The organism is Nocardioides pini, assembly GCF_026712185.1.
GTDB lineage: Bacteria > Actinomycetota > Actinomycetes > Propionibacteriales > Nocardioidaceae > Nocardioides > Nocardioides pini.
This window is the reverse complement of the sequence record NZ_JAPPUX010000002.1, coordinates 1-115,343: the sequence shown is the minus strand read 5'-3', so window position 1 is coordinate 115,343 and position 115,343 is coordinate 1. Positions and strand designations below refer to the sequence as shown.

Annotated in this window: 92 protein-coding genes, 1 tRNA gene, 1 rRNA gene and 1 pseudogene (1 of these 95 running past the window's edge); 40 read left to right on the top strand and 55 right to left on the bottom strand. The window is 69.8% G+C overall.

Annotated features, from left to right (window positions below):
- On the top strand, positions 1-1,497 hold the 3' portion of the coding sequence (locus NYO98_RS06750) for a sulfatase family protein (RefSeq protein ID WP_268110791.1). 27 nt of this gene lie to the left of the window's left edge; the window shows 1,497 of its 1,524 coding nt (coding positions 28-1,524); its start codon lies beyond the left edge, outside the window; the stop codon is at positions 1,495-1,497.
- Between the two features lie 4 nt (positions 1,498-1,501).
- The gene (locus NYO98_RS06745) at positions 1,502-2,587 is read left to right on the top strand and encodes an SLC13 family permease (RefSeq protein WP_268110790.1); all 1,086 of its coding nucleotides are present in this window, start codon (positions 1,502-1,504) and stop codon (positions 2,585-2,587) included.
- A 287-nt stretch (positions 2,588-2,874) separates the two neighbouring features.
- On the opposite strand, the gene NYO98_RS06740 is transcribed toward NYO98_RS06745, so the two are convergent.
- The 4 genes from NYO98_RS06740 to NYO98_RS06725 form a co-directional block, all read right to left on the bottom strand.
- A complete protein-coding gene (locus NYO98_RS06740; RefSeq protein ID WP_268110789.1) occupies positions 2,875-4,239 on the bottom strand; it encodes a phospholipase D-like domain-containing protein in 1,365 nt (454 codons plus the stop codon).
- 286 nt (positions 4,240-4,525) lie between these two features.
- Positions 4,526-5,842: a phospholipase D-like domain-containing protein gene (locus tag NYO98_RS06735; protein WP_268110788.1), complete on the bottom strand. Its 1,317-nt coding sequence runs from the start codon at positions 5,840-5,842 to the stop codon at positions 4,526-4,528.
- A gap of 275 nt (positions 5,843-6,117) precedes the next feature.
- Positions 6,118-6,765, bottom strand: a complete 648-nt coding sequence (locus tag NYO98_RS06730; RefSeq protein WP_268110787.1) for a hypothetical protein — start codon at positions 6,763-6,765, stop codon at positions 6,118-6,120.
- Positions 6,749-7,573, bottom strand: a complete 825-nt coding sequence (locus tag NYO98_RS06725; protein WP_268110786.1) for a bestrophin-like domain — start codon at positions 7,571-7,573, stop codon at positions 6,749-6,751. Before NYO98_RS06725 ends, NYO98_RS06730 begins: the two co-directional genes overlap by 17 nt.
- Positions 7,574-7,850: 277 nt before the next feature.
- Here NYO98_RS06725 and NYO98_RS06720 point away from each other — a divergent pair, with 277 nt between their 5' ends.
- Positions 7,851-8,234 carry an ATP-binding protein gene (locus NYO98_RS06720; RefSeq protein WP_268110785.1) on the top strand — a complete coding sequence of 128 codons (384 nt, stop codon included), beginning with the start codon at positions 7,851-7,853 and terminating at the stop codon, positions 8,232-8,234.
- Between the two features lie 152 nt (positions 8,235-8,386).
- Here NYO98_RS06720 and NYO98_RS06715 read toward each other — a convergent pair whose 3' ends face one another.
- Positions 8,387-9,667 (bottom strand): wax ester/triacylglycerol synthase family O-acyltransferase, encoded by a 1,281-nt coding sequence (locus tag NYO98_RS06715; RefSeq protein ID WP_268110784.1) that lies wholly within the window; start codon positions 9,665-9,667, stop codon positions 8,387-8,389.
- Between the two features lie 122 nt (positions 9,668-9,789).
- Between NYO98_RS06715 and NYO98_RS06710 the strand changes: the two genes are divergently transcribed.
- Positions 9,790-11,106 carry a wax ester/triacylglycerol synthase family O-acyltransferase gene (locus NYO98_RS06710; RefSeq protein WP_268110783.1) on the top strand — a complete coding sequence of 439 codons (1,317 nt, stop codon included), beginning with the start codon at positions 9,790-9,792 and terminating at the stop codon, positions 11,104-11,106.
- 13 nt (positions 11,107-11,119) lie between these two features.
- Here NYO98_RS06710 and NYO98_RS06705 read toward each other — a convergent pair whose 3' ends face one another.
- Positions 11,120-11,602, bottom strand: a complete 483-nt coding sequence (locus NYO98_RS06705; protein WP_268110782.1) for a CoA-binding protein — start codon at positions 11,600-11,602, stop codon at positions 11,120-11,122.
- 808 nt (positions 11,603-12,410) lie between these two features.
- Between NYO98_RS06705 and NYO98_RS06700 the strand changes: the two genes are divergently transcribed.
- The 3 genes from NYO98_RS06700 (at position 12,411) to NYO98_RS06690 (ending at position 16,325) form a co-directional block, all read left to right on the top strand.
- The gene (locus tag NYO98_RS06700; protein ID WP_268110781.1) at positions 12,411-13,121 is read left to right on the top strand and encodes a hypothetical protein; all 711 of its coding nucleotides are present in this window, start codon (positions 12,411-12,413) and stop codon (positions 13,119-13,121) included.
- Between the two features lie 1,245 nt (positions 13,122-14,366).
- Positions 14,367-14,957 (top strand): hypothetical protein, encoded by a 591-nt coding sequence (locus tag NYO98_RS06695; protein ID WP_268110780.1) that lies wholly within the window; start codon positions 14,367-14,369, stop codon positions 14,955-14,957.
- 69 nt (positions 14,958-15,026) lie between these two features.
- Positions 15,027-16,325, top strand: a complete 1,299-nt coding sequence (locus NYO98_RS06690) for an NAD-binding protein (protein ID WP_268110779.1) — start codon at positions 15,027-15,029, stop codon at positions 16,323-16,325.
- Between the two features lie 627 nt (positions 16,326-16,952).
- Here NYO98_RS06690 and NYO98_RS06685 read toward each other — a convergent pair.
- The 6 genes from NYO98_RS06685 to NYO98_RS06660 form a co-directional block, all read right to left on the bottom strand.
- Positions 16,953-17,462, bottom strand: coding sequence for a hypothetical protein (locus NYO98_RS06685; protein WP_268110778.1), 510 nt, complete (start codon positions 17,460-17,462; stop codon positions 16,953-16,955).
- A gap of 129 nt (positions 17,463-17,591) precedes the next feature.
- Positions 17,592-18,824 (bottom strand): hypothetical protein, encoded by a 1,233-nt coding sequence (locus NYO98_RS06680; RefSeq protein WP_268110777.1) that lies wholly within the window; start codon positions 18,822-18,824, stop codon positions 17,592-17,594.
- Complete coding sequence (locus tag NYO98_RS06675; protein ID WP_268110776.1) at positions 18,821-19,348, bottom strand: AfsR/SARP family transcriptional regulator; 528 nt, start codon at positions 19,346-19,348, stop codon at positions 18,821-18,823. The genes NYO98_RS06680 and NYO98_RS06675 overlap by 4 nt, the downstream gene beginning before the upstream one ends.
- Positions 19,345-20,070, bottom strand: a complete 726-nt coding sequence (locus NYO98_RS06670) for an AfsR/SARP family transcriptional regulator (protein ID WP_268110775.1) — start codon at positions 20,068-20,070, stop codon at positions 19,345-19,347. Before NYO98_RS06670 ends, NYO98_RS06675 begins: the two co-directional genes overlap by 4 nt.
- Before the next feature lie 86 nt (positions 20,071-20,156).
- Positions 20,157-20,717 carry a hypothetical protein gene (locus tag NYO98_RS06665; RefSeq protein WP_268110774.1) on the bottom strand — a complete coding sequence of 187 codons (561 nt, stop codon included), beginning with the start codon at positions 20,715-20,717 and terminating at the stop codon, positions 20,157-20,159.
- Positions 20,718-20,728: 11 nt separating this feature from the next.
- A complete protein-coding gene (locus tag NYO98_RS06660; protein ID WP_268110773.1) occupies positions 20,729-21,511 on the bottom strand; it encodes a tyrosinase family protein in 783 nt (260 codons plus the stop codon).
- A gap of 110 nt (positions 21,512-21,621) precedes the next feature.
- Here NYO98_RS06660 and NYO98_RS06655 point away from each other — a divergent pair, with 110 nt between their 5' ends.
- The 20 genes from NYO98_RS06655 to NYO98_RS06560 are packed head-to-tail and all read left to right on the top strand — an operon-like array spanning position 21,622 to position 43,755.
- Positions 21,622-22,218 carry a DUF4255 domain-containing protein gene (locus NYO98_RS06655; protein WP_268110772.1) on the top strand — a complete coding sequence of 199 codons (597 nt, stop codon included), beginning with the start codon at positions 21,622-21,624 and terminating at the stop codon, positions 22,216-22,218.
- Complete coding sequence (locus NYO98_RS06650; RefSeq protein ID WP_268110771.1) at positions 22,218-23,006, top strand: hypothetical protein; 789 nt, start codon at positions 22,218-22,220, stop codon at positions 23,004-23,006. The genes NYO98_RS06655 and NYO98_RS06650 overlap by 1 nt, the downstream gene beginning before the upstream one ends.
- 59 nt (positions 23,007-23,065) lie before the next feature.
- Positions 23,066-24,682 carry a phage tail sheath family protein gene (locus NYO98_RS06645; protein WP_268110770.1) on the top strand — a complete coding sequence of 539 codons (1,617 nt, stop codon included), beginning with the start codon at positions 23,066-23,068 and terminating at the stop codon, positions 24,680-24,682.
- 40 nt (positions 24,683-24,722) lie between these two features.
- Positions 24,723-25,160 (top strand): phage tail protein, encoded by a 438-nt coding sequence (locus NYO98_RS06640; RefSeq protein ID WP_268110768.1) that lies wholly within the window; start codon positions 24,723-24,725, stop codon positions 25,158-25,160.
- Entirely contained in the window at positions 25,157-26,767 is a 1,611-nt protein-coding gene (locus tag NYO98_RS06635; RefSeq protein WP_268110767.1) for a phage tail sheath family protein, read from the top strand. Before NYO98_RS06640 ends, NYO98_RS06635 begins: the two co-directional genes overlap by 4 nt.
- Positions 26,751-27,191, top strand: a complete 441-nt coding sequence (locus tag NYO98_RS06630; protein WP_268110766.1) for a phage tail protein — start codon at positions 26,751-26,753, stop codon at positions 27,189-27,191. The genes NYO98_RS06635 and NYO98_RS06630 overlap by 17 nt, the downstream gene beginning before the upstream one ends.
- Before the next feature lies 1 nt (position 27,192).
- Entirely contained in the window at positions 27,193-27,390 is a 198-nt protein-coding gene (locus tag NYO98_RS06625) for a hypothetical protein (protein ID WP_268110765.1), read from the top strand.
- 4 nt (positions 27,391-27,394) lie between these two features.
- A complete protein-coding gene (locus NYO98_RS06620) occupies positions 27,395-28,102 on the top strand; it encodes a CIS tube protein (RefSeq protein WP_268110764.1) in 708 nt (235 codons plus the stop codon).
- A complete protein-coding gene (locus NYO98_RS06615; RefSeq protein WP_268110763.1) occupies positions 28,099-29,208 on the top strand; it encodes a phage late control D family protein in 1,110 nt (369 codons plus the stop codon). Before NYO98_RS06620 ends, NYO98_RS06615 begins: the two co-directional genes overlap by 4 nt.
- 1 nt (position 29,209) lies before the next feature.
- Complete coding sequence (locus NYO98_RS06610) at positions 29,210-29,782, top strand: phage baseplate assembly protein V (protein ID WP_268110762.1); 573 nt, start codon at positions 29,210-29,212, stop codon at positions 29,780-29,782.
- Between the two features lie 11 nt (positions 29,783-29,793).
- Entirely contained in the window at positions 29,794-30,180 is a 387-nt protein-coding gene (locus NYO98_RS06605) for a PAAR domain-containing protein (protein ID WP_268110761.1), read from the top strand.
- 4 nt (positions 30,181-30,184) lie between these two features.
- Positions 30,185-30,610, top strand: a complete 426-nt coding sequence (locus NYO98_RS06600) for a GPW/gp25 family protein (RefSeq protein WP_268110760.1) — start codon at positions 30,185-30,187, stop codon at positions 30,608-30,610.
- On the top strand, positions 30,600-32,510 hold the full coding sequence (locus NYO98_RS06595; protein WP_268110759.1) for a putative baseplate assembly protein: 1,911 nt from the start codon (positions 30,600-30,602) through the stop codon (positions 32,508-32,510). The genes NYO98_RS06600 and NYO98_RS06595 overlap by 11 nt, the downstream gene beginning before the upstream one ends.
- Positions 32,507-34,558, top strand: coding sequence for a phage tail protein (locus NYO98_RS06590; protein ID WP_268110758.1), 2,052 nt, complete (start codon positions 32,507-32,509; stop codon positions 34,556-34,558). The genes NYO98_RS06595 and NYO98_RS06590 overlap by 4 nt, the downstream gene beginning before the upstream one ends.
- A 27-nt stretch (positions 34,559-34,585) precedes the next feature.
- On the top strand, positions 34,586-35,815 hold the full coding sequence (locus NYO98_RS06585) for a hypothetical protein (RefSeq protein ID WP_268110757.1): 1,230 nt from the start codon (positions 34,586-34,588) through the stop codon (positions 35,813-35,815).
- Entirely contained in the window at positions 35,812-37,365 is a 1,554-nt protein-coding gene (locus NYO98_RS06580) for a hypothetical protein (protein WP_268110756.1), read from the top strand. Before NYO98_RS06585 ends, NYO98_RS06580 begins: the two co-directional genes overlap by 4 nt.
- Positions 37,362-38,378: a hypothetical protein gene (locus tag NYO98_RS06575; protein ID WP_268110755.1), complete on the top strand. Its 1,017-nt coding sequence runs from the start codon at positions 37,362-37,364 to the stop codon at positions 38,376-38,378. Before NYO98_RS06580 ends, NYO98_RS06575 begins: the two co-directional genes overlap by 4 nt.
- A gap of 8 nt (positions 38,379-38,386) precedes the next feature.
- The gene (locus NYO98_RS06570) at positions 38,387-39,487 is read left to right on the top strand and encodes a hypothetical protein (protein WP_268110753.1); all 1,101 of its coding nucleotides are present in this window, start codon (positions 38,387-38,389) and stop codon (positions 39,485-39,487) included.
- Between the two features lie 19 nt (positions 39,488-39,506).
- Positions 39,507-41,558 (top strand): hypothetical protein, encoded by a 2,052-nt coding sequence (locus tag NYO98_RS06565; RefSeq protein WP_268110752.1) that lies wholly within the window; start codon positions 39,507-39,509, stop codon positions 41,556-41,558.
- A complete protein-coding gene (locus NYO98_RS06560; protein WP_268110751.1) occupies positions 41,548-43,755 on the top strand; it encodes an ATP-binding protein in 2,208 nt (735 codons plus the stop codon). Before NYO98_RS06565 ends, NYO98_RS06560 begins: the two co-directional genes overlap by 11 nt.
- Here the strand turns inward: NYO98_RS06560 and NYO98_RS06555 are convergent.
- The 3 genes from NYO98_RS06555 to NYO98_RS06545 are packed head-to-tail and all read right to left on the bottom strand — an operon-like array spanning position 43,732 to position 48,079.
- Positions 43,732-44,157 (bottom strand): hypothetical protein, encoded by a 426-nt coding sequence (locus tag NYO98_RS06555; RefSeq protein ID WP_268110750.1) that lies wholly within the window; start codon positions 44,155-44,157, stop codon positions 43,732-43,734. The genes NYO98_RS06560 and NYO98_RS06555 overlap by 24 nt on opposite strands.
- On the bottom strand, positions 44,154-44,735 hold the full coding sequence (locus NYO98_RS06550) for a hypothetical protein (protein WP_268110749.1): 582 nt from the start codon (positions 44,733-44,735) through the stop codon (positions 44,154-44,156). Before NYO98_RS06550 ends, NYO98_RS06555 begins: the two co-directional genes overlap by 4 nt.
- Positions 44,732-48,079 (bottom strand): phage tail protein, encoded by a 3,348-nt coding sequence (locus NYO98_RS06545; protein ID WP_268110748.1) that lies wholly within the window; start codon positions 48,077-48,079, stop codon positions 44,732-44,734. Before NYO98_RS06545 ends, NYO98_RS06550 begins: the two co-directional genes overlap by 4 nt.
- Positions 48,080-49,048: 969 nt before the next feature.
- Between NYO98_RS06545 and NYO98_RS06540 the strand changes: the two genes are divergently transcribed.
- Positions 49,049-49,186, top strand: coding sequence for a hypothetical protein (locus tag NYO98_RS06540; RefSeq protein ID WP_268110747.1), 138 nt, complete (start codon positions 49,049-49,051; stop codon positions 49,184-49,186).
- Between the two features lie 3 nt (positions 49,187-49,189).
- Here NYO98_RS06540 and NYO98_RS06535 read toward each other — a convergent pair whose 3' ends face one another.
- Positions 49,190-49,951: an AfsR/SARP family transcriptional regulator gene (locus tag NYO98_RS06535; RefSeq protein WP_268110746.1), complete on the bottom strand. Its 762-nt coding sequence runs from the start codon at positions 49,949-49,951 to the stop codon at positions 49,190-49,192.
- 502 nt (positions 49,952-50,453) lie between these two features.
- Here NYO98_RS06535 and NYO98_RS06530 point away from each other — a divergent pair.
- Positions 50,454-51,152, top strand: a complete 699-nt coding sequence (locus NYO98_RS06530; RefSeq protein ID WP_268110745.1) for a cupin domain-containing protein — start codon at positions 50,454-50,456, stop codon at positions 51,150-51,152.
- Positions 51,153-51,384: 232 nt separating this feature from the next.
- Here NYO98_RS06530 and mobF read toward each other — a convergent pair whose 3' ends face one another.
- The 3 genes from mobF to NYO98_RS06515 all read right to left on the bottom strand — a co-directional run bounded on the left by mobF (position 51,385) and on the right by NYO98_RS06515 (position 58,294).
- Positions 51,385-54,888 (bottom strand): MobF family relaxase, encoded by a 3,504-nt coding sequence (gene mobF, locus NYO98_RS06525; RefSeq protein ID WP_268111428.1) that lies wholly within the window; start codon positions 54,886-54,888, stop codon positions 51,385-51,387.
- A gap of 554 nt (positions 54,889-55,442) precedes the next feature.
- Positions 55,443-56,555: a hypothetical protein gene (locus NYO98_RS06520; RefSeq protein WP_268110744.1), complete on the bottom strand. Its 1,113-nt coding sequence runs from the start codon at positions 56,553-56,555 to the stop codon at positions 55,443-55,445.
- Positions 56,552-58,294, bottom strand: coding sequence for a translation initiation factor IF-2 N-terminal domain-containing protein (locus NYO98_RS06515; RefSeq protein ID WP_268110743.1), 1,743 nt, complete (start codon positions 58,292-58,294; stop codon positions 56,552-56,554). Before NYO98_RS06515 ends, NYO98_RS06520 begins: the two co-directional genes overlap by 4 nt.
- Before the next feature lie 526 nt (positions 58,295-58,820).
- On the opposite strand from NYO98_RS06515, the gene NYO98_RS06510 reads away from it, so the two are divergent.
- Complete coding sequence (locus NYO98_RS06510) at positions 58,821-59,123, top strand: hypothetical protein (RefSeq protein WP_268110742.1); 303 nt, start codon at positions 58,821-58,823, stop codon at positions 59,121-59,123.
- 1,079 nt (positions 59,124-60,202) lie between these two features.
- On the opposite strand, the gene NYO98_RS06505 is transcribed toward NYO98_RS06510, so the two are convergent.
- On the bottom strand, positions 60,203-62,494 hold the full coding sequence (locus NYO98_RS06505) for an FG-GAP repeat domain-containing protein (RefSeq protein ID WP_268110741.1): 2,292 nt from the start codon (positions 62,492-62,494) through the stop codon (positions 60,203-60,205).
- A 1,630-nt stretch (positions 62,495-64,124) separates the two neighbouring features.
- On the opposite strand from NYO98_RS06505, the gene NYO98_RS06500 reads away from it, so the two are divergent.
- Positions 64,125-65,129, top strand: coding sequence for a hypothetical protein (locus NYO98_RS06500; protein ID WP_268110740.1), 1,005 nt, complete (start codon positions 64,125-64,127; stop codon positions 65,127-65,129).
- 76 nt (positions 65,130-65,205) lie between these two features.
- Here the strand turns inward: NYO98_RS06500 and NYO98_RS06495 are convergent.
- A pseudogene (locus NYO98_RS06495) lies at positions 65,206-66,480 on the bottom strand (IS256 family transposase).
- A gap of 497 nt (positions 66,481-66,977) precedes the next feature.
- Positions 66,978-67,688, bottom strand: coding sequence for a DUF294 nucleotidyltransferase-like/CBS domain-containing protein (locus NYO98_RS06490; protein WP_268110739.1), 711 nt, complete (start codon positions 67,686-67,688; stop codon positions 66,978-66,980).
- Positions 67,689-68,022: 334 nt separating this feature from the next.
- Here NYO98_RS06490 and NYO98_RS06485 point away from each other — a divergent pair, with 334 nt between their 5' ends.
- Positions 68,023-69,681, top strand: a complete 1,659-nt coding sequence (locus NYO98_RS06485; protein ID WP_268110738.1) for an SIR2 family protein — start codon at positions 68,023-68,025, stop codon at positions 69,679-69,681.
- Positions 69,682-69,694: 13 nt separating this feature from the next.
- Here NYO98_RS06485 and NYO98_RS06480 read toward each other — a convergent pair whose 3' ends face one another.
- The 5 genes from NYO98_RS06480 to NYO98_RS06460 all read right to left on the bottom strand — a co-directional run bounded on the left by NYO98_RS06480 (position 69,695) and on the right by NYO98_RS06460 (position 76,238).
- On the bottom strand, positions 69,695-71,038 hold the full coding sequence (locus NYO98_RS06480) for a hypothetical protein (RefSeq protein WP_268110737.1): 1,344 nt from the start codon (positions 71,036-71,038) through the stop codon (positions 69,695-69,697).
- A 13-nt stretch (positions 71,039-71,051) separates the two neighbouring features.
- Positions 71,052-72,671 carry a S8 family peptidase gene (locus NYO98_RS06475; protein WP_268110736.1) on the bottom strand — a complete coding sequence of 540 codons (1,620 nt, stop codon included), beginning with the start codon at positions 72,669-72,671 and terminating at the stop codon, positions 71,052-71,054.
- Positions 72,672-73,065: 394 nt separating this feature from the next.
- Positions 73,066-74,019: an FRG domain-containing protein gene (locus tag NYO98_RS06470; RefSeq protein WP_268110735.1), complete on the bottom strand. Its 954-nt coding sequence runs from the start codon at positions 74,017-74,019 to the stop codon at positions 73,066-73,068.
- Positions 74,020-74,115: 96 nt separating this feature from the next.
- Positions 74,116-75,315, bottom strand: a complete 1,200-nt coding sequence (locus NYO98_RS06465) for an FRG domain-containing protein (RefSeq protein WP_268110734.1) — start codon at positions 75,313-75,315, stop codon at positions 74,116-74,118.
- A gap of 563 nt (positions 75,316-75,878) precedes the next feature.
- On the bottom strand, positions 75,879-76,238 hold the full coding sequence (locus tag NYO98_RS06460; RefSeq protein WP_268110733.1) for a hypothetical protein: 360 nt from the start codon (positions 76,236-76,238) through the stop codon (positions 75,879-75,881).
- A gap of 1,947 nt (positions 76,239-78,185) precedes the next feature.
- On the opposite strand from NYO98_RS06460, the gene NYO98_RS06455 reads away from it, so the two are divergent.
- The 3 genes from NYO98_RS06455 to NYO98_RS06445 all read left to right on the top strand — a co-directional run bounded on the left by NYO98_RS06455 (position 78,186) and on the right by NYO98_RS06445 (position 80,931).
- Positions 78,186-78,965, top strand: coding sequence for a hypothetical protein (locus NYO98_RS06455; RefSeq protein WP_268110732.1), 780 nt, complete (start codon positions 78,186-78,188; stop codon positions 78,963-78,965).
- 408 nt (positions 78,966-79,373) lie between these two features.
- Complete coding sequence (locus NYO98_RS06450; protein WP_268110731.1) at positions 79,374-79,727, top strand: helix-turn-helix transcriptional regulator; 354 nt, start codon at positions 79,374-79,376, stop codon at positions 79,725-79,727.
- Positions 79,728-79,842: 115 nt separating this feature from the next.
- Positions 79,843-80,931 (top strand): tyrosine-type recombinase/integrase, encoded by a 1,089-nt coding sequence (locus tag NYO98_RS06445; protein ID WP_268110730.1) that lies wholly within the window; start codon positions 79,843-79,845, stop codon positions 80,929-80,931.
- Positions 80,932-81,011: 80 nt separating this feature from the next.
- On the opposite strand, the gene NYO98_RS06440 is transcribed toward NYO98_RS06445, so the two are convergent.
- Positions 81,012-81,085 (bottom strand) — tRNA-Pro (locus NYO98_RS06440).
- Between the two features lie 179 nt (positions 81,086-81,264).
- Here NYO98_RS06440 and NYO98_RS06435 point away from each other — a divergent pair.
- A complete protein-coding gene (locus NYO98_RS06435; protein WP_268110729.1) occupies positions 81,265-81,945 on the top strand; it encodes a M23 family metallopeptidase in 681 nt (226 codons plus the stop codon).
- 12 nt (positions 81,946-81,957) lie between these two features.
- Here the strand turns inward: NYO98_RS06435 and der are convergent, their stop codons facing one another.
- The 13 genes from der to NYO98_RS06370 all read right to left on the bottom strand — a co-directional run bounded on the left by der (position 81,958) and on the right by NYO98_RS06370 (position 94,405).
- Entirely contained in the window at positions 81,958-83,325 is a 1,368-nt protein-coding gene (der, locus tag NYO98_RS06430) for a ribosome biogenesis GTPase Der (RefSeq protein ID WP_268110728.1), read from the bottom strand.
- Positions 83,326-83,331: 6 nt separating this feature from the next.
- A complete protein-coding gene (locus NYO98_RS06425) occupies positions 83,332-84,081 on the bottom strand; it encodes a lysophospholipid acyltransferase family protein (RefSeq protein WP_268110726.1) in 750 nt (249 codons plus the stop codon).
- Positions 84,078-84,764, bottom strand: coding sequence for a (d)CMP kinase (cmk, locus tag NYO98_RS06420; RefSeq protein ID WP_268110725.1), 687 nt, complete (start codon positions 84,762-84,764; stop codon positions 84,078-84,080). Before cmk ends, NYO98_RS06425 begins: the two co-directional genes overlap by 4 nt.
- Positions 84,765-84,775: 11 nt before the next feature.
- Complete coding sequence (locus NYO98_RS06415; RefSeq protein ID WP_268110724.1) at positions 84,776-85,861, bottom strand: prephenate dehydrogenase; 1,086 nt, start codon at positions 85,859-85,861, stop codon at positions 84,776-84,778.
- A complete protein-coding gene (gene aroH / locus NYO98_RS06410; RefSeq protein ID WP_268110723.1) occupies positions 85,854-86,231 on the bottom strand; it encodes a chorismate mutase in 378 nt (125 codons plus the stop codon). The genes NYO98_RS06415 and aroH overlap by 8 nt, the downstream gene beginning before the upstream one ends.
- Before the next feature lie 55 nt (positions 86,232-86,286).
- Positions 86,287-86,706 carry a VOC family protein gene (locus NYO98_RS06405; protein WP_268110722.1) on the bottom strand — a complete coding sequence of 140 codons (420 nt, stop codon included), beginning with the start codon at positions 86,704-86,706 and terminating at the stop codon, positions 86,287-86,289.
- Positions 86,707-86,746: 40 nt separating this feature from the next.
- Entirely contained in the window at positions 86,747-87,562 is an 816-nt protein-coding gene (locus NYO98_RS06400) for a helix-turn-helix domain-containing protein (RefSeq protein ID WP_268110721.1), read from the bottom strand.
- A 48-nt stretch (positions 87,563-87,610) separates the two neighbouring features.
- Positions 87,611-88,414, bottom strand: a complete 804-nt coding sequence (locus NYO98_RS06395; protein WP_268110720.1) for a pseudouridine synthase — start codon at positions 88,412-88,414, stop codon at positions 87,611-87,613.
- A gap of 7 nt (positions 88,415-88,421) precedes the next feature.
- Entirely contained in the window at positions 88,422-89,252 is an 831-nt protein-coding gene (gene scpB / locus NYO98_RS06390) for an SMC-Scp complex subunit ScpB (RefSeq protein ID WP_268110719.1), read from the bottom strand.
- Complete coding sequence (locus tag NYO98_RS06385) at positions 89,249-90,151, bottom strand: segregation and condensation protein A (protein WP_407673866.1); 903 nt, start codon at positions 90,149-90,151, stop codon at positions 89,249-89,251. Before NYO98_RS06385 ends, scpB begins: the two co-directional genes overlap by 4 nt.
- Positions 90,148-90,489, bottom strand: a complete 342-nt coding sequence (locus NYO98_RS06380) for a hypothetical protein (RefSeq protein ID WP_407673891.1) — start codon at positions 90,487-90,489, stop codon at positions 90,148-90,150. The genes NYO98_RS06385 and NYO98_RS06380 overlap by 4 nt, the downstream gene beginning before the upstream one ends.
- A 2-nt stretch (positions 90,490-90,491) precedes the next feature.
- Positions 90,492-91,400, bottom strand: coding sequence for a ParA family protein (locus NYO98_RS06375; RefSeq protein ID WP_407673865.1), 909 nt, complete (start codon positions 91,398-91,400; stop codon positions 90,492-90,494).
- A 407-nt stretch (positions 91,401-91,807) separates the two neighbouring features.
- Positions 91,808-94,405, bottom strand: coding sequence for a DEAD/DEAH box helicase (locus NYO98_RS06370; protein WP_268110715.1), 2,598 nt, complete (start codon positions 94,403-94,405; stop codon positions 91,808-91,810).
- A gap of 83 nt (positions 94,406-94,488) precedes the next feature.
- On the opposite strand from NYO98_RS06370, the gene NYO98_RS06365 reads away from it, so the two are divergent.
- Together NYO98_RS06365 and NYO98_RS06360 are read left to right on the top strand one after the other, a co-directional pair.
- Entirely contained in the window at positions 94,489-95,523 is a 1,035-nt protein-coding gene (locus NYO98_RS06365; protein ID WP_268110714.1) for an ATP-binding cassette domain-containing protein, read from the top strand.
- Positions 95,520-96,332, top strand: coding sequence for an ABC transporter permease (locus NYO98_RS06360; RefSeq protein WP_268110713.1), 813 nt, complete (start codon positions 95,520-95,522; stop codon positions 96,330-96,332). Before NYO98_RS06365 ends, NYO98_RS06360 begins: the two co-directional genes overlap by 4 nt.
- Here NYO98_RS06360 and NYO98_RS06355 read toward each other — a convergent pair.
- From NYO98_RS06355 to NYO98_RS06340, 4 genes are all read right to left on the bottom strand, one after another.
- Complete coding sequence (locus NYO98_RS06355) at positions 96,316-99,441, bottom strand: ATP-binding protein (RefSeq protein WP_268110712.1); 3,126 nt, start codon at positions 99,439-99,441, stop codon at positions 96,316-96,318. The genes NYO98_RS06360 and NYO98_RS06355 overlap by 17 nt on opposite strands.
- A 2-nt stretch (positions 99,442-99,443) precedes the next feature.
- Positions 99,444-100,376 (bottom strand): site-specific tyrosine recombinase XerD, encoded by a 933-nt coding sequence (gene xerD / locus NYO98_RS06350; RefSeq protein ID WP_268110711.1) that lies wholly within the window; start codon positions 100,374-100,376, stop codon positions 99,444-99,446.
- Positions 100,373-101,488 (bottom strand): alanine dehydrogenase, encoded by a 1,116-nt coding sequence (gene ald / locus NYO98_RS06345; RefSeq protein ID WP_268110710.1) that lies wholly within the window; start codon positions 101,486-101,488, stop codon positions 100,373-100,375. Before ald ends, xerD begins: the two co-directional genes overlap by 4 nt.
- Before the next feature lie 78 nt (positions 101,489-101,566).
- The gene (locus NYO98_RS06340; protein ID WP_268110709.1) at positions 101,567-102,199 is read right to left on the bottom strand and encodes an NUDIX domain-containing protein; all 633 of its coding nucleotides are present in this window, start codon (positions 102,197-102,199) and stop codon (positions 101,567-101,569) included.
- A 69-nt stretch (positions 102,200-102,268) separates the two neighbouring features.
- Between NYO98_RS06340 and pepN the strand changes: the two genes are divergently transcribed.
- A complete protein-coding gene (pepN, locus tag NYO98_RS06335) occupies positions 102,269-104,725 on the top strand; it encodes an aminopeptidase N (protein ID WP_268110708.1) in 2,457 nt (818 codons plus the stop codon).
- 118 nt (positions 104,726-104,843) lie between these two features.
- Here the strand turns inward: pepN and NYO98_RS06330 are convergent, their stop codons facing one another.
- From NYO98_RS06330 to NYO98_RS06295, 8 genes are read right to left on the bottom strand one after another with little or no spacing between them, the layout of a single operon-like run.
- On the bottom strand, positions 104,844-106,538 hold the full coding sequence (locus NYO98_RS06330; RefSeq protein WP_268110707.1) for a CTP synthase: 1,695 nt from the start codon (positions 106,536-106,538) through the stop codon (positions 104,844-104,846).
- Between the two features lie 11 nt (positions 106,539-106,549).
- Complete coding sequence (locus NYO98_RS06325) at positions 106,550-107,443, bottom strand: copper transporter (protein WP_268110705.1); 894 nt, start codon at positions 107,441-107,443, stop codon at positions 106,550-106,552.
- On the bottom strand, positions 107,440-108,639 hold the full coding sequence (steA, locus tag NYO98_RS06320) for a putative cytokinetic ring protein SteA (protein ID WP_268110704.1): 1,200 nt from the start codon (positions 108,637-108,639) through the stop codon (positions 107,440-107,442). The genes NYO98_RS06325 and steA overlap by 4 nt, the downstream gene beginning before the upstream one ends.
- Before the next feature lie 15 nt (positions 108,640-108,654).
- Positions 108,655-110,427, bottom strand: a complete 1,773-nt coding sequence (gene recN, locus NYO98_RS06315; protein WP_268110703.1) for a DNA repair protein RecN — start codon at positions 110,425-110,427, stop codon at positions 108,655-108,657.
- Positions 110,420-111,370 carry an NAD kinase gene (locus tag NYO98_RS06310; protein WP_268110702.1) on the bottom strand — a complete coding sequence of 317 codons (951 nt, stop codon included), beginning with the start codon at positions 111,368-111,370 and terminating at the stop codon, positions 110,420-110,422. The genes recN and NYO98_RS06310 overlap by 8 nt, the downstream gene beginning before the upstream one ends.
- Positions 111,367-112,206 (bottom strand): TlyA family RNA methyltransferase, encoded by an 840-nt coding sequence (locus NYO98_RS06305; protein ID WP_268110701.1) that lies wholly within the window; start codon positions 112,204-112,206, stop codon positions 111,367-111,369. Before NYO98_RS06305 ends, NYO98_RS06310 begins: the two co-directional genes overlap by 4 nt.
- A gap of 6 nt (positions 112,207-112,212) precedes the next feature.
- Complete coding sequence (locus NYO98_RS06300) at positions 112,213-112,407, bottom strand: hypothetical protein (RefSeq protein ID WP_268110700.1); 195 nt, start codon at positions 112,405-112,407, stop codon at positions 112,213-112,215.
- A 10-nt stretch (positions 112,408-112,417) separates the two neighbouring features.
- Positions 112,418-113,437 carry an HAD-IIA family hydrolase gene (locus tag NYO98_RS06295; protein ID WP_268110699.1) on the bottom strand — a complete coding sequence of 340 codons (1,020 nt, stop codon included), beginning with the start codon at positions 113,435-113,437 and terminating at the stop codon, positions 112,418-112,420.
- A 48-nt stretch (positions 113,438-113,485) separates the two neighbouring features.
- Here NYO98_RS06295 and NYO98_RS06290 point away from each other — a divergent pair, with 48 nt between their 5' ends.
- Positions 113,486-114,604 carry a DUF1015 family protein gene (locus NYO98_RS06290; RefSeq protein ID WP_268110698.1) on the top strand — a complete coding sequence of 373 codons (1,119 nt, stop codon included), beginning with the start codon at positions 113,486-113,488 and terminating at the stop codon, positions 114,602-114,604.
- On the opposite strand, the gene NYO98_RS06285 is transcribed toward NYO98_RS06290, so the two are convergent.
- Entirely contained in the window at positions 114,579-115,019 is a 441-nt protein-coding gene (locus tag NYO98_RS06285; protein ID WP_268110697.1) for a single-stranded DNA-binding protein, read from the bottom strand. The genes NYO98_RS06290 and NYO98_RS06285 overlap by 26 nt on opposite strands.
- A gap of 208 nt (positions 115,020-115,227) precedes the next feature.
- Positions 115,228-115,343 (bottom strand): 5S ribosomal RNA (gene rrf / locus NYO98_RS06280); the annotation flags it as partial.

The following is a 115,343-nucleotide window of genomic DNA, read 5'->3' as shown; positions in this document are numbered from 1 at the left end:
GCTGCCCTCCTCGTCGTACTCGTCGCCACCCTCGCCACGGTCACCGCGACCAGCGACTCCGGTGGGGCCAGCGGCCCCGGCTCGGTGCGGATGGTGCAGGGCACCCGGTCCCCCGCCGCCGAGGCGGACGAGCCGGCTCGTCCCAACCTCGTCTTCGTCCTGACCGACGACATGCGCGACGACGACCTCGACCACATGCCGATCACGCGACGCCTCCTCGCCGACCAGGGCATGGAGTTCACCGACGCGATCTCGCCGCACCCGCTCTGCTGCCCGGCCCGCGCCCAGCTCGCCACCGGCCAGTACGCCCAGAACAACGGCGTCCAGCACAACCGTGGCGTCCACGGCGGCTTCCAGGCCCTTGACCCGACCCAGGAGGCCAGCACCTGGTTCCGCAGCAACGGCTACCGCACGGGCTTCGTCGGCAAGTTCCTCAACGGCTACGGCCCCCGCGACGTGCGTCCCGCCGGCTGGTCGCGCTGGGACGCGCTCACGCGGGGGGTCTACGACTACGTCGACTTCTCGATGACCGGTGACGGCGACCCGCGCCGCTACACCGACAGCTACATCACCTCGGTGATCGAGGACCACACCAACGAGGCGGTGCGAGACTTCGCCCGCAGCGGCGACCCGTTCGTCGTGTACGCGTGGCACCTCGCGCCGCACTACCGGATCAGCCCCGAGGGCGGGCGCGGCCTGCCCCCGGCGGAGCCCCGCGACGAGCACCTGTTCCTCGACGAGCGCCCCTCGTCCTTCGACGACCCGGCGTTCAACCAGGAGGACGTGTCCGACCAGCCCTCCTACCTGCGCCGTCGTACGCCGGTCTCCCCCGACGAGGTCGCCGCGGAGAACACCGCCCGGCTGCAGGCGCTGCAGTCCGTGGACCGCGCGGTCGGGTCGCTGGTCGACACGCTGGAGGACGAGGGCGTCCTCGACGACACCTACATCGTCTTCACCTCCGACAACGGCTACTCCCTCGGCGAGCACCGGTTCGTCGGCAAGGACGTGCTGACCGACGAGGCGCTGCAGGTCCCGCTCCTCGTGCGCGGCCCGGACGTGGTCGCCGGGGCCACCTCGCAGCTGCCGGTGACGTTGGTCGACCTGCCCGTCACCTTCGCCGCGCTGACAGGGGTCACCCCGCAGTGGCAGGTGGACGGGACGTCCCTGGCACCGACGCTGCGCGGCGAGGACCAGTCCTTCCGCGACACCACGCTCATCCAGACCGGACGCACCCTCGGCGACGGGTGGTCGCACCGCGGCGTGCGCACCGAGCGCTACCTCTACGGCACCGACGGCGTCGACACGTTCCTCTACGACCGGCTCCTCGACCCCGACGAGATGGTCAACCTCGTCGACGACCCGGCCTACGCGGCGGTCCGGGCCACGCTCGAGTCGCGCCGGCGCGAGCTGGTCGACTGCGCGGGCTGGACCTGCAACCAGCAGTTCGGCCCCGTCCCCGAGCCGGTGACGAGCTCGGCACGTCAGCCGTCGTCGTGACGACGTGAGCGAGGCCCTGCACCCCGTCCTGTCCCAGGTGCTGCCGGTCGCGGTCTTCCTGCTCGCGATCACGGTGACCGCAGAGGTCGCGCAGCTGGCCGGCGTCTTCGACGTGGCGGCGCACGCCCTCGCGCGTCGCGCGCGTCACCGGGTGGTGCTGCTGTGGCTGACGTTCGCGGCGCTGGCCGTGCTGTGCACGATCGTACTGAGCCTCGACACCACCGCCGTGCTGCTCACACCCGTCGGCATCGCGATCGCGAGCCAGACGGGCGTCTCGCCACTCCCCTTCGCGCTCACCACGCTCTGGATCGCCAACACCGGGTCGCTCCTGCTCCCGGTGTCCAACCTCACCAACCTCCTGGCGGTGCACCGCTTCGAGGACCTCGGCGCTGGCCACGGCGAATACGTGCGTACGGCCGCGGCGCCGGCGGTCACGGCCGTGGTCGTCACGCTCGTCCTGATCGCCGTCCTCCAGCGGCGCGCCCTGCGTGGGACCTACGCCGTCGAGCCGCCCGCGGAGCCGCACGACCGCGTGCTGCTGGTCGTGAGCTCGGTCGTGTGCCTGGCCGTCGGTCCGCTGTTCGCCGTCGGCGTGGAGCCGGCCGTCGTCGCCGTCGGGTCGGCACTCGTCCTGCTGACGGCCCTGCTCTGGCGGGCGCCCGGCATGCTGAGGGAGGTCCGACCGCCCTGGCTGATGGCCGGGGGCTTCGTCGTCGTCGCCGGGGCGCTCCGCCTCGCCCAGGGCGAGGGGCTGCTGGACTGGCTGGCGCCCGCGGTCGGCTCGGGCGTGCGGACGCTCGACCTGCTGCACCTGTCGGTCGCCTCGGCGGTCGGCGCCAACCTCGTCAACAACCTCCCCGCCTACCTGATCGTCGAGCCCGCCGCCGCGGACGACGTACGTCGCCTCGTCGCGACGCTGGTCGGCGTCAACACCGGGGCGCTGGTGACGCCCTGGGCGTCCCTCGCCACGCTCCTGTGGCTGCAGCGCTGCCGGTCGGCGGGGGTGCAGGTCCCCCTGCTCCGGCTCGCGGGATGGGGCGCCGTCTGCGCCGCCGCCTGCGTGACGGCAGCGACCCTGGCCATCCGCTGACCACCGGCCGCCGCGGCGGGCCGCACGCAGCAGCGGCGCGGCCCCGAGGGGCCACGCCGCTGTCCTGCGCGTTTTTCGGGCCGTCCCACCGCCTCTGGGGGGATCCGTGCCTCGGCGGGAGGTCGGGGCACGGGTGAGCGGTGCTGGGTCCGGCGGAACGCGGCCGCCTACTTGCACAGCGCCGACGCGGTGCGGGGTGTTACGGGTCCCGCGGAAGTTTTTCCGAGCTCTCCCGACGTGCCCCCGGTCCGCCCCCCGCACCGCCCCCGGACCGCGTCGGCGGACCCTCAGTCGGCCTCCCAGTACGGACCCGTGCGGTAGGGGTCCCGCTCGATCGTGGTGACCGGACGCCGGACGGTCCGCCAGACCGTGCGGGGCGTGCCGTCCTCGTCGACGACCGTCCGCTTGACGCGGAAGTTCACGTACGTCGTGGTGTAGGCGTTGCGCGAGTTGCGCTTCTTCCGCCACTGGTGGTCGAAGTTCTTGACGTACTTCCGGGTCAGCTTCCTGCCGCGGATCGACATCCAGAGCTCGTCGTTGCCCGGGCTCAGGCTCGCCCAGTTGGCGGAGCCCGTGACGACCATGTCGGTGTCGGGCCTGCCGTTGTAGGTGCCCTGGATCGCGACGTACTTCTGGTGGCTGTAGTAGGTCAGGATCAGGTCGTCCTTGCCGTCCTTGTTCAGGTCGTAGTCGTCGTCCGGGTTGTAGTCCAGCCCGGTCGAGCGCAGCGGGATGCGCCCGCGTGCCGTCGGCGCACCGATCACGCGCTTGGTGTGGTAGCCGATCAGGCCGTACATCACGCGCACCTTGCACCCCTCGATCCACTTCTGCCGGATGGCCGAGGCGAGGTAGTCACCGCGCCTGCCGCGCATGGTGTGCATCGAGACCGCGATGCGGCTCCGCTTCTGCCCGCCCGCACCGTCGGGGGTCAGGCACTGCACCTTGCCGAGCAGGTCGAGGACCAGGTCGTTCCTCGGTCCCGACGGCTTGGGCCAGGCCCAGACGGTGTGCTTGTCGACCGAGTCGTCGCACGCGACGCCGTTGGCGGGCGTGCCGCAGATGAGCTGCGGCGGCTGCCGGGTGGCGTGGTCCTTGCGCATGTCGTTGAACAGCCGGACGAACTGGCGGAACAGCTCGTGGTCGCCGGACGTGAAGTAGAGGTCGTTCCACTGGTGGATGTCGGCGTTGAGCATCATGTTGGCCGATCCCACGGCCAGCACGTCCTTCGACCTGCCTGCCTGCGAGAACGAGTAGAACTTCGTGTGCATGTTGTTGTACTGGTTCTGCTTGGTCCGGCACCCCGCCGTGCACCGGTAGATGAAGCTGGAGCGGTAGCGCCTGGCTCCGATCTCCTTGCGGATCGCCCGCATCGCCTTCGTGTACTGGTGGTCGTTGAGGATCATCTGCACCTGGACCCCGCGCCGGTGCGCGGCGATGAGCGCCTTCGCGACCGGCATCCGGTCGAAGGAGTAGACGGCGATCCTGATCGTCGACCCCCGGGGGGTGTGGTCGATCGTGTCGATCACCCTCCGCTCGATGCGGAACCAGCCCTTCTTCCGGCGGGGGTCGTTGAAGAACGGGCCATTCGGGGCCTTCCACCGCTTGCGGTCCGCGGCGGTGACCTTCGCGGAGGACAGTCCCTGCTGCGCCACAGCCGTCACACCTCCCGGGACGGCTGCGGCGGGGACCGCCGTCTGTGGGGCACCCAGGACCAGGCACAGGATGGGCAGGACCAACAACCTCGGCACGAACTCGCCTTCCCGACCGCCACCGTCGTGGCGTCGTCACGCTCGAGCCCCTTCACGACCCGGTGTGGGACGCGAGCGGGGCATGTCGACCGGACCCGTGCACTCCGCAGGGTCCGGTCCCGTACGAAGGGTGACGATCCCCGACCGGACAAAGTTGTCGGGACCGGGGGGTTCGGTACCGAGACACGGCTCACATCCGACCGGTCGGCGGGGTGATCGCCCTCGAGTGGTGGCTCCAGACGTCGTCGAAGTGCGCGACGTACGCGTCGTGGATCGCGGCCCGCGGGATCATCACCACCAGCTCGTCGTTGAGCAGCGAGACGTCGGACCAGTTCTCCGACCCGGTCCACACCGCCCGGGTGGCCGAGCCGCTCCAGGTCCCGTCGACCGACATCCACTTCTCGTGCACGAAGTGCTCCCAGCCGGACGTCTCGAACCCGGTGGCCACGTTGGCGTCGACGTCGAGCGACGCGCTGCGCACGCGGACGCCCGCCGCGGTCAGGATCTCGACGACGTCCGGGCCGGCCGCGCTGACCAGGGCCTGGATCCGGCATCCCTGGGCACGCAGTCCGGCGACCTGCCGGGCGAGGCGGGCGCCACGGGTGCCGCGCCAGCCGTACATGCTGATGCGGAGCATGGTCCGTCCCGCGACACCGCTCCCGGGCAACGCGCGGCAGTCGACCCCGGCCAGCCGTCGCGCCACCGCGTCCTCGCCCCCGGCGGGCGCGTCCGAGGGGACGCTCGTCGTCACGTCGCCGTGGGTGAGGTCCATGGCCGGCGCCTCGACCACGCGGTCGGCCGCCAGCTCGCTGAAGAGCCTGCTGTAGTCGTCGTACAGCTCGCGGCTCCCGGTGAAGGTCACCAGGTCGTTCCAGTGCACCCCGGCGGCGTAGCCGGTCAGGTTGGCGGACCCCAGCATCACGACGTCGGCCTCGTGCCCGGCCCTGGAGAACAGGTACACCTTCATGTGCTGGTTGCCGCGGTCGCCGAGTCGACAGCTGGCGTGGCACACCTTGACGAAGCTGGGGTCCGGGCCCGTCGAGGCCGACCGGTCGCAGGCGCCGAGGCTCGAGGTCGCGTCCGCACCCACGAGCCGCTGCAGGCGGCGGACGGGTCGCGAGACGAAGTTGTCGTTCAGGACGACCTGGACCGTCACCTGGCGTCGTGTGCACGCGCGTCGCAGCGCGCCGGCGATGTCGGGCCGGTCGAAGCTGTAGGCCGCCATGCGGATCGTGCCGTGGCGCGGCGTCGCCTCGATGGCCCGCCGGACGTGGTCGGCGATCCGGTCCCGGGCGGCCGCGCCGCCGGTCGGGTCGTTGAACAGCACGCTCGCATCGGGGGCGTGGACGACCGACGCAGCAGGAGCCGCCGCCAGGCGGGCGCCGTCGGCCGTCGCGCGCTGCGACGAGCCCGTCGCCCCGCTCCCGGTCGCCGCGCCGAGCACCGGGACGGCGATCGCTGCCGCGACGCCGAGGACCGCCGTTCCCACCATCAGACTGGTTCGCATCTCGATCACCCGATCCCTTTGGACGGGGGCCTCCCGCCCCATGGATCGACGGTCGCGCTGCGGACGGTCCGCAGGCACGGGCCCGCGGTCTCGAGTGCTGCGGGAGGGTGCGGACGCACCCGGGTGGGCGGTCTCGGTCACCGGTCAGGTGCAGCCCTCCCCCGGGCGCGGCGTCCCGAGGTCCCGGTGGGCCGTGTGACTCGCGGCCCAGGGCATCGGGAACCGACCGCGGCCCGGGAGGCGCCCCCGGCGGCGTCACGCCCGCCAGGTGCTGGTCAGACCGCGAGGCTCACGGGGAAGGTGGCGATCCAGCACAGGGTGCCGAGGAAGACCGCGCAGCCGGCCAGGGTCAGGGCCCATCGCAGCCGGGACGCCCTGACGCGCGTGCTCATGCCGGCGAAGAACAGCGCAACCGCGTAGAGCACCACGGTGAGGACGTAGTTGCTGGCGCGCTGGATGTCTGTGCGGACCTCGGCGGCTGCCGCCTCGGCTCGCGCGTCCAGCTCCTCCGCCTGCTGGCGGGACGCGAGGTGGTACTCATCCATCGCGAAGGGCGTCGGCGGAGCGTCCGGGTCGGTCAGCGGAGCAGTGGCCCTCCAGGCGTCGAACGCGGGACGGAACTCGTCGCGGAAGCGGTCCATCACGAAGTCCGCGAGCTTGCGGTCGCCGGTCACGTCGGCCTCGGCCCACGCGATGAACGTGGCGACGTCGATCTGGGTCTGCGCCTCGGCGAGGCCGTCGGCTCGCGACGCCTCGATCCGGATGGCGTTGGTGCGACCCGCGGCGGCGGCCTGCTCGCCGTTCCAGCGCGTCGCCTGGTAGCTGCTCCACGACGTGGCGACAGCCGCGACGACGAGGAGGACCGTGGCCACGCCCTCCTGCCAGTCGCGAGGGCGGTCCGAGGCCTCAGAGGGGGTTGCCATCGCCGTCACACGGGAGTGAGACCTCGAGGCCGATGATCTCCAGCTCGGTGTCGATGAGCCTGACGGTCCGCTCCATCGCGGTCGGCTGCAGTCGTCCGACCCCGCCTCCGTGCGGATGGTCGAAGAACGCCAGCAGGAGCAGGAGCGTGACGATGACCGCCGTCGTGCTCCCCATGAGCATCCCCTGGGTGACCGGCCCCTCCGACGGGTCCGCGAAGAAGAGCAGGTAGCCGAAGATGACGGCGGTGATGAGGAACAGGGCCACCCACAACGGGCTGGGGATGATGCCCTCGGCACCGTGGACGCGGGTGATCCTGGCCTGCTCGCGCTGGATCGTCTGGTCCATCCAGCGGTCGTAGGCCGACTGCTCGGTCGCCTCCTGCGGCACCACGTCCGAGATGGTGCGGAACATCTCGACGCCCCAGGGGTTCACGCGGTCGCCGAGCGTTCCGGACTCGAGCGCGTCCCACTCCGCGCCCGCGACGGACCGGGCGTAGCAGGCCAGCTCGGCGGTCAGCTCGCTCGAGGCCCCGCTCGGCAGGAACTGCGCGGTCTGCGTCTGCTGCAGGACCGTCGTCGCCTCCAGCTCGGCTCCGGTGCGCGCGTCGTCGTACGACTGGAACGACAGGAAGATGATGAAGCCGAGCAGCACGGAGAAGCCCGTGGCGAGCACCCCGAAGACACCGGAGGCCCGGTCACCGTCCTGGAAGTAGCTGCCGTCCGGGGCGCGACGACGGACCGCCAACATGGCGGTCACGGTCACCGCCGCCGCGGCGACGACCACGAGGAGGGCGACCACCAAGTTCATCGCGCTCCCCCACGGCGAGGTCGCAGCAGGTGCGCGGGCTCGCGAAGGGTCGGCATCTGGCGTCCTCGCTCGAGGGGGCGAACGCGTCCAGCGTCACCGCAAGCACGGGACAAGCACCTCACCCTCGGTGAGTGAGGTCGTCACCACCAGGGCGGGCCGTCACCACGGCGAGCGGGCCACCCAGTTCGGGCGTACGCTGGAGCCACTGCCCCGGCATCCGTCTAGCCCGCCCGTGTCCCGGCTGAGCATCACTGGCGAAAGAGGGGGCTTGGTGGTCGTGACCGTTGACTGGTCCCACACGATCACCCTGGTCGCGGAGCCACGCAGCGTCGGAGAGGCACGGGACTTCATCTGCGTCCACCTGCTCGCCCACCACCTGTCACACCTGGTCGACGACGTCCGGCTGGTCGTCAGCGAGCTCACCACCAATGCCGTGGCGCATGCAGGGACGCCGTTCGTCCTCACCCTCTCGAGCAGTGGTGGCATCACGCACGTCGAGGTGCGGGACGGATCCGGCTCGCCCGTGACTCCCCGCACGCCTGACGCGCTGGACACGGCCGGCCGGGGGCTCCTGATCGTGGGCTCGCTCAGTCAGGCCTGGGGGTCCACGACGGATGGTCTCGGGTTCAAGTCGGTCTGGGCCTCGTTCGGGGCCGACTGAGTCCGATCCGCGGACGAAGGCAGCCCTGACCCTCGTCTTCGCAGGTCGGGGCCATTCCTCGTTCGGGCTGACAGGGTTCGCGCGTGCGACCCGGCCCTCGACGCGTGCGCACTCCCCCGCCGAGGTGTGTCATGTCCAGTGCACCGCTGTGCTCATCGCCCGACGAGGACCGATCGCCAGGCGTCACCGATCTCCAGGGCGAGATTGTCGACGTCGGGCGTGCTGGTCGCGTCGGCGGTGATGCCGAACGCCAGGCGGTCTCCGTAGCTGAGCACCGCGAACCCGAGCCGCACCCGGTCCGCGATGGGCACGACCGGGAGCAGATGGCGGACCGGGCGACCGAGGCACGTGAGCGGGGTTCGGGGTCCGGGCACGTTGGTGGTCACCGTCGAGATCTGTTGCTGGGGCAGGCGCAGGCCCCACCGCAGGCCGCGGTCCAGGACGGGGAACGGGAGCAGACCAGCCAGCGCCTGCAGCACGACTCCTGCCTCGGGCTCGTGCGCCCGACGCAGGCTGGTCACGCGCTCGTGCACCGCCAGCACGCGCGCGACCGGGTCGTCGTGCTCGACCGGCAGCATCGACAGCATGAGCGTCACCTCGTTGCCGGGATGGCCGGCCGTGCCCGGCGCTCGTGACGACACCGGAAGCAGGGTGCGCAGGGCGTGTGCGTCGGGCTGCCGGCCGCGCTCGAGCAGCAGCTCGCGCAGGCCGCCGCTGATCGCTGAGAGCACGAGGTCGTTCACCGTGACGCCGAGCTCGCGTCGTACGCCCTCGGTCTCGGCGATCCCGACCTCGGTCCACGCGTAGCGCCGGGCCCCGTCGAGCGGGCCGAGCAGGCCCTCACGGGTGACCGGCAGCAGTGCGGCGCCGAGGGCGAGGGCTCCGCGGGCCGCGGCCACCAGGCTCCGCACGGGCACCCCGGGCGCGGTTCCGGGCGGGGTCGGCGGCGGCTCGTCCGCCGGACCCTCCGAGTCGAACACCACTCGGTAGAGACCTGTGCCGGACACCCCGTCTGCCAGGGCGTGGTGCACGCGGGAGAGCAGTCCCCAGCGTCCGTCCGCGAGGCCGGTCCACACAGTGACGTCCCAGAGCGGTCGGTCGCGATCCATCCTTTCCGCCATGGCCTCGGCCATCAGCGCCGCGACCTCCGCCCGGCCGCCCGGGGCCGGGACCTGTCGCACCGTGACGTGCCGGCGAAGCTCGAGGTCGGGGACGTCCTGCCACGACGGAGCCCGCAGCCCGAGGCGGCTGGGCGCGATCCGCTGCTGGTAGCGCGGAACCGTCGGCAGGCGTGAGGCGACGAGCGCACGGACCTCGTCGACGTGCGGCGCCGGTCCGTCGAGCACCGCCAGCGAGCCGATGACGAGGCACGAGGTCGGGTCGACGTCCTCCGCAGCGAGGAAGGCGTACGACAGCGGGCTCAGGCGTTCCATGGCGACCTCCCTTGCACACCAGTCTCGCGCGGGCCGGCGCGTCGGGCCGCGGCCGACCGTCCCTGATCGGGTGGGACCTACGACCCTCACGCTCCCGAGCCCGCGCCAGAGACGATGAGGACATGAGCGGTGGACGGCACGTGGTGCGACCCGTCGACGACGTCTGGCTGGCGATGGACCAACCGGACAACCTCATGGTGGTGGAGGGGCTGATGGTCGTTGGCGGCGAGCTCGACCGCGACACCTACGTCCGGCTCCTTCGCGAGCGCGTGCTGGACCGGTTCCCCCGCTTCCGCCAACGCGCCGGGCACGCCTGGCTGCCGTGGCCGGGCCAGTGGTGGCAGGACGACCCCGACTTCGACCTCGACCGCCACGTCCAGGAGGTCCGGCTACCGGCACCGGGTGACGACGCGGCACTGGAGGACCACGTGGCGTCCCGCCTCTCCCGCGCCCTCGACCGGCAGCACCCGCCGTGGGAGGTCCACCTCATCCAGGGGTACACCGGCGGCACGGTGATCTACACCCGGCTCCACCACGCGCTGGCGGACGGCACCGCTCTCTTCCGGGTCGTCCTCGCCCTCGCGGACGAGGAGCCGACCGAGGCAACGGACGGCGAGCCCGACAGCGGTGGACCGGGGCTCTTGCGCGTGGCGCGGTCGGCGATCCGCGCCCTCCCCGGGACCGGCCGGCTGCTGAGGACCCCCATGGTCGCGGAGCACCTGCTCCTCGCGCGCCGGCCGGCTTCGCCGCTCTCGCTGCCGCCGCACCACAGCAAGCGCGCCGTGTGGACTCCGTCGATCGACGTGGCCGACCTGGCCGGGCTGCGCCACGCGACCGGGGCGACCGTCACCGACATCGTCATGTCCGCGCTGGCCGGCGCGCTGCGCCGGTGGCTGCTCGCCCACGGCACCGATCCCATGGTGGACGACCTGCCGACGATGGTCCCGGTGGACCTGCGCGGCTCTGCGGCGCTGCGGGCCGAGGACCTCGGCAACCAGTTCGCGCTGGTGCTGCTCGACCTGCCCGTCGGGATCGACAACGCGCTCGGACGGCTCAACGAGACGGCAGCGCGGATGCGCGCCATCAAGGCCTCACCCGAGGCATGGCTGACCTACGGCATGCTGGAGGGAATGGGCTTGATGCACCCGCGGCTGCGGGTCTTCGCCACTGACTTCTTCGCCCGCAAGGCCACCGGCGTGACCACGAGCGTGCGTGGCCCGGACCAGCCGCTGCACCTGGCCGGCCTGCCCATCACGCGACTGTGGGCGTGGGCGCCGATGTCGGCCGATCAGAGCCTGTCGACCTCCATCGTGGGCTACGCCGGCAGGGTCCACGTCGGCTTCAAGGTCGATGCGGCCACGGTGCCGGACCCGCAGGCGCTGGTCGCCGGGATCCAGACAGAGCTCGCGGAGCTCACCGCACTGGCGCCCTCGAGATGACCCGAGCGGGTCCTCAGGCTCCTACACGTCTCGGGACCTGCCCCGTGAGCATCCCGACCGCTCGCATGACCCGGTGGCCGGGGTCGGACGTGGGCGGGAACATCAAAGGGCAGCCACCGTCGATCACGGTGACGCCGTGGGTCCGGCCGTACTCGGTCGCGACGTCAGAGACACTCCCGCCTCCGAAGGAGCGGTGCATCCACACGCGCGTGATGCCGAGGTCGACGCATTCGCGCATCGTCTGCTCGGCGATGGATGGCCGCGTGCCGATCACGACGGCCTCCACCCCGCCGGGGATGGACGTCAGGTCCGGGTAACACGTGTCGCCCTCGACGGTGTCCGCGTGGGGATTGACGGCGAAGACGGCGTAGCCGCGCTCACGCAGCCGTTGGTAGACGAAGTTGCCGCCGTGGTTGCCGCCGTTGCGGGAGACACCGGTCACGGCGATCCGTCTCGTGGCCAGGAACTCCTCGGCTGCGCGCTTGATGGTGGGCATCTCTTCCTCCTCGTACGTCGAGGCTAGGCGCGCGGTCGCGCTGCACAGCAGGGCCCTTGGTCCCGGGTTCCGACCATGCTTCGAGGTGACCTTCGGCTCTGTGCGGCACGCTCGTCGGCACCTTGGCCGGGTACGTCCGGTGGCGCACCGGGAGCAGGTGCGGCCGACTCGGGGACACCCCATAGACGTCACTCCCCCACCGAGAAGTTGCGTCGACCGGCCGCGACTGTCGTACGTCGTCGACCTACTGAAGCGGAACCAATCTGGGGTCTCGATCGGTCGTCATCAGTGGTCGAAAATGCCCTACGCCCTGCGAAACACCCACGTGGCGTTTCGCAGCAAGCGCCTCGGCCTCGAACTCGGCATCGTCATGCACTGGCGACCCGCTCGGCCACGAGGTCGAGCGCGAGTGCCGGAAAGCCGGTCGATCGCCTCGACGCACCGGCCCGTCGCGGGCATCGAGGTCACCCCCGACGGTGCAGCACTGGTCGTGGCAGCTCGGGGCGAGCGCAGGCTGCACCGGATCCCCCTGCGGACAGGCACGCCGCGGTGAAGCGGAAGTCGGTGCGGGTGTCGTTGCAGCCTGACAACCTGCGCTGGACCGCCGGCGGGTACCTGCTCCTGGAGTTCGCACACCGGCTAGCACGTCGGGCTCACCGATGGTGGAAGGTCGACGTATGAGGTCTGATGTCCTATGACGAAGATTCGGGTCGGTCTCGTGGCAGATCCAGCCGCGCCCACCGCGATCGCACGACGGATGTCCGACCTGAGTCCGCCCCACGGGGGTGGTACGTGGGACATCACCATCGTGAGCGAGCCCTTCACCACCGGGTCCGAGGACGTTGAGAAGGCCGTGGGTCGGCTTCAGGAGCGGGCACACGAGCAGGACTGGGACCTGGTCGTCGGCCTGACCGAACTACCACTCCATGACGACGAGGGCCGACACCTGCTGGTCCAGACGGACCGGGCGCAACGGACCGCGGTGCTTTCGCTGCCCGCTCTGGGCGGGATCCGTGTGCAAGCCCGGTCCCGTCGAGCGCTGCGCTCACTGCTCAGTGCGATGTCGGAGCCCAGCACCCCGGACGGCGAACAACGCGTGGTCCTGCCGCACCAGCGTGGCTGGTGGCGCCTGCTCCTGGGCATGGTGCTCGCAAACCGTCCGTGGCTGCTCGTCCCCGGCCTGAAGTCCGCGCTCGTGGCGGCCCTGGCAACCGGTGCCGTGGCCACCGTCAACTCGACCGTCTGGCTGCTGGCGGACTCGCTGTCGTGGTGGCGCCTCGTGGTGGCCACGATCGCCTCGATCGCCCTTGTCGTGGGCTGGCTCGTGATCGACGGCGAGCTGTGGGACCGACCTGACGACGAGTCCCTCCGGGCTCGAGAGAGGTCCAGGCTCTACAACGCCTCGACCGTGGTGACCCTGACGGCCGGCGTGCTGATCTGCTACGTCGCGCTCTACATCGTGAACCTGGCGTGGGCGTTGTTCGTCCTGGACCCCGATCTCATGGGCGGGTACCTATAAGCAGGGGTCGGATACCCCGACCTGTTGGTCCTGGCCTGGTTCGTTGCCTCGGCGGCCACCGTCGGGGGCGGTCTCGGATCCGGCCTGGAGACCGATGAGGCGATCCGCGCCGCCGCCTACTCCAAGCGCGAGGAGGAACGTCGCGATCGACTCGCGAGCGACCGGCACTCGATGTAGCCAGCCGGACCCGGGCGGTACGTCCGCCGGTCGTCGTACCTACCTGCCGTCTCGCGCGGCCCCCGTGGGCGCGGCAGGACCGCCAGGACCATGCCGATGTAGGTCTGGAACTCGGCCATTCACATGACGAACCGGCCCTGACTCAGCGTTTCCGCTGGTCAGAGCCGGCCTTCTCGGTCGGGCTGACAGGATTTGAACCTGCGACCCCTTGGCCATCGACAGGGGCTCCAATGAGTTGTCCCGATTTGCGCGAACCTGCCCTGACCTGCGGAAACACCGCCCCGGGCTGAGTCAGCCCTTGCCCTGGCATGCCTCAACGGGGGGCCTTCTGACCGAATACTTGGTGAATAGGTGCGGCACGCTCGCGACGCTGGGTGACACCTCAAAAGGCGTCATGCGCCGGCAAAGATGCGGCCCACTCGGGGACACCGATAGACGTCACTCCCCGCCAAGAGTTGCGTCGACCCGCCCAGATAGGCGCGCCAACATCCGGCCCCGCCTCAACCAGTCCTGCGAACGAGGATCCGTGCTGGATCCCTGTCGACGCCTCCTTGCTGGGGGAGGCTGTTGCGGATGCGAATCTCTCACATACGAGTTGACCCGAGACGATTCCGGCAAGGTCACCACGGCCGCCGTCGCGGTGGACGCGCTCAAGCACTCCCGAGCAGGGCGGCGCTGCCGCCGCCCTCGTGCGGGTCATCAACGATCAGCCGCCTTATCGGCAGGATCCAGCAGCCTGAATGGTGCCGCCCTCCAAACGAGGCGACTTGTAGCTACCCTTCACGCAGATCCAGGCCGCGGTCACGACCGCATTCGCCGAAGCGGCCGAGAAATTCATGCCTCGCCCGATGGAATGAGATGCTTTAGCCGCGCATTCTGGCCCTTGCCCTCATCGCCGGAGCGGCAGAGACTAGAGGTCGGCAACCGGCGACGAGACGCCCGCGCAGGGGCGTCCGTTCCCGAACGCCGCGTCTCGAAGCGGCCCCGCTGACTGGTGGTGATTCCATGTTCGGTAGGCCCAAGGAACCCTCTACGACTGGTTGCACACGGGATCAAGGAGTCATGGCGATGGCCGACGCAGATGACCCCGCGTTGTCCTTCGCACTCATAGTGAGAGCGGATCTAAGCAACTGGTACCAATCTGCCGAAGCGAAGGCCCAACTCATCCTAACGGTCAACGGCATTTTCGTCGCGTTTCTCAGCAGCCTCGTCCTCAGAGGAGTCAACACGCTCTACGACTCACTGTCAGAGTTCGCGTTCGAGACTTGGCTGCTTCTCGGAGCTATGGCTGCGTGCCTGGCATCCTCGATCATCTGTGCCGTGCTCGCTCTGGCTAACCGCGGTCTGCGTGCTGATCGCTTAGCTGGACTTTACCGGATGCACGCCGTGGATCCTGATATTCCCGAAACCGTACGCCCAGAGGTGGTGATGCATTTCTACCCGATCTCAGGGCTCAGCAATCGAGCGTTTGTTGACCGCATGGTGAGTGTCGATACCCCGTTCGCAACGCGGGCCATTGTCAACGACTCGCATGTCTTCGCATGCTTCATCCGAGCAAAATATCGCTGGATCAATCGCGGATACATCTTGATGGGCGCCACATTCGTGTTCTTCCTGATGACCTCAGCTGACTACGCCGTGCGAGTTGCAACTGGATAGATCCGAGATCAAGCCGAAGCGATCGCAAGGGGTGAAGGCCCGATGGCGGGAACCAGGTACGACCTACCCGTGACGCGGCACGTCGTCGACGGGAAGTCGAAGGCAGTATTTTCGGGCGTAACGATCCTACATGTGAACCATCTGCTCGAAGATGTGCTGACACTGAACGAGATACTGCGCGAACTGGGTGCGACGATTATCTACGTTCCGGTGATGTACGGCTCGGTTCGAGAACCGCCGAAGGACCTCGCATATCAAGTCATCGCAGAGGCCAGACCACCGGATCGCAACGCATCGATGAGGGATGTTGTGACCGCGCGTTTGGAACTTGCAATCGGCTTGATCGGCAAGGAGTGGTCGTCGACCCTCGTACTTGAGGACGGCGGTAGGCACTACTCCGTGATGCTTGATCGGGTCGGGCGTGGCGCAACCGTTTCGGCGCCGATAGCCGCCGTAGAGCAGACCAGGCGTGGAGCTGGCTTGGCTAGTGCGTTTCTTGCCGACCGCCGTAGCGCGGGGCTTCGCTACCCAATCGTGACCATCGCCCGTTCTATGCTGAAGATCCGGTTCGAGAATGTCTTCGTCGCGACCCGCATCATCGAGGAGCTTTCGCTGGCGTTGGGCGCGCTCGGGGATTTTCTCCCTTACCGGCGTGTAGTTGTTGTCGGATACGGGATCCTCGGACGGGCGATCGCTAAAGGCCTGCGGACTTACCGATGCGACGTCGTGGTGGTCGAGAAGGACCCTCATGTTCGATCGGTAGCCGCGAAGGAAGGCTTCCTCGTGTGCGATGTGGTGCGGGCATCGCATGCGGCCAACACGACGGTAGTCATCGGTGCGACTGGTTCCGATTGCTTCGCCCTTGACGAGCTGAATGCGCTGCGCCGCGGAGGTTGCACGATCGCGTATCTCGTGAGTGCATCGTCGGGCACCGTGGAGTTCGCTCGATTGCAGGAAAGCGCCACCGGGCGTGTCACGTTCCCACGGCCGACCGATGGTGACATCTGGAGACGGCTAGGTATCCGGGATGTGAGCACCGGGTCCAACCTACAAGCGCTCCTCGTGGCTGAGGGTTTCCCGATCAACTTCTTTCGGCCCGACAGTGAGAGTCTTGCGCCGCGCGTCATTGACCCGATCAACGCAGAGATGCTTGTCGCCGCCCAGTGGCTTTTATCGCGACCAACCGGAGTAACCCCGAGGGTCTACAAGTTCGGCTGGGAGAACGATGAACTCCCCATCGGCCCGGATGCGGAGATGGCGATCTTGAGGTCATGGTTACACCTCAATCACATGTCCTCGAGCCCCGATGAACTCAACCGCTACTTCGATCGTCACCCGGCCGAGAATCAACTCTTGCAAGCCCCGTGATTACATATGCGTTCCCTCCATCGTCCGCCCGGACTAATCTCTCGCCATCTGCGCTTACTGAAGCCCGCGGGTTGCATGCAATTGACGCCAATGCTCGGCCAATTCAGTCCCGCGCAACCTCCCGTGGGCATCCACCTCACAGTCGTCGTTCCCGGCATCGCTAGGGCCACGCGAGCCACGAGCTGATGTGGCAAGTGTGAGGCGCCGCTTTGGGGCATCTTGCCCTCCCTGGTCGGGAGCTCGTGATGCTGCACGACCGGGTACCTCGAATGAGCGGTGGCGCCCCGACTGCTACGTGGTCATCGGCGACTGGTACGGCGCCAGCAGCCAAGCTGAGCAAGCACATCGCGCCCTCTCCCGAGGAGATTGGAGAACTCGCGCTCGTGACCGGCGCATGTTGCGAGCCAACTCACCTCAGGCGCTCGCCACCAGCCAATGGGCCGAAGAGCAGGCCGCAGCCGTGATGCGGGCAAGCGAGCATGCGTCAAACCGCCGCGAGCTGGGCTGTTGCATGAATAGATGGTTCAGGGCGGTGCTGCGTGCACCGGGACCCCGCTGAAGTCCGTTGCGCGGAGGCTGACCGGCGGCCGCCGGTCAAGCTCCACTCGCTTCGCTCTGCAGGCCCGGTCAGTCTGGTCCGTTCAGGTGCTTTGCCATCTCCTCGCGGCACACTTCAATGGTCTCTCGATACAACTCGGTGACCGCATAGTTGCTGACATTGAGCGGCTGCCCTGCGTTGCCCCTGTCCGAGATCTCGGAGTAGGCCTCCGCTGCCGCTGCCTCAAGCGCCCCGACGACGGCTGCGAGATCGGGCGCAAGGAGAGCGATCTCGTTCACGAGCGTGCCAGTGGACTCGAGGTTCCTGTCGTAGTCCGCTTCCACAGTGTCACCGCTGGCCATGCACTGCCGATGAAACTCCCAATGCAAGTTCAGCAGCTGAGCAAACAGTGCCCTCTGCACGTCTAAGAATCGACCGTGCCGCTCCCAGGCCAGCCGTCTGTTCGCGGCGCGCTGCCCGAGCGCGGCAGTTACCAGCTGCCCCACGATTGCTCCCCCCGCACCAACTGCGGCCGCCAGCAAGAGCGCTGTTGTCTCATCCATGGTCGGACTCCACTCTCGACACTCGTTCATGTTCATGGAGCTTGGATGCAGGAGTGGACATACGTCGCCGTGATGGCGGTGGTCTCTGACGGGCGGTCGGCGAGCGAGTCGCGCAGGCGGTTGGGTGCGTCGCGGCAGTTGATTAGTGCGTTGGCGCGGCGACTCCTAGTCAGAGGACTCCGCAGCACACGGATCGCGGGGCGGGCAGAGGAGGATCTGCGTCGCGAGCGTCTCGTCGACGACGTTCTCGCGCAGCCAGGTGCAGCGCCGCAGGCGGGACTTCTCCTGGCACTCCTGGTAGGCCTTCTTGCCCTCGAGGAGCGCCAGCCACTGGCGGCCGCGGAGCGAGCACGTCAGGCCGCAGCACAGGCAGTTCTGGAACTCGTTGACATCGGCGAAGCGACCCCAGATGGCGTCCAACACCCAGCGGGCGTGCTTGGCACGGGCATACAGACGGTTCGCGTCCTCGCGGGGGTCGGCCTTGAGGTCCTCGGCCAGCTTGTCGACCAGCCCCGTCACCTTGGTGACCCTGTCGGTGAGGTTGGCAGGCTCCTTGACGAGGACCTCGTCGAAGCACTTCTCGACCTTCACGACCTGCGCCCGCAGGTCCTCGATCTGGCCCACGCTCCACGTCTCGCCCTCGAAGCCGCACCCCTCGTCGATGCAGCAGCCCGCTTCGTCGTCGCAGTCCTCGAGGCAGTCCAGCACCTGGCCGAACGCTTCGTCGATACAGGCGACGTCGTCCTTGTTGAGCAGACACCGGGTGTCGTCGAGCAGGTCGTCGACGCGGCGGTTCAAGTCCTTGACGGCCTGGCTCGCGGCATCGCGGGACTGGGTGTACGCCGAACGCGCCGTCTCGAAGTCCGTACGCCTCTTCGCCAGGGCCTCAGCGACAGCGGCCAGCGCGTCGGACTCGGCCTTTACGCCGGACGCCTCGCACTGGAGGTCGTCGATGCCGCGGGTGTCACAGGTCATCGACGGCGGGCACGGGTGCCCCGTGGGCGGTTGCTCCGGGGGCTCGGGCGTCTCGCCACCACCGCCGTACTGCGGGTCCTCGGGGCCGTAGCCGCCCTCCGGCGTCTCCGGCTCCTCCGGCTCGGGCGTCTCCGGCGCGTAGCCGCCGTTCTCGCCGGGTTCCGGTTCCGACCCGTAACCGGTCGGCGGTGGCGGCTGGTCGGGCTGGTAGGCGGGCTCGGGCGGCTGCTCGGGCTGGTAGCCCGGCTCGGGCGGGGGCGGGTGCTCGCCGTACTCCGGGGCCGGCGAGGGCTCGGGAGTCGGTGGCGCGGGCTGGTACTGCTGAGGACGCGTCCGCAAGGCCTCGCCGAGTCCTCCCACCGGACTGGGGCCGTAGCGCGACGAGCCCTGGGATCCCTGGTCGCCGCCGTGTGACGTGGTCATCGGTCTGTCCTCCCTCGGCCGTCGCTTGTCACGGTCAGCGTGGCGAGGTGGTCGTCACCGTGGCGTCTCTGGCCCGCCCGCTCCAGGGCCAGCAGCCGCAGCTGGCGGTGCAGGAACCGGACCTGGACCACCCATTCGTCGTCCCACTCCGGGAGCACGTCGCCGGCCAGGGACGCAAGACGTTCTGGGGCGACCGGCTCACCCAGCAGGACGGCGCGGATCACCGCGGTGGCCTCGTCGAAGTCGGTCAACACGCCCTCGCACAGCCACAACGTCGACCCGTCGCCGTCGACGAGGCCGGGACTCTCGATCCGCGCGTGCCACAGCGTGGAGCGCAGGTTGGCGCTGGCGCGCCGGTCCGAGCTGTCCGGCCACAGGCTGCCCGCGACGAACGCCCGCTGCTGCACCCGACCTCGGACGGCGAGGAACGCCAGCAGCCGCTGCACCGCCGATCGGACTGCTCTCGACTCGCCGTCGGGACCCACCAGCTGCCAGTCGCCGAGGACGCGGATCGGGACACTCACGCGACGTCCACCCCGACCGTCGCCGGGACCACGCCCATGAGGGCCGCGGTCTCCGCCGACGGCCCGACCCCCAGCTCGAGGGCCAGGATCTGGCTGAGCTCGCGGTAGAGACCCACGGCTTCTCGGTGGTGGCCGACGTCGAGATGCGCGCGCAGCAGGGCGCGATGGGCGCTCTCCCGCAACGGCTGCGCCGCGACCGCGAGGGTGGCGAACATCAGTGCATCACCGCAGCGTCCCATCCGACCGCTCGCGGCGGCGAGGTCCTCGAGGAGCCCGGCGCGGCGCACCTGGATCGCCTCGCGGGCCTCGAGCACCCAGTCGTCGTACCAGCCGGCCAGGAGCTCGTCGCTCCATCCCCAGGTCAGCACGTCCGTCAGGTCCGGCGACGCCGCCGCTCCCAGCAACGGTCCGGCGTCGCACACCACGTCGTCGGCCAGGCGGAGCGTCGTACCGGATTCGGCCACGGCGGTCCGGGCACAGGCCGGCAGACGCCAGAGGGCCGAGCGGAGGTTGCCGAGCGCGCGTTCGTGGGACGCATCGCGCCACAGCACGGCGGCTAGGGCGGGACGCGCCACCGCGCCGGGGCGGAGGGCGAGGTAGGCCAGGATCCGCGCCGGGACGGGAGCGAGGTCGACGCGCACCCCGTCGACGTGGAGGCCGAAGCATCCGATGACGCGCAGCTCGATGGCCATGACCCCTCCGTGGCTCGGTGAGGTCGGCATCGTCGGACTCCACCCGTGATGCGGACGTCACGACGGCGTCGCAATGCGGTGTGGACGCGATGCCGTGGCCGGCTGTCTCGGTCGGCTCAGGTCACCGGCTCGTCGGCCGGCGTGTAGTAGGTCCGCAGGTCGACGGTCTCGTAGCGGAACAGCTCCGGAGCCGGTCGTCCGGCCGAGCGCAGCGGAGGCAGCGAGACCGGCACCATCGCGAGCGTCGCCAGCTCCTCCCCCACAGCCAGCAGACGCCGCAGCGCCGAGGTGACGGTCACGTACGTCCACAGGGGGGTGAGGGGATGCGGCGGGCGCAGGTCCGTCGGGTCGTGGCTCGGCGGTGGCACGTCGCAGTGACCCACGTCGCCGAAGCAGCCACCGTGGCCGAAGACGTGGAAGCGGCCCGCGTAGCCCGAGGACGGGTCGCGCGGGGTGCTGCTGTCGGCACCGGGGTTGTTGAGGAACAGCCGCACCTCGTAGGAGCACCCTGAGTGGTCGACCCCGGTCAGGACGACGTCGGCCCGGGTGAACTCCTCACCCTGCTCGGCGAACGCGTGGCGCACGGGCACGACGAGCGGGCCGCCGGGCTGGTGCGCGTGGTGACCGTCGTGGTGCTCGGGGTGGTGCTCGGGGTGGTGGCTGGGGTCGTGGTCCATGACGGTCCTCCTCACTGCACGACCGTGACGGCGTAGTCGTAGCCCAGGCGTGAGATGTCGAGGGTCTCTCGCACCGTCATCGGGAACGGTGGCAGCGCCTGGTCCAGCAGGTGCGCGGGTGGCAGCCCCTGGGTGCGCAGCTGCCACAGGTACCACAGCCGGTCGATCATCGCGTGGTGCGCCCAGAACAGCGGGTCGTACGCGGCGACGGAGATCAGGGTCATCGCGCCGCCCACCCAGGTGTGCACGCTCGCGTGGATCCCCTCGACCAGCACCGAGAAGTCGGCGAAGGACCGGCTCGCCAACGCGCGGCGCAGGGTCTGGGCGCGCGGCAGCTCGTCGGGGACGCCGGGGTCGCGCAGCGTCCACGGCAACGCCCCGCCGCTGATGGCCCCCCGGTTGACGGGGTCGCGCCGGAAGCGCTCCAGGTCTGCGACCGACAGCGGCACCGGTCCCGTCGCCAGGGGGTTCGTGTTGACGCGCGCCGCCGTGCGCCGGTAAGCGGAGGGCAGCCCCTCGCTGTGGGAGGTGGTCGACGTCCAGTCCCACCACGGCAGGTCGGCGCCCGGCTCGAGGTCCTTGAGGGCTCGTTCGAAGAAGTAGAGGTAGGCCCGGTGCCACGGCAGGAACAGCAGCGTGTGGTGCGGGCACCACGCCGGCAGCGGCAGGCCGTGGAGACCGGCGTGGTGGCCGTAGCCGCGCTCGTCGCGGATCCCATATGCCCGCGCGTAGGCGCGGCGCAGCGCTGCCGCACCCTCCGGGGGAAGTGCCGTGGCGTCCAGCCGTGTTCCCATCCGCCCAGCATCCGGGCGCCGGCGTCGCGCGGGCGTGATCGACCGTGGCTCGCACCACGGCAACGGGCATGTGACGAGCACGTGACGGCACCGGCGGGACAGTCAGCGCCATGAGCAGCTTCCGGGTTCTCGCCGTCGCGAGCGAAGGCCTGCGCCGCCTGCTGTGGAACTCGATCAGCGCCGACCCGGTGACGCAGCCGCTCGTGGGCACCGAGGACGCCATCGTGTTCCTCAATCCGACGGCGACGGCGCAGGACTCTGCCCGCCGCCTGTCCCTGTGGCTGTACCACGTGAGCGAGGACGAACACGTCAAGAACATCCCGGCAGTGCGGCTCGACGACGCCCGGACGCGGATGACGCCGCTCGCCCTCGACCTCTTCTACCTCCTCACCCCGTTCGCCGCATCCGGCGAGGCCGACCACCTGCTGCTGGGCAAGGCGATGCAGACCTTCCACGACACCGCCACCGCCCGCGTGGTGGACGCAACGTCCATGGACGTCAACGAGGAGCTACGCATCACCCTCTACCGCAGGTCGCTCGACGAGATCTCCCAGGTCTGGCAAGCCCTGCGCGAGCCCTATCGGCTCAGCGTCTGCTACCAGGTCAAGGTCACCCACCTCGACTCGGTGCGTGAGGACCCGGCCGCCCGGGTCGTCGATGTGAGCGGCTCCTGGACCCCCGAGCCGGCGCTGGTGGGAGCACCGTAATGGCCAGGCCCGGCGAGACCAGCAAACACCGCCCCGCCGGCATCTTCGACGTGCGCGACCGCTACCGGGAGCAGCAGGTCGCTGACGGGCTGGCCGCGACCGTGCCCGGCCCGGTCCGGTTCGCGGTACGGGCGGTGGTGACGCCGGCCGGGCGGGTCGAGCCGCGCGACTGGTTGCTGGACACCCGGCGCACGCTGTCGGGACTGTCGGTATTCCGCGACCGCGTGGTGGAAGGCACCCGGACCCGTGTCGTCCGCACCCTGCCCCCGTCGACCACCAGCGTGGAACTGCGGGTGTCCTCACCCCGTTTCCAGGCGCGGGAGCTGACGTTCACCCCCGGCACCCAGCAGTACACGCAGGTGGACCTGTTCCCGGGGATCGACTACCCGTTCGCCGGGCTGTCCACCCGGCCGGACGAGCCCGGTCCGACGCTGCTCCGCGGCTCGGTCCTCGACGAGGCGGCGCGCGGTGTCCCGGACTCCGAGGTCGCCGTGGCACAGGGGCTCTACGGCTACCGAACCGTGGCGGACGGTGCCTTCGTCGTGGTGCTCCCCGACGCCCTCCCCTGGGTGTCCGTCGTGGTGGATCAAGTCCCCCGCGACGTGCTGGACGTCGAGGTGCGCATCACGCTCACGGCAGGCCCCACGTGGCAGACCGCCACGCTGCTGGCCGACGCGGGGGGCGCGCCCAGCCCCTGGACCCAGAACGGCCTCGTCCTGACCACGACCGTGCAGGCTCTGCGGGGCGACACCGCCAGCGTTCCCGCCCTCCGGCTCCGGCTCACCTGAGAAGCAGCTCCGCATGTCCACGAAGTCACCGCACCAGCCCGATCCACACAGGAGTCACCATGCCTGAATACCTCGCTCCCGGCGTCTACACCGAGGAGATCAGCACCGGGCCCGTCCCGATCGAGGGAGTGAGCACCAGCACAGCCGGCTTCGTCGGGCTCACGGAGCGCGGCCCGACCACGGTCCGCCTGGTCACCAGCCTCCGTGACTTCCAGCGCTGGTACGGCGACCCCGTCGAGCCGGCCACGTCCTACCTGCCCTTCGCGGTGAAGGGCTTCTTCGACAACGGCGGCCAGCGGCTGTTCGTGGCGCGGGTGACCCGGCCCAACGCCGCGGCCTCGAGCCTGACCCTCACGACCGACGGCGCCGACCTCGTCGTGGAGGCGATCGGCCCGGGCAACGTCGACGACCGTCTGTTCGTCCGGGTCGTCCCTGCGACCCGCACGCTCTCCGCCGACCAGCTGCCGGCCGGGGCGCCGCCCACGCCTGACCCGACACGTTTCCGTCTCCAGGTGGCCTACTACGCGACGCCACCGCCGCTGCCCCTCGTCGACCCCTTCGACCGACGAGAGCTTCGTAACCCCCTCCGTCGCGAGCCGGACGCATCGGAAGACTGGGACAACCTGACCAAGGACCCGCTCTCGGGCGACTACGTCGTCACTGCACTGCAGGCCTCCCAGCTCGTCACGACCGCGCCGGGCACGCCCGGCCAGCCGGGTGAGGTCGCGTGGACGGCGCTGGCCGGCGGACTGGACGGTGACGCCATGACAGCGGCCGCCCTGGTCGGCAGCGAGCTGCCGCCCACCGGCCTCACGGCTCTGCGCCAGATCGACGAGATCTCCCTGCTGTGCGCGCCCGACGAGGTCAATGCCGAGCTCCTCCCCAACCAGGCCGACCGGGACGAGATCCGGACGCAGCTCGTGCAGCAGTGCGAGGAGCTCAAGGACCGTTTCGCCGTGCTCCAGGTCGACAGGGGCCAGGAACGCGTCGACACCATCCTGCCCCCCGTCACGTCGTCGTACGCCGCGATCTACTACCCGTGGCTGCGGGTCCTCGACTCCCGGACCAGCGACACCCGCCTGGTGCCGCCCGGCGGGCACATGGTCGGGATCTACGCGAAGACCGACATCGAGCGTGGCGTGCACAAGGCGCCCGCCAACGTCGAGGTCAGGGGCATCATGGCGCGCGACCTTCCCGGCAACCGCAAGCCGCTGGAGTACCTCGTCAACAAGAGGCAGCACGACATCCTCAACCCCCGGGGCATCAACGTCGTGCGGGACTTCCGCGCCGATCGGCGGGGCATCCGGGTCTGGGGGGCGCGCACGCTCACGGCCGACGCCCAGTGGAAGTACGTCAACGTACGGCGGCTGTTCATCTTCGTCGAGGAGTCGATCGACGAGGGCGTGCAGTGGGTGGTCTTCGAGCCCAACAGCGAGCCCACCTGGGACCGTGTCCGGCGCAGCATCTCCAACTTCCTCGACAGCGTGTGGCGCAGCGGGGCGCTCATGGGTTCGCTCCCCGAGGAGGCGTTCTACGTGCGCTGCGACCGCTCGACCATGACGCAGCAGGAGATCGACACCGGTCAGCTCGTCTGCTACATCGGCATGGCTCCCGTGAAGCCCGCCGAGTTCGTGGTCCTGCGCTACAGCCAGAAGACCGCCGACGCCGAGTCCTGACCCGGTCCCGAGACGCGCGGCACCAACGAGAGGAGACATCATGACTGCCACCGGGGCACGGAACGACCCATACTCAGCGTTCAACTTCATCGTCGAGATCGACGGCGTGATCGTCGGCGGCTTCGCCGAGTGCGGCGGGCTCGGCACCGAGACCGACATCGTGGAGTACCGCAACGGCGACGAGGACATCACCGTCCGCAAGCTTCCCGGCAAGGCCAAGTACCCGCAGATCAGCCTCAAGCGCGGTTTCACCGACTCCCGCGAGCTCTGGGAGTGGCGCAAGCTGGTGATCACCGGTCGCACCCAGCGCAAGTCCGGCACGATCCAACTGCTCGACGAGGCCCGTCAGCCGGCGTTGAAGTGGAACTTCCGGGAGGGCTGGCCCTCCAAGTGGGAAGGCCCCGCGTTCAACGCCAAGAACAACGACGTGGCGATCGAGACTCTCGAGATCGCCCACGAAGGCCTCGTCCAAGCATGATCCCGACCGCCGCCCCGACGACGACCCCGCTCACGCGAGGCCGGATGACCGGGCGCGCCCCGGCGGGCGGCGTACGTCGAGCGCCGGGAGTCTCGGTCGAGTGGGTCGGCCCGCTGTTCCGCGGCATCGGCTCCCTGCGCAGCGACGTGGCGGGCTTCGTCGGCCTCGCCACGCGCGGACCCACCGATCACCCCAAGCGGCTGGAGAACGTGAGCGAGTTCGACGCGGTGTACGGACCGGCGGTCGACGGGATGCTGCTCGCACCAGCCGTGCACGGCTTCTTCGCCAACGGGGGCACGACCTGCTGGGTAGCGCGGGCCGTGGACCGGGCCACCGCTGCCTGCTCCTCGGGGACGCTCGCCCCTGGCCTGGTTTTCCGCGCCCGCACCGAGGGCACCTGGGCCGACCGCATGGCGGTGGACGTGCAGCCGGCCGGCGGCGGCCGCGTCACCGTCACCGTGACGGCCCCGGACGGCCGCCGGGAGCTGTGGCGCAACCTCGACCGGGACGGTCTGACCAGCACCTTCGGCGACGAGAGCACGTCCGCTGCCAGCGCCTCCGGGCTCGTGTCCCTGGAGTTCGCACCGGACACGGCGCTGCCGACGAAGCGGGCATCGGTGACCTTAAGCGGCGGTGAGGACGGGCTCGCGGGGCTGCTGCCCCGCCACCTCTCCGGCAACGGGACCGAGGACGCACCGGTGCGGTTCGGTGCCGCGCTGCTCGCCGACATCGACGAGATCAGCCAGATGGTGGTGCCCGACCTCGTGCTGCGCGAGCCGGACAACCCGCTCGGACTCCGCTCGCACGGACCCACGGCGGTGGCCCTCGCGCAGGAGGAGCTGGTCGCGTCCTGCGAGCTGCGGCGCCGTACTGCCCTCCTGCACCCCCCCGACCCCGATGCCCGCGCCGACGAGGTGGTGGCCTGGAGCCGGCAGGGGCTCGCATCGGCGTACGCCGCGATGCACTGGCCCTGGCTGCGCATCCAGGACCCCGCGCACCCGGACCGGCTGCTCCCCTGCCCGCCGAGTGGCCACGTCGCCGGCATCGTGGCCCGCGCAGACCTCGCGGCCGGCCCGCACAAGCCGCCCGCCAACGAGCCCGTCGCCGGCGCTGTCGGGCTGTGTCGTCCCGTCGACGACGAGGACCACGGACGCGCCAACGACGGCGGGGTCGACGTGATCCGCGCGGTGCCCGGGCGTGGCATCCGCGTGATGGGCGCCCGCACCACGAGCCAGGACCCGCTCTGGCGCTACCTGAACGTCCGGCGGCTCGTCACGCATGTCGAGCGCAGCCTCGCGGCGTACGCCGGCTGGCTGGTCTTCGAGCCCGACGACCGGGCCCTCCGCGACGACGTGGAACGCGTCGTCCGCCGTTTCCTCGACGACCTGTGGCGCGCGGGCGGGCTGGAGGGGCGCACGGCCGACGACGCCTACTCAGTGCGGGTCGAGGACGCGGCCGCGTCGGACGCGCGCGGTGGTGGCTCTCTCGTCGTTGAGATCGGGCTCCAGCCGCCGACACCGGCGGAGTTCGTGGTAGTACGCATCGACGTCCCGGACGTCACCCAGCGTTCCGGCGAAGGGGGTGGCCGCCGTGGCGACGACCGGTAGCCGCGTCGATCCGTTCATGGCGTTCCGCTTCCAGGTGCGCCTCGACGACCTGCCGGTCGGCGGCTTCTCCGACTGCGGCGGGCTGACCGTGGAGACGGAGTTCCTCGACTACCCCGAGGGCGGCGTGAACGACCACCTCCAGCGCTTCCCGGGCCGCTCGCGCCAGCAGAACCTGGTGCTCAAGCGTGGGATCGCCGACCGCGACCTGTGGGACTGGCACGACGACCTGGTCCACGGCGTCGTGCGGTTCCGCAGCGGCACGGTGCTGGTCCACGACCCGTCCGGCACACGCACCGAGATGCAGTTCGAGTTCCGCCGCGCCCTGCCGGTCAAGTGGACCGGGCCCGACCTCTCCGCCGGCAACGGGGCCGTCGCCGTGGAGTCGGTCGAGCTCGCCCACCACGGCCTCGAGAGGAGGACCTGAGATGCCGCTCCACATCGGGTCCGTCACGGCCGACGTCACCGTCGTCGACGGCGAGGTGCCGCTCAACGACCGCCAGCTCGCCCAGGTCGCCAACGCCGTCCTGCGGTTGTTGGCCGCGAAGGAGCGCGACGACAGGCGCCAGCACGAGGCCACCTGTATCGCGCGCAGCGCACAGCCCTCCTCGCCGGTGAAGGGGTGACGTCATGGCCCTCGAGCACGCCCTCGTCGAGATCCTCGACGCCGACGCCATCGACGGCGAGCGCGGTCTGCCCCGCTACCTGCCGGTCCTCTTCAACCCGACGGAGTACACCCTCACCAAGGGCGCCCAGATCGCCGAGATCGCGATCCCGGGCCTTGACTCCCCCGTCCTCCAGTTCGTCCGTGGACAGACCCAGACGCTCAAGCTGGAGCTCTTCTTCGACACCACCGAGACCGGGATGGACGAGGGCGCCGCCGACGTCCGCACCCTGACCAACCCCTTCTTCGAGCTCGTGCGCCTACAGCCCAAGACGCACGCGCCGCCCCGGATCCGGGTCACCTGGGGCGAGGGCCTCTCGTTCAAGGCGATCGTCGAGTCGGTCGACCAGAAGTTCACCCTCTTCACGCCCGCCGGCATCCCCCTGCGGGCGACCTTGAGCGTGGCCCTGCGGGAGTACCGCACGCTGGAGGAGCAGCTCGCCGAGCTCAACCTCCAATCGGCCGACCACACCCGCACGCGGGTCGTCGTGGAGGGCGACACCTTCGCCTCCATCGCGCGCGACGAGTACGGCGACCCGACCGCGTGGCGGCTCTTGGCGGACGCCAACCGCGACGTCGACGACCCGACCGCTCCCCCGGTGGGACGACGGCTCGTCGTGCCCCGTGTAGAGGACCGCGCCACCGAACGCCCGACCGAGCGGGTGGCGCGATGACCCTCGTCCAGTCCGTCGCCGCCGCCGGTGACTTCTACGTCCCCGCCTTTGAGCTGCGCCTGCGGGGTCGCCCCGTCGCCACGGACGTCGTGCGCGACGTCATCTCGGTGGCGTTCAAGGACAACGTCGCCGAGATCGACAGCTTCGAGGTGGTCATCAACAACTGGGACGCCGACCTGCGCCGCTTCAAGTACTCCGACGACACCCTCTTCGACCCGGGTGCGGAGATCGAGCTCTCGATGGGCTACCGCGGAAGGTCGGGCCTGGAGCAGGTGATCACCGGGGAGATCACCTCGCTCAAGCCGGCGTTCCCCTCGGGCGGGCAGCCGACCCTCGCCGTGAGCGGGCTCAACCTGCTCCACCGCTTCCGCGGGAAGCAGGAGTCGCACACCTACACCGACAAGACGGACTCCGAGATCGCCAAGGCAGTCGGCAGCCGCCTGCAGGTCGACGTGCGCACCGACCCGGTGAACGAGCCGCGGCACGCCTACCTGGTGCAGGACAACCTGTACGACCTGGTGTTCCTGATGGAGCGGGCCCGCGCCAACGGCTACGACCTCGTGGTGGAGGAGCCGCCCGGCTCACCGCGCCGGCTGTACTTCGGCCCGTCGACGCAGATCCGCCGGGCGAGCTACCGGCTCGTGTACGGCGGATCGCTCATCGAGTTCCAGCCGAACCTCACCACGGCCAACCAGGTCGGCGAGGTGGTCGTGCGGGGCTGGGACCCGATCAAGAAGGAGAAGATCGAGTACCGCGCGACGCTCGCCGAGCTGGCCACCCAAGGCCTGGGGTCCGGTGTTGCCCCGGGCGTGCAGAAGTCCTTCGAGGACCGCAAGGAGATCGTGGCCACCAAGGTCGTGGAGAGCCCGGCCGAGGCGCGGCGGCTCGCGATCGAGACGCTCCAGCAGATCGCGAAGGGCCTGGTCACCGCCACCGGCTCGACGGTGGGCCTTCCGCTCCTCCGCGCCGGCAGCGTCATCGACGTGGGTGGCCTGGGCGAACGCTTCTCCGGTCGCTACTTCGTCACCGACACCACCCACTCGATCGGCGACGCCGGCTACACCACCCAGTTCGGCTGCCGGCGTGAAGAGGTCAAGGGGAGCTGAGATGACGCACAGCACGCTGGTCGCCGCCGTCGTCGACGACCTCGACGACCCGGAGGGCCTGGGCCGCGTCCGCGTCCGCTTCCCGCACCTCGACCAGGAGATGTCGAACTGGGCGCGCCTCGTCTCCCCCGGTGCGGGTCGCGACCGCGGCAACTTCTTCCGACCCGAGCGCGGGGACGAGGTGGTGGTCGGCTTCGAGCACGACGACCCTCGCCGGCCCTACGTCTTCGGCGGGTTGTGGAGCGTGCCCGACCCGCCTCCCCCCGACAAGAAGGCCGTGGACAACGACCTGCGACAGATCGTGTCCCGCAGCGGGCACGTCGTCCGCTTCGACGACGGCAAGGGCGCCGAGAAGATCGAGATCATCACGTCGAGCGGTGACCAGCGGGTCGTCCTCGACGTCGCCAACCAGCGGATCGAGGTGACCGCCTCCCGGGGTGACGTCGCCGTCGCGGCGTCGGGCAACGTCACGGTGAAGGCGTCCGGCGACCTCACCCTGAGCGCCGGCGGCAACCTCGAGGTCAAGGCGAGCGGCAAGCTCACGCTCTCCGGCTCGACCGTGGACATCAACTAGGGGTGATGGACATGGGTGCGCCGGCAGCGAAGCAGGGTGACCGCGTCACCGCGTTGGACCTCCACTTGGTCCAACCGCCGGGCACGGCGCCGCCCGTCACGCTGCCGCACCCCTTCAGCGGGCTCCTCACCCAGCAGCTGAGCACCGACGTGCGGATCATGGGCATGGCCGCGGCGACCATGGGGTCGGTGGCGATCAACACCCCACCCCACATCCCGCAGGGCGGCACCTTCGTCAACCCGCCCAGCAACCGCGGCACCGTGCGCGCCGGGAGCAGCACCGTCAGGATCAATGGCAAGGCCGCGGCCCGCGCCGGCGACAGGGCGGAGACCTGCGCCGAGCCGACCAACCCGGGTGCCCAGGTCGTCGCCACCGGCACGGTCAGGATCGGCGGGTGACGCGATGACGACCGACGGTGACTTCCTCGGGCAGGGATGGGCCCACCCCGTGACGGGCGCCGGCTCAGGGCCCACGTGGGCCTCGGGCGCCGACAAGATCCGCCAGGGCATCTGGCTGGTGCTCAGCACGGCGAGGGGCGAGCGGGTGATGCTGCCCGACTTCGGCTGCGGGATCCACGACCTCGTGTTCTCGGCCAACACCGCCGGGCTGCGGGGGCTCGTCGCTGCGGAGGTGCGGGAGGCCCTGACCCGGTGGGAGCCGCGCGTCGACGTCCTCGACGTCCGCGTCGAGACACCCGCTGATGCCCCCAACCGCGTCATCGTCTCGATCGCCTGCCGGATCCGCGAGAACAACGCTGCCCTCAACCTGGTCTACCCGTTCTTCCTCGACGAGGGCGTCGGCGTGGGGGGTGGCCGCAGTGGCAGCTGATCTTCCCGACCTCGACGACCGCACCTTCGAGCAGATCCGCAGCGAGCTTCTCCTGCGCATCCCCCGCTACACACCGGAGTGGACGGACTGGAACGAGTCAGACCCCGGAGTCACCCTCATCGAGCTCTTCGCGTGGCTCGCGGAGTCGATCGGCTACCGGCTCAACCAGGCGCCCGAGCGGTGCCTGCTCACCTTCTTGGACGTCCTGGGGATCCGGCCGGACCCGGCCCGCCCCGCCAGCACCGACCTGACCTTCACGGTGCGCCAGGGCGAGACGCGGCCCATCACCGTGCCGGCCCGCACGGCAGTGGCCTCGAGCGTGCAGACCGAGGACGGCCCGGTCCGCTTCGAGACCGAGCGCGGAGTGGAGCTGCTGCCGCTGCGGCTGCAGAGCCTCCAGGTGGCTGGGCTCGCCTCGTTCGAGCGGCACACCATCGAGGACGTGGTCCCACGCTTCCGACCCTTCGGCCAGGCGCCCCAGCAGGGCAGCGCGCTCTACCTCGGCTTCGGCCCGGGCGACGTGCCGGTGACGTTCCCGCAGCAGATCACCTTCCTCGTCGACCCGGTGTCGAGGGAAGAGGCGCACCCCACCAACGCGCGGCTGCAGTGGGAGTACCGCACCAGCGCCACGTCGGACCGGTGGAGTCCTCTCGCCACCTACGTCGACGGCACCAGGGCCTTCACCCGCCGCGGCTACGTGCAGATCTCCGGGCCACGCAACAGCGTCGCGGTCGGGGAGGTGGGGAAGGAGGAGCGGCCGCTCCACTGGCTGCGCTGCCGCCTGGTCTCCGGCCGCTACGCGGCCGGTCAGGCACCCGACATCGAGCTGCTGCGCTACAACACGGTGCCCGCCGTCAGCCTCTCCAGCGTCACCGACGAGGTCGCCGGTCAGAGCAACGGACGGACGGAGCAGGTCGTCCGGCTGCGGCACCGGTCGGTGCACGTCGAGGGAATGGTCGTGCGCACGGTCCCACCTCCCGGGGGCAGTGCCCTGCCGGAGGAGACCTGGACGGTGGTGCGCGACCTGGCGGAGTCCGGGCCGGACGACCGGCACGTCACCGTCGACGTACGCAGCGGTGAGATCCGCTTCGGCGACGGCCAGCACGGACAGGTGCCCTTCGCGGGTTTCGACGTCGTCGTCTCCTACCGCCACGGCGGCACCAGGCTGGCCAACGTCCCCCCGGACGGGATCACGGAGCTGCAGACGGCCGCTCCCGGGATCGAGTCGGTCACCAACGTGCGCGCCGCTGAGGGCGGCCGGGACGAGGAGACCCGTGAGGAGCTGCGCCGGAACGCCGCGTCCCGGCTGCGCGGCGACGGACGTGCCGTCACCGCCGAGGACTACCGGCGTCTCGCCCTGATGGTCGGTGGCGTGGCCGATGCCGTGGCCATCGAGCGCCGCCACCCCGACTTCCCGGGCGCCGACATCCCGGGGAGCGTGACCGTCGCGGTCCTCCCCGACGCCCAGGACCCCGGCACCCACGCCAGCCCCGAGCTGCTCGACGTCGTCGCCGGGACCCTCGACCCCGCCCGGACGATCGGCACGGAGCTCCACGTGCGCAGCGCCCGCTTCGTCTCGTTGGCGGTCACGGTCGCCGTCGACGTCGATCCCTACGCGTCCTTCGGGGACGTCAGCGCCGAGGTACGGCGGCGGCTCGCGGCCGCCCTTGCGCCGGTGGCCGCGCCCGGCTCGGCGTCGCGGTTCGGCCAGGAGCTCTTCCCCACCATGCTCTTCGGGGTCGTGCAGGCCGTCGACGACGTCGTCGCCGTGCCCCTGCTCGAGGTCACCGTCGACGGGCGGGTGCACCCGGACATCTCGACGCCCGTCGTCGTCGACGCCGACCAGGTCGCCGTCCTGCAGGACGCCGCCGTCGAGGTCCGACCGAGGAGGGACCTGTGACCAGCGAACGCGTCATCGTGCCCGGCTCCTGGCGCCTCGGCGGCGACCGGTGGCCGTGGCCGTCGGCGACGGCCACGTCCGCGGGACTGACCGTGGGCGCCTCGCTCGCACTGGCGCCGACCAGCGGCGGCCCCTTGTCGGTTCGCTCGCCGAACGGCACCCTCGGCGGGCTGTCGTTGCCGCCGACGCTCGCCGTGGACGCCGGCGTCGTGTGGCTGCTCGACGGACCGTCCGCGGAACTGCGCCGGTTCGATCCGCTGGCCGGCCGCTTCGTCACCGTCCCGGGCTGGGGCGGGGCGTCGAGCGGGGCGCAGCGCTTCGGACGGCGCACGGCGCTCGCCGCGACCTGCGGGCTGCTCGCACTGGCCGACCCCGACCGCGGCCGCGTCGTCGTGGCCCGCACCGCGCCCCTCCTCGTCCGCGCCGTGCTCGAGCCCGGTGATGCCCGGCCGGTCGCTGTCGCAGGCCATGCCGGCGTGTTCCACGTGCTCGACGACCGCGGCCGGCTCTGGACGACCACACCGTCCTTGGACCGGCTGGAACGCCGGCCAGACCCCGGCCGGATCCCGGACGGCGCCTGGCGCCGCGTGGTCGCGGACTCGACGGGCCGGCCGTGGCGGGTCGACGACCTCGAGGGGTCCGTGCTGTCGGCGGCCGACGGCGGCTGGGAGGTGCTGCGCGAGGCCGACGCCCTGAGGCCGCTCGTGCCTGCGCCCGCCTTCGCCGTCGATCACGCGGGCCGGTTCCGGGTACCCGCGCCGTACCGATTCGCCGGATCCGACGCCGATGCCGACGGCTGGTTCGACACGAGCGGCGAGGCGTGCACGGTCCCGCCCGACGAGTACGCCGGCGACGCCCCCTACGGCGCCGCGGGCTGGTGGACCGGGAAGCCCTTCGACAGTGGTGTTCTCGGCTGCAGGTGGCACCGGATCACCGTGACCGGTACGCACCCGCCCGGGTGCGCGACGACGGTCGAGACCTACACCAGCGACGAACGACGCGACCCGGCCGACGTGCCGCCCGACGCGTGGAGCCCGGCCCACTGGATCGGGGCCGCCGGCGACGCGACCGCCGGAGTGGACCACGCCGTGCTGTCACCGCGCGGTCGCCACCTGGTCCTGCGGATCGGCCTGCACGGCGACGGCTGGGCCTCCCCGTCCCTCGATCGGGTGCTGGTGGAGCCGGAGGGGAAGGGGCTGGAGCGCTTCCTGCCGGCGGTCTTCCGGAGCGACGACGCGGACGCCGACTTCCTCCGCCGGTTCCTGGCGATGTTCGGCACCGACCTCGACCGCGTGGAGCAGAGCCTGAGGTCGTTGCCCGCACGCTTCTCCCCGGCGGCAGTGCCGGAGGAGTGGCTCGACGTGCTGGCCGGGGAGCTCGGCGTGCCCCTCGAGCGCGGCTGGCGCCCCGATCAACGGCGGGCGATGCTGGTCGCCGCACCGCGCTGGCACCGGCGCCGGGGAACGCCGGCCGCACTCACGGCGCTGCTCCGGACGCATCTCGAGGCGTCCACCGGTCGCTCGCTGCCCGACCTGCCCGTGCTGGTCGAAGGGTTCCGCGAGCGTGAGTCAGCGCTGGTCGGTCGCACGACGGTGCCGATGGCGGCCGGCGAGCGCACCTGGAGCGACGACGTGGTGGGGCGGCCGGTGCTCGGACGTCGGCACGCCGAGCACATCCGGCTGGTCTCGGTCGGCGACCGGCTGACGGACCGGTTCCGGGTGCACGCGCACCGCTTCTCGGTCGTCGTGCCGCGGCCGCTGCTGACCGACCGGGACGAGCAGGAGCGCTTCGAGCGACTGGTGTCGGCGGAGAAGCCCGCACACGTGGCACACGACCTGGTGCTGGTCGAGCCTCGTGCGGTCGTCGGCGAGCAGGGGTTGGTCGGGATCGACACCTTCGTCGGCGACTGGCCCGTGGCCAGGCTGGCGTCGGGCGGCTGCGGTGGCAGTTCGCTGGGGCTGGGGCTGCGGCTCGGTCGCCGCGGTCTGGTCGTTCCGCCCGCGGCCGGTCGCAGCGGGCGCGTGGGTGTCGACGCGGTGGTGGTCTGAGTGGACGACGTGGTGAGGAGGCAGGCGATGCGACGCACGCACGAGGGTGGCGGTGCGAGGAGGGGTGCGGTGAGCGCGACGCGGCTCCGGTGGTTCACCGGTCGCTTCATCACCGCACGCGACCTGACCGACGAGCAGGAGTACCACCTCGAGCGGCACCGGCTGCACAACCGGCTGCTGCACGGGTGGGGCACGGTGTGCGGCCTGGCGGTACATCCGCACGACCGCGCGGACTGCGCACACGAGTGGGTCTGGGTGGACCCCGGCATCGCGATCGACTGCCGCGGGCGGGAGATCGTGCTGCCCTGCCGTGAGGCCGTGCAGTGGCAGGTGGACCCGGAGCGGACAAGCGACGAGGACGCCCTGGCGGTGTTGTGCCTGCGCTACGAGGAGTGCCTCACCGACCCGCTGCCCGCCATCATCGGCGGCTGCGACCACGGGACGGGGACCGAGCCCGGCCGCGTGGTCGAGCGGTGGCGGCTGGAGGTCCACCCCGTCGGCGACGACCCGGACGACCCGTGGGCGTCGCTCGCGCGCGGCGACGAAGCGGGCAGCGACACCGGGTGCGGCTGCGGCGAGGAGCACGGCTGCGGCGGTGGCCGTGACCGCGGCTGCGGCTGCGGCTGCGGTACCGAGGGCGACGGCTGCCTGGCGCCGACGTGCGTGCTGGGGGACTGCGTGCCCATCGCCCTGCTCAGTCGCTGTCGGGGTGAGGCCATCGAGGTCGACGCCGAGCGCGACGGCCTGCGACCGGCCGTCCGCCGGTCGCTCCCCCCACCGCCCGCCTACCTCACCCACGTGGTCGGCACCAGCTGGGAGCACGGCAGGGACGTGGCCGTCGACGACCTCGACGACAGCGGTGGCGAGCTGCGGGTGCGTTTCGACCGCGACCTGGCCGACGGGGAACAGGACCGCGTCGGCGTGAACCACCACACCTTCCTCGTCGAGATCGAGGACTCGACCGGTGCCCGCGAGCGACTCCCCTACGACCCCGACCACCCGCCACGCGTCGAGGGCCGGGACGCCGTGTTCACCGTCCACCCCGACGTGCTGACGGGGTCGGGACGACGCGGTGGCACGCGCAGTCTCGTCGGGGACACCGTCTTCGTGACGCTGCTCGGCGACCTCGTCCACGACTGCCACGGGCTGCCCGTCGACGCGGACTTCTTCGGGAGCTTCCCGAGCGGAGACGGAGTGCTCGGCGGCGTGCTCCGCAGCTGGTTCTACGTGACCGACCGGAAGGAGGCACGAGCATGACCACCCACCCCAACCCGCTACCGGTGGCACCGCGCGGTTGCGGCGCTTCCGGCGGCTGCGGCAGGTCCGGGCCGTCGCAGCCGTGCCACTGCTGTGACGTGCCGGACACGTGCGACCTCGAGTGCCTGGAGCGGCCGCTCTTCACCGCGGGCATGGTGCTCTCGGACACCGACCTCACCGCCCTCGTCGACTGGACGGACGCCAGGGTCGGCCTGCACCGCCACCGCGGCGGCTGGGGCGTGGTGTGCGGCCTGGACGTGCACTGTGATCCCGACCGGCCCGGCTCGGTCGTCGTGGAACCCGGGTACGCCGTGGACTGCTGCGGCCACGACATCGTCCTGTGCGAGGCGCAGTCCGTCGACCTCACGGGGTGCTGCGCCGTGCGCCCCCCGTGCGACGAGCCGGCGCGCGAGCCCGGGAACACGCGAGATCCGGACCACACGAGGGGCCCGGACACGTCCGCCTCGCCACTGCCGCCGCCGCGCGACCCCTGCGGCGACGTCGTGGTCGACCTGGTGCTGTCCCAGCTCGTCTCACCGGCCGTGCCGGAGCTCGCGGAGACCTGCAGCTGCGGGTGCGACCGCGGGTGCGACCCGGACTCCCGGATCGTGCCCACCCGGCTCCGCGAGGGCGCGCTGGTCGAGCCAGTGCGCGTCCCGTTCCCGAGGTCCGACCCGATGAGGGATGCTGCCGAGCGCGCCCAGGCGGCGTACCACGCCTGCCACGACATCGTCCGGCACTGGGTCGAGGCCGGCGAGAAGGCCGATGCAAGCCGCGACGACGTCGTGGCGTGGTTGCGCGAGCGGGTGGTCGACCCGCCGTGCGACTGGTGGGACCGGACGTGTGCCGAGCTCGACGGGGCCGACGGCCCTACGCAGGTCGAGGAGGTCATGGTCCGGGCACTGCTCGACCTCGTCATCGCGTGCCGGCACCGCCTGCTCCGTCGCCCGTGCGGCCGGTGCGACACCGACCGGGTCGGACTCGCCCGGGTCTGGCTGCGCCGGGTCGAGGACACGCACGGCACGACGTGCGTCGTCACCCGGGTCGACGCCTACCGCCCCCACCGTCGCGAGCTCGGACCCGACACGCGGCCGGTGCCATCCGGGGCCGAGGACCTCGGCGACTTCGTCTGGCAACGTTGGGAGCAGATCTGCTCCCAGTGGCGGCGGTTGGCCAGGACGACTCCAAGGACCGTCCTCGACGTGCCGAGCACGACCGACGACCTCCTCCAGGTGCTCGACGCCACCGACCGGCTGTGGTGGGCCTGCGGTGACCCGGCGCCGCAGCCGATCGTCGTGGAGGACCAGTGCCTGGGCACCCGGGTGATCGGGTTCCTCCACCACAGGAAGGCGGACGACGAGGGTGGGCTGGAGGACCTGCGAGGCATCGGCAAGACCTACGCCCGGCGCCTCCAGGACGCGGGTACCAGCACGATCGATGAGATCACGATGCTCGAGCCGGGCGAGATCGCCGTGGTGCTGGGATGCAGCGATCCCGTCGCCGAGGCGATCTGGCTGGACGCCGTGCAGTGGGTGCGTGGTACGCGATGACCGGGCGGGCGGACTTCCGGGAGGGCCGCCGGCTGGACGCGGCGGACCTCAACCGGGAGTCGGAGTCCCGGGAGGCCGACGCCGCACGCCACCTCGCCCTGGCCCACGCCAGGGGCACGCCGGCGTGGCCGGGACTGGTCGGCACGGCCGTCGTCCACCCCGTCGGCCGCCCCTCGGTCGAGGTCACCCCCGATGGTCCGGCCGCGGGCACCCGGGTCCGGCTGCGCGACGGTGGGTCGGAGCTCGAGCTGGGTGTGCGCGGCGGGCACCATGCCGCGGGGACGGTGACCAGCGACGGCGATCCGGTGGTGGTGGAGGGTGGGCTGCGCCTGTCCTCGCGGCCTCCGACCGAGCCCTCGGTGCCGTGGAGCATCCGCGCCCTCGACGTCCTCGCGGAGGACGGCACGACCCTGGCCCGGGAGCTGCGGATCGAGCTGGCGGCGCCCCCCGGCTCGCCCCCCACAGAGAGTCGCGTGGCGATCGGCACGGTCCTCGGCTCGACCTTTACCCCTGCGCTGGTCGTCGACGCGGCCGGCACCGTCACGATCGACGGCGACCTCGAGGTGGCCGGCTCGGTGTCCCAGGGTGAGATCCCGCCCGACCCTGAGGACCCGCGCTTCGTCGAGATGCTCGCCGACGTCCTGGCCCGCCGCGTGGTCGGCGCCGCCACCGACACATCGGGCGCGGTGATCGGCCTCGTCGTCACCCCCGACGACACGTCCGGGGACGAGACACCGCTCGCCATCAAGATCAAGCCGACCGTCACGCTCTCCCGCTGGGGCGTGGCGTTGGAGGCACGGCGCCAGGGCACCCCCAGCCGGTTCGTCCTGGTCGACCTCGGCGGACCCACCACCTCCGGCACCGAGGTCCTCGTCGAGTCGGCCGCGGTGCCGTGGTCGCCACCCCTCACCGCGAGCACGCCTGGCCAGGTGGTCGTGGCGGTCGTGGCCTTCGACGCCAACGGCTCCGTAGCCGCCCAGCGCGCCACGACCACCGCGCTGGACGGCGGATAGGAGCACCGATGCAACGACCGCGGTTCCAGGACGGACGGGTGCTGCGCACGTCCGACTTCGTCGACGAACAGGCCTACCACCTCACCGGTCATCGTCGGCACAACACGACCGGCCACCGGTGGGGCGTCGCCGCCGGACTGCGTGTGGTGCTCGTCGACGGCGACCTCGTCGTGGAGCCCGGGCTGGCCATCGACGGCTACGGACGCGACGTCGTCCTCGACAGCGCACATGGCCTCGACCTGCGCGGCTTCGACGTGCGCGGGGTCGAGTCGGTGGACGTCTGGGTGGGCTACGACCGGAGGTCGGTGCCGGCGCCTGACGACGGTGTCGACCTGTTCGCCGACGCGGCGGTGGTCGAGCTCTCCGATGCTGTCGACCTCGACCCCCGACGGCCGCCCGGCGTCGACCCCGCCGACCTCGACGACCCTGGCCGCAGGCCCCCGCCGGACGACCCGGTGCGCCGGTGGCCGGTCTACCTTGGCCGGATCACCCGGGACCTCACCGACCCGGACGCGCCGCCGGTCGTCGAGATCGACCGGCGCCCGTGGATCGGGCTCGTCGGCGGCGCGGTCGAGACCCCCGACGGCACGCCTTGGCTCACCCTCGAGCAGGGCGCCGACCCCACCCTCGCGGTCGGGCTGCCCGATGCCGCAGGGAACCACCCGCTCACGGTCAGCGCCACCGGCGGCGTGCACCTCGACGCGCAGCTGACCGTTGACGGCCAGCTGGCGCTCCGAGGAGGTGCGCTCGTGCTCGACCCCGCTGGCCCGCCGCTTCCGGTTCCACCACTCGACACCCCAGAGTGGTCCCTGAGCCACTCCGCCAGCGACGTCGCCCACGAGCTGCGGGTGGCGATGCCCCCCGCCCAGCCCGGCGACCTGCCTCGAAGGCTGGTGGTCGGCACCTGGCAGGACGACGAGTTCGTCCCCCGTCTCGTCGTCGACGAGGGCGGCACCGTCACGATCGCCGGCAACCTGGTGGTGGGCGGCCGCGTGTCGGCGTCGTCCGTCCAGGAGGCACAGCTCAGCGAGGAGGCCCGGGCCTACCTGGCCGGCCTGCAGGCCACCACCCTGCTCTCGCTCTTCTCGGTGGTCGACGGGATCGGTTGAGGACGGACGCGGAGGGGGCATGGACGTCAGCATCGGGCACCTCAAGCTGGCCGGCCGTGTGGTCGGGTCACGCGACCAGGACCCGACACCGCGCGTCGTCGACCTGCTCGCCGGCCAGGCGGCGCGCGAGCACCTGCTCGCGGCACTGACGTCGGCGTTCGACGGCGATGAGGTCGTCGTCATCCGATCACTGGCGTGCACGGCGACGCTCCGGGCCGACTCGCAGTCGGCGCCCACAGGACTGGCGGGCTCGGTCACCGCCTCGGTCGCTCGCTTGCTGCGTGAGCACCCCACCGACGACGACTGCGTGGTCCGCTTCGCCGACGACGCGGCCTACGTCGCGGCGTACGTCCACGACTGTCTCGACGGCCACGCGCACCGCTGGTACTACGACGCCTTCGAGCCCTTCCGCCGCCGTGACGGCTCCGCCGACCTGGCCGCCCTCCTTGCTGCGCACCGGGCCCTGCGCTGGCGAATCCTCGCCCGGGTAAGTCGACACGGCGACCTCGACGCCCTGCTCGACAGGCTCGGCCACCGTGCCGCCGACCTGGTCGACAGCACGGGCGACGACGGCACCGCCTGGTCGGCGCTGGTCACGACCGCCGCCACCGTCGTGCACGCCGCGGTGGGCGCACCTGTGCCGGTCGACGACCGGGTCGTGACCGTGCTCTCGCGCTCGGAGCCGCCCCCGGACTGGCGCGACCCTGCGAGCCTGGGCCGCGCCGTCGCGGCGGCGACGGAGGCCCTGCTCCCGGAGGTCGTCCCTCTCCCCGACACAGTGGTCGAGCGGCTGGTCGCCGCGGCGCGCCACCACCACTGGTTCGACCAAGAGGCGTTCGCGGCGGGGATCGCCGCGCGTCGCGCGGAGGCTTCGGTCCCCGCGGAGGACGACGTCGCAGCCGTCCTGTCGCCCCGTGCGCGCGGGGTGCTCGCCGACCTCGCCGAGGCTGCCGCCGACCCGCACCTCGCCCTCGATCCCCGGCGCCCGACCTCGCCGCGCAACCTCGTCGAGCTCGTCACCGCGCTGGTGCAGGCGGCTCCGCGCTGGGACGACGACGACCTCGCCCGGGCCGTGGCGGCCCACGTCCTGCGGCTCTGGGAGCGCCGCTCCCCGACGCCCGCCCCGGCCCACGCGGCGACCCCCGTGCCGCCACGCCGCGCAGCCGAGGCGCCACCGCCCGGGGAGGGTGCGGGCTCGGCCCCTAGCAGTCCGGACACGGAGGTCCCCCAGCCCCGCTCCCCGGCCGGCCACGCCTCCCCTCTCGCGCCGACACCGTCGGCCGTCCAGGTCGCCCGTTTGCTCGAGCGGCGCTTCCCGCAGCCCGAGCCGGTCCTGGACGGTTGGGAGGCTGCGACGGCCGGCGGCCTGCTGCTGCTCCGCGGGGCCATGGACCTCGGCCTGTCGCCGTACCTGCTCGGGCGCGTTGGGCCCGAGGCCGACCCGCTGCTGGTAGCGCTGCTGCGCCGGTGGACCGGGTCCGCCGACGACGACCCGGTCGTCGCCGCCGTGCGCGAGGCGGCTGGCGACCCCGTGCCCTCAGGGCGCCTCGGCGACGCCTGTCGGCTCGCCGTCGGACGGCTGCTCGGCCTGAGCGTGGTGGAGGAGCCACTTCACACCGTGACCGTCCCGCACGGGGCGACCGGGTTCGCAGCCGTCGTGGCGGACGCGGTGGGACACATGCTCCCGTGGACCGGGGCCGAGCTCGACGTCGTACCGCCGCCGGACGACGTCACCGGGCGCGACGTCGTCGCCGACGCCCTGACCGCCGTCTCCCTCGGTCGCGACGGACCCGACGATCTCCTCCTCGACCTCCTCGCCGTCAGCTGCGTCCAGGCCTGGGCGCGGTGGCTGCCGGGGTTCGCGCGATCGAGCGTGCCCTTCCTGCTGAGCACGTTCGTCCGCCGGCCCGCCTCGGTCGAGGTGGGCGAGGAGGACCTCACCGTGCTCCTGGCTCCTCGGTCCCACGACATCGTCCTCGGCCTCGCCGGCTACCTCGAGCCCCTCGACGCCGGCACGACGCTCGGCGGCCGGCGGATCCGCTTCGTGACGGGCTGGGAGCATGGCACCTGACGCGGCGGCCTACCACTCGGGCCAGGAGCACCTCCACGACGAGCTGCGCGTGGCGGAGCTGCTCGTGCGCGCGCAGGTCGAGCGGTGGCGAGCGGCCGTCGGCGAGCAGCGCGACGACACCGCGTGGGGAACCGGGATCCTCGACCCGCGCGAGGTCGAGCGCTACCTGAGCCACGACTTCACCGAGCCGATGGCCGAGCCGGACGTCCCCGCGGCAGCGCACGTCCTCGTCGGCAGGGCGTACGCGACGCACACGAGCATCCGCGAACGCTGCGAACGCACCGACGACGGGGTCCTGCCGCTGACACGCCTCCAGACGTCGTTCGGCCTGGAGCGGACGGACATCACGGTGCTGATGATCTGCCTCCTCGGAGAGCTCGACGGCCGGTACCGGCGGTTGTTCGCCTACCTGGCCGACGAACGATGGCTCCGGAGCCCGTCGGTCTCGCTGCTGGCCGAGATCGTGCGTCCCGGACCGTCCGGGTTGGCCGGCTTCCGTGCGCGGTTCGCGCCCGACGCGCCGCTCGTCGCCCATCGGCTGATCACTCTGTCCGAGCCGTCCTCGAACGGCGACGCCGGACTGGCCTCCCGGTCGATCACCGTCGACGACCGCATCGTCGGCTTCCTGCTCGGTGAGAACCACCTGGAGGGCTGGCTCACCGACGCCGTGCAGCTCGCCGAACCGCTCCTCTGGGACCGGCTCGTGCTCGGTGACGCCCAACTGGCCGAGCTGCAGTCCTTGGCCAGAGCGTGCGCCGCAGGGGACTCCCCTTCCGCGACGCTAGCGCTGCTCGGAGCCGAAGGCAGCGGGCGTACGGCGGTCGCCCGCTGCGTCGCGACCCAGGTCGGGGTGCCCCTGATGGTTGTCGATGCCGGTCGCGCGGCGGCGCACGGTGACGGGCTGCACCGGGACGTGTATCGCGAGGCGGTGCTTCGGGAGGCGGCCGTCATGTGGCGCGGCTGCGAGGTGCTCGTGGGGCGTGAGGCGGAGCACGACCGCTGGTGGGCGGAGCTGCTCATTGCCGCGGCACGGCATCCCAAGCCGACGTTCGTCGACCACGCGCAGCCGTGGGACCCACCGGTTCGGATGCCCCATGGCGGACCGTTCCTCCGCGTGCCGTGCCCCTCCCCCGGGCTGGCCGAGCGCGAGGCGATCTGGTCGCGGCTGCTGCGTGATGCCGACTGGAGTCCCGACCCGGAAGACGGCGTCGACGTCGGCGCGGTCGCCAGACAGCTCGCCGGCACGTTTCTGCTCACGCCGGGCCGAATGCACGACGCCCTGACGATGGCCGGCGAGCTGGCCCGGTCACGCACCGGCGACGACGGGCGACCGACCCGGCTGGACCTCGACGACGCGTGCAGGCGGCAGTCGTCACGCCGCCTGCTGCAGGTTGCCCGCCGGGTGGAACCGCCGGCGGGCATGACCCTCGACGACATCGTGCTGCCGGCCGAGACCCTCTCCCAGCTCAGGGCGCTGCGCGACCGGATCGCCCACCGGCCGCGGGTGGAGCAGCTCCTCGGTCCTGGTCGTGCGGGGCCGAAGGGGCTGGTGGCGATGTTCAGCGGCTCGTCAGGCACGGGCAAGACGTTGGCCGCGGGGCTGCTGGCGCAGGACCTGGGCCGCGACCTCCTCAAGGTCGACCTGTCGCAGGTCGTGAGCAAGTGGGTCGGCGAGACGGAGAAGAACCTCGACCGCGTGCTCCGCGACGTGCAGGAGGCGCACGCGCTCCTCTTCTTCGACGAGGCCGAGGCGATCTTCGGGGCTCGCGGGACCGTGACCAACGCCCAGGATCGGTACGCCCTCCAGGAGACCAGCTTCCTGCTGCAGCGCATCGAGGAGCACGAGGGCGTCGTCATCCTCGCCACGAACCTGCGGCAGAACCTCGACGCCGCCTTCACCCGCCGGATCCAGCAGGTGATCGAGTTCCCGACCCCCGATGACGCCGCCCGGCTGCGGATCTGGCGGATGGCGCTCTCCTCTGTCGCCCACGACCTCGACGACGACGACCTCGTACGACTCTCGACCGGCTCGCGGCTCTCGGCCGCGGCCATCGTGCAGGTCGTCCTGGCGGCCACGTACGCCGCTGTCGCCCGCGATCCCGAGGAGCCGGCGGTCACGGTCGCAGACGTCGACCGGGCGATCCGCGCAGAGCTGCAGCGGGTAGGGCTGCCGTCACCGCCGGTGCCGCGGTCCTGACCCGCCAGGGTCGTCCCGCAACGACGCGAGCCGGTCGGCGTACCCGGTGAGGTGATCGTCGAGCTCGACTCCCGCGCCCCGCAGCCGCCCGTCGAGCCGGTTCAGCGTCTCCCGCGCCGACTGCACCCGGTCGTGGTCACCCGACAGACTGTTGCCGATGACGCCAGGCATCCGTCGCGTGAGTTCCCAAAGCGACCCCGCCACGTCAGGCGTCAGGTCCGTCCCGGCCGCCACGGGCTCGTGCTGCTTCTCGTCCATCCGCTGCCGTGCCGCCGCGAGCACCTCGTCGAGGCCGGCCTTCAGCTCGTCGAGTGCCTCGCCGAGCTCCGTGCGAGCCCGCTCGACGTCCAGCGCCCCGCGGGCCCGCGCGACGTCCAGCTCCTGTTCGGTCCGCCGGCTCACAGGGTCGGCTCCCGTGTGGGATCGACCTCGTCCATCCCCCTGTTGACGAGCGAGAGGTAGCCCTCTCCTCGGTCTGCGAAACCCTCGATGTGGGCCACCTCCGACGGCAGCAGCGGCAGTACCCGCAACAGGCCGATATTCTCAAAGGGAGGCAGGAAGGTGAAGCCGTCGACCGGGTCCCAATCCACGAGCAGGGCGGTGTCGAACCCGGGAAAGGCCGGTAGTGAGAGGTTGGTCAGCAGGTCGTGCACGGCGAACGCCCGCCCGGTGCGTAGCGGGACCTCGGCGAGGTCGGCCAGTGCCTCGGCGTTGGCCCGGATCGCGGGCTCGTCTAGCGTCCCGCGCACCTCGAAGGCGAGTTCGCGGGCCAGGCCTTGAACCACCCCGGCTGAAGAGGCGCCCAACGTCCCGAGCAGGGTCACGTTGGCGACTGGATCGTCGAGCTCCTTTCCAACGGGGACACGGTGCACGACACCGATCGGAGGGGGTTCCGCTCCGGTGCGACCCCGGATCACCGTGACCGGAGGCCCGAACCAGGACTCGTAGGCGCTGGCGATCTCCTCGACATCCTTACTCACGGGTTGCCTCCCCACCACGAGTGGTGGCTGCCCCGTTCCTTGGTCGGCAGCTCATAGCGCTGGGCATCGGCACCGCTGGCTGCGGACTCCTGCGCCTGCTCTGGCCCGTGGTAGCTCGACGGCCGCTGATTCCACGCATAATTGGCCTCCCTGTCCTGAAGGTGTCCCTTCGTGTTCCAGTGTCCCGAAGCGCCCTCACCGGCGTGGCCGAGGATCGCTTCATCGAACATGAAATCGGGGTCACCGCCCGGCACAGCGCTCTCGTAGTGAGCCCACTTCTGGTGGTAACCGGGGTCCCGCTTCTCCTGCGCCGTGGCCTTGACGAACTCGCCCTTGATCCGTCGTCCCAACAGCCCCATGCTCAGGATCTCCAGACCAGGCGCCGACGTCTTCTTCGGGTTGACATAGCCGTACTTCTGCCGGTTGCCCGGACTCACCTCGCGCCAGCGTGCCACCGCCGGGTCGAACGTGTTGAGACCCTCTGGGTCCTTCTCGCTGGACTCGAGGCGGAACAGAATCCCCTTCTTCTTCCACGCGCCAGCGATCCGGCGCGCGTGACCTTCGGACACGTCGAGGAACGGCGCGAGCTCTTCCTTGGTGGAGAACGGGCTCGACTCGAAAGCCTTCTTCGCCGCCTTCACGCGCTCGTCGTCGTCGAGGCCGAGGTGCTCCTGCGCCTCCGCCACGGCCTCCTTGAGCTGCTCCTGCAACGAGTTGACCTTGGCTCGATCGCCGGCGAGCTCGGAGTCCTCTGCACCCGCGGACACCTTGCCCTCGAAGGCCGTGAGAGCAGCCGTCAACGCAGCCAGGGCCGACGCCGCGTTGTCGATCGCCGACGTCGCCTCACCCGCCGCCTCCTCATCCGACTCGGCCAGCTTCTTGGCTTGCTCCCGGTAGATGGTGAGCGCCTTGGCCACCGGGTGCGGCTTGCTGGCGATCATCGGTTCGTGGTGCTCGCCCTCCTCCGCGATCCACAGGTGGTGCGACTCGTTGCGCACCGTCCAGGAGATGTCCTCGCCCACGTCATCGTCGGCAGCCTTCTCCTTCTTGTCCTTCTTCCCGATCCCCATCGCCGCCAGCAGCGCCTTGCCCTTCTCGACCAGCCAGGTCAGCGCGCTCTCGATCATGCCGAGGACCCACTCGCGCATGCTCTTGACCTTGTCGGCGACGATCGAGGGCAGGTCGCCGAGGCTGAGGTAGTCGGCGATGAATGAGATGACCGGCGCGATGAGCATCGCGAGGCCCTTCTCGACCGCCGCCGCAAAGGCCTTGGTGTTGCCGGCCAGGATGTCGGCGATGCCGTTGACCACGGTTTCGACGAGCGTGAAGATCTTGGCGGCGTTCTGGAACACCCACTTCAGCACCCGGTAGATGGCCTCGAGCGCCTGGAGGATCGCTCCGGCCGGGTTGAACAGCATGATGATGCGCGCCGAGACCTGCTTGATGATCGCGGAGACCATGAACTCGACCGCCATCTGCACGACCTGGTCGACGATGGCCGCCGGGTCGAGCTTCTCCTTGATCATCTCGTAGATGCCCTCGGGCCCCTTCTCGATGAGGAGGGACACCATCGAGTACACCTTCTCGACCAGCGCTACGTTCTTGGCGCCGACGAGCTTCACGAGGATCTTGCGGATGTTGGGCCACGTGATGCCCATCAGCTGGAGGAAGAACGTGATGATGCTCTTCAGCGAGACGTCCTTGGGGACCTGCACGTCCTTGACCCCGCCGAGCAGCCACTCCAGGAAGCCCTTCAGCAGGTGGGTGCCGAAGTTGGAGAAAAAGAGACCGAAGCCGTCAGCCAGGCCCTGGAGCAGGTTGTTCGCGAACCCGAGCGGGTCGTCGGCGATCTGACCGATGACCTTCTTGATCTTGGCGACGACGGCCCAGAACGCCGCGGGCGGGATCCCGAGCAGGTCGAGCAGTCCCTCGATGATGAACTTGACCGGGTCGTCGATGAAGCGGTTGATCGCGTTGACGATGCGACCGATCAGGCCGCCGGCCTTCTTGCGGAGCTCGGCGATCTCGGCCCGCACCTCGTCGACAGCAGCACTCGAGCTCGCGATGAGCTCCTTGTTGAAGTTGTCGCGGGTCGCGGCGACGTCGTCGTGCAAGCGGTCGAGCTGGCCGTCGAACTTCGCCCGCTCCTGCTCAGCGAAGGCGGTCATCGACTCGGGTAGGTCGGAGAAGACCTTTGCGATGCGTGTCCGGGCATCGGTGATGATCAGGTCGCAGGCGATGATGACGGCGTTCACCTTGGTGGAGATCTCACGGAGCTTCGCGATCACGCCGTCGCCGAAGGCGGTCTCGGCCTTCGCGTACCCCTCTTCCGCCCAGTCGGGCAGGCCGGTGACGGCGTCCCACAACCCGACCACGAAACCGCCGGCACCGGAGTGCCGCTCGGCCACCCGGTCCTGCACGGGCTTGAGGTCGGCCTTGAATTTCGAAGCTAGGACCTCCTTCGCCGCGTCCCACTCGGCCATCGCCGTGGCTGGGAGGTCCTTGAGCTGGGCCGTCACCAGCGTCTTCGCGTCCGAGAAGATCTTCTGCGCCTCCGCGGCCGCGGCGGCTCGCATCGACTCCTCGGAGCCGACCATCGCGCCCTGGCGTGCGACGTTCCCCGTCGCGGTCGCGGCCCGCGACGCCTCGAGCGCAGCGAGCGTCCTCGCTTGGAGCGCGGCCATGTCGCCCTCGGCCTTGGTCAGCGCCTCCTGCTGCCCGGCCATGACCTTGGCAGGGTCTTCCTTCGCAACCTGGTCGAGCTCGCCCTGCGCACTCCGCGCCTCCGCCACGGGCCCCGACTGCACCAGTTGCGCCGGCGCCGTGTTCATGCCCGCGTCCTGCGCCTTCTTGCGCGACTCTTCAGCGTCCTTGTCGAGCGAGACGTTCTCCGCAGGTACGGCGTCTGGCACGGCCGCCTGGGCACCGACCGGGGGCGTGTCGCCGACACCCGGCTGCGGTGGCGCCTCCTGACCCTGCTTCGGGGCACCCGGCGTCGGGGTGCCGTCGATCGGCGCGTAGCTGCCCTGGACCTTCTGCGTCTCCCCCTCGACCGTGGCGTTGAGCTGACTGCCGGCCTCGGCCGCCTCTTGGTCCGGCTCCGCCGCCGCCAGGGCGTCCTCGTCCGGCGGCCGCTTGTTGGCGATCACATCGCGGATCCGCTCGCACAGCTTCTCGATCTCCGGGCTCGGCGCCGCTTGCACCTGGGCGATGAGCGCCTGCTGAGCCTTGGCGTTCGCCTCTGCCTCGGGTTCGCTGACCGCCTTCTCGGCGTCACTGACCTGGCTCTTGCCGTCGGGAAGGGCGCCGTGCGCCTTCGAGGCCTTGCCAGCCCGCGCCTGCACACCTCCGATCCGGCGCTTCGTCGCGGGAGACGGCCCGGATGGCGGCTCGGGCATGTGCAGGGTCACGCCACCCGCCGGCGCCTCGCCGCTCGGGGTTCCGCCCTCCGCGGGCTCCTCCCCGTCGGCACCCTTTCCCTTGGCACCCTTCCCACCCTTCGCGCCCTTCGCACCCGTGGCGTCCTCGGCACCCGGCGCGGGGGCCTTCTCCTTGCCCGGGGGCGCGGCCGGCTCAGCGACCGGCTCAGCGACCGACTCAGCGACCGACTCGGCGGCCGACTCGGCGGCCGACTCAGGTGCTGGTTCGGCGGCCGGCCCAGCGGCTGGTTGGGTGACCGGCTCGGAGGTCGGTGCGGCGACCGGCCCAGCGGCTGGTTGGGTGAGCGGCTCAGCGGCTGGTTGGGTGAGCGGCTCAGCGGCTCGCCCTGGTGCCGCGGATGGAACCCCACGCGCTGCCGCAGGCTGAACGCTCGGCGTACTGGCCGGCGCAGACATCGCTCGAGCCGTGGGTACGACAGCCACCCGCACCGGTGGGAGCACCACGCGAGCAGTGGGTGGCGCGAGCCGGGCCGCGACGGTGGTGGCGCGGATCGGCTCCGCCGCGGCTCGACGAGCCAGCGCCTGCATGCCACCGGCACCACCTGCTCGAGCCGTCATGGGTGCAGGCCGACCCGGCGCACGGGCCGGGCGCTCCAGCCCTGGGCTGGGTCGTGCCGACTCCGCCGACCGTGTCTGGTCCGTGCCGGGTCGGGCCCGGTCACGCGTCTTCTCTGTGCCCACGGGTTCTCCGAACGGGCAGGCCACGCCGGCCCGCCACGTTCCCATGCTGGTCGCCGTGCGTCACCCCGGCGTCGCCCGGCTCGGGCGACTGTGCCGTGACGATGACTCGTGCATGGTGGCGCCATGACGCAAGGGGTCGGAGTGCTCGCCGTGAGGATCTGGCGCAGTGACCGGGGCGAGACGAGGGCGCGGGTGAGCGCCAAGCTCGATGCTGCGGACACGTCCCCGCCAACGGTGACCTACCTGCAACCCGACGAGATCGAGGCCGCAGTACGGGACTGGGTCGACCGCTACACCGCGGCGACGCGGCTGGGGCTGGATGACAGCTGACGGTCAGGGACTCAGCGCTTGCTCGAACGGCAGCAACGTGCGGTACGCCGCCATGAACGCCTCCGACGCATGGACTCCGAATGCGCCGTCGAGCAGCTCGCAGTACTGCTCTGCCTGCCACCGCGCGCGCCCCCAGCTACCCTCGGCGACCAAGGCCTGGATCAGGGCCAGTTGGCTGCGCTCCCTCAACGGGTCGAGGGCCACGAGCCGCATGGCCTGGTCGATCGCCCGAGCCAGCTCTCCGCGTTCCCGGAGGCGATGGACCAGCGCCTCCATGAAACGGATCTGGAGCTGCCCGAGCCGCTCGCGCTCGAGGATCACCCAGTCGTCGTACCAACCCGGCAACAGCTCCTTCGAAAACCAGTCGGTGCCCAGTTCCGGGACTCGCCCGGTGGCCCTGTCGAGGAGCGCCCACCCCTGGCGCTGGAGCGCGACGATGTCGACGCACACGCTCGGATCCAGCACCAGAGCGGAGCCAGCGCACACGATCGCCGGTCTGGGCCCGGCTGCATTGAGGCGCCACAGGGTAGACCTGAGATTCGCGGACGCCCGAGACTCCGTCTTTTCCGGCCAAAGGGTCCCCGCGACCAGCGGACGACGCAACGGATGACCGCCCAGCGCCACGAACGCAACGAGGCGTTGCGCCGTCTCGGACAACTGAACCTGCTCGGTCCCGGCACAGAGACGAAACCCGTCGAGCAGCTCGAGGGAGACGTGGTCCGAGGCGACCCCGGCCCCTCCGGCGACAAACGCTGGGACCTCCATTCCTTCCCCCTCCCGAGGAGACCAACGACAGCAGTGTGTCGACAGAACGTTTCCCGAGCGTCACACGGACGTCTCACTCGTGTGCGGTGCGGGAACGCGAGCCGATGCTGCGTCAGCAAGTTGCCAGCATTTTACTTTCCCAGATGGCGCCCGTACGACAGCGCTAGACCACCTGACTGGGCGCACTATTGGTGCCGCGGCGCCGCCGGTCCTCCGGTCATCCGAACCGACCGCAGGACCCTTCTTCCCGGGCTGCGTCGACGTCCCAATCATGCGACCCTGAAGCGTCGGTCGCGCCACAGATCGCTTCGCGGTCGGGACGAGAGGGCACACCTGCACCAGCCGCGTCCAGGTAAGGGAGAACCGTATGGCGCAGACCGTTTGGCTCAGCGAAACAGCGGCCCGTCCAGCCCCCGGCGGTACAACCCAAGTCCGCCCCCTCCTGGCATCTCCCATCGAGGACCGCGGCGACCTCGCGCATGCGCTCGTGAAGCGTGACCACGTGGGTCAGCCGTCGTGGAACGACGGCATGGTCGAGATGCTCTACACCCACGCCGGACGTGGGAGTCTCTGGGCCCACGATGGAACTGCGGAGAGCACGGTGCAGCTGCGGCCGGGACGAGCAGTCCTGATCCCACCAGGAGCCCGCTACCAGTACCGCTCCGCACTCAGCGCTGATCTCACGATGTTCGTCGCGACGACGCCCAGGTTCGATGCGTCCCGCCACCACACCACCGACGCCGGGCCATGGCGTCCTGACCTGCCAGCCGAGCACGACCCTGCTCCCGACAGGGCCGCGGGGCCCTTGCTGACCGCGGATCTGCCGCTGTTGGCGGACTATGCAGCACCCGACGGGTCGGAGATCCGACTCTTGCCCGAGTGCGACGCCGGAGGACTGTCCCACTGCATCGTGCGGCCCGGAGGCAAGACCAAGACCGTTCAGCACCGCACGGTGGTGGAGCTCTGGGTGACGCTGGACGGCGCCGGTGAGCTCGCGCGGTGGGTGGATGGCCCCGACGCTTCTCCCTTGCACACGCCGCTGACCTATGGGGTGGCCGTGGACATCGAGACCGGCGTGCCGTTCCAGTTCACCGCGACCGGAGCGGACCCGCTACGAATATTGATCCTGACCATGCCCCGGTGGCCAGGCCCGCAAGAGGCCGACCCCAGCGTCAACTCGTTGGACGCCTGGCCGACTTGACCATGCGATCCGCCGATCAACGACGGAGCCCCCTCTACAACGCGGCGTCCGAGCGCCATCGTCAACGGACCGTGCGCCAGGCCCGGACGCAACTCGAGGGATCGAACCCGGGAGCATCGCAGACCTCCCTGTCGGGAAGACTTCGATGTGGGCGCCCAGCGTCGTACTTGGGAGCCGGCTGAGTGTTTCGGCGCGGGCCGGCGGACTGGTGGACACGTGCTCTCGGACCCGGTTATCGAGCGGAGACGGCAGGCAGCTCAGGCGCTTCGCGTCGGTGCGCTTGTGGGGCCAAGCGCGACAGCCGAGCTGCCTCGCGCAAGGCACGTTGCGCTCGTTGACTGTCTGCCCGCTTTTGCGCTGTCGTTCCACCGCCGAGCGGCAAGTCACCGTCAACCTTGTAGCGATCGCGGTACGCCGCGACAGTGGTTGCCGCGTGGACCCAGAGCTTCCTGGCCTGCGGCTCGAGGGGCGGCGTTCCCAGGCGCCGACACCAGGGCGCACCGTCGTCGACGGCCGAGGCAACGAGTGCCCGGGCCCGTGTCTCGATGAGTTCGGCTCGCTCGTCGAGGGCCTGGCGATGCTCGGTAGGCATGTCCCCCAAGGGTGCGGGGATGAGCCCGGCGATCAGGCGTGGGGTGAGTTGGCAGTCGCGGCGCGGGGAGGCGGCGGTCTGCTCGATCCGGTACCGGAGGACTGCTGCGATGTCGTCGGCATCGTCGAGCGCGTGCTGCGCCACGATGCGGGGAACCAGTTTCTCGAGGTCGTGGTGGTAGGCCTCGGCTCTGCGCATGGATGCGATGAGCGGTCCGAGGGCGTTCGACTGAACAACCGCTTGGTGCTGTTCAGGTGTGAGGCCGGAGCGGTGCAGGAGTTCCACGAAACGATGGCGTTGAGCGTCGGCGGCGATGGTCTCGAGTTCGGCGGCGAGGCGGTCGATGCCGCCGTGGATGGCGTACTCGGCCTCCATCGTCTGGTGCGCGGACATGCTTGTGCCGCTGTGGGTGAGCACGCCGAAGAGCACGGTGCGTGCCGCGGTGTCATCGGGCTCGGGTGTTGAGTGGCTGTCGTCGGGCTGATCGAGGGCGACGTAGGCGACGTTCGATTCCCGGCCGCGACTCATGGATACGTAGAGGTTCTCCCTGGTCGTCGACGATGTGACGACGACGTGGGAGGTGTCGACGGTGATGCCCTGTGCCCGGTGTGCGGTGACGGCGTAACCGAGGTCGACGTATTCAGCGACGTACTCAGGGGGCAGTACCGTCTTGCCGTCATAACGTGGGTCGAGCCGATCGACCACCAGCGAGCCGTCCCGTCGGATGTCGACCACCCGCCAGCGGTCGCCGTTCTTGACCCAGCCGCCGAGTGAGGTTCGCAGGGTGCGGTCGTTGCGTCGCGTAATCACGACATCTCCCGCTGCAGCGCTGTTGCCGGTGGCCAGCAAGATCTCTCGCCCATCGACAGCGCCGTCCAATAGCAGGCGTTCGGCGCGGGCCCGCTCGTTCAGAGTTCGCACGGCGTGGGATGACTCGGTGACGAGGATGCTCGCCTTGCCGGCGCGGCAGTCGGCGTGCCAGGCCTCGTAGGCTCGATCGAGCATGTCGTCGGTCAGTCCCTCGTGGATGCGCTTCTGGCGGACGTAGGTCGAGATGACCTCGACCTCGCCTCGACGAAGCGCGAGGGAGGCGTGCTTCTCCCACTCGTGGACGAAGCGGTGGATGTCGCTCAGTTCAGGGGCGTCGGTGCGGCGGTGGACCAGCAGCGAGTAGGCGCCCCCGGCTTCGACCGACTGCAGTTGGTACGGGTCACCGACGAGCAGGACCTTGGCTCCCGCCGCCTCTGCGATGCCGCTGATCCGGTCGAGCGTGGTCGTTCCCGCGAGCGTCGCCTCGTCGATGATCACCAGCTGCCCGGAGCGGAGGTACGTGCGTCCTCGCTCGTACTCGTGCAGCCACTTGGCCGTGTTGTCACAGGCGACGCCCAGGTCGTCGCCCAGCGCTTGTGCGGCGGTCGCGGAGGGTGCCAGACCGACGACACTTCTCTGCCCGTGCTCGGCGATCCACGCGGAGCGAAGCGCGCGCATCGTTGTCGTCTTGCCCGCGCCCGCGGGACCGACGAGCAGGTCCATCTGACGGCCTGACGTTGTGATGCTCTCGATGGCGGTTCGCTGTTGCTGGTTGAGCCGAGACTTCGTGTGCGTCAGCACCCGACCGAGCGCATTGTGACGCAGAACCGGCGCGGTCATGGTGTCGGACCGGGTCAAGAGACGAGCCTCTGCCTCCATGATTGCGGTCGAGGAGTACTTGACCGCGTGCCGGGGCCGGAACAGGCTCGTGCCGTCCTCGCGCTGGAAGTTGACCGGGCTGCTTGCCAGCGCCGGTGGAGTGAGCGAGACCGACAGGCGCTGAGCTGCGTCGACCACCGTGGACACGACCGCTTCGCGATCGGAGGTGGTGGCGAACCGGAGGTCCATCGTCTGCTTCGAAGCCTCGGCCATGAGGTTCCAGTGCGTCCACACCGCCCGCTTCACCGCCACGGCGGTCACCACGTCCGTGGCGATAGCCTCGATCGCTGCCGAGGGGACGTCGTCGACGGTCAGCAGAACGGTGCGTGCACCCACGAGCGTTGCTGCCCGTTCGGTTGCATTGACGCCCAGCCGCGCAGACGCGCGGCGCCGCCACTCGGCGGTCAGGTCGGCGAGGGACCGCAGGTCCTTGGGTGGCCTGGTGGCCAACGTCGCTTGGGCACGCAGCTCGACGATGGTCTTGGGCGACGGCATGCGTCCGTGCCGTGCGACGTACTCGGCGATGAGCTCGTCCTTCATACGCGCGATCTCCCGGGTGCGGCTCGAGAACTCAGCAATGAGTTCATCGCTGACGCCAGCCACTTCCCACTGCGGGTTGCGGTCGGCACCGCGGTGCCGCAACTCCCACCCCACACCAACCTCTCGGCTGAGCCGGTCCGCCAACACCGCGTTGTAGTGCGCTGACAGTGCCGTGACGCACGCGAACACCGGCCGGCCATCGAGGCTGCGCCACCGCCCGTCCATCCCCGTCAACACCTTGTTCGACACCACCACATGCGTGTGCAGCTGCGGGTCACCGGCACGGGAATCGAAGTGGTCATAAGCCACGGCGGCGATCCCGGCGACGGGCACCTGCGCTACGGCGCCGTCGCTATCGGAAAAGCCGGCCCGCGTGGCGGCCACCTCTCGCTCGAAGAAGCCGATGACCTCGGCCACCGCCGCGTGATGTGCTTTCGCAACCCGCTCCTGGGTCGCCGCGTCGGAGACTCCCCACAACACCGACACCGACTTCGGGACGCTGAACGTGAGGTCATAGCCAGCCACCGCGCTGCGCAAGCCCGCCAACGTCTCCTCGGCTTCGATCCTGCTCGTCTCGGCCGCACGCTCCTCCACGCTCAAGTCCGGGTCGAGCGCCGCCGCTCGTGCATCGATGCGGTCCGCCAACCGCTGATACGCCGGGTACGCGCGCCCGAGCGACTCACCCGTGACCGGGTCGCGCCCCATGCCAATCAGCAACGCGAGCTGCTCCTCGCTCACACGCATTTCCGCGACGAGCTGACCAGTTCCAAACGCCCTGACCCCCGACCCAAGCCATCGGCCCGGCGGCGTACCAACCTCCGAGTAGTAGCGCGTCAGTGGCGTCGACAGGACCCGAGCACCGTCGCCCACGGCGACGCTCCGCAACAGGTAGCGATACCCATTCCCTGCTGTCATCCGCCGTAACGAGACGGTCACGACCACGGCCCTTCCACAGCGTGTAGGTGGGCCGGGCTCTCCATACCCCTCGATCTGCAAACCGTGTGAAGTCGGTGAAGGGTGGACGAAGCGGGGGCGGCGCAGGCGGATGACAGGTCGGGCGCACCTGATGGGCGAGATCGATCGGACGTCGTAATTGGCACTGAGGCATTGCGTTGCCGACGGTGCCGTGTCGTAATAGGAGAAGTTCGTGAACTCAGTGCCAGTAGACGGCTCGAGGGAGCGCGAACATCACGAGAGTCCACGGTGCCGTCGGCCCGGCGGCACCGTGATCACCCAGGACCCCACGGTGCCGTGGGCCCCACGGCACCGGAGCACGTCAGTCATCGCCAGTCCGCGCGGCCTTGCACCGGGCGCCAACCAACCGGGCCTCACTCGCCCAGCGTCTTCGGATGTGTGTCTGGCCCCCGCCCCCGGATCAGCAGGGGTGAGCTGAGGCAAATGATGTAGCCGGAACCGCCCACTATGACGCTGGGCGTCAAGGCCCGCAGGCGGGTCAGCGAGCCGTCTGCTCAGTTGAGCACGCGAGCAATTTGCGAGACCCACATGCGAACCACTCCTCTGTCGACATGCTTGAAGTGGCGCATATGGGACAGCCGGTTTCGAACTGGCACGACATCCTGGGCGAACTTGGTCCAGAAGATTGGGAGGAGCCCCAAGTTATCGAACTTCGCCGATGTCACCACCTCGATGAGTTCGCCCAAGGTTAGCCATTCAATCGGGTCTCGCAACTCTTTCACCGATTTTGCAGAGACGAATCCGTCAAGCATCGCCCGATCCAACACCTTTTTGCTGAGATCGCCGTGAAGCACACCCGAGCGCCACTTGGGACCAAACTCAGTTTCGGCAGCAGTGCGCAGAGCCAGCCGAATACTTCGTTCGATAGTCCACAAGTCTTTCGAAATGTCCGACAATTCGGGCTGTGGCGCCAGTTGGGCGGCGAGAGTGGCTGCAAGTTGATCTCGAAGCTCGCTGAACCGCATCGGAGCCGAGAGTTGATATGGATCGCCCTCGCAGCACTTGGCAAGACCGGCGCCCCGAAGTGCCTCGACCTCTCGCGGGTCCAGCATCTCAAAGAGCGACTCGCGGTCAAGTTGCGCGTCGTAGATCGCCCGGTCCAATGAAGCCAAGACGGCCACGCCGAGTTGATCAAGCGCGGACCGGTACACGGCCGGAAGAAGTCCGCCATGGCGTACGGCTGGGTAGATGGTCTCGGGGTTCTCGTCCATGACTGGCAGCAACTCAAGGAAGAAGGGCGAGGCGTCGTCGATAAGTGAACTACCGGGTACCGGCACGAAGGCGACCCTCGGGGCGGTCGACCATAGGCACACTTCGACGCCGTCGCCCAGCAGCGCCGAAACAATCTGGCGGACCTCGCCGAGCGTGGGTCCGACAGGCCGATCCGCTGCGTAGCGCTCCAGCCCCGAAACGTGCAATTGCGGGCGCACCGACACAGTCGCAATGTCTGCGACATCAACCACGTCGGCGCCGCTTCTGGCCCAGATGGCCGGGGTGAGCCCCTCGAAAACTGCGCCGTGCTGTACGAACACCAGTTTGTGGCGCCGCAGGCGCTCCTGAAGCGCGGATACCATCGCATCCGCGTGCTGGCCGAGGTCGTCATTCATAGCATCTCCAGCACGGGAGTGAGTTCAAAAGTTCGGCCCTGGCGCTCCACCAGTCCGAGATTGAGGAGATGCCCCAGAGCCGAAGGAAGGTCGTTTGCGAAGGATGCGAAGTCATCCTTGTTTGACTCAAGCACCTCGAGAAGAAACGCCTCGTCGGGGTAATACCGTCGGACGTGATCAACCATCTCCTGCATGTGACCCGCTACGATCAATCTCCAGTCTTCCAGCGCCTTCAAAACAGCAACACGATCCATCTGGCGGTGGAACACATTCACTGGCAACAGATGCACGACGTTCGATGCTAGGTGCCTGTAAAGGAACGCATGCCCTCCGGTTGCCTCATATAGGGCTTCGAGGGCTCCGTTCGAAATGCCTATACCCATACGCCGACCCACCGACAGCGCAAGCTCGTCGGCTTCGTAGCGCTCGAATGGGGACACAAAGTTCGACTTCGCCCACGAGAAGAGAGGGTTAGGGCGACCGTATAGACGGCCACTCTCCGTGATGGCACTCGTCAGTCCAGACAGAACGAACGTGAAATTTGAGTTTTCTTGGACCAAGCTCCGCAGAATCCCGAGGAACTGCGCGACAGAGGCCATGTCGCCTTCTTGAATGTCTATCCGATCCGAAGGGGTAAGATACTCGATTTCATCCAGCATTAGAACGACTCGTACCCCGTCGCTCGCGTTACCCCGGAGAATCTTTTGCAGGGCGCGTTTGAAGTCCATCATCGATGCGTCCGACGCGAGGTTTCCAAGTTCCTTCGTGCGCAATCTCCTGGAGCGAAACTGGTCCAGCAGGTCCGACCGTAAATCGCGCAACAGCTCTGGGATGGGGTCCTCGGGTGGAGAGGGTAAACTCTCCAGGTCTCGTAGAACCACTACTGTGGTAGGGCTCTCCAGAACTTCTGACAGTTCAGTAAGAACGCTGGTCTTTCCCACCTTCCTCAGGCCATAAAGTCCGGTGACCCGCTGATTCTGAATGTCGTCCTTCAGTGACTGCAGCAGTTTCCGCCTTCCAAAGAATCGCTCGCCGCGGACGGGAGTGGTCTCGTAGAAGAGGTCGCGTGAAAAGGTGTAGTCCCGAAGCAGTGACACAAAACTGACCGGATCGTCCGGGTCTGCCAGAATGAGCGGCACGGTAAGGAAGCCTCCGGTCGACCAGTCATCGACCTTCTCGCGGAGGCGCGGGTCAGGGGCCCAGAAGAACATGATGTCAGGCGTGACCTCGCGCGGCAGTCCGGCCAAAGCGCTCTGCGCTGCCTTGAACGTACGGATCTGCAGATCCTTATGACGGCTATAGAAGAACATCACCTCGCGAGTTAGACCGAATGCGGCCTCGATAGCGCCGCTAAAGCGCACGAGTGAAACGTAACTGTCTTCGAACGAAGCGATCTTGCACGGCGAAGCGTAGAAGAACTGAGAACCTAGGCGCGCGAGCGCCTGCTGATGCTGGGCGGCGACAGGGAAGTCACGAGTAAGCCGAGAGATGTTGCGCAGAACGTCTTCATGAGACGGGGCACGAACGGCGCCTGCGTTCCAACCAAGGACCTTCGACGAGGAGGGCCCGCTGAGGCGATCGCCAACGTCCCCGTAGGCGAGCAGTACCCGCTCAGCCACCTGGTCGCTAACGGTGGTGCTCGCGCTCTTAGCGACCTCGCCAAGCTCCGCGAGCTTCTTGAGAACGTCGCTTGACGTCACTCCCAACTGTTTGGCCAGTTCATGGACACGAACGGTCATGTGGCTTCCCCCTCTAGACCTGGCAACTGTCTCATGCCGTGGAGGGTGCCCCCTGAGATTGAGGCGGCTCGGCACGCGACTTGCCGCGCCAAGGTTGCGATCTGCGCGAATCGGCCTGACGAGGTCGTCTCACGGTTAGAGGATCCTCGGCGGCCTTGGCTCGCCTCGCATGTCGGTGAGCCGGAAAGATCCATCCCTCACCAGGTAGACGTCGACCGCGTCACCTCGCCGCATTTGGAAGGGGCTACCTTCAGCGCCCGCCTGTTCGCCCCTGCGTGGTAGCACCTAGGCTGATGGCGTACCTACTGTGGGGAGCAGGTGCTGTGACCGCCAACGCCCCGCTATTGCGATGAGAGGAGCTCGAGCGATGGCGTCTGGCCCACCTGCGGACTCACTCCCAGGTTCGGCGATTCGGTGGCTAATGTGTATTGCCGTCCTACTTGGGATCCTCGTGGTTACCTTCGTAAGCGCCAAGGGCACTCATCTCCAAGTCTGTCCCGACGGCGCCTCGCTTCCTTGCCGGTCGATGCAGCTCAACGATGCCCCAATCATCATCGGACTCATCCTCGCCGCTGCACTGCTCATCCCGGACATGCGGCGTCTCAGCATCGGAGGCCTTGTCGACCTCGAGAGGGTTGTCAAGGAAACACAATCTGAAGTATCCGAGACTCGTCGCGACGTGGCCGCACTCAAGGTTGCCGTAGATGCCAAGGCACAGGCATCGGCCGATACGCACATCGACAACTACATCGTGAACGTTGACTCACTTCAGGACGAGGACCTCGAAACCCTCAAGGCAAGAGCGAGGCAGGCACGTGTCATCAGGTGACTCTCAAACTTCCGCCGTCGATGAAGCACGAGGGAGTCTGCTACTTCTGGATCTCCATGAAGATCTGGACGCCATCCGCAGCTGGGCTCTCGGCGAACCGCAGCGTGGTTCAGTTCGTCCCGTTCCGACGTGGATTCACGATGTCCCGCCCTTGCTCGAAGGAGACACTCCACGCGATCGCTTCAGGCGGTGGGCCAACGTGTTCGCGGAGGAACTCGACACTGTGAGACGAGCGAGGAACAACGTCGCACACGCAATTCCCCTTAGCTCCGGAGACCTCGCGACAGCTGTCAGAACCGCTGGCAAGTTGATGCTATTGGCTCGGCTGTCCGGCGGCATCGAGGACGAGCAGGCGGTTTCCTTCACCGATTCGAGAGTCGCTGAGGCGCTGCAGTTCGGCCATCCTGAGTAGGCGTAGGAGGGCATCTCAGGGACATCGGCGTCGGTGGTCGCTCTGTTGCCGGCGGGCTCTCCGGCCAGGGCCGTGACAGGAACGAACGGCACCAGCATCGTCGGCATCCCACTGGACGCGTAGGCGCAGAACGAACCGCGGGCGCGACGACCTACGGCATCTGAACACGCTCGATCAGCTGCGTGCGGTATGGAAGGTACGCGCGAAGCGTGCTGGTGGCGCGATCCTCGTCGAGGTCGCCTCGCCCCATGCGTGGGTCGAGCCGTCGAGTTGGCACGAAGATCCCCGCGCGCTGAGGTCGTTCGTGTACTAGTGGGAGATGACCATTTGTCCTCAGTGCGCTGGACCCGTACCGAAAAACATCGATCAGTCCCCCGCGCATGTCGAGTATTGCGTTCATTGCGACGCCGAGCTCTACCGCTCGGATCGAACCGGCCCGACGGCCTGAGTGCAGCCCTTCGCGAGGAACAACGGCGGGAGACCGGTGCCCGGGAGACCCTCACGTTGGCGCTCGCATGGCAGCGGTAGCCGAAGGGCTTGCTGACTAAGCCGATGACTCGATCGTCGAGCAGCGTCACTTCGCCGCGTAGGCGGTCGCTGAGCTTGCTCAGCTACCTAAGTGACCCGTGCTGGCAACGGGCACTTTGAATTGAGTCAACTCGGCACCTCATTCAGCCGTGAGCGCCCTCTCCACGTTGCTAAGCGCGTCGAACAGAGGCTGCAGCGCAGACGCGGCCACTGCTGGGACCTGCATGTTGGTGTCGAGCGGCACCTCGGCCGACTCGCCCGGGAGCGTATCGGCCGCATCTTCCGGGTCATTGACCGGAAGGGCGATTCGCCTCACATTGTCACCGTCACGAACCGTAATCACGGCGATCAGGCTGTCGGGCAAGATCTGACCGGTCGTCTCGCCGGGGACCTGGGGACGGTCGTCATTGAGCAGGCCGACGTCGCGAGCGGCGGCGAAGACACGCATTGCGAGCTGGGCGTCGACCTTGGCGGTGGAGACGGTCTCGGGTCCGCGTGCACGCAGCTCATCGAAGCTCGTCCTGTCGGCCTTGCCATCCCCAGCGACAGCCACGCGGTAGCGATAGCGCTCACCCGGAGCACCGCCCGTGACCTCGATGCTGACCTCGGCGGCCCCGGCCCCGTCCTTCGGGTGGCCTTCCGCGACGCCCGTCAGGTTCTCGAGCGACTTCATTCGCTGAGTGGGCGTAAGTAGGTCAAGGTTCTTGACCATGGAATCCTCCGGCTCTGATTCGGGCGGGGGCTCGGGCGCCGTGGCCACGGGTGTGTGGCCCGAGCCGTGAAAGGTGCAGTGGCGGTTGTAGAGGCGGGCCACTGTCTCGGTGTTGTCGTCCATGACCGTGCCGGTGCCCACTGGGCTCCTCGCAGGACAGGCAGCATCGGCATATTCGTCCGGGTTACCCAGCATGTGACCGAACTCGTGTGCCGCGACCGCACCCGTGTCGCTGGTATCCCACTGCCCCATGTTGGAGCGAGCCGGACCCTGCTGGACCGCGACGATGTGGTGAGGGTTGGTGGTCACCCACTGCACGTCGAATGTGAGTGCCTGCTGCTTGCCGTCGGGGGCGCGGCACTGAAAGCGGTTGGCCCATGTGTTTATGATTCCGTCACGCCAGGTCGTGCGCAGCGTGTTCATTGTTGCTGCGGTGATGCCTGCAGCAGGGTTGAGCTGGATGCGGACGGTGACGTGGGTCCCGGCCTGGTGGTAGCGGGCCGTCCAGCTGAACACGCACTCGCTTACCGAGAATGACTCCTCCCGAGAGGGCGTGGAGTCGATGGGCTTGCCGGTGTTGCCTGCAAGGTTCCAGTTGAGGTTGGCAGTCGAGTCGAACCGGCCGAGCCACCAGTTGCCGTCGCCCGGGTAGTAGAACAGGACGTCGGACTTCCCGTCGCCGGTGAAGTCGCCCGTCCAGAAGGGGCGTTTGTCCCAGACCTGACCGAAACCCGCGGTGTTTCCTGCCAGGTTCCAATTGAGCTTGCCGTTGCCGTCGAACCGGCCGAGCCACCAGTTCTTGTCGCCCGGGTAGTAGAACAGGACGTCGGCGCGATGGTCGCCCGCGAAGTCACCGATCCAGAAGGGCCGTCCGTCAGCGACTTGGCCGAACCCGGTGGTGTTTCCTGCCAGGTTCCAGTTGAGTTTGGCAGTCGCGTCGAACCGGCCGAGCCACCAATTTTTGTCGCCCGGGTAGTAGAACAGGACGTCGGTCTTCCCGTCGCCGGTGAAGTCGCCCGTCCAGAAGGGGCGTTTGTCCCAGACCTGACCGAAACCCGCGGTGTTTCCTGCCAGGTTCCAATTGAGCTTGCCGTTGCCGTCGAACCGGCCGAGCCACCAGTTCTTGTCGCCCGGGTAGTAGAACAGGACGTCGGCGCGATGGTCGCCCGCGAAGTCACCGATCCAGAAGGGCCGTCCGTCAGCGACTTGGCCGAACCCGGTGGTGTTTCCTGCCAGGTTCCAGTTGAGTTTGCCGGTCGCGTCGAACCGGCCGAGCCACCAATTTTTGTCGCCTGGGTAGTAGAACAGGACGTCGGTCTTCCCGTCGCCGGTGAAGTCGCCCGTCCAGAAGGGGCGTTTGTCCCAGACCTCACCGAAACCCGCGGTGTTTCCTGCCAGGTTCCAATTGAGCTTGCCGTTGCCGTCGAACCGGCCGAGCCACCAGTTCTTGTCGCCCGGGTAGTAGAACAGGACGTCGGCGCGATGGTCGCCCGCGAAGTCACCGATCCAGAAGGGCCGTCCGTCAGCGACTTGGCCGAACCCGGTGGTGTTTCCTGCCAGGTTCCAGTTGAGTTTGCCGGTCGCGTCGAACCGGCCGAGCCACCAGTTCTTGTCGCCCGGGTAGTAGAACAGGACGTCCCTCCTCCCGTCGCCGGTGAAGTCACCCGTCCAGATCGGCCGACCATCGTCGAGTCGCCCGAAGCCGTCGTAAACAACCATCGCGATTCCCCCTCCTTGTGATGCGCCGCGCGACCCGCGTCCTCCACGGTCGCGCCGATATGTGCAGCCACGGCTGACAGCACGGGCGGCCATGCGCTTGCGGGCACGCAGGTCATGAATTGGCCCTCACCAGAATCTCTTGTGACAAGCAGCCAAGCATCACCGAATCTGGTCAAATCACAGGCAAACAGTCGGGCGGCACTAGGTAAGTGTTGAGAAAGTTGCGCATTTCAGGTGTCTATGCGCGGTTTGCGTCAAGGAATGAAGTTGGACATGCGAAGTTGGCCGTGAACCGTGCGCGGTCCGCGCAACGAACTTCTCGTCGGTGGTCCCGCTCGCGACCAGCGCGTCGGCGGTCCAGGGCTGTAACAGCCCCCTCCTACCCGGTATATAGGCCACCACCGACTCCGGTGTACGCGCCACCACCAACACCCGTGTACGCGCCACCGCCAACACCGGTGTACGCCCCGCCGCCTACTCCCGTATAGAGGCCACCACCGACTCCGGTGTACAGGCCTCCACCAACGCCCGCGTATCGATCTCGCGGCCACCCGCTTGGGTCGATCCAGTCAATCGGGTTTCAGTGTGACGACGTGCACCGACAATCGACAGCGGCGAGTCATTCCGCCGCCTGACGGCGTCAGCTTGAACATCTGCCCATGCCGAGATGCGTGCTCAGGCCACCCGTCTAACTGACCGTCGGCGACGCCGATGCGAGTAGGTCCCTGGTGACCTCTTCGTTCCCTGCCTTGGCGAAGACGAACGACTCCTTGACCAGACGCAGGCCGACCCACGTTCCTCGCCTTTCGTGAATGCCGGGCCACATCAAGTCATCTAGCGGGCCACGCTCCGCGAGCCGCACAGACCGGAGACCGCTACAGGAGGCAGGCGTAATCTCCTTGGGGGAACAGCCCTGGGGCAGGCGCACCGTTACGCCACCTCGCGTGTACTCCACCGGGGCGTCCGCGCCAGATTGCTTCGGGTTGTCGGGGTCCGCGACGTCGCGTGCAGGTGGGTTGCATCCCGTTGTGAGCGCCAGCGCAAGCAACGAGCCGACGACTGCGAGGGATGAGCGCGAAGTCATGTCAGGAGGACGGCGCTCCGCTGCGGTGGGTTCCGAGATCGGATCCGACACAGCATCAGAATCTCCCGCTGATGGCGCGCGGATCTGAGATGCGTGAGCCTGTCCGATGCGCTGCAGCCGTCCCGGCGTCAGCGGGCGAGCCAGAACCCCGAGGCACCCGCCGATGATCGCAAGGGTGCCCTCGAGGAGCGCATCCATTCCTCCCCTGGTCCGCTCGGAGACAAGAACTGTGGCGTCACCGGCGTCGATGGCGCGCGCACCGCCGCATGCTGCGAGCGACGAACCGAGGACTGCGATAACCACGGCGACGCTCATCCGCGTTCGCACTCCCATGAACCGGAGTGTCGCAGGTGCGCCCCCTGAACGAGGGGTGGTCTGAAGCGCAACGTCCGGAATGGCCGCTTCCCACGCAGTCGCGAAGGTGACCCCTTCCGCCGCCTGGCGGGCATCAGGATCTGCCGACGTCCTGCGTCCTTCGTCGCGTGGAGCACACTCCAACGCTGGATCGCCCCATAGACTCAGTGCTACCTCACGATGGGAGCATTCGTGGACATCGACATCTTCGTTGCAAGTGAAGGGCCCCATAAGAGCAGGATTGAGAGCGCCGTGTCGCTCCTCAACGGGGTGCAGTCAGAGTTCCGGTTGGCTGTCCGCTCAGCACCTGATACGGCAGCATCCATCTCGTCCGACGGAACATTAGACCCACGCAGAGCGCTAGAGGCAGCGTCGAGGTTCGACGGACAGAGGCATAAGGTTTGGATCGCTGATGCCCCGTTCACAGACAACTGGTTCAGTCATGAGGACCGCATCACGTCCGTTATCACGACGGCAGACTGGGAAAAGCACTTCTCGCCACCGAGCCTGCGGACATACGTCACCTACCAGCTGGCTCAGACATGCACAGTGTTTGCAGCAGATCTCAGCGAAGAGATGCTTGGGAACATTGCACACGAACCGCCACGCGGATGCGCCAACGATCTTTCATTGGATAAGGCCAACATCCGATTCGGAATGATTGCCGGAAGCTTGTGCCCTGAATGCGCAGCCCTACTGTCGCAGTACGGCGTGAGTGCCATGCAGATAGAGGCGGTCCGACGGATGCTTGCCCTTGTACGAGATGACGCCCTTGGTATCGCGCGTCCCCTCGAGCCGCTGTCGGCGTTCGTGGTCATGCGATTCTCCGAGTTCGATGAGAACGCAAACGCGTATACATATGGCGTGAAGGCCGGCATTGAAGCGGCGGGTTTGACCTGCACTCGTGCGGACGACGCGTATCAGCCTGGCACGCTACTAACAAAGGTGACACACTACATCGAGCGATCTCGGGTCATTGTCGCGAAGGTCGATGTGCAAAATCTGAACGTCTACTACGAGGTAGGTGTAGCGCGCGCGCTAGGGAAGGACATCGTTCTGGTCGCTGCCAAGGAGCAAGTCGGGGTCCTTCCAACAGACATCAATAATCTCGAGGTGTTGACCTATCCGACAGGCGACTACGAGACATTGCGTGATTCCCTAGAGCAGGCGCTCAAGCCGCTCGTACCGAGAGGCTAACGTCCGCCCAGCGCTGATTTGTTAGCGCGGGATAGACGCGCTCGGCTGTTTGCGGGAGACCTACGGTTGAAGCGGATCAGGCTCGTCGCCATGGGTGACGTCCCGCTGAGTGGTGGCGTTTCTCGACACCATGCGGGTCAGTGGGTCTGATCATGCCGTCATGAGTTCGGGCTTGGCCACCTCCTCGTTCTTCGTTGGTGTTCTTGGCGAGCTGGGCCATGGAGTGTTCGGAGAGGTAGCGGCGTTCGGCGGTGACCTGCCATTCGTCAGGGGCCTCGACCAGCACGGCGCCGGCCAGCCGGAGCAGCGCGGCGGGGTTGGGGAAGACCCCGACAACGTAGGTGCGGCGTTTCACTTCCTTGTTGAGTCGCTCCAGCGGGTTGGTCGACCACACCGTCTTCCAGTGGCTGACCGGGAAGCCGGTGAAGGCCAGCAGGTCGTCATGGGCGTCGCGCAGCATCTGTTCGACCTTGGGAAGCTGCTTGCCCAGCATGGTGGCGATGACATCGAACTGCTCGTGCACGTGCTCGGCGGCGGGCTGGGCGAAGATGGTGCGGATCGCCGCGGCGACCATCTCGGCGTTGCCCTTCGGCACGACCGCCAGCACGTTGCGCATGAAGTGCACGCGGCACGCTGCCACGCGGCGCCGATCAGCACCGAGCTGATCGCGGCCTTCAAGCCGGTGTGGGCGTCGCTGATCACGAGCTGGGTCCCGCCCAAGCCGCGGGCCTTCAGGCCGCGCAGGAACGCGGTCCAAAGGCCCCGTCCTCGCTGTCGCCGACATCGAACCCGAGGACCTCGCGCCGGCCGTCGGCGGTGACCCCGGTAGCGATGACCACCGCCTGGGACACCACGCGCCGGTTCACTCGGGCCCTGCAATAGGTGGCGTCGAGGAACACGTACGGGCAGTCGATCCCGCATCCAGATCCGCGCAGATCCGCGACACCTCCGACTTGCTGATCCCCGTGTCCGCGCCCAGGGCCTTGACCAGGTCGTCGACCTTCCGCGTCGACACACCGTGCAGGTAGGCCTCCATCACCACCGCGAACAATGCTTGGTCGACCCGGCGCCAGCGCTAGGGCAGCGAGGGAAAGAACGACCCGGCCCGTAGCTTCGGGATCCTCAGCTCCAGGTCGCTCGCGGTCGTGGTCAGCGTCCGTGCCCGCGACCCGTTGCGCTGTGCGATCCGCTGATCGGTTCGCTCCCAAGGGCCAGCGCCGATCACCGCAGTGAGCTCGGCATCGATCAACGCCTGGTAGATCGTCTGCGCCGCCGTGCGAACCCGGTCCTCAACGCCAGCAGCCTGCATGGCTTCGAGCACCTCGAGTAGTCCAGCATTGTCCAAGGCCATCGTGCTTCGTGTCCTCTCGTGAGTATCTGTCGCAAGAACTCACTGACCGTTGCACGGTGGCCGCCTACATCGGCGTCAACGACACGACGCTGTTCAGCGGCCGGAACTACACCAACTCACGGGACGTCACCTCGCCATGCGCCGCGAGTCCGCACCGCTGCCCACACGCAGTAGCGACACCCCCATTGGCGTTTGACGGCCAGCGGACACATGCCAGCGCTGGGCAGCATCAGGCGCGCAGCACGGGGAAGAGGAATGCATTCTCCTTGGACACCGTTGATCCGTCAGACACCACCGGCCATATTGGCCGATGCAAGAGGCACGAGTCGCGATGCGCCCCTGGGGTCCTCCGCCGAACGTCCTAGCTACGGCGTGTCGGGGCGTCAAGTCCAAGCGATAGTTGCCTTCCGCTGATCAGGATCAGTACCGATGGCGCCGAATAGTGGCGCCGCCTGCCGCCTCTGCTTGACAGCCGCCCGGTGGGCCTTAACGGGAAGCTACGATTCAGCAATCCCCGCCAAGTCTGTGTTTGTCAGCCAACCCAATGCCGGCTCTGACCTGAGTCCGGACGCAGTTACGAATACATCATTGCAGAGGTCGACGTTTCCCAGGGCCACCCGGGCGTCGCTGATAGTCGCTTCGGTGCCTACGTATGCGATCGCCCTAATTGCCGCTCGGAACTTGTCCTGCGTTTCGAGGTCTGCAATCGTGTCCGCGAAGGAGGGGTCTTGAACTCGCCCGCTTGCATATTCGTTGATCGTAGAGTCATGCACTACGCGCGCCACAATACCTGCGGCGTCTACCACTGGAATACGATGGAAGCCTGATGACTGCATCGTCATCATGAGTTCTCGCAGCGAGACGTCCTCAGGACTTTCATTGGGAGCCAGCACGCGCTTAGTGGCCCTCGACATGTCGATCATGACATCCGTTACGGGCGTGGTGTGGGGGTTTAGAGCCCGCGATAAGATCTTTTGGGTGCTTTCAGTCGCACTTTGAAGGTTCTCGCGTGCAAAGTAGAAGGCCAGCACCGTACCAACCCAAGTACCGAACAGGGGTAAAACGGACGTGAACACCATTTGTGAGGTTTCGAGCCGATCGGCACTAGGTGCCATGTAGATGGCGATCCCGGCGAAGGAAGCGATGCCAAGAACACTGAGCGAGATGATGCTGATCGCAAGTATGTGTCGCGTCCAACTGGTATTCATGTCGAATCCTCCCTCCGCAGACCGTCAGGCAACCCCTCAAGAGTGATACGCGCAGCGTCGCGCCGCAAGGGTCTCCCGCCCACAGCGTCCTGAGTCCGAGCTATGTGGACCATCCAGTTCCGCTGGTAGAGCATGACTGAACCACTGCCTTGTCAGGTCTCTAAGAAGGTGCCGACTCAGCGAGCCACTCCGAGCTCCATTGCGCTCCAGCATGGGCAACATCGGAGCCCGAACACTCGCAGGTCAACTACGCTGCCCTCAACCGGACGTGGCATCCCGCAATTGACCCGGCAGAACCCGTGTGCGAGCCGCGCTAGAGAAGGGTGACAATCGCATGTCGGTAACGGACCACCACGCGTCTGTCCTGCAGGACTATCCCAGCGCCGTTCTCGCACTTCGCGGAGCGTTGCGTGACCAACGTCTAGGACTGATGCTCGGAGCTGGTGTCTCTCGAGCGTTTGACTTCGGAGGTGGAAGTAGTCCGCCATCGTGGCCTGCGCTGGTCGAGAGGCTCGAGGAGGCGGTTGGATTCGACGCCTCGGCAGAGGCCTACCAGAAGCTCTCGCTCACGCAGCGGGTAGACATCCTGTTCAGGGAGTACTTGCGCTCCAAACACCTGGATGACGTGGATGTCGACGGAGCCCTAGCTGCTGAGGGTCAGTGGCGCGACCTCATTCGCGAGCACTTATACGACGATGCACCTGCGCCCGACCAGCTGTTGAGCCACCATCCGTACCTTCAGGGCCTGCTCGACCTAGTGCTCAATAGCCCCCTGACGATTACGTACAACTTCGACAGCTACCTCGAAGAGGCGTTGTCCGACTACTACAGGCGAGGTGGTGGTTCACCTGTGCCCGGTGGCGGCCGGCCATACGAGACAGTGCTGGACGCCACGGTCCCCCAGCGCCGGCAGAAGTCGGTGTTGTTCCACATCAACGGGTACCTTCCTCGCAACCCGCTGGAGGCGCCGAGCGACCAATTGGTCTTTTCGGAAGCGGAGTTCAGTGACCAGTTAATGATGACCGCGGCGGGCCGCTACGCCACCATGGCGCATCACCTGCTCAACAACGTTTACCTCTTGGTTGGGCTGAGCCTCGATGACCCGAATCTGCGCCATATGTTGAGGACCCACGCACGGACCAGTCCAGGGCGCATACACTTCGTCGTTCGGTATCTTGAAAAGCCTTGCCGCCGCGCTGACCTAACACCGCTTCAGCAGAGCATCGGCGAATCCGGCTTCGACCTGCACAACCTATTCACGCTGTACCTCAGCAGTGAACAGATTGCTGCTTTGACTGAGCTGATCTCCATGGATGGTTTCGCCTTTAGGAAGATTGCCGACGCCGCGGGCGTCGACTGTCGTCGCGTGTATTACCTCAGCGGCGTCCCCGGGATAGGTAAGACAACAACACTTCGACACATGGGTGGCTTGATGTGCCTCGACGAGTGGATGGAGGAGCCTAGTCCGCTACTGTCTCACCCGTTTAGCGACCTAACCGAAGTGGATCGAGAAGCGCTCGACCGGTGGGTGGCCGTGCAGTTTCGGATGAAGAACGCCTTTCTCCACGGAGGAGTCAACGAGGGCATCGTCATTGTCGAGCGCGGGCCGTTGGATCCCCTCGCGTTTGAACACTCGGATCGGATCCCACATAAGGCCCGCGAGTATGCTTCGCGGGTGGAGGTGAGCCAGCAGCCACTTGCGGCCGGCCACATTGTCGTCATGCACGGGAATGCCGGCGTCGTTTCCCGGCGAATCTCAGGTCGGCAGAGCAGAGTCCAAGCCCCGCAGTATCTGGATACTCTTCAACAACAAATCCGTGCGTTGTACGGCGCCGGGGCGGGAGTATCCTCATGGATGACCACGGATCTGTCGATCGAGGAACTGGTGAAGCGCGTCGCTCGGCTCATCTACCTAGAGGACTACGTGGCGTCGGACGTGCAAGGTCGCTTAGACGAACTCGCAACTGGGCGGTCCACCCCGGGCTCGGCCTGATCGCCCAGGAGAATCAGCCTGCAGCGACTGCGCTCAGGATCGCGTAGGCAACCTGGATGTTCTTGACGTCACCGTGGTGAGAGATGAAGTCGTCGGCCAACAGGTTATAGACCTTGCCGGCCTGGAACGCATAGCCGTGGCCGACGGCGGCAAGCTTCGTCTCGTTGCCCGTGGCTTCCTTGGTTCGCTGGGCACCATTGCGGCCCATGCCCCCGTAGGGATCGTCCTTGTCGCCGAGGGCTGCGGCGTTCTGGAACGTTATGCGGGACGCCAGCGGATAGGCAACGCCGACGGCTCGGTCCTTCTTCGTGTGGGTGATGATGATGGGACCGGACGCTCGGCGCTTTCCTACAACCGCGTGGAACGCGCCCGGCTTGCCCTCGCCGAAATCAGCCGAGAGCCCATTGTGAGAGAACGCCGCCTGCAGCAGGCTAAGGGTGATGTAGGGCGTGTCGTCGTCGAGGGCGTTGGCAGCCGCAGTCACCAACCGTCCTCCGAAGCTGTGGCCAACGAGGTGGAGACGTATGTCTGAGTGCTCTTGGCGGACGTCCCGCAAAAGGGGCCCTAGGCCCTTGGTTCCAACGGTCCCAGCTCGCGACTTCATCCGCAGATATGTGGCGTAGTTTGCGAGGCGCCGGGCAGCGGCATGCCCGCCCGCGATGAGGTCACGCAGACCGGCGGCTCCGCCTTGGTCTGCACCGGCCGCACCCCCTGCGGTTACGGCGGCGCCACCGTGGGGCGCGGGGCCGGGGGCAACCACTGGTTCCTTCAAAGCTTGGAACAATTCCGCGCCGTCAGTCCCGAAGAATGCGCTCGTTCCGTCGTCATCTGGAGAGTCGTCAGTCTCTACCAACGATCGTAAAATGTTGACGTATTGCTTTTGAGCCCCCTCGTCCGCGTCAAGCTGGGGGACGAGCGCTCTAGCTTCCGCCACAGCTGCTTGCCGAATCGGCGTGGTGCCGCCCTGGCCCAGTCGTTCGGGTTCCTCAGCGAGGCTGTCGAGCGTCCGTTCGAGCGCGGCATCATTGGCCGTCGATGCGCTTGCTGCACCGCCACCCGGGATCAAATCCTCGTCCGCGAACTTCTTGCTGGGCCAGAAGACGCGACAGGCCATGAAAGTGCGGCCTTCTAGGCTCCGTAACGTCGCCGGCGCCTGAGGGTTCGCTCGAAGGCCCAGTAGGCGGTCGATGTTGCCGAGCAACTCGTCGTACAGGTCGGTAGCCTCTTGGACGTCGTTGTTCCAGCCGTGGGAGAGGACCAGCAGGTCCGTCGCGTCGAGGCCGGCGAAAAGAGCCTTCTTCTGGTCGGAGTCAAAGACCTCTCCGTCCTTGGTGAACTCGATGTCGAAGGTATGCATGCTTGGACTCCGATCAGACTGACTGGATGGCACGGACGAGGTCAACGAGCCCGTGTCCTTCGAAGTAGCGCTCGCGACCGAGAGGCGTCGCTGTGGAGGTGAAGATCTTCTTGACCTCGCGGGGCTTGCCGATGAACTCTCGACGGATGGACAGAAATGCGGCTATCGCCCCGGACACGTGCGGTGCGGCCATGCTGGTGCCGCTGTCCTCCATGTAGTCGGCGAAGGAGGTGTCTGCCGCTGCCTCGCCTAGAGCAACGGCTTGGACTGCCTCCGTCAACCGGACGCCTGCGCCGCATGACGTGATCCGCTCGCCAGGTGCCACAAGGTCCGGCTTCAGGCGCCCGTCACCGGTCGGGCCCTTGGAGGAGAAGTACGAGACGCCGTACATGTATGGAGAGTCGCGGTGGGTGGCTCCGACTGTGATGGCCTGCTCGGCGTTACCCGGGTCGTTGATGGTGTTCGACAAGCCGACCTTAGTGGGTCGTGTGCTGGACCCCACGGTTCCGTACCCGGTGTTGCCGGCGGCGGCGACGACGACGACCCCCGACTGGACGAGCCGGTCGACCTCCGCGCAGAGCGGGCTTTGCCCGCAGGCGAACATCTCCGCGTCGAACTCGTAGCCCACGCTGAGGTTGACCCCGTGGACGCGTAGAAGCTTCGGGTTGTCGTTGAGCTTCTCTCGGACGTACTCCAGGGCGCGTATGACGTCGCTGGATCGTCCCTCGCCGGACCCGTCGAGCACCTTCAAGCTGACCAGCCGACACTGCGGCGCTACACCATGCAAATGCTCGACGTCATCGAACCGCGTCACCAGCGCACTGGTCCGTTCCAGGTCGCCCAGGGCGTTCGGCCGGTCTACTCGTTCGAAGAGCCGTACTTGGCCGGCTTCGCCAGTAACTGGAGCAGACCCCGCGATGATCCCGGCCACGTGCGTTCCGTGACCGTATGCGTCGCTGAGGGCTGCCGCACGGTGACCCTCTATCCTACGGCTTCGTTCCTCCTTGGAGATGGCCTGATCATCCGGATCGGGGATTAGGGCCGGTTCCAATGGGATCCCGTCGAGTTCGGCACCTTCTGCCACAAAGCTGCGGTGCAGGTTCCGCACGCCTTCAGCATCGACAGTCTGATGTCCGTGGAAGTGAGGATGCTCGCCCTCTATGCCGGAGTCGATTACAGCCCAGACGATGCCGGTCCCTTCTGCCTCAAAGGAACGCCGCGCGGCGTTTGCCTTGATGGTCGGCAACGAGCGGTACACCGCGCTCCGAACCGGGAAGTCAGGCCACAGCTTGTAAATGGCCCGGAAGCGCATTGGGTCTCCCTCGGACTCTGCCGCCCTCACCAACGCTTGTTGTTCGTCCTGTTGCAGAAGCGCCTTGCACTCGTCCCAAGTCAGGCGACAGAGGTAGTAGGTGCGCGATATCTGCGTCGGATCGACGGCGCCATCTGCAACGAGCGCGTGGAGCTCTTTGAGGTCCGCGATCGCCCCGAGCAGGCCTTCGGTGTGCTGGAGATTAAGTTCGACGATGTACGGCCCCCGCCCACCAGGCTCCTCCTCGAGGCGCCACTCGCGGCGCTTCTCGTCGTCGTAAAGCGCAGAAGGCGTAAAGTTTCTGGCGAAGTGCTGGCCCACTCCATGGTGGGAAGGTACTTGCCTTTCCTGACCATGCAGAGGCACTTCGTCCGATCCCGAGTTCGCCACGGAGCCTCCTGAGATAATCACGCCAGAGTCGCCCGCTGGGCAGGCGTCCTGTCTATTCATAGCGCTCTGGTGCGCGCCCCGCCACCCGCTTTCTGGGGATAGAGTCGATCAGGGTTCGTCGCTGCGGGCGAGTTGGACGGCCTGTCGGCGAGCCACGAGACGTCCAGGTGCCACACACCGCGTTCGTAGGCCAAGTGTTCCAGTAGCGCCCGCGCACTCGGCGCAATCGGCCCGTGCACCTAGATGAGGGGCTCTCCGTTACCGGGCCCCTGGATGCCGCGGCCCCTTGGCAGGTCGCGGCCCGCGTACGTCGAGCGGGCTGGGGTCACGTCTCGACTGCTCGCCACGCCGCTCTCCCTTCGACAATCTCGTGCGTGATGGCGCTGTCGAGCACCCCCTTGAAGTCGTCGTCCGCAGCGCGCGGAAGTAGTGATCCACGTCGGTGTTTCGGAAAGTCGGGGTTCCAGAACGAAGATCGCCCGCTCTTCTTTTCGTCCACCAAGTGGAACTTGGCAACGAATCGATCGGCAAGGTACGGGTTCGCCTTGTCGAGGAGGTGTTTCCGCGTAAACTGTGAATTGCCAATGAGGAACCCCTCTTGGAGATGGGGCCTATCCATCTGAGGCGGGCACACGGCACTCAACCGGCAGGTGATCGGCTCCGAAAGCGGCTCTCGGTTGGGCCGAGGTACGAGGTCCATGAGGTCGGTGACGATGTCCGCTACGTCGTAGACGAACACGTAGCCTTCGTTGCGGCCACGAGCGCCCAGAGCGAAGGTGGCCGCGACCCGCAGCGAACTGGTTAAGTCGATCAGAGGCGTCGGCCACAATTCGTAATGCTGTATCACGGCCCAGGGGGCGATTCGAAGCCTCATCCCGTCCCGTTGCTGGAAGCCATCGAACGGCGCATGGCGTGGTAGTTCCCCAGCGAGCAACTGACGCATGAGGCCGCTCAGCGGTCCGAGTTGAGCCCAGTAGTAGTCACGGTCGATGGTCAGGTCGACCCGGCTTTGACTCCCGGGAACCGCCCAAGTGTCGCGCAACAACGTGGGGCGAGGCTCAAGGTCTTGGGTCTGGCCACGAAACAGAAGGGTCGTGTTCTTGTTCATGACGTTGAGGAAGGCCACGACGCGAAACAGTTGACGAAACGAGTGCACGGTGTGGGTCCACATGTCCTCGATCTCGCGCGGGAACTGCTTGGTAGCGCCCAAGTATGCCGGCTTAGAAGTTTCCCAGGCGCGCCAAGTCTTGACGCCGTAGACTTTGCCTTGATCGTCCATTGATGCCCCCTTGGTCGTCGAGTGCCGGCGCGGCTCGTGCTGTATGACGTTTTCGACTTGAGACTCAGGTCACCGGAACATCGTTCTGCTTCCCGCTCAACGCACGGTGATGGTCTCGTAACCCCGGTGGCTACGCTGCAGACCTGGGAATGGGTACCGCCACTGGATCTGGTAGGTGTCGCCGCGGAGCAGCCATCGCTGAGTGCCCGGCTCCCTGGGAACAGGGTGCCCGTAAAGGATGCCGTTCGGGTCGGGGGTGGTGGTCGAGGTGAGCTCGGAGATGACCGCCTCCAGGTCAACGGCGTAGTCGAGCCCCGTCATTAGCGTCGCCTCATTGGGCGAGGTGAATCGGTACGCCGCAAAGCTGCCAGCCTCGTCGAAGAACATCTGAACCGGCGTCTGCTCAAACAGGGGAATGCGTCCGGCCAACCAAATGGCCACCTGACTCGGCAGCGCCGTCTCTAAGGTGGCATGCAGGCTTCTCAGCACGGCCAGCGGCCACCACGCGAAGGCGTCGTCGGACGCGAGCAGCAGCGATCGGTCGACGAACGCCTCGCAGTCGCGGGCGTCGATGACGAACCGCTCCAAGTGACGCCGCAGGTGCCGCGAACCACGGAGGTCAAACGGGAGGTCTCGGAGCCGCACCTTCTCCGCGGCGCCGAGCGTCATGATCCAGGCGTGCTGCCTCTCCGCACGCACGCTGTTCTCGTGCGCGATACCTGCTGCCTTGAGCGGGGTCGGCGCGCCTGCCCGCCCGTAGACCTTCTTCACGACGCGCTCCAGGTCCAGCCGGTACAGCACTCGCTGCGGGATGGCCCCGGGTGATGCATCCGCGGCGAAGTGCAGCGCCACGGATAGGTGGTCGGTGAGATCGAGGGCTGCCGTGGGGAAGCCGTAGTGCTGCGGCCAGCCGATGGACCGGAAGGCGTCGCCGGTCCGCATCCGCCAAGCCCACACCGCCAGGTTCGACGCCTCGTCGAGCAGCGACAGCTCGTGCCCGTCGAACTGCCGCTCAATCCGGGCGCGGCTCGGGGTGCTCGCCGGATAGACGCCGGCCTCACCGCGATACAGGTACTTGGGCACCTCCGAGGTTCCGCTCAGCCCAGGGTGATCCCATCTTCGTGGGCGGAAGGCCACCGGCAGGGTGGTAGACCACGACGGGTCTTCCCAGTGGTGGCGAAAGGTTGCTTCGGCGTCGCCGCCCAGGCGGTCTGACAGCTCGGCGAACGAGCCGAACTGCAGCCGTTCGGCGCGATACTTGGCCCTTCCCGTGACCGGCTGGACGTTCTTACCCATCGTCGGTGCCCCCAGGTAGCCATGACCGGTATCGGCTCACCGAGTCGATACCGATCTATGAAACCTCGACCGACATTCTATCCACGGTGTACCTCCAAACTCTGTCCGGAAGAACGTCCTGTCAAGGCTCTGCACGGAAGTTGACGACTCCGGCAATTCACCTGGCGAGAGCGGGGTCAGCCCGACGCGGCGACGCACTCCTGGAATCCCATCCACGAGCGTGGGCTTGACGTCCTCCCCTCCCATGCCGACCAGTCGGCGGGGCAGCATGACATCGACCGGCAAGTAGCCCGCATCGAGTAGCGTGCACTCCGATCCGTTCCGTTCCAGTCCAGAAGACGAACCGTCGCGACGCAACCTAGAAGCGCAAGACCGCCTATCCCTCGATCTTGCTCAGGTGCGTCACTCCGCCGCAAGTCGGGCAGATGTTGCTACGACCGCCATGTGCCGCTGCGCCGGCGCGCGCGTTCTAAGCCCTCGTGCTTCCATGGTGGCAGAAGGACGTTAGTCGCTATTCGGCACGTCCGCTTTGGCGCCGTGGCACCCGCTGCGGGCCAGCGACATCAAAATACCCATGTAAGGACGAACCCATGGTCGGTGGCGGTCAGCACGGTGACAACGGGTCCAGCCCGCGTGCCGACTCCCCAGGTGACGGGTGGGCGGAGGACCTTGAGAATTTCGTACGCGGCAGAGTAAATCGAGTTCAGACGGCGGCTCAGTTCTGGTTGGGCACCATGACGACCCTGCTGGGCGTTTTCAGCGCGCTGATCGTCTTCAATGGCGGACAGTCGCTCGCCGAGCTTCCTGTCGGCACGCCAGTCCGGATCGTGTTGTACCTGGCGACGGTAACGATTTACTGCTGCGCCTTCGGCGCCGTAGTGCTCGGTGCCCGAGCCACCTTCGGAGGTCTGACTCTCACGCACGGATCTGAGCAGGCGACCCGAACGCCGCTCCGGTGGGTGGCGAGCAAGTGGAGCCCAGACTCGATGGACGATCCGAACGATTTTGGATGGCGGGAGTTCCGTGACCACCAGACGGCTCGCGCGGACCAACTCCGAACCCATTTACATCGATCGCGGGCTCTCGGTGTCCTAGCCATTCTGCTTGCAGGGCTGCTTGCCCTAGTCGTGCTAGCGATTGGTGCCTTCGCTGACCAAACCGTGGCCAGGACATACGTCGTAGTCGTCCATGACGGCAAGGTGAGCTGTGGCGCTATCGGGATGTCCGAGACGGGTCGTACGACAATCGGGGGAAGGGTCGTTGAAGGGGTTCGCCAGCTCGTACCTGTTGCCCATTGCTGAGTTCAGCGGCTCAACGAGATGGGCACCTGACCCAGTTCATTGTGTCCAACTCGCCAGCGGCAGGGTCTGCTCGAGCGGCTCGACCTGGTCCCTTGTGGCGGCCGGGCCCGTCCCCTCTGATGCGGATACGCCTTCGAGCGATTCACGTTTCCCAAGGGTCGGCTTTTCCTAGGCTCGGCGCCCTGCGCGGTGTCGGAGGTGGTCAGGCCGAACCTGCCCCATTGCGCCGCGACCGTAGTGGGCGGCTGGGCGAGTTCGTGCGCCCCACGAACAGCCACGCCTAGGCAGACTCCGTCGACTCGGCTCTGGAGTCGTCCACGCAAGGCATTCGCGCCGTCAAGGTCAGCCTCGTCGTGATCGGCGTCACCGCCCTCGCCCAGGGCCAACTGGTCCTGGTGGCGGGTCGGTGGCGCTGCTGGCCGACACCGGCCGGACTCCCTGTAACCATCTACATTGATGATGCGCGAGGTGATGTGTACAGCATTACCTTCCGACATGCGCCTAATCCAACTGCTGTTAGCGTTTTCGCTAGCCCTAGTTCTGTCGGCGGGCAGCACGGCTCAAGCCCGAGTTGCGGCGCCCTACGCAGCGGCGCCTACACGCCTGTCCGCGACGCCCGTGACAGTCGATCCTGGCGAGTGCGGGTATTCCCTGATCACCGTAGAGCCGGATCCAGCGTATGCAGGGAGATTTTGGGGGGTCGTGGATGTCCGTGATCCACAGAATGTGTCCGTTTTCGGGGGGATCATCAGTGACGCATACGCAGAAAGCTTCCGGATGCCGCTGTGTGCATCCTCATCGTTGGAGGGCGCTTACACCGTCACGCTGCGCTGGGAAGCTTTGGGTCTCAAGCAGCCTGACCTAAAGGTCACGATCACGTTCACGGTGAACGAGGCGCCGGTGACTGCGCCTCCCCCTGCCCCGATTGCGGACGACTGTGTAACAAGGGGCGAATATCGGAGCGCGTCTGTCGGCATGCCCCGATCGAAGGTCGAGCGCACGTTCGGTGTCTCCAGATCACGGTCCTGGCGCTCTACAACTCACACCTTCACGCTCTCCTACAAGGCTTGTGACACGTCAAAAAGGGTCCTGGTCATGTATCGCCATACATACCGATCTGCCATGATCGCCAAGGCGCTGATCTCCAAGTCCTGACCCAAAGTGTGCCAATTGGTGGCCCGCCTGAGACTGAGCTAGGTGACATCTGAGCTGTGGCGCCATGCGAAGCTGCAGCCTTCGGCTGCATGACACGGTTCGCCACTCGGCCAGCTTGGGGCTGGTGTCAGCTGACCACCCCTCCTCAGCGTCACTGCGCCGCTTGATGGCGCCCCATGATTCACCCCATTTGCGCGAGCGGTCACCGGCGTGACCGTTCCCTGCATCGTGCTCTCCGGCGAGGACGGCACGATCGACCCCGCGGCCGCAGGGGACTGAAGGTTAGGACGGCTCGCAAGCGAAGTCCCGATTTTGCTGCGGTGCGAGTCCGGGACGGGGAAGGATTCGAATGCTGACCGATTTCGGCCCCAGCGGCGCCATGTCGCCCGCCACCTTCCTGACACAAGGATCTCGATGACTTCCCGCACCGTCGCAGCGATGCTCGCTGCCGCCACCCTCACCTTGACCAGCTGCGCCTCGGGTACCTCCGAGTCCGACACCAAGGCCAGCCCTACCGCGGAGGCCAGCGCCGAGGGCAGCCCGTCGCAGGCCATCGAGACCCCGGTCGAGTCCCCGGCGCTGATAGAGGGGGCCAAGGACAAGAGGGGCAAGTACAAGGTCGGCACCCGCGACTCCCTCGGCGGGATCGTCTCCTGGGACGTCCAGCCCGGACCGGGACTCAACAAGGCCCTGGCCAAGAAGCTGGGCACGAAGGCCGACGCGTTCCTCACTGAGCACGTGATGCGCGAGGACCGCTGGGTCGGCAGCCACCAGATCAAGGCCGGCGAGCTCGACGCCCTGAGGCGGAAGGTCACGCCGCAGCTGTACGCCAAAATCGAGAAGGCGATGCTCTGGGTCGACGGCATCAACTCCAAGTACGACCACGACCTCAGCAAGGTCCCGGGCAAGCTGAACAAGCGCGTCGAAGAGGCCGGACGCATCGGCGGTCACTTCATGCTCGCCACCGACATCGTCGAGGGCGGCACCGGCCGTGCTCGCTACGAAATCACCCGCAAGGTCGCCTGGGTCCCCTCCGACGGCGTCGCCAAGGGTTTGCCCAACACGTGGGTCTATGTGAAGACGCGCAAGGAGAACTACACCGGCACCGGTCGCGAGTTCGCCGTGTGGCAGGCCTGGAAGAAGGTCGACGGCGAGTGGCGTATCGCCACGTCGGGCTGGAGCCCGCGTGCCTGAGCCAGGTGTATGCATTCATTGTCCCTAGCCGGGGGGACAGACCTCGCGCCGCCGCGGCTACAGAGTCGTCCGAAGCAGCCGCGTCCTCTTTCTTGCGATCGAACACGAACGGCGGAATCGGGAGCGCGGTCTAGCCAGGCCGCCGCCCGCGTCTGTCGCTATCCGCTCAGGCGTTGAGGTGACCCATTCCGCCGCTAATCGGCCACCCGACTGGGCTGGAAGACGATCGTTCCGCACAGCCGGGCTGTGGCGCGTGCTGTGGTGTCGCAGCCACGTCGCACCTCCGGATGGCCAGTACCCGCCGATTCGACTAGAGGTGCCGGCGATCCCATCGACGCGCAGATGCAAGGCCCTCGCCGACCCATTCCATAACTCCTCTGTGGTCCGCCTTCTCCACAGGCGCAGTGGTTGCTGGCGCACACCTTCTGTGAAGAGGGCAATCCTGTCCTTGTCACGACGAAGGAGCACATGATGAGCAGCACGTCCGAGACCAGCATGGAAGGCGACATCCTCACCATCGACCAGGCGGCCGCCTACCTCACGATTTCGAAGGCAACGCTCTACACCTGGCGGACCCGGCGCGTCGGTTTCGGCCCGCGGGCGGTGAAAGTCGGCGGGTGCCTTCGCTACCGCCGGTCCGACCTGGACGCCTGGGTGGCCGAGCACCTCGAGACGATCGACGACGTGGCAGCGATGGCCCAGCAGCGGGCAGGTGACGGGGTATCGCTGTCCCGAGCCAGCGGGCCGCGTCGCGCGGGCTGACGGCATGGGACGGGGACGACCGCCGACCGCAGTCGGGACGTGGGGCGCGATCCGCACCTCCCGCGTCCGTGAGGGGGCCTATCGCTCGCGGACCCGGGTCAGGGACACGGACGGCGTGACGCGTCAGGTGACCGCCACTGGGACGACCGGCGCCGCGGCGGAGCGTGCTCTGCGGCAGAAGCTCGTGGATCGCCGCGCACCGACGCAACAAGGCATCACCGCCGACACCACGATGACGAAGCTGGCTGCCCACTGGCTCGCCTTCCTGCGCGAAGAAGGTCGCATCGAGGCCACGACGGTCAACGAGTACGAGCGCGTCCTCGCCAACGTGGTGCTCCCCGAGCTGGGCGGCTTGCGCCTTCGTGAGCTGACCACGAGCCGCCTCGACGTCTTCCTCGTCCGGCTCCGGTCGATCAGTACCAGCCGTCAGCGCAAGGCGAAGGTGGTGCTGAGCGCGATGCTGGGCCTAGCTGTCCGCCACGACGCCTTGACCGTGAACCTCGTTCAGCAGACATCACGTGTCCACCGCCAGAGGTCGGAACCTCGATCGTTGACGCTCGCCGACCTCGTCGGTGTCCGCGAAGCCCTCCGGGCGTGGGCGGCCAAAGAACGGCCCGGGCCGAAGGCATCAAGCGACTTGGCCGACATCATCGACCTGATGCTGGCCACCGGCGCTCGGATCGGTGAGGTCCTTGCCGTGCGCTGGGCCGACGTCGAACTCAACGCCACGCGCCCGAGTCTCACCATCAAGGGCACGATCAAGACCGAGGCCGGCAAGGGCACCTACCGAAAGGCCAGCCCGAAGTCGGACGCCAGCGTGCGGACAGTCGTCCTACCGGGTTTCGCCATCGCAGTCCTCGAGCGCCGTCGTGCTTCAGCGCCCGGGGACCCGAACGCCCCAGTGTTCCCAACACGCAATGGCACCTGGCAACAGGTCAACAACGTCGAGCGCCGCTGGCGACAGGTGCGCAAGGACACCGGCCTCGAATGGGTCACGCCTCATACGTTCCGCAAGACGGTGGCGACCCTCATCGCCGAGCGGGTCGATGCCGAGACCGCCTCGCAGCAACTCGGCCACTCCTCCCCCGCCATCACACGCGAGTTCTACATCTCCAAGCCAGCGATCGCTGCCGATGTCGCACATGTCCTCGACGAGTTGGCCGCCTCACCTGATCCCGGCACCGGCCGGATACTTGGCGAATAAGTGGTGAATAGGCCGTTTTGGTTCAAATGACGAACCGGCTCTGACTCAGCGTTTCCGCTGGTCAGAGCCGGTTCTCTCGGTCGGGCTGACAGGATTTGAACCTGCGACCCCTTGACCCCCAGTCAAGTGCGCTACCAAGCTGCGCCACAGCCCGAGTGCTCCCGGCGCGAGGCCTTCGGAGCGAGGGGAACACTACCGCAGGGTCTCCGTGGTCATGGAATCGACCCACCTGAGGGGCGCGGCCCTAGTCCGAGTGAGCCATTTGTCGCCGAACCCGACAAGCGCGAGCCACCGCGGTCCGACCATGGGTCGTCTACCTCTGGGGGTTTCCTGATGCGAGCTGTGCCGCGCCTCGGCCCGGTGGTCGCCGCGATCGCGGCGATCGTCGGGCTCGGTCTCGTCGCGCCCGCCGCCCATGCCGCGCCCGAGGCGGTCGTGCGCGAGGACGTCGGGGAGGCGGAGGCCGCCGCCGAGGCCGCTGCCCTGGCCGAGCAGCTCGCCGAGCGTCAGCAGTCGCTGATGAGCCTCAACCGGGCCGCCGACGCCCGTGACCGGGCGCTGATCGGCTACCGCGCCGTCCTGGCGCGCTACGGCTACCACGGCGACCCGGAGGCGGTGAGCGCCGTCCTGCCGCTGGCGTCGTACGACCTCTCGGCCGGCTTCGGGCTGACCGGCCCGCTGTGGGAGGCCGAGCACGGCGGCCAGGACTTCAGCGCGTACGCCGGGGAGCCTCTGGTCGCGCTCGCCGACGCCGTCGTCACCGAGGTGGCGTACGCCGGTCCGTACGGCATGCGCACGATCCTCACGCTCCCCGACGGCACGGAGGTCTGGTACTGCCACCAGACCGACACGTCCGTCGTCGCCGGGCAGCAGGTCGGCATCACGGACGTGATCGGCAGCGTGGGCACCACCGGCAACTCCACCGGCCCGCACCTCCACCTCGAGGTCCGTCCGGCGGGTGGCAGCCCGGTCGACCCGATGGACTGGCTGCGCGACCAGGGGCTCGACCCCTGACGCGCGCGTGGGTCAGCGCTTGCGCTTCTCCCGCGGCTTCTGCTGGATCACGATGGGCGTGCCGACGAAGCCGAACTCCTCGCGCAGGCGCCGCTCGATGAACCGCTCGTAGGCCGCGTCGAGCTTGCCGCTGGTGAAGAGCACGAAGGTCGGCGGGGCCGTCGACGGCTGGGTGGCGAACAGGATCCTCGGCTGCTTGCCGCTGCGCACCGGGTGCGGGTGCTCGGCGACCAGGCGACCGAGGAAGGTGTTGAGCGCGCCGGTGCCGATGCGGGTCTCCCAGCCCTCGAGCGCCTTGTCGATCGCCGGGACGAGGCGGTCGACGTGCCAGCCGGTGCGGGCGGTGAAGTTGATGCGCGGCGCCCACTTCAGCTGGACGAGGTCGCGCTCGATCTCCCGCTCGAGGTAGTAGCGGCGCTCCTCGTCGACGAGGTCCCACTTGTTGAAGGCGATGACCATGGCACGGCCGGCGTCGCGGATCGTCTGGATGATCCGCATGTCCTGCTCGGAGACCGTCTCGCTGGCGTCGAGCACCAGCACCGCCACCTCGGCGCGGTCGATCGCCGTGGTGGTGCGCAGCGAGGCGTAGTACTCGTGGCCCGACGCCTGGTTGACGCGCTTGCGGATGCCCGCGGTGTCGATGAAGCGCCAGGTGCGGTCACCGAGCTGGATCAGCTCGTCGACGGGGTCGACCGTGGTGCCGGCGGCGTTGTCGACGACGACCCGGTCCTCCTTGGCCAGCATGTTGAGCAGCGACGACTTGCCGACGTTGGGCTTGCCGACGATCGCGATGCGGCGCGGGCCGCCGACCTCCTCGAAGGACTCCTCCGGCGTCTCCGGCAGCGCCGCGAGGATCGCGTCGAGCATGTCGCCGGACCCGCGTCCGTGCAGGGCGGAGACCGCGAACGGCTCGCCGAGGCCGAGGTTCCACAGGCCGTAGGCCTCGGCCTCGGTGCGCTGGTCGTCGACCTTGTTGGCGGCGAGCACGACCGGCTTGCCCGACCTGCGAAGGATGCGTACGACGGCCTCGTCGGCGTCGGTGATCCCGACGGTCGCGTCGACGACGAACAGCACCGCGTCGGCCAGCGAGACGGCCACCTCGGCCTGGCCGGCGATCCGCTCGGCCAGACCGCGGGCGTCGGGGTCCCAGCCGCCGGTGTCGACGACGGTGAAGGCGCGGCCGTTCCAGTTGGCGTCGTAGGAGACGCGGTCACGGGTCACGCCCGGGCGGTCCTCGACGACGGCCTCGCGGCGGCCGATGATGCGGTTGACGAGGGTGGACTTGCCCACGTTGGGTCGACCGACGACCGCCAGGACCGGGGTGGGGCCGGTCGGCTCGTCGGTGGACGCGGCCTGGACGCCGGCGTCGTGCTCAGTCATGGGTGATCACAGCTCTCTGGATGGCTCGACGAGCCCGGTGTCGGGGTCGTCCTCGGATTGTCCCGCAGGAAGCGGCCCGGGCAAGGATCGGCGCGTCTCGGCGAGCGCGGAGGCCAGCTCGGACAGCAGGTGCCCCCGGAGCAACACCGACGTGGCGGCCACGTGTTCCCGGGTGCGGGGCCAGGGCTGCTGTGTCGTCCGCCACGGCCGCCCGAAGACCAGGTCGACGGCATCACCGCGCGCCGGGACCGCGTTGCGCCCGCCCCCGCGCTGCCGGGTGCCGATCATCGTGACGGGCACGACCGGGGCGCCGGTGACGAGGGCGAGGTAGGCGGCGCCGTGGTGGAAGCGGTGCAGCTCGCCGTCACCGCGGGTGCCCTCGGGGAAGATGCCGGCCACTCCCCCGTCCCGCAGCACGCGCAGGCACGACCGGATCGCCCCCGGGTCGGCGTGGAACCGGTCGAGCGGGATCTGCCCGGACGCGCGCAGGAACCGCCCGAGCCGGCCCTCGAACATCTCCTGCTTGGTCAGCGCGTGGACGGGCCGGGGCGAGAAGATCGCGAGGAACGGCCCGTCGACGATCCCGATGTGGTTGCTCGCCAGGATCACCCCGCCGGACGCGGGCACGCGCTCGCCGTGGTGCACGCCCACGGGCCACCGGGTGCGGACCAGCCGTGCGGCGGCGGGCCGCAAGAGGTGCAGCAGCCGGGTCGGGGGGTGCTCGTCGGCGCTGGCAGGCAGGTCCGCCCGGGTCACGCTCGCCGTTCCTGCGCCAGCTCGACGATCCGGTCGATGACCTCGGCGAGGCTCAGGTGCGTGCTGTCGACGTGGACCGCGCCCTCGGCCATCGTCAGCGGCGCGGTGGCCCGGCCGGAGTCGATCCGGTCCCGCTCGAGGAGGGACTGCTGGGTGCTGGCGACGTCGGTGCCGCCCTGCTCGGCCGTACGACGCTGCGCGCGGGCGTCGGGGTCGGCGCTGAGGTAGACCTTGACCTCCGCCTGGGGCCACACGACCGACCCGATGTCGCGGCCCTCGACGACGATCCCGCCGCTCCCGATGGCCTCGCGCTGGAGGTCGAGCAGGCGCGCGCGCACCTCCGGCACGGCGCTGACCGGGCTCACGGCGGCGTTGACGTCGTCGCCACGGATCTCGACCGAGACGTCGATCCCGTCGACCGTGATGGTAGGCGCCAGCGGGTCGGTGCCGGACTCGATGACCGGCCGGCCGGCGGCCGCGGCCACCGCCGCGGTGTCGCCGACGTCGATGCCCTCGCGCAGCAGCCACCAGGTCATGGCCCGGAACATCGCCCCGGTGTCGAGGTAGCGCAGGCCCAGCCGGTCGGCCACGCCGCGTGAGGTGCTCGACTTCCCGGACCCGGACGTGCCGTCGACGGCGATGACGAGGGACCCGGTCTGCGCGGTGCTGTCGGCGGTGCTCACGGGCGAGAAGGTTACCGGTGGGTCGTCCAGCCGCGGGATTCGAGAGCGGCGAGCAGCCGCTCGGCGCTGCCCCGCTCGACGACGAGCTCGGTGAGGCCGACCGGGCGCCCGGGGTCGTGGTCGATGTGCACGTCCTCGATGTTCACGCCGATCTCGCCGGCGTCGCCGAACAGGCGGGCGAGCTCGCCCGGGTGGTCGGGCACCGCGACGAAGACCGAGCGTGTCGGCCGCGCGGGTCCACCGTGCTTGCCGGGGATCGCAGCCGTGCCCGCGTTGCCGCGGGTGAGGATCTCGACGAGGTCGGGGCCGGCGTCGGAGGCGACCGCGGTCATCAGGGCGTCGAGGTCGGCGCGGACCTCGGCCAGGAGGTCGAGCACGGCCTCGGAGTTGGCCTCGAGGATCTGCTGCCACAGCGCCGGGTCGCTGGCCGCGACACGCGTGACGTCGCGGACGCCCTGGCCCGACAGGGCGAGGTGCTCGGCGGGAGCCGCCGCCAGTCGTCCCGCGACGAGCACGGCCGCGAGGTGGGGCAGGTGGGAGATGCGGGCGACCGCCCGGTCGTGCTCCCCCGGCTCCATCACCAGCGGCGCGGCGCCGCACTCCAACACCAGGGCCTCCACGAGGCGTACGGCGTCGGGGCTCGCGTGCGGGTGCGGCGTGACCGCCCACGGGCGGCCGTCGAAGAGGGCGGCGCTGGCGGCGAGGGGACCGGAGCGCTCGCTCCCGGCCATGGGGTGCGAGCCGACGTAGCGGGCCAGGTCGTGCGCGGCCACGCGGCCGGCCACCTCCTCGTACGGCGCGGCCTTGACGCTGCCGACGTCGGTGACGACGGCACCGGTGCGCCCCAGGGCGTCGACGATGGCGTCGCCGACCGCGGCGGGCGGCACGGCCACCACCACCAGCTGCGGCCGGTCGTCCGGCGTCGCGGCGCGCCCCGCGCCGAGCCCGTGGGCGGTGCGCAGGTTCTCCTCGGAGGTGTCGCGGAGCACGACCTCGATGCCGAGCCGGCTGCACACGAGGGCGATCGACGTGCCGATCAGACCGGCGCCGACGACCTCCACGGGCCCGGTCAGGGCCGGCAGGTCGTCGTCAGTCATGGCTGGTGGTCCGGGTGAGGTCGCGGCGCAGGTTGGCCGCGCCGTGCAGGTAGGCGTGGGTGATCTCCGAGCGCGGCAGGTCGGTCTCCACGTGCGCCATCAGCCGGACCACGCGCGGCATCGAGCCCTCGATCTCCAGCTCGCGCGCGCAGACCAGCGGCACGTCGGAGAAGCCCAGCTGGCGGGCGGCGTAGGCCGGGAACTCGCTGACCAGGTCGCTGGTCGCGGTGAAGATGATCGAGATGAAGTCGTCGACCTCGAGGCCGTTGGCCTCCATCACGTCGGTGACGAGCTCCGCGACCCGGTCCAACATGTGCTCGCGGGTGTCCTCCTCGAGCTGGGTCGCCCCGCGCACTGCCCTGACTGCCACGGGAGAACCCTAGGCCAGCACGCGGACCCGACCGGGCGCGGTCTCGTCAGTCGGGTCACGCCGGCTGGTAGCTCCCGAACGACCAGTGGTTGCCCTCCGGGTCCTGCACGCTGCCGCCACGGCCGCCGTAGTCCTGGTCGACCATCGGCTGGACCACCGTCGCACCGGCGGCGACCGCCGCCTCGAAGACCGCGTCGGGGTCGGGGGTGACGAGGTACGCCGCCGCCGGGCCGGTGCCGGTGAGCACGCCGCCGGGGCGCTCGGAGCCGAACATGATCCCGCCGCCGCCCGGCCATGCCCACTCGGCGTGCACGACGACGCTCGGGTCCTGCTCGTCGCGGTAGGTCGCGTGCTCGGTGAAGCCGATGGCTGCGAGCCACGCCGACATCGCGTCGGCGTCGCGCACGGAGAACGTGTGCCACAGCGTGGTGGTGGAGACGTCGACCTGGTCGGCCTTCTCGGCGTTGTCCAGCATGGGTTCCCTCCCCGGTCGGCCGGTCGGTCCGGCCGTCACCTCAGGCTGCCCCGTGGTGCTCCCCCGTGGCTTGGACGATCGGGAACTCCCGGCGCAGCCACTCGGTGGGGCTGCACCCGGCGAAACCGGTCCACTCGCGGGCGAGGTGCGCCTGGTCGGCGTACCCGGTCTCGGCGGCGACGGTGGCGACCGACACCTCGCCCGCCAGCGCGGCCCGGCGCAGCCGGGCGTGCGCCCGGGAGAACCGTGCGAGCCGCTGGAAGGTCTTGGGGGTGACACCCACCTCGTCGTGGACGAGCGTGCCCAGGCGTCGTCTGCTGTAGCCGACGTCGCCGGCCGTCGCTGCCACGGGCACGCCCCGCGTCAGGAGGGCCATCGCCCGGGCGACCTCGGGCCGGAGCGACGGCGCCTCGTGACGGCGTACGGCGTCGAGGAGGGCGTGCTGGAGCACCTCGAGGCGGGCCTCCCAGGAGGCCTCCCCGGCCAGCCGCTCGGGGAGGTCGGCGAGTACCGGGGCGACGTCGGCGAGACCGACGAGCCGGCCCGCGAGGGCGCTCGCCGGGACGCCCCACACGGCGCGGGCGCCGGCCGGGGTGAGGCTCAGCTGGATGCCCCGCTGGTGGTCACCGTGGTGCACGGCCGCGGCGGTGGTGTGGAGGCCCGAGACCGACGTCCAGCCGACGGTCCGGCTGGCGGGGTCGCCGTCCCACGCCACGGTGAGCGGCTCGTCGAGCGGGAGCACGAAGGTCAGGCCGGTCGACGGCATCCCGATGTGGACGCCCGGTCCGGCGAACGCGACGTCGTAGGCCACGACCGAGCGGACGTAGGGCGCCAGCGCGGGGTGCACGGCGGCCATGCCGTCACCGTACGCCGGAAACCGCCGCCGCGGTTGCGGGCGCAGTGCTCAGAGCCGGGCGCTGTCCATCAGCTCACCCAGCTCGGCGACCGTCAGCTCGCGCATCTCCCCCGACCGCAGGCGCGCGAGGGTGACCGGCCCGATCTGGGTGCGGGTGAGCCGCCGGACCGGGTGGCCGACGTGCGCCAGCAGGCGCCGCACGATGCGGTTGCGGCCCTCGTGGATGGTGAGCTCGACGATCGAGCGCTTGCTGCCCTCGCGTCGCGGGTCGCCGCCGAGCACCCGGGCGTGGGTGACCGTGACCGGGCCGTCCTCGAGCGTCACGCCGGCGAGCAGCTCGCGGACCGTGCGGACGTGCACCTCGCCGTCGACCTCCGCGACATAGGTCTTGTCGACCTCGTGGGAGGGGTGGGCGAGGTGCTGGGCGAAGTCGCCGTCGTTGGTGAGGATGATCAGTCCCTCGGTGTCGGTGTCGAGCCGGCCGACGTGGAAGAGCCGCTCGGGCCGCTCGGCGACCAGGTCGCCGATCGTGCGCCGGCCCTCGGGGTCGGACATCGTCGAGACGACGCCGCGCGGCTTGTTGAGCACGAGGTAGACCTTGTCGCTGATCGGCGGGAGCCGCTTGCCCTCGACCCGGATCACGGCGGCTCGCGGGTCGACCTTGGTGCCGAGCCGGGTGACGACCTCGCCGTCGACCTCGACGAGGCCGTCGAGCATGAGCTCCTCGCACTTGCGACGACTGGCGACACCCGACTGGGCGAGCAGCTTCTGGAGACGGATCAGGCCGTCCTCGTCGGTGTCGGGACGCTGCGAGGCGGGCTGGTCGTTGTCGGGGGCGTCGTGCGGCTTCATGCGGTCCTCATGCGATCTCGGTCCCGCCGTCCGGCTCGGTGCCGTCGCCGCTGTGCGGCGAGGCGTGCCGCTGGGGCTCGGGTCGGGGCTGGGGGGCGGGCGGTACGTCGACGGGCGCGGGCTCGTCAGCGGGCCGTTCGGCCGGCTCGGCCGGGGGCTCGGTCGGGGGCTCGGTCGGGGGTTCGGGGTCAGCGGGGGCGTCGAGGCCGGCGACGCTCGCCAGCTCGTCCTCGAGGTCGTCCATGTCGGGCAGGTAGGGCGCGAGCTCGGGGAGCTCGTCCAGCGAGGTGATGCCGATGCGCTCGAGGAAGTAGGTGGTGGTGCGGTAGAGGTTGGCGCCGCTCTGCTCGTCCTGGCCCGCCTCCTCGACCAGCCCGCGCGTCAGGAGCGTGCGCATGACGCCGTCGACGTTGACGCCGCGGATGGCCGAGACCCGTGCCCGCGACACGGGCTGCTTGTAGGCGACCACCGACAGGGTCTCCAGGGCAGCCTGGGTCAGGCGCGCCTGCTGGCCCTCCAGCACGAACGACTCGACGACGCCTGCGAGCTCGGGGCGTGAGTAGAACCGCCACCCGCCGGCGACCGAGCGCAGCTCGAAGCCGCGGCCCTGGTCGGCGTACTCGGCCGCCAGGCCCTCGAGCGCGGACTCGACCTCCTCGACCGGGTGCCCCACCACCGAGGCCAGGCGCACCGTGCCCAGGGGCTCGTCGGAGACCATCAAGATGGCCTCGAGCGCCGGGCGCAGCTCCGCGACCGGCACGTCGAGCGTGTCGCTCCCGGTGCCGGCGTCCTCGACGGGACCCGGGGCCGGCTGGGCGCTGTCGGGCTGCTCGCTCACTCGTCCTCCTCGGGCTCGTCGGCGGCTGCCGACGGCATGTCTGCATCATCGTCCGCCGGCGGGGCGCCGTCGAACTCGTCGTGGATGTCCACCTCGCCGTCCTCCGCGCCGGTCCAGCGCACGGTGAGCTCCCCGAGCGGGGTGACCTGGTCGAACGACACCGCCCCCTCGCGGAACAGCTCCAGCAGCGAGAGGAAGCGAGCCACCGTCGTCAGCCGGTCCGGGGAGTCGCCGCACAGCGCGCGGAACGTCATCGTGCCGCTGCGACGGAGCCGGTCGACGACGAGGTGGGCCTGCTCGCGCACGCTCACCTTGGCGGCGTGGATGTGCTGCAGCGACACCTCGAGCACCGGCTTCGGCTCCATGGCCCTCGCCGCCAGCCGGGCGAAATCGTCCAGCCCGATGCCGATCAGCACCTCGGGCAGCAGGGTGGCGAACCGCTCCTCCAGCCCGACCGCGCGCGCGTGCCGCAGCGACTCCGCGGCCAGCCGCTCGTCGAGCACCGAGGCCACCTGCTTGAACGCGCGGTACTGCATGAGCCGCGCGAAGAGCAGGTCGCGCGCCTCGAGCAGCGCGAGGTCCTCCTCGTCCTCGACGTCGCCCTGCGGCAGCAGCCGGGCCGCCTTGAGGTCGAGCAGGGTCGCCGCGACGACCAGGAACGACGTGGTCTGCTCGAGGTCCCAGGCGTCGCCCAGGTTCTTCACGTGGGCGATGAACTCGTCGGTGACCTGCGAGAGGGCGACCTCGGTGATGTCGAGCTTGTGCTTGGCGATCAGGCCCAGCAGGAGGTCGAAGGGGCCCTCGAAGTTGTCCAGGCGTACGGCGAACGCCGGGGCCTCGCTGCCCGGCTCGAGCGCGGCACCGGCCGATGGGTCCGGGGCAGCGGAGCGGCTGCTCACTCGTCGAGCAGCCGCTGCACCAGCGCGCTGTCGGCGCCCTGGGCCTCGAGGTCGGCGAGCACGAGCGCGAGCGCCTCGCGGACCAGGCGACCCCGGTCGACGGCGAGGCCGTGCTCGCGCCGGAGCGTCAGGCGGGCGTGCTCGATGTCGAGGAGCTCGTCGGAGGTGACGTAGACCGTCATCTTCTCGTCGTGCCGCACCCGGCCGCTGGGCTTGCGGGGCCCGGCCGGCTCGGCATCGTCGGCCACGGCCCGCACGCGGCGCTGGCGCGGCTCGGGCGCGGGCTGCGCGGACGCGGCGTCGGAGGTCGGCCGGAACAGGTCGTCCGCGGCCGGCATGCTCACTCGGCGGGCCACCGGGTCACCACCTCCTTGGCCAGCTGGCGGTAGGCGTCGGCGCCGGTCGACGACGAGGCGTAGGACGTGATCGGCTCGCCGGCGACCGTGGCGTCGGAGAACTTCACGGTGCGGCGGATGACGGTGTGGAAGACCTTGTCGCCCCACGCGGACACCAGGCGCTCCATGACCTCGCGGCTGTGGAGCGTGCGGCCGTCAAACATCGTGCCGAGCACGCCGTCGATCTCGAGCTTGGGGTTGAGCCGCTCGCGCACCTTGTCGATCGTCGTCTTGAGCAGCGCCACGCCGCGCAGCGCGAAGTACTCGCACTCCAGCGGGACGATGACGCCGTCGGAGGCGGTCAAGGCGTTGACGGTCAGGAGGCCGAGCGAGGGCTGGCAGTCGATGAGGATGACGTCGTAGTGCTCGAGCGCCGGGGCCAGCACCCGCTGCAGCGTCTGCTCGCGCGCCACCTCGTGCACCAGCTGGACCTCGGCGGCCGACAGGTCGATGTTGGAGGGCAGCAGGTCCATGCCCTCGATGCCGGACGGGACCACGACCTCGTCGAGCGTGGTCTCGCGGTCCATCAGCAGGTTGTAGATGGTCAGGTCCATCTCGTGCGGGTTCAGCCCCAGGCCGACGGACAGCGAGCCCTGCGGGTCGAAGTCGACGAGCAGCACCCTGCGCCCGAACTCGGCGAGCGAGGCGCCGAGGTTGATCGTGGTCGTCGTCTTGCCGACCCCGCCCTTCTGGTTGCACATCGAGACGACGCGGGCACCGCCGTGCTCGGTGACCGCCGGGGGCTCGGGGAACACCGGCATCGGACGCCCGGTCGGCCCGAGGGGCTTCTCGGCCTCGAGGGTGGTCGCGGCACGCGTCTCGATCGGACGCTCGAAGGGGATCGGCTGGGTCACGGTCTGCTCGTCTCGCGGGGTGGGGCCTGGCTGGGGGGTCTGCGGGTGCGGTGGCCGGACGAGCGGCGGCATCTCGGGGGCGCTGCTGCCCGTGCCCTGACCGGGGAATCCCGCACCGCTCATGTCTGCTCCTCGTCACATCCGTCGTGCATCGGCCTGGACCCCGATTGGACCACGCCGGGCACCTCGGACTTTGTCGACACGTCGACAGTCCGCAGACGAGTTCGGACGAGTCCGCTCGCGCACCGCGCGGGACTCTACGCGGTCGCCCACCTGGTCGGGCACGAGGCCGGGCGCGTGGCCGGGCACGTGGTCGGGCGCGAAGGTGGCGGCGTACGACATCACGCCGCCGCAGAAGGATGTCGTGTGCCGCCACCCTCACCGGACACGATGAACCGCCACCGGCCTCAGAGCCGCCGCATGGCGACGGTCGCGACCACCAGCTCGCCGGCGCTGTCGGTCGCGTCGCAGTCGACGACGGCGTCGATGACCCAGTCGTGGTGGCCCTCGGGGTCGTGGATCGTCTGGCGTACGTCGCGCAGGCGGGCGGTCGTGCCCTCCTCGGCGCCGACGGGCTCCCCCGTCCGCTCCTCCCCCACGACCAGCAGGTCCGGACCGCGAGCGTCGCCGTCGGTGAGGACGCGGTCGTGCTCGGCGTAGTAGTCCTCGAGCGCCGCGTCCCACACGGACCGGCCGACGACGACCTGCCGCGGCGGGTCGGTCCGGTCGGCCGCGGCGCGCTCGAGCCGTACGAGGCCGTCGAGGTCGTCGCGCGAGACGGCGTCCACCCGCGCCCACATGGCGTTGCGGACCATCACCCGGAACGGCCGCTCCTGCTTCGACAGCGGGCGCGGCGGGGGCGGCGGCTCGTGGTGGGCGACCGCGGAGGACGCGTGGTCGGGGTCCGACAGCGCCTCCCACTCGTCGAGCAGCGAGGAGTCGGTCTGGCGGACGGTCTCCCCCAGCCACTCGATGACGTCCTCCACCTCGGGCGCACGGTGCGTCTCGGGCACGGTCTGGCGCAGAGTGCGGTAGGCGTCGGTGAGGTAGCGCAGGACCAGCCCCTCGGAGCGGGCCAGCTGGTAGCGGCTGACGAAGTCGGTGAACCCCATCCCCTGCTCCCACATCTCCCGCACCACCGACTTCGGGCCGAGCGCGTCGTCGTGGAGCCAGGGGTGCGTCTGCCGGTAGGTCTCGTAGAGGGCCTCGAGGAGCTCGCGCAGCGGTTGCGGCCAGGTGATCTCCTCGAGCAGCGCCATCCGCTCGTCGTACTCGATGCCGTCGGCCTTCATCTCGCCGATCGCCACGCCGCGGGCGGCGTGCTGCTGCGCCATCAAGATCTGGCGCGGCGCCTCGAGGACGGCCTCGACGACCGAGACCACGTCGAGGCCGTAGGTCTCCGACTCGGGGTCGAGCACGTCGAAGGCGGCGAGCGCGAAGTGCGCGAGCGGCTGGTTAAGCGCGAAGTCGTCGGGCACGTCGACGCTGAGCACGTAGCGCCGACCGAGGTCGTCGACCTCCGGCAGCCGCGTGACGATGCCCGTGCGCACCAGCGAGCGCGACAGACGCAGCGCCCTCCGCGCCAGGCGCAGCTGCCCGCGCCGCTCCTCGTGGTTGTCCGTCACGAGGCGCCGCACCACGGCGAACGCGTCCTCCTCGCGAGTGAGGACGTTGATGAGCATCGAGTTGTCGATCTTCATCCGGCTGGTCAGCCGCTCCGGCACGCCGGCGACGAGCTTGTCGAAGGTCTGCTCGGTCCACACGACCGTGCCCTCCGGCGCCTTCTTGAGCTGCGCCTTGGACTTCTTCTTGCCGGCCGCCACCCGCGCGGCCGCCTTGGCCTTCGCCTGCTCGTTCTCGATGACGTGCTCGGGAGCCTGTACGACGACGTAGCCGGCCGTGTCGTAGCCGGCGCGACCCGCCCGCCCGGCGATCTGCTGGAACTCCCGGGTCCGGAGCACCCGTTGCCGGTTGCCGTCGAACTTGGCGAGGCCCGTGAAGAGCACGGTCCGGATCGGCACGTTGATGCCGACCCCCAGGGTGTCGGTGCCGCAGATCACGCGCAGCAACCCGGCCTGCGCGAGCGTCTCCACGAGCCGGCGGTACTTCGGCAGCATCCCGGCGTGGTGGACGCCGATGCCGCTGCGGACCAGCCGCGACAGGGTCTTGCCGAACCCGGCGCCGAACCGGAAGGCCCCGATCCGCTCCGCGATCGCCTCCTTGTCGACCTTCTTCGGCGGGTGCCGCAGGAGGTTGGTGGCGTGCTCGACCGCCGCGGCCTGCGTGAAGTGGACGACGTACACGGGGTCCTGGCCGGTCGCGACCAGCTCCTCGAGCGTGTCGTCGAGCGGCTCCATCGACCACCGGAAGCTCAGCGGCACCGGACGCTCGGCGTCGTCGACGACGGCGGTGTCGCGACCGGTGCGCCGCTTGAGGTCCTCCACGAAGAAGGACACGTCGCCCAGGGTCGCCGACATCAGCAGGAACTGGGCGTCGACGAGCTCGAGCAGCGGCACCTGCCAGGCCCAGCCGCGGTCGTGCTCGGCGTAGAAGTGGAACTCGTCCATCACCACGAGCCCGACGTCGGCCGAGCGACCCTCGCGCAGCGCGATGTTGGCCAGCACCTCCGCGGTGCAGCAGATGATCGGCGCGTCCGGGTTGACCGCGGCGTCCCCGGTCAGCATGCCGACGTTGTCGGCGCCGAAGACCTCGATGAGGGCGAAGAACTTCTCGCTGACGAGCGCCTTGATCGGAGCGGTGTAGAAGCTCACCTCGTCGCGGGCGAGCGCCGCGACGTGGGCGCCGACGGCGACCATCGACTTGCCCGACCCGGTGGGCGTCGCCAGCACGACGTGGTTGCCGCCGAGCAGCTCGATCACGGCCTCGTCCTGGTGCGGGTAGAGGTCGAGCCCCTGGTCGGCCACCCAGCCGGTGAAGGCATCGTAGACCGCGTCCGGGTCCGCGCCCGTCGGGACCCGCGTGTCGAGGCGCACTGGATCCAGCATGCGTCGATCCAACCACCCGCCGGTTTCAGCGCGGCAGGCGGCGTGGAACCGCGGTGAAACCACGCGGGCGGACAGTTACTCCCATGACCACACATCCAGGACTCGCAGTCCGCGCCTCCGCGCTCGTCAAGAAGTTCGGCGACCACCGCGCCGTCGACGGGATCGACCTCGAGGTCCACCGCGGCGAGGTGTTCGGCGTCCTCGGCCCCAACGGGGCCGGGAAGACGACGATGCTCCGCATGCTCGCCACCCTGCTCCACATCGACGAGGGTCGGGCCGGGATCTTCGGCCACGACGTCCGCACCGAGCCCCACGCCGTACGACGACTGCTGGGCGTCACCGGGCAGTACGCCTCCGTGGACGAGAACCTCACTGCCACCGAGAACCTCTGGCTCTTCGCGCGGCTCCAGGGCCTCGGGCGCACCGAGGCCCGCACTCGCGGAGCCGAGCTGCTCGAGCAGTTCGACCTCACCGAGGCGGCCAGCAAGCCCATCTCGGCCTTCTCCGGCGGCATGCGGCGCCGTCTCGACCTCGCCGCCAGCCTGCTCACGCGGCCGCCGCTGATCTTCCTCGACGAGCCCACCACGGGCCTCGACCCCCGCACCCGCGGGCAGATGTGGGACACGATCCGCGACCTCGTCCGCACCGGGTGCACCGTCCTGCTCACGACCCAGTACCTCGACGAGGCCGACCAGCTCGCCGACCGGATCGCCGTCATCGACCGCGGTCGCAAGGTCGCCGAGGGCACCGCCGACGAGCTCAAGTCGTCGGTCGGCCAGTCGACCCTCCAGCTCCAGCTGGCCGACGCCGCCGACCTGCCGGTCGTGGCGGACGAGGCTCGGCGGCTGGTGCGCGAGGAGGCGGTCCTCACCCCCGAGGCACGACGCGTCAACGTGCCGCTGACCCGCACCGACCAGGCCGTCGACGTCCTCGTCGCCCTCCGCGACCGCGGGATCGCCATCGAGTCGGTGACCGTCCAGAAGCCGTCGCTCGACGAGGTCTTCCTCGCGCTGACCGGCCACGACACCCACGACACCCACGACACCGAGGACCCCCAGGACGGGGCCGCGAACCGCGGCGCCGACCTCCCCGACCCGCAGATGGAGGACGCCCGATGAGCACCCTGACCGTCACCGACCCCGCCGACGTCGACACCGACCGCGTGGGGGTGGCCGAGACCCTCACCCAGACGATGACCCTGGCCTGGCGGGCGACGATGAAGATGCGCCGCAGCATGGAGGTGATGTTCGACGTCACCATCCAGCCGCTGGTCTTCACGGGCATGTTCGCCTACATCTTCGGCGGCGCGATCTCCGGCGACGTGCAGAGCTACCTGCCGCTGATCATCCCCGGCCTCATCGGTCAGACCGTGCTGACCGCGTGCGTGGCCACCGGCGTCCAGCTCCGCACCGACATGGACACCGGGGTCTTCGACCGCTTCAAGGTGCTGCCGATCTCGCGCCTCGCGCCGCTGGCCGGCCCGATGGTGGCCGACCTGCTCCGCTACTTCATCGCCTCGGTGCTGACCTTCGCCGTCGGCATCGCGATCGGCTACCGGCCGGGCGGCGGCGTGCTCGGCGTCGCCGGCGCCGTCCTCCTCGCCATGCTGGCGGGCTGGTCACTGGCGTGGATCTTCACGCTGTTCGGGATCGTGGGCCGCAACGCGCAAGGAGTGCAGGCCATCTCCCTGCTGGTGATGTTCCCGCTGACGTTCCTCTCCAACGCGTTCGTCCCGACCGACACCATGCCGGAGCCGCTCCAGACCTTCGCCGAGCTCAACCCGGTCTCCCTGGTGATCACCGCCCTTCGCGACCTCGCCAACGACGGCGCCGTCACGGCGGGCGTCGGCTGGGCGCTGCTCGGCTGCACGGTCATCATCGCCGTCTTCGCACCGCTCTCGGTGCGGGCCTTCAACCGGCGGATGTGACCTGCCAGGCGCGCCGCAGGCGGTCCACCGCCGCGGCCGCGCCGGGCACCAGGTCGGGGCCCGGGCGGTCGGCCAGCTCGACGACGAGCGGGCCGATCCGTCCGGGCTGGACGGCTTCCGCGAGCTCGACCATGGGCTCCCACGCCATGACCGGGATGCTGCGGTTGTAGGCCCAGCGGTGCGCGACGGCGAGCAGGTGCACGCCGTCGGCGTGCTGCTCGGCCGGCCCGAACCTCAGCACCCACGCGGCCAGCGCCACCAGCAGCATGCCGTTGAGCGGGAGGTCGGTGAACCACAGCGTGCCCTCCGGGGTGCGACCGGACGGGCCGGCGACGAGGTCGCGCAGCTCGTCGGCGCGTGCGTCGGGCGAGGCCGTGCCGTAGCGGACCCGGCTGACGAGGGCGGCGGACGACGCCAGGGCGACCCATGGCGAGGCGCCCGGCCCGACGCCCGGGGTGTCGCCGTCGGTCACCAGGTCGACGACGGCGTCGTAGCGCCGGAGCGCCTCCGCGTGGTCGCCGCGCGCCAGGGCGACCTCGGCCTGGGCCGTCTGCCACGTGAGGCGCGCGCCGACCTGCGCGGTGTCGCCGTCCGGCGGGCCGAACCGCTCGAGGAGGGCCTCCGCGGCATCGGCGTCCCCGTCCAGCAGCGGAGCGAGGGCGGTGGCGACCTGGAGGCTGTAGGCATCGGTCACCGAGTGGATCCGCTCGAGCAGCGGCCAGGCCACCTCCGCGTGACGCGCCGCCCGGTGGTGGTCGCCCACGGCCATCGCCAGCTGGCTCAGCTCGGCGTGGAGCGAGGCGAGGAGGTACGGCGGCAGCGGTCCGTCCAGGGCCGCCTCGGCGTACGCCCGGGCCGCGCCCACGTCGCCGTCGTTCTCCGAGACGATCGCCGCCCACAGCAGCAGCGCACCCGCCATCGCCGGTCTCGGCTCCTGGGCGGCGACCTCGGCCAGGCGTGCGGGCGTCGCCCCGTCCGCGACGTGGACCGTGTGCCCGATCAGCCCCCACACGCCGGTGGGCCGCTCGCCCTGCAGGAGCAGGTCGCGCAGTCCGCCGAGGTCGACCCCCGGCATCCAGCTCAGATGGATCATCAGCACGCCGGCGGCCTCCTGGGCATGCCGTCGCAGATCGGGCGGCACGTCCCACCCGGAGAGGAGCTCCGACGCGGCGTCGCAGACGGCGAAGATCCTCGGCTGGTCGCCCGTGACGGTCCAGAGGCTGCCGAGGAGCGCCGCGAGCCGGGCGACCATCTCGCGGTCGGCGGTCGCGAGGGCGTGCCGGAGCACGTCGGTGAGGTTGTTCTGCTCGCGCACGAGCACGTCCACGAGCGCGACCTGGTCGTCGGTGACGACGAGGTCCTGGCACCGGTCGGACAGGTCGCGCGCCCACCGTCGCTGCGCCTGCCCCGCGGCCTCCTCCTCACTGCGGGCGGCCAGTCGGGCGGCGGCGTACTCGCGGACCGTCTCGAGCGCCCGGAAGCGCGTGGTGCCGCCGTCCTCGGTGACCACCAGCAGGGACTGCTCGACGAGCGCGTCCACCAGGTCGGGGCCGTCGGGGCCCAGCACCGACACGGCCGTCGCCCGGTCGAAGCCGTCCTGGAAGACGGAGAGCCAGGCCAAGGCCCGCTGCTCGTCGGCGGCCAGCAGGTCCCACGACCAGGCGATGACCGCCTCCAGCGTGCGGTGGCGGTCGGGAGTGGTGCGGTCGCGGCTGCGCAGCGCGGCGAACCGGTCGTCGAGCGCGGCGGCCACCTCGGCGACCGTCATCGTCCGGACGCGCGCAGCGGCGAGCTCGACGGCGAGCGGCAGCCCGTCCAGCCGGTCGACGACGTCGCGCACCGCGACCGGGTCGAGCACCGCGTCCGGCCTCGTCGCGGAGGCGCGCTGCACGAACAGGTCTCCCGCGTCGGAGGCGGAGAGCTGGCTCAGCGGGACCGCCCGCTCGGCCGCCAGCCGCAGCGGGGCCCGGCTGGTGGCCAGCACCTGCAGGTCGCGGGTCGTCGCGAGCAGGAAGGCCACCAGCGCGGCCACCGGCTCCAGGACGTGCTCGCAGTTGTCGAGGACGAGCAGCGTCGGCCCCGCGTCGAGCTCCTGCGCCAACCGGCTGCGTACGTCGGCCTGCTGGGCAGCCGTCAGCGCGAGCCGGGTCGTCACGGACCCGCGCACGCCGAGGGCCGCGCCGACCGCCACCACCACGTCGTCGCCCGCGCCGACGCCGACGAGCTCCACCACGTGGACGCGGGGCAGCATCGACTCGCGGGCCAGCACATGGGCGATGCTCGTCTTGCCGATGCCACCGGGGCCGAGCACGGTGACCAGCCGCGACGCGGCGAGCGCCGAGCGCAGGCGGTCGAGGTCCTGCTCGCGACCCAGCAGCCCGGTCGCGTCGTACCGCACCCCGGTCCGCACCGGGTCGTCGGCGGCCAGCAGCTCGACGTGGAGCCGCTGGAGGGCGGGCTCCGGGTCGACGCCGAGCCGGTCGACGAGGTCGGCCCGGTAGGACTCGAAGCGCGCCAGCGCGGTGGCGGGGCCGGCCGTCGCGGCCTCCGCGCGCAGCAGCGCGAGGAGGACCTCGGCGTCGTCAGGACGCCGCTCGTGCGCCGTCGTGAGCCCGTCGAGCGCCTCGGCGTGCCGACCCAGCCGCGCGGCGGCCAGCGCGGCGACCTCCCGCGCGGTCGTACGTCGCTGCTCCGCCGCGAGCCGCAGGTCGGCGAGCGGTCCCGCGCCGGGGACGGCCACGTCCATCGCCGCCACCGACGAGGCCAGGCGGAACGCCTCGGCGGCATCCCCGGACGCGAGCGCGGCGCGGGCGCCGGCGAGGTGCGCGGCCTGCGTGCGGGCGTCGACGTCCTCGTCGGCCAGGCCGAGCCGGTAGCCGCCCTCGACGCGCTGGACGACGTCCGGCGCGGTGGCCGAGCGGGTGCGGGAGACCAGCACCTGCAGCGCCTTGGCGGGGTGAACGGGCTCCGCGTCGGGCCAGATCTCCCGGACCAGCCGACCGTCGCCGACGCCTGCCGGCTCTGCCGCGAGCACGGCGAGCAGCGCGCCGACCCGCTCGCCGGGCAGCGGCACGCCGTTCCACGAGACCCCGTCGAGCAGCCGCAGCACGGCTACTCCCGCGCCCGCGGGTGGGCGGTGGCGAAGACCTCGCGCAGGTTGTCGACGGTGACGAGCGTGTAGACCTGCGTCGTGGTCACGGACGCGTGGCCGAGCAGCTCCTGGACGACGCGCACGTCGGCGCCCCCGTCGAGCAGGTGGGTGGCGAACGAGTGCCGCAGCGTGTGCGGGGAGACCGACGCGGTCACGCCGGCCCGCTCGGCGGCCTTGACCAGCACCGCCCACGCGCTCTGGCGCGACAGCCGGCCGCCGCGGGAGTTGAGGAACATCGCCGGGCCGCCCTTGCCGGCGCCGACGAGCTCGGGACGCGCCCGCGTGAGGTAGGCGGCGACGGCGTCCCTGGCGTAGCCGCCCACGGGGACCAGCCGCTCCTTGCCGCCCTTGCCGCGGAGCAGCACCGTGCCGTCGACCTGGTCGAGGTCGTCGACGTCGAGCCCGACGGCCTCCGAGATGCGCGCCCCGGTGCCGTAGAGCAGCTCGAGCAGGGCCCGGTCGCGCAGGGCGAGGACCGTGTCGGGGGCTCCCGCCGCCTCCAGGATCGCCTCGACGTCGGACAGCGGCAGCGCCTTCGGCAGCCGCTTGGCAGGGGTGGGCGGCTTGACCGCGGCCGCCGGGTCGGCCGTCGCCAGGCCGTCCGAGACGGCGAACCGGTGGAAGCCGCGCACGGCCACCACCGTCCGCGCCGCCGACGTCGCGCTCAGCGGCGGGTGGGCCTCGCTCCCCTCGCGCAGGCTGACCAGGAACGCGGCCACCGTCGCCTCGGTGACCGCGTCCAGGTGGTCGATGCCCTGCCCGGTCAGGAACTCGTCGTAGCGGGCCAGGTCACGGCGGTAGGAGCTGAGGGTGTTGGCCGCCAGCCCCCGCTCGACCGCCAGGTGGTCGAGGTAGGTGCGGACCGCGCGGTCCAGCCTCGCCCCAGAGCTCACCCGAGGACGGTATCGAGGTCCACCGACTCGATGCCCACGGCTTGCCCGACCGGCGCGTTGGTGAGCTCGCCCGCGTGGGTGTTGAGGCCGAGCGCGAGGCTGCGGTCGTCGCGCAGCGCCTGCTGCCACCCCTTGTCGGCGAGGGCGACGGCGTAGGGCAGCGTCGCGTTGGTGAGGGCGTACGTCGAGGTGTTGGGCACCGCGCCGGGCATGTTGGCCACGCAGTAGAACACCGAGTCGTGCACCGCGTAGGTGGGGTCGTCGTGCGTGGTGGCGTGGGAGTCCTCGAAGCAGCCGCCCTGGTCGATGGCGATGTCCACGAGCACCGAGCCGGGCTTCATCCGGGACACCAGCTCGTTGCTCACCAGCTTGGGGGCCGCGGCGCCCGGGATGAGGACGGCGCCGATCACCATGTCCGCCTCCATCACCTGCTGCTCGATGGCGAGCTTGGACGAGGCCAGGCCGTGCACCCGGTTGTTGTAGCGCCAGAACGACATCCGCAGCTTGTCGAGGTCGGTGTCGAGGAGCGTCACGTCGGCACCCATGCCGAGCGCGATGTTGGCGGCGTTCTGGCCCGAGACGCCGGCGCCGATGATGACGACCTTGGCGTTGGCGACGCCGCCGACGCCGCCCATGAGGACGCCGCGACCGCCGTTGGCCTTCAGCAGCGCGTGGGCGCCGACCTGCGGGGCGAGGCAGCCCGCGACCTCCGACATCGGGTAGAGCAGCGGCAGCCCGCCCGACGGCAGCTGGACGGTCTCGTAGGCGATCGCGGTGACCTTGCGCTGCATCAGCTGCTCGGTCAGCGGCTTGTCGGCAGCGAGGTGGAGGTAGGTGAAGAGGGTCTGGCCCTCCCGCATCCGCTCGTACTCCTCGGCGACGGGCTCCTTGACCTTGAGGACCATGTCCGCGGTGCCCCACACGTCGTCGGCCGTGTCGAGCAGCGTGGCGCCCGCGGCGGCGTACTCCTCGTCGGGGATCTGCGAGCCCTCGCCGGCCGTCTTCTGCACCACGACCTCGTGGCCGTGCTGGACGAGCTCGTGCACGCCGATCGGGGTCAGGGCCACGCGGTACTCGCGATTCTTGACTTCCTTGGGTACGCCGACCTTCATGCCTTGCTCCTCGGGATCCGGGCGTCCACCACGTCGTGGCCCGCCTCACAGCGAGGGCGAGACTACTCCCGGGACGCCCTACGCGGCGTCGAGGGCCCCTCGGCGCCGGAGGACGTCGTACGCCAGCACCGCCTGGGCCAGCGGCCCCTGCCGCACCCGCCCCTCCAGGACGGCCTCGAGCAGCTCGGCCATGGGCACCCAGAAGCGCTCCATCTCGGCCTCCTCGTGCTCCATCTCGAAGTCCCCGCGCGGCGCGTGGGTCAGCCCGCGGGCGAGGAAGATCTCGTGCACCTCGGTGCTGATCCCCGCGCTGCCGTAGGTGCTCAGCAGCAGTCGCCAGTCGGAGGCCTCGAGCTCGACCTCCTCACGCAGCTCGCGCTTCGCGGTCTCGACGCTCGGCTCGTCGCCGGCGTCCCGCAGACCGGCGGGCAGCTCGACGAACTCGCGCTGGTTGGTGTGCCGGTACTGCCGCAGGCACATCACCCGCTCGTCGTCGTCCACCGCCAGCACCACGACCGCGCCCGGGTGCTCCAGCGTGAGGCGGCTGAACTCCTCGGGGTGGCCCGGACGGGTGATGACGTCCTCGCGCAGGGCGACCACCCAGTCGTCGCGGTGCAGGTCGTGGCTCGACACCACCGGCCACGTCATCGGGCGGTCGGCGAGCTCGTCCGGTCGGTCGTGCGCTCGGTCGGGGGTGGTCGCGTCGGTCATGCCCCGACGCTAGCCCAGCGAGCGGCGTCGGTTGAGAGGGCGATGGACAGGGTGAGTAGGTTCGCCTCCATGACGTTGTCGACCCTCACCACGCACGAAGCGAAGACCCGGTCCGACCTCCTCGAGGTCCAGCGCTACGACATCGACGTCGACCTGACCGGCCTCCTCGAGGGCGAGGTGTGGCGCTCAACCAGCACCATCGCCTTCACGTGCTCGGAGCCCGGCGCCACCACCTTCGTCGACGTCGCGATGGACGTGGTCCGCGCGAGCCTCAACGGCGAGGAGGTCGACGTCTCCGCCGCGGCCGACGGCCGGCTGCCGCTCCCGGCCCTCGCGGCCGACAACGTCCTCGTGGTCGAGGCGAGCACCACCAACACGGCCACGGGCGAGGGCATCCTCCGCACGGTCGACCCGACCGACAAGCTGGTCTACGTCTGGACCAGCCTCGAGCCCGACGAGGCCCGTCGCGTCTGGGCCTGCTTCGACCAGCCCGACCTCAAGGCGCCGCACCGCTTCGTCGTGACCGCACCGTCGTCGTGGCTGGTCACCTCCAACGGCGCACCCCAGTCGGTCACGGACGTGGACCCCGACCTGGCCGTCGACGCGCGCGTGTGGACGTTCCCCGACACCCCCCGCCTGTCGACGTACGTCGTCGTGGTCAACGCGGGCCCGTTCCACGAGGTGCGGCAGCAGCACGACGGCTACGACCTCGGCTTCTACTGCCGGCAGTCGCTCAGGTCGATCCTCGAGCGCGACCTCGACGAGATGGTCACGCTCACCCGGCAGGGGCTGGCGTTCTTCGGCGAGCGGTTCGGGTACCCGTTCCCGCAGGAGCGCTACGACCAGGTCTTCGTGCCCAACCTCGGCGGTGCCATGGAGAACTGGGGCTGCGTCACCTACGGCGACGGCCAGCTCTTCCGCACTCCCCCGACCCACGCCCAGCGCGCCGTCCGGGCCGAGTTCATCTTCCACGAGATGGCCCACATGTGGTTCGGCGACCTCGTGACGATGCAGTGGTGGGACGACCTGTGGCTCAACGAGGCCTTCGCGTCCTGGGCGGCCAACTGGGGCATGGCCCGCGCGAGCGAGTTCACCGAGCAGTGGGCGACTTTCCTCGCCGCCTTCAAGCGCACCGCCTACGAGATGGACATGAGCCCCGCTCGCCACCCCATCCGCAGCGACGTGCCCGACGTGTCGTCGGCGATGTCCAACTTCGACGCCATCACCTACGTCAAGGGCCAGAGCGTGCTGCACCAGCTCGTCGCCTACATCGGCGAGGACGCGTTCGTGGAGGGCCTGCGCGACTACTTCAGCCGCTACGCCTTCTCCAACACCCGCCTCGACGACCTGATGGACTGCTACTCGCGGGCCTCCGGCCGCGACCTGACGGCCTGGACCAAGGCGTGGCTCGACGAGGCCGGCACCGACGTGATCTCGCTCGTCGACGGCGAGCTCGTCGTGGAGACGAACGACGGCCAGGAGCCGCGTCCGCACCGGCTCGACGTCGCCGTCTTCGACGCCTCGGGCGACGCCCTCGTGCCGGTGGGCCGCTCCTCGCACGAGGTGACCGGTCGGCGCACGCCCGTCGAGCTGCCCGAGGGCGACCTCCGGCTGGTCAACGCCGGCGACTACACCTTCGCCGCCGTCAAGCCCGACCCGACCTCGCTGCGGCTGATGCTCGAGCGCGTCCAGCAGCTCGACGACCCGCTCGACCGCGCGCTCGTCGCGGCCACCGCGGGCCAGCTGCTGCTGCTCGGCGACGTCGCCCCCCGCGACGTGTCGGGTGCCCTGACCCGCGCCCTGTCCACGGAGACCAGCCCGGCGCTCGTCGAGCCGTTCCTGGCCCAGGCCCTCCAGGTCGCCGACCGGTGGGCGCCGGCCGACGAGTCGCCCGGCCTCCTGGCCGCGCTGGCTGACGCGGTGGTCGGGCTGGTCGACGTACCCGACGCTCGCCAGGCCGCGCTGCGCACCCTCGCGGCGTCCGCTTCCGCCGACGAGCACTGGGCGGTCCTCCAGGCAGCCGCCGACGAGGCGACCGACCTCGACCTGGCCTGGCGGATGGCCGTACGCCGGGCCGAGCTCGGCGACTACGACGAGGACGCCGTACGCCGCCTGCTCGAGTCCGACCCCGACCCGGACGCCGGCATGCGCCGCCTCGCGGTGCTCGCCGCGCGTCCCGACGTCGAGGCCAAGGAGGAGGTCTGGCGGGCGTTCTTCGTCGACTACGCCGTGCCGGCGAGCCGGGAGACCCTCGTGCTGGGCTCGACGTTCTGGCGGCCCGGCCAGGCCGAGCTCCTCGCTCCGTTCGCACACCGCTACCTCGAGGAGCTGCACACGCTCAAGGGCGGCCTGCTGAACCAGGGGCTCACCATCCGGGCGATGTACCCCCTCGGCGCGGGCGACGAGTCCTTCCTCGCTGCCGCCGAGGCTGCGGCCGACGACACCAGCCTGATCGCCTACGCCCGCAACCAGCTCCGCGCGAACTCGTTCGTGCTCGGCCGGATCCTGCAGGCCCGCCGCCTCTGACCGGGCACTTCCTCGCGCTGCCAGGCGCCGACCGGGCACCTCCTCGCGCTCAGAGGCGCCGACCGGGCACTTCCTCGCGCTGGGAGGCGCCGACCGGGCACTTCCTCGCGCTGGGAGGTCAGTCCTCGGCGCCCTCGTCCTTGCGACGCAGGCCCGACTCGTCGAGCGGGAAGCGCTCGGACCGCTGGCGCTCGATGGCCGCACCGACGAGCCCGGCGAACAGCGGGTGCGGGCGCGTGGGACGCGAGCGCAGCTCGGGGTGCGCCTGGGTGGCGACGTAGTAGGGGTGCACGTCGGCGGGCAGCTCGACGAACTCGACCAGGCCCAGCTCGGGGTTGACGCCGGAGAACACCAGGCCCGCCCGGGCCAGGGTCTCGCGGTAGGCGTCGTTGAACTCGTAGCGGTGGCGGTGCCGCTCCTCGACGGTCGCGGAGCCGTACGCCGCCCGCACCACGCTTCCCTCGGCGAGGTCGGCCTTCTGCAGGCCGAGCCGCATCGTGCCGCCGAGGTCGCCCGCGCCGTCGACGTACTTCTTCTGCTCCTCGATGGTGGAGATCACCGGCTCGACGGTGTCGGGGTCGAACTCCGTCGAGCCCGCCTTCGTGAGGCCCGCCATGTTGCGGGCGTACTCGATCACCATGCACTGCAGGCCCAGGCACAGCCCGAGCGTGGGGATGCCGTGCGTGCGGGTGTAGTGCAGCGCACCGAGCTTGCCCTCGATGCCGCGCACGCCGAAGCCGCCCGGCACGAGCACGGCGTCGACGTCGGCCAGGTGCTTGGCCGCGCCGGCCTCGGTCTGGCACTCGTCGGAGGCGACCCACCGGATGTGGACCTTGGCGTCGTGCGCGAAGCCACCGGCGCGCAGCGCCTCGCTGACGGAGAGGTAGGCGTCGGGCAGGTCGATGTACTTGCCGACGAGCGCGACGGTGACCTCCTCGGACGGGTGGTGCACGCGGCGCAGCAGGTCGTCCCAGTCGGTCCAGTCGACGTCGCGGAACGGCAGGTCGAGGCGGCGTACGACGTAGGCGTCGAGGCCCTCGCGGTGCAGGACCTTCGGGATGTCGTAGATCGACGGCGCGTCGGCGGCCGTCACGACCGCCTCGTCGTCGACGTCGCACATGAGCGCGATCTTGCGCTTGATGCCCTCGGGGAGCTCACGGTCGGCGCGGCACACGATCGCGTCGGGCTGGATGCCGATGGAGCGCAGCGCGGCGACGGAGTGCTGCGTGGGCTTGGTCTTCAGCTCGCCGGACGGGCCGATGTAGGGCACCAGCGACACGTGGATGAAGAAGCAGTTGTCGCGCCCGATCTCGTGCCGGGTCTGGCGGGCCGCCTCGAGGAACGGCAGCGACTCGATGTCGCCCACTGTGCCGCCGACCTCGGTGATGACGACGTCGATGTCCGGACCGCCCATCGCGAGGATGCGGTCCTTGATCTCGTTGGTGATGTGCGGGATGACCTGCACGGTGTCGCCGAGGTAGTCACCGCGGCGCTCCTTGGCGATCACGGTCGAGTAGACCTGACCCGTCGTGACGTTGGCGATCTGGTTGAGGTCGGTGTCGAGGAACCGCTCGTAGTGACCGATGTCCAGGTCGGTCTCGGCACCGTCGTTGGTCACGAAGACCTCACCGTGCTGGAACGGGTTCATCGTGCCGGGATCCACGTTGAGGTAGGGATCCAGCTTCTGCATCGTGACGCGCAGACCGCGCGCCTTCAGCAGGTTACCCAGGCTGGAGGCGGTGAGCCCCTTGCCGAGGGAGGAGGCGACGCCTCCGGTCACGAATACGTGCTTGGTCGGCGTGCGGCTCTTCACGGGCTTTTATCCTACCCGAGGGGGACGGGGCCGTCCGCACCCGACGCACCGAACGCACCGCCCGGAGTCGTCAGGGAGCGCTGGAGGGTGAGGACCGTCGCGACGCGTCCGGCGGCGGTGTCCACCCCGTCGAGCGTCGCCACTGCGGCCGAGGCCGGGTCGGCACGGAGGCGGCCGAGCTGGCCCTCTCCCCCGTCGGCGGTGACGCCCGCCACGACCACGCCACCCGCCTGGGCCGCCAGTCCCTGGGCGAGCCCGGCGAGGATCGCGTCGGAGCCCTCGTCACCGGCGTCCGTGCCCAGGACGAGCAGCACCAGCGGCGAGCGCTGCGCGACCTCGCCCGGCTTCGCCATCAGCCCGGCGCCGCTCACGGCGTCGACGATGGCCCGGGCCTTGCCGTTGACGTCGAGGCCCTCGGCCTCCTTCGTCGCCACCGCCAGACCGATCAGCTGACCGATGCGGTCGTACGTCGACGCGTCCGCGGCGACGTCTCCCTCGGCCTGCTGGGTCAGCAGCTGGCTGCCGAGCGTGTCGACCAGCGACTTCTGGCCGGGGTCGACGAGGTCGTCGGAGAGGTCGTAGCGCGCGCTGACGGTGCCGCCGGCGGCGGACACCTGCTCGGTGAGCGCGGTGACGACCTGCTCGTCGGCTCCCGGCACCGTCACGACGGCGACCGAGCGGTCGGCGAGGCGGCCGCTGACGGTCGCCGGCCCCAGGGCGGAGACGACGCTCTCGGTGTAGTCGGTCTGGGCGCGGTCGTCCGCCGGCGCGGGCTCCCGCTCGCCCGACGAGGTCGCGACGGTCGGGCCGACGTCGGAGAGCGGGCCGCCGCCCAGGACGATCCCGGCCGCGAGGGCGAGGAACACGGCGACGATGGTGAGCAGGTGGTGACGCAGGGTGATCACGGAAGGATTCCTCGGACGTTGTCGATCAGGTCTGACGTGGTGCTGGTGACGGGCGGCGACAGCTCGTCGACCCACTGCTGGCCGACCGGCGTGACGCTGACGGCGGCGGCGAGGGTGAGCACCCCGGCGACGAGGACGCCGACGAGGTGGCGCGGGCGGACCGCGCCGTCGTAGAGCCTCGGCACGGCTGCCGCGTCCACGAGGTCGGGGCCGAGCTTGAGGCGGGTCAGGAACGTGCTGGCGAGGCCGCTGCGGCGTCGGTCGAGGAACTCGTCGAGCGTGGCGTGCATGCCCACGCCCACGATCAGCGCGGCCTCGCGCGCCGAGGCGAGCAGCAGGGCGGCGTCCTCGGTCGTGGCCGACGTCTCGAAGCGGAGCGGACGGATCCCGAGCCGCTCGAAGGGCTCCGTCGCGCTGCGCGGGGCCCCGCGCTCGACGAGGACGACGACGTCGCGGGCACGCCTCAGCACCGCGGCAGCCGGCAGGTCGTCGGACCGGCCGGTCACCACCACGACGTCGGGATGGTGCCCGGCGCTGGCCAGGGCGTCCGCGCCGCGGTCGACACCGACGAGGACCGGTCGCTGCTCGCGCACGAAGGGCTTGATGCCGCGCAGCTCCTCCTCCCACCCGTGGGACCGCACGGCCACCACCACGGGGCGTCCGGCCATCTCGGTGGCGGTGCGCGGCACTCCGTGGCCGTGCAGCAGGAGGTCCTGCTCGCGGCGGAGGAACTCGGTGCTGTTGTGGGTGAAGCTCTCGAGCTGCGCCGAGAGCCCGGTCCGGGAGCGGTCCATCTCCGAGGCGACGAGGTCGAGGGTCAGCTCGCGGCCCTCGGCGACCTGGTCGTCACCGGCGTGCACCGTGGCCCCGTCGACACGGACGGCGGCTCCGTCGCGGACCCGGTCGAAGACCTCCGGCCCGACGCTGTCGACGACCGTGAGACCGGCCTCGACGAGCAGCTGCGGGCCCAGGTTGGGGTAGCGGCCGGAGATCATCGGGCTGGCGTTGACCACGGCCACGACGCCGGCGTCGACGAGCGCCTGGGCGGTCGCCCGGTCCATGTCGAGGTGGTCGAGGACGGCGACGTCCCCCTCGTGCAGCCGGCCGAGGGCACTGGCCGTACGACGGTGGACCCGGGCGGGACCGTGCACGCCGGGGAGGGCGGGGGCTTGGCGGGAGCGGACTGCGAACTTCATGACCGCGCCATGGTGTCAGCCGCGGGTGGGCCTCTCGGGGAGGCACGCCCGCTCGGGCGCGGCGGCCTCGAGCAGCTCCCGGGCGTGGGCCCGCGCGCTGTCGGAGTCCTCGACGCCCGCGAGCATGCGCGACAGCTCGCGCTCGCGGTCGTCGTCGTTCAGCGAGACGAGGCCCGAGGTGGTGACCGACCCGTCGCTGGACTTGTGCACGACCACGTGCCGGTCGGCGTAGGCGGCCACCTGCGGGAGGTGGGTCACCACCAGCACCTGCGACGTGCGCGCGAGCGCGGCAAGCCGCCGCCCGACCTCGATGGCGGCCTTGCCGCCGACGCCGGCGTCGACCTCGTCGAAGACGAACGTCGGGACGGAGCCGGTCTCGGCCAAGGACACCTCCAGCGCGAGCATCACCCGCGAGAGCTCGCCACCGGACGCGCCCTTGTGCAGCGGGCGGGCGTCGGCGCCGGTGTTGGCGGCGAGCAGGAACTCCACGTCGTCGACGCCGTGCACGCCGGCTCGCAGCCAGCGGCCGTCGACCAGGAGCTGGGGCCCCGCCGGGGTCGCGGGTGCGGGTGTGCCCTGCTGGGTGACCGCGATCGTGACGGTGGCGTGCGGCATCGCCAGGGAGGTCAGCTCGTCGCTCACCGCCTCGCCCAGCCGTCGCGCGGCCTCCTGGCGCTGGGCGCTCAGGGTTGCGGCGAGCTCGCCCAGCTCGGCACGGATGCGGTCGCGGCGCGACTCCAGCTCGGCGATCTGGCCGTCGGTGTCCTCGAGGTCGAGCAGCCGCTTGGCGCCGTCCTCGGCCCAGGCGAGCACGTCGTCGATTGTGTCGCCGTACTTGCGGGTCAGTGCCGTCAGCGCCGCGCGCCGCTCGGACACGGCCGCGAGCCGTGCGGGATCGGTCTCGAGGGACGCGGCGTAGGACGCGACGTCACCGGCGAGGTCGACGAGCAGGTGGCCCAGCTCGGCGAGCCGGTCGGCGAGCTCCCCCGCGGCCGGGTCGTGGTCGCGGACGCCCTGGAGCGCCTGCCGCGCCGCGCTGGTCGTGGCGAGGGCGTCGGGGGCGCCCTCCTCGCTCGAGAGGGCCTCGCGGGCGGTCTCGGCGGCCGTGCGCAGCGTGTCGGCGAAGCCGAGGCGCGTCTCCTCGGCGGCGAGCTCGGCGTCCTCACCCGGCCGTGGATCGACGGCCTCGACCTCGCCGAGGCCGAACCTCAGCTGGTCGGCCTCCCGCGCGCGCTCGCGGGCGGATCCGACGACGTCGGCCAGGGTCCGCTCGGTGACGACGAGCTCGGCCCACAGGGCGGCGTACGACGACGCGGTCGCGGCCAGCGCCTCACCGCCGAACCGGTCGAGCGAGGCGCGCTGGGCGCCCGATCGGAGCAGGCGGTGCTGGTCGGACTGGCCGTGCACGGCCACGAGGGGCTCGGCGACCTCGGCCAGGGCCGCCACCGGCACCGACGCGCCGCCGACCCACGCGCGGGAGCGCCCCTGGGCAGCGACGTTGCGGGCCAGGACGACCTGGTCGTCCTCCACCTCCCCGCCGGCGTCCTCGACGGCCGCGCGGAAGCCGTCGAGGTCGCTCGCGGCGACGACGCCCTCGACGCGCGCCTGCTTGGCGCCCGAGCGCACCGCGCCCGAGTCGGCCCGGCCCCCGAGCAGCAACCCGAGCGCCGTCACCACCATCGTCTTGCCGGCACCGGTCTCTCCCGTGATGACCGTGAGGCCGGGCCCGAGCTCGAGCGTCGAGGACTCGATGACGCCGAGCTGGCTGATCCGCAGCTCCTCAAGCATCGGCGTCCCCGTTGTCCCGGCGCCGCCGCTCGGCGGCGCCGCGCCACCCCTCGACCGGCAGGTCGAACTTGGCCACGAGACGGTCGGTGAACGGCGCGTGGTGCAGCCGGACGAGACGGACGGGCCGGGCGCCCCGGCGTACCTCGATGCGGGCACCGGGCGGCAGGTCGACGGTGCGCCGACCGTCGCACCACAGGACACCGGAGCCCTCGGTGTTGGAGAGCACCTCGACGGCGAGCACCGAGGTGGGGGCCACGACCATGGGTCGGGCGAAGAGTGCGTGCGCGCTGAGCGGGACCATCAGCAGCGCCTCGACCTCGGGCCAGACCACGGGGCCGCCGGCGCTGAAGTTGTAGGCGGTCGATCCCGTCGGGGTGGCGCAGACGACGCCGTCGCAGCCCCACCGGGACAGGGGGCGCCCGTCGACCTCGACGACGACCTCGAGCATGCGCTCGCGGGCGGCCTTCTCGACGCTCGCCTCGTTGAGCGCGAAGGTGGAGAACCGCACCTCCTTGCCCACGAGGACGCAGACGTCGAGGGTGAGGCGGTCCTCGGCGGTGTAGTCGCGCGCGACGATCGCGGCGATGGTGGACTCGACGTCGTCCTGCTCGGCCTCGGCGAGGAACCCGACGTGGCCGAGGTTGACGCCGAGCAGCGGCGTGCTCGTCGCATGGGTGATCTCGGCGGCGCGGAGGATCGAGCCGTCACCGCCGATGACGAGCACCAGCTCGCACCCCTCGCCCGGCTCGTCGTCGGCACGCGTCGTCTCGACCAGCCCGTCGACGTCCGCCAGGTCCAGGTCGGCTGCCTCGTCGGCCAGCAGCCGCACGGCGATGCCGTGGGCGGTCAGGCCCTTGACGCAGGCCCGGGCCACGTCTCGCGCCTCGGCCCGGCCGGTGTGGGCGAGCACCAGGACGCGGCGCTGGAGGCTGGGGGTGGTCACGGGTCCACCCTCTCACCCGCCACCCCCATCGACCCGGCACGCTCGACCTCGGCGCGGATCTCCTCGGCGCCGATCAAGGCCGGTCCGCGACGCAGGAGGAGGAAGAACTCGACGTTGCCGGACGGGCCGGGCAGGGGGCTCACCGTGACGGCCACGGCGCCCCAGCCGCGCTCGGCGGCGAGGTCGGCGATCGTGGTGACCGCCTCGGCACGCAGCGCGAGGTCGCGCACGACGCCGCCCTTGCCGACGCGCTCCTTGCCGACCTCGAACTGCGGCTTCACCATCAGCGCCAGCGCGCCGTCCTCGCGGGTCACCGACAGCAGCGGGTCGAGCACGAGGGCGAGGGAGATGAAGGACAGGTCGCCCACCACGAGGTCGACCGGCTCGCCGATCAGGTCGAGGGTGAGCTCGCGGATGTTGGTCCGGTCGTGGACCTGCACCCGCTCGTCGCTCTGCAGCGACCAGGCGAGCTGGCCGTAGCCGACGTCCACGGCCACGACCTCGCGCGCCCCGGCGCGCAGGAGCACGTCGGTGAAGCCGCCCGTGGAGGCGCCCGCGTCGAGGCAGCGCTTGCCGTCGACGGTGAGTCCGTGGTCGGCGAACGCCTCGAGTGCGCCGGCCAGCTTGTGCCCTCCGCGGGAGACGTAGTCGACCGACGTGGGGTCGTCCTTGACCACGATGGCGACGTCGGTCGTCACGCCGGTCGCCGGCTTGGTGGCGGGCGCACCGGAGACCGTCACCCGGCCGGCGGCCACCAGCTCGCTGGCGTGCTCGCGCGAACGGGCCAGGCCGCGGCGCACGAGCTCCTGGTCGAGCCGCAGACGTCTGGGGGGCACGGTCGTTCAGTCGCCCCGGTGGTCGCCGGACGCGTCGGGCCCGTCGGACCGCGCGTCGAGGGCGCGGCGCAGCTGCTCGTGGGCGCGCTCGAACACCGCCACGTGCTCGGCGACGGGTGCGTCCGCCAGCGCCGCGACCTCGGCCAGGACGCGGTCGACCGACTCGACGCCGGTCGGCTCGTGGTCGGGCAGCTCGGTCATGGCCGCGAGCCTACTCGGCGCCGAGGCGCCGGACCGGCCCGGGCGGCGTCGTGTCGGAGACGTCGGCGGGGTGTCCCACCTCGTCCAGGTGGCGCCAGCACGCCGTGGCCGCGACCCGCCACCAGTCGGCGTCGCTGCCGTCCCCCTGGACCTTCAGCCGCCCGTCCTCCACGCTCGCGGTCCAGCCGCCGAGCGCGACGGTGGCGCCCTCGACGGACGGCACGGGCTGCGGCTCGAACAGGCCCGCCAGCGTCGGGGAGACGTACGTCGGTCGCAGCCGGGGCGGCGCGGCAGCCAGCTCGTCGAGCCACGTCACGCCGGTGAGGACCAGCAACGAGGGGGCATCGATCGCGCGGGCGCCCTCGATGTCGGTGTCGAGACGGTCGCCCACCATCAGCGGCCGGTCGCCGCCGACGCGCCGGACGGTCTCCTCCATCAGGGGCCTCTCGGGCTTGCCGGCCACGGTGGCCTCCACCCCCGCGAAACCCGTGATGGTCCGCACCAGCACGCCGTGGCCGGGCGCGAGGCCGTAGGGGGTCGGGATCGTCAGGTCCGTGTTGCTCGCGACGTAGGGCAGGCCGTCCCGCACGAGCGTCGAGACCCGCATGATGTCTCGCCAGCGGACGTCCGGGCCGTAGCCGCTCGCGACCGCGACGGCACCATCGGGATCCTCCACCGGCTCGAGACCTGCTTCGAGCAGTGCCACCCGCAGGCCCTCGCCCCCGAGCATCAGCACCCGGGCGCCCGCGCCGTGCTCCTCGGCCAGCAGCCGTGCCGCGGCCTGCGCCGACGTGACCACGTCGCCCGCCGACGCCGCCACGCCCACCTTCGTGAGCTTCTGCGCCACCTGGTCAGGCGTGCGGGAGGCGTTGTTGGTCACGAACGCGACGTGGCGCCCCGAGTCCCGCACCCGGTCAATCGCCTCGGGCACGCCGTCGATCGCCTCACCTCCGACGTAGACCACGCCGTCGAGGTCGAACATCACCAGGTCGTGGGCATCGACGAGGGCCGTCGTGGACTCCTCGAGCATGGCGCACCCCTTTCCGAATTGTGACGAGCGTCCCCCTACGATGCTCCGATGGACCTCGCCACCGTCGTGCCTCCGTACGTGGCGAAGCCCCTCGAGCTGCTCCCGTTCCGGGCAGTCATGCTGTCCCCGAGCCGGGTGGGTGACCCCGCCTCCGCGCGAGCACTGGCGCGACCCTACCGCGACGTCGCCGCACGCCTCCTGCAGTGGATCGACCGCGGCGACGCACGCTCCGACACCTCGCCCGCCCTCTACCTCCACGAGTACACCTCGGGCGGACTCACCGTCCGCGGGCTCGTCGGCGCCCTGCGGGTGTCCGAGCGAGCCGACACGTTGGCCGACCGCGCCGTCTGGCCGCACGAGGCGATCCACCCCGAGCAGGCCGGCGAGCTGGCGGACCGGATGCGGCAGATGGACCTCAACCCGGCGCCCATCCTCCTGGTGCACCACGGTGGGCAGGAGCTGCGCGAGGTCGTCGACCGGATCGCGGGCGCCGAGCCCGACTGGCGCTACCTCGACCGGGCGGGCCAGCGCCAGCGGCTCTGGGCCGTGCGGGACGAGCAGGTCGTCGCGACGATCGGTGAGCTGATCTCCCGCAGCCAGTGCCTCCTGGCCGACGGCCACCACCGCTACGCGGCCTACCTGCGGCTGCAGGAGGAGCACCCCGGCACACCGTGGGACGCCGGCCTCGCCATGCTCGTGGACCAGGACGACACTCCCCTGTTCCTCGGGGCGATCCACCGGACCCTGCCACGGGTCGGCCTCGACGTCCTCGTCCAGGCCGCTCGTGACGCGGGCGCCGAGGTGACCGCACGGTCACGCCAACGGGCCCTCGACGCCCTCGACAGCACGCACCTGGTCCTGACGGACGGCGAGACGTGGTACGCCGTGGCACCGCTCGGCCTCGACCGCGAGGCGGCGGTGTCGTGGCTCCATGACCATGTCCTGCCGCGGCTGCCCGTGCCGCCCCCGCGGCTCGAGCACCACCACACGGTCGACGAAGCGCTGGGCGCCACCTCCCCCGCTGCACCCGCAGTGCTCCTCCCGAGCCCCGACTTCGACCAGGTCAGGGCCCTCGTCGAGTCAGGCGGGCTCCTGCCGGAGAAGGCGACCTCGTTCCAGCCCAAGCCCAGCCTCGGCGTGATCATGCGGCCGGTGCACGACGGATGATCCTCGCTGAGGTAGCCACGACCTCCACGCGCGACCTCGTCGCTCCCCCGGCCTGGTAGAAGCGGCAGCAGACTGCGCCGGCGACCTCGACCGTGTCGCCGGGTCGCCAGCCGGCGATGCGCCGGCGCAGGACGGCGCTCCACGCGGAGCACGGGATCGAGTCCACCCGCTGGTTCGACGTCGACCCGGTCTTCGCCGCCCCCGGAGATCGCGGCACCGAGATCCGGAAGCTGACGAGCGCGTCGCCGCTCGGCAGGTCGACCAGGACCGGGACGCTGGTCAGGCGGCCCACGAGCCGCACCTCGTTCGTGCCCTCGAGTCCGTCATCAGCGCCGTCGCTCACCTGGCGGCGGCGAGCAGCCACCGTGGCCGCTCGCCTCTTCGTCGTGCCTGTTGCCGTGTCCGTTGTGGTCATCGTGCACCTCCTGGGAGACGACTGTGTCTCCTCGGTGCGACAGGTGGTGGTCCAGACCGCTGGGGCCTGTGGAGAACCCGGCGGCGGGTCCTCCTGTGGACGGTGAACGGCCAGGAAGGCAGCAGCGCGGCGGCGTCTCGCGACCTGCGAGAGCCCCGGAAATGCAGAAGTGGGGCCACCCGAAGGTGACCCCACTTCCACAATGTTTGTCCGGCGGCGTCCTACTCTCCCACAACCTCTCGGTTGCAGTACCATCGGCGCTGAAAGGCTTAACTTCCGGGTTCGGTATGGGACCGGGTGTTTCCCGTTTCGCTATGGCCGCCG

Bases quoted from the DNA above. Each gene is read 5' to 3' on its own strand.
- NYO98_RS06685 (WP_268110778.1), bottom strand. From the start codon at position 17,462: ATGAACATGAACGAGTGTCGAGAGTGGAGTCCGACCATGGATGAGACA.
- NYO98_RS06435 (WP_268110729.1), top strand. From the start codon at position 81,265: ATGCGAGCTGTGCCGCGCCTCGGCCCGGTGGTCGCCGCGATCGCGGCG.
- NYO98_RS06615 (WP_268110763.1), top strand. From the start codon at position 28,099: ATGACCCTCGTCCAGTCCGTCGCCGCCGCCGGTGACTTCTACGTCCCC.
- ald (WP_268110710.1), bottom strand. From the start codon at position 101,488: ATGAAGGTCGGCGTACCCAAGGAAGTCAAGAATCGCGAGTACCGCGTG.
- NYO98_RS06660 (WP_268110773.1), bottom strand. From the start codon at position 21,511: ATGGGAACACGGCTGGACGCCACGGCACTTCCCCCGGAGGGTGCGGCA.
- NYO98_RS06340 (WP_268110709.1), bottom strand. From the start codon at position 102,199: ATGACCGACGCGACCACCCCCGACCGAGCGCACGACCGACCGGACGAG.
- NYO98_RS06405 (WP_268110722.1), bottom strand. From the start codon at position 86,706: ATGCTGGACAACGCCGAGAAGGCCGACCAGGTCGACGTCTCCACCACC.
- recN (WP_268110703.1), bottom strand. From the start codon at position 110,427: ATGCTTGAGGAGCTGCGGATCAGCCAGCTCGGCGTCATCGAGTCCTCG.
- NYO98_RS06295 (WP_268110699.1), bottom strand. From the start codon at position 113,437: ATGCTCGAGGAGTCCACGACGGCCCTCGTCGATGCCCACGACCTGGTG.
- NYO98_RS06285 (WP_268110697.1), bottom strand. From the start codon at position 115,019: ATGACCACAACGGACACGGCAACAGGCACGACGAAGAGGCGAGCGGCC.
- NYO98_RS06725 (WP_268110786.1), bottom strand. From the start codon at position 7,573: ATGAACTTGGTGGTCGCCCTCCTCGTGGTCGTCGCCGCGGCGGCGGTG.
- NYO98_RS06665 (WP_268110774.1), bottom strand. From the start codon at position 20,717: ATGGACCACGACCCCAGCCACCACCCCGAGCACCACCCCGAGCACCAC.
- NYO98_RS06620 (WP_268110764.1), top strand. From the start codon at position 27,395: ATGGCCCTCGAGCACGCCCTCGTCGAGATCCTCGACGCCGACGCCATC.
- NYO98_RS06560 (WP_268110751.1), top strand. From the start codon at position 41,548: ATGGCACCTGACGCGGCGGCCTACCACTCGGGCCAGGAGCACCTCCAC.
- NYO98_RS06715 (WP_268110784.1), bottom strand. From the start codon at position 9,667: ATGGAACGCCTGAGCCCGCTGTCGTACGCCTTCCTCGCTGCGGAGGAC.
- NYO98_RS06370 (WP_268110715.1), bottom strand. From the start codon at position 94,405: ATGCTGGATCCAGTGCGCCTCGACACGCGGGTCCCGACGGGCGCGGAC.
- NYO98_RS06570 (WP_268110753.1), top strand. From the start codon at position 38,387: ATGCAACGACCGCGGTTCCAGGACGGACGGGTGCTGCGCACGTCCGAC.
- NYO98_RS06600 (WP_268110760.1), top strand. From the start codon at position 30,185: ATGACGACCGACGGTGACTTCCTCGGGCAGGGATGGGCCCACCCCGTG.
- NYO98_RS06380 (WP_407673891.1), bottom strand. From the start codon at position 90,489: ATGCCGGCCGCGGACGACCTGTTCCGGCCGACCTCCGACGCCGCGTCC.
- NYO98_RS06580 (WP_268110756.1), top strand. From the start codon at position 35,812: ATGACCACCCACCCCAACCCGCTACCGGTGGCACCGCGCGGTTGCGGC.
- NYO98_RS06400 (WP_268110721.1), bottom strand. From the start codon at position 87,562: ATGGCCGCCGTGCACCCCGCGCTGGCGCCCTACGTCCGCTCGGTCGTG.
- mobF (WP_268111428.1), bottom strand. From the start codon at position 54,888: ATGACAGCAGGGAATGGGTATCGCTACCTGTTGCGGAGCGTCGCCGTG.
- NYO98_RS06505 (WP_268110741.1), bottom strand. From the start codon at position 62,494: ATGGTTGTTTACGACGGCTTCGGGCGACTCGACGATGGTCGGCCGATC.
- NYO98_RS06610 (WP_268110762.1), top strand. From the start codon at position 29,210: ATGACGCACAGCACGCTGGTCGCCGCCGTCGTCGACGACCTCGACGAC.
- NYO98_RS06605 (WP_268110761.1), top strand. From the start codon at position 29,794: ATGGGTGCGCCGGCAGCGAAGCAGGGTGACCGCGTCACCGCGTTGGAC.
- NYO98_RS06455 (WP_268110732.1), top strand. From the start codon at position 78,186: ATGACTTCCCGCACCGTCGCAGCGATGCTCGCTGCCGCCACCCTCACC.
- pepN (WP_268110708.1), top strand. From the start codon at position 102,269: ATGACGTTGTCGACCCTCACCACGCACGAAGCGAAGACCCGGTCCGAC.
- NYO98_RS06360 (WP_268110713.1), top strand. From the start codon at position 95,520: ATGAGCACCCTGACCGTCACCGACCCCGCCGACGTCGACACCGACCGC.
- steA (WP_268110704.1), bottom strand. From the start codon at position 108,639: ATGAAGTTCGCAGTCCGCTCCCGCCAAGCCCCCGCCCTCCCCGGCGTG.
- NYO98_RS06565 (WP_268110752.1), top strand. From the start codon at position 39,507: ATGGACGTCAGCATCGGGCACCTCAAGCTGGCCGGCCGTGTGGTCGGG.
- NYO98_RS06395 (WP_268110720.1), bottom strand. From the start codon at position 88,414: ATGAAGCCGCACGACGCCCCCGACAACGACCAGCCCGCCTCGCAGCGT.
- NYO98_RS06640 (WP_268110768.1), top strand. From the start codon at position 24,723: ATGACTGCCACCGGGGCACGGAACGACCCATACTCAGCGTTCAACTTC.
- NYO98_RS06695 (WP_268110780.1), top strand. From the start codon at position 14,367: ATGGCCGACGCAGATGACCCCGCGTTGTCCTTCGCACTCATAGTGAGA.
- NYO98_RS06705 (WP_268110782.1), bottom strand. From the start codon at position 11,602: ATGCCCACCATCAAGCGCGCAGCCGAGGAGTTCCTGGCCACGAGACGG.
- NYO98_RS06680 (WP_268110777.1), bottom strand. From the start codon at position 18,824: ATGACCACGTCACACGGCGGCGACCAGGGATCCCAGGGCTCGTCGCGC.
- NYO98_RS06415 (WP_268110724.1), bottom strand. From the start codon at position 85,861: ATGACTGACGACGACCTGCCGGCCCTGACCGGGCCCGTGGAGGTCGTC.
- NYO98_RS06635 (WP_268110767.1), top strand. From the start codon at position 25,157: ATGATCCCGACCGCCGCCCCGACGACGACCCCGCTCACGCGAGGCCGG.
- NYO98_RS06655 (WP_268110772.1), top strand. From the start codon at position 21,622: ATGAGCAGCTTCCGGGTTCTCGCCGTCGCGAGCGAAGGCCTGCGCCGC.
- NYO98_RS06645 (WP_268110770.1), top strand. From the start codon at position 23,066: ATGCCTGAATACCTCGCTCCCGGCGTCTACACCGAGGAGATCAGCACC.
- NYO98_RS06535 (WP_268110746.1), bottom strand. From the start codon at position 49,951: ATGGAGGTCCCAGCGTTTGTCGCCGGAGGGGCCGGGGTCGCCTCGGAC.
- NYO98_RS06465 (WP_268110734.1), bottom strand. From the start codon at position 75,315: ATGGGTAAGAACGTCCAGCCGGTCACGGGAAGGGCCAAGTATCGCGCC.
- NYO98_RS06670 (WP_268110775.1), bottom strand. From the start codon at position 20,070: ATGCCGACCTCACCGAGCCACGGAGGGGTCATGGCCATCGAGCTGCGC.
- NYO98_RS06300 (WP_268110700.1), bottom strand. From the start codon at position 112,407: ATGACCGAGCTGCCCGACCACGAGCCGACCGGCGTCGAGTCGGTCGAC.
- NYO98_RS06650 (WP_268110771.1), top strand. From the start codon at position 22,218: ATGGCCAGGCCCGGCGAGACCAGCAAACACCGCCCCGCCGGCATCTTC.
- NYO98_RS06365 (WP_268110714.1), top strand. From the start codon at position 94,489: ATGACCACACATCCAGGACTCGCAGTCCGCGCCTCCGCGCTCGTCAAG.
- NYO98_RS06575 (WP_268110755.1), top strand. From the start codon at position 37,362: ATGACCGGGCGGGCGGACTTCCGGGAGGGCCGCCGGCTGGACGCGGCG.
- NYO98_RS06520 (WP_268110744.1), bottom strand. From the start codon at position 56,555: ATGAATGACGACCTCGGCCAGCACGCGGATGCGATGGTATCCGCGCTT.
- NYO98_RS06710 (WP_268110783.1), top strand. From the start codon at position 9,790: ATGAGCGGTGGACGGCACGTGGTGCGACCCGTCGACGACGTCTGGCTG.
- NYO98_RS06625 (WP_268110765.1), top strand. From the start codon at position 27,193: ATGCCGCTCCACATCGGGTCCGTCACGGCCGACGTCACCGTCGTCGAC.
- NYO98_RS06735 (WP_268110788.1), bottom strand. From the start codon at position 5,842: ATGCGAACCAGTCTGATGGTGGGAACGGCGGTCCTCGGCGTCGCGGCA.
- NYO98_RS06510 (WP_268110742.1), top strand. From the start codon at position 58,821: ATGCAGCTCAACGATGCCCCAATCATCATCGGACTCATCCTCGCCGCT.
- NYO98_RS06470 (WP_268110735.1), bottom strand. From the start codon at position 74,019: ATGGACGATCAAGGCAAAGTCTACGGCGTCAAGACTTGGCGCGCCTGG.
- NYO98_RS06515 (WP_268110743.1), bottom strand. From the start codon at position 58,294: ATGACCGTTCGTGTCCATGAACTGGCCAAACAGTTGGGAGTGACGTCA.
- der (WP_268110728.1), bottom strand. From the start codon at position 83,325: ATGACTGAGCACGACGCCGGCGTCCAGGCCGCGTCCACCGACGAGCCG.
- NYO98_RS06485 (WP_268110738.1), top strand. From the start codon at position 68,023: ATGTCGGTAACGGACCACCACGCGTCTGTCCTGCAGGACTATCCCAGC.
- NYO98_RS06290 (WP_268110698.1), top strand. From the start codon at position 113,486: ATGGACCTCGCCACCGTCGTGCCTCCGTACGTGGCGAAGCCCCTCGAG.
- NYO98_RS06480 (WP_268110737.1), bottom strand. From the start codon at position 71,038: ATGCATACCTTCGACATCGAGTTCACCAAGGACGGAGAGGTCTTTGAC.
- NYO98_RS06730 (WP_268110787.1), bottom strand. From the start codon at position 6,765: ATGGCAACCCCCTCTGAGGCCTCGGACCGCCCTCGCGACTGGCAGGAG.
- NYO98_RS06585 (WP_268110757.1), top strand. From the start codon at position 34,586: ATGCGACGCACGCACGAGGGTGGCGGTGCGAGGAGGGGTGCGGTGAGC.
- NYO98_RS06490 (WP_268110739.1), bottom strand. From the start codon at position 67,688: ATGAATACCAGTTGGACGCGACACATACTTGCGATCAGCATCATCTCG.